Annotated in this window: 100 protein-coding genes, 4 pseudogenes and 1 riboswitch (2 of these 105 cut by a window edge); of the genes and pseudogenes, 7 read left to right on the top strand and 97 right to left on the bottom strand. The window is 48.3% G+C overall.

From position 1 onward, the window contains the following. From rsxC to DW085_RS07705, 22 genes and pseudogenes are all read right to left on the bottom strand, one after another. Positions 1–721: the 5' portion of an electron transport complex subunit RsxC gene (rsxC, locus tag DW085_RS07810; protein ID WP_107001559.1), read on the bottom strand. It extends 605 nt beyond the left edge of the window; 721 of the gene's 1,326 nt are visible here — the first part of the coding sequence; it begins with the start codon at positions 719–721; its stop codon lies beyond the left edge, outside the window. Between the two features lie 375 nt (positions 722–1,096). Continuing rightward, positions 1,097–2,467, bottom strand: coding sequence for a sodium-dependent transporter (locus DW085_RS07805; RefSeq protein WP_107001560.1), 1,371 nt, complete (start codon positions 2,465–2,467; stop codon positions 1,097–1,099). A gap of 168 nt (positions 2,468–2,635) precedes the next feature. Further along, a complete protein-coding gene (locus DW085_RS07800) occupies positions 2,636–3,532 on the bottom strand; it encodes a ribokinase (RefSeq protein ID WP_118492118.1) in 897 nt (298 codons plus the stop codon). A gap of 21 nt (positions 3,533–3,553) precedes the next feature. Beyond that, complete coding sequence (locus DW085_RS07795; protein WP_118492116.1) at positions 3,554–4,582, bottom strand: LacI family DNA-binding transcriptional regulator; 1,029 nt, start codon at positions 4,580–4,582, stop codon at positions 3,554–3,556. Then, positions 4,579–5,724 carry a M20 family metallopeptidase gene (locus tag DW085_RS07790; RefSeq protein WP_118467447.1) on the bottom strand — a complete coding sequence of 382 codons (1,146 nt, stop codon included), beginning with the start codon at positions 5,722–5,724 and terminating at the stop codon, positions 4,579–4,581. The genes DW085_RS07795 and DW085_RS07790 overlap by 4 nt, the downstream gene beginning before the upstream one ends. Before the next feature lie 25 nt (positions 5,725–5,749). Continuing rightward, positions 5,750–6,496: a glutamine amidotransferase gene (locus DW085_RS07785; RefSeq protein ID WP_107001564.1), complete on the bottom strand. Its 747-nt coding sequence runs from the start codon at positions 6,494–6,496 to the stop codon at positions 5,750–5,752. A gap of 17 nt (positions 6,497–6,513) precedes the next feature. Then, a complete protein-coding gene (locus tag DW085_RS07780; RefSeq protein ID WP_117795130.1) occupies positions 6,514–7,788 on the bottom strand; it encodes an ArgE/DapE family deacylase in 1,275 nt (424 codons plus the stop codon). Positions 7,789–7,820: 32 nt separating this feature from the next. Beyond that, a complete protein-coding gene (locus DW085_RS07775; protein ID WP_022359767.1) occupies positions 7,821–8,759 on the bottom strand; it encodes a nucleoside hydrolase in 939 nt (312 codons plus the stop codon). Positions 8,760–8,800: 41 nt separating this feature from the next. Continuing rightward, positions 8,801–9,751 carry an ABC transporter permease gene (locus tag DW085_RS07770; protein WP_243023440.1) on the bottom strand — a complete coding sequence of 317 codons (951 nt, stop codon included), beginning with the start codon at positions 9,749–9,751 and terminating at the stop codon, positions 8,801–8,803. Next, a complete protein-coding gene (locus tag DW085_RS07765; RefSeq protein ID WP_118492114.1) occupies positions 9,748–10,794 on the bottom strand; it encodes an ABC transporter permease in 1,047 nt (348 codons plus the stop codon). Before DW085_RS07765 ends, DW085_RS07770 begins: the two co-directional genes overlap by 4 nt. After that, on the bottom strand, positions 10,791–12,329 hold the full coding sequence (locus DW085_RS07760; RefSeq protein WP_118492112.1) for an ABC transporter ATP-binding protein: 1,539 nt from the start codon (positions 12,327–12,329) through the stop codon (positions 10,791–10,793). Before DW085_RS07760 ends, DW085_RS07765 begins: the two co-directional genes overlap by 4 nt. Positions 12,330–12,468: 139 nt before the next feature. Continuing rightward, complete coding sequence (locus DW085_RS07755) at positions 12,469–13,575, bottom strand: BMP family ABC transporter substrate-binding protein (RefSeq protein ID WP_107001569.1); 1,107 nt, start codon at positions 13,573–13,575, stop codon at positions 12,469–12,471. 441 nt (positions 13,576–14,016) lie between these two features. Then, a complete protein-coding gene (gene eno, locus DW085_RS07750; RefSeq protein WP_118492110.1) occupies positions 14,017–15,309 on the bottom strand; it encodes a phosphopyruvate hydratase in 1,293 nt (430 codons plus the stop codon). A 58-nt stretch (positions 15,310–15,367) separates the two neighbouring features. Next, on the bottom strand, positions 15,368–18,547 hold the full coding sequence (locus DW085_RS19680) for an acyl-CoA dehydratase activase-related protein (protein WP_284525734.1): 3,180 nt from the start codon (positions 18,545–18,547) through the stop codon (positions 15,368–15,370). Then, positions 18,481–20,064: a BadF/BadG/BcrA/BcrD ATPase family protein gene (locus DW085_RS19675; RefSeq protein ID WP_118492106.1), complete on the bottom strand. Its 1,584-nt coding sequence runs from the start codon at positions 20,062–20,064 to the stop codon at positions 18,481–18,483. Before DW085_RS19675 ends, DW085_RS19680 begins: the two co-directional genes overlap by 67 nt. 394 nt (positions 20,065–20,458) lie before the next feature. Then, on the bottom strand, positions 20,459–21,709 hold the full coding sequence (gene hflX, locus DW085_RS07735; protein WP_117795120.1) for a GTPase HflX: 1,251 nt from the start codon (positions 21,707–21,709) through the stop codon (positions 20,459–20,461). Positions 21,710–21,723: 14 nt separating this feature from the next. Next, positions 21,724–22,533, bottom strand: a complete 810-nt coding sequence (locus DW085_RS07730) for a tetratricopeptide repeat protein (RefSeq protein WP_118492104.1) — start codon at positions 22,531–22,533, stop codon at positions 21,724–21,726. Positions 22,534–22,552: 19 nt separating this feature from the next. After that, positions 22,553–22,983, bottom strand: a pseudogene (locus DW085_RS07725) (dUTP diphosphatase). Positions 22,984–23,284: 301 nt separating this feature from the next. Then, positions 23,285–24,466, bottom strand: a complete 1,182-nt coding sequence (gltS, locus tag DW085_RS07720) for a sodium/glutamate symporter (protein ID WP_107001574.1) — start codon at positions 24,464–24,466, stop codon at positions 23,285–23,287. Positions 24,467–24,647: 181 nt separating this feature from the next. Next, positions 24,648–25,256 (bottom strand): SMC-Scp complex subunit ScpB, encoded by a 609-nt coding sequence (gene scpB, locus DW085_RS07715; protein WP_118467432.1) that lies wholly within the window; start codon positions 25,254–25,256, stop codon positions 24,648–24,650. Continuing rightward, positions 25,240–26,058 (bottom strand): segregation/condensation protein A, encoded by an 819-nt coding sequence (locus tag DW085_RS07710; protein ID WP_118492102.1) that lies wholly within the window; start codon positions 26,056–26,058, stop codon positions 25,240–25,242. The genes scpB and DW085_RS07710 overlap by 17 nt, the downstream gene beginning before the upstream one ends. Positions 26,059–26,218: 160 nt before the next feature. Further along, positions 26,219–27,160: a metallophosphoesterase gene (locus tag DW085_RS07705; RefSeq protein WP_118492183.1), complete on the bottom strand. Its 942-nt coding sequence runs from the start codon at positions 27,158–27,160 to the stop codon at positions 26,219–26,221. A gap of 290 nt (positions 27,161–27,450) precedes the next feature. Here DW085_RS07705 and DW085_RS07700 point away from each other — a divergent pair, with 290 nt between their 5' ends. Then, complete coding sequence (locus DW085_RS07700) at positions 27,451–28,260, top strand: YihY/virulence factor BrkB family protein (protein WP_118492100.1); 810 nt, start codon at positions 27,451–27,453, stop codon at positions 28,258–28,260. Here DW085_RS07700 and DW085_RS07695 read toward each other — a convergent pair. The 4 genes from DW085_RS07695 to DW085_RS07680 all read right to left on the bottom strand — a co-directional run bounded on the left by DW085_RS07695 (position 28,238) and on the right by DW085_RS07680 (position 33,174). Further along, entirely contained in the window at positions 28,238–28,615 is a 378-nt protein-coding gene (locus DW085_RS07695) for a hypothetical protein (protein ID WP_107001672.1), read from the bottom strand. The two genes, DW085_RS07700 and DW085_RS07695, sit on opposite strands and share 23 nt — an antisense overlap. Before the next feature lie 24 nt (positions 28,616–28,639). Beyond that, the gene (gene rlmD / locus DW085_RS07690) at positions 28,640–30,019 is read right to left on the bottom strand and encodes a 23S rRNA (uracil(1939)-C(5))-methyltransferase RlmD (RefSeq protein ID WP_107001578.1); all 1,380 of its coding nucleotides are present in this window, start codon (positions 30,017–30,019) and stop codon (positions 28,640–28,642) included. Positions 30,020–30,280: 261 nt separating this feature from the next. Further along, positions 30,281–30,574 (bottom strand): hypothetical protein, encoded by a 294-nt coding sequence (locus DW085_RS07685; protein ID WP_022359751.1) that lies wholly within the window; start codon positions 30,572–30,574, stop codon positions 30,281–30,283. Between the two features lie 161 nt (positions 30,575–30,735). Beyond that, the gene (locus DW085_RS07680; RefSeq protein ID WP_118492098.1) at positions 30,736–33,174 is read right to left on the bottom strand and encodes a UvrD-helicase domain-containing protein; all 2,439 of its coding nucleotides are present in this window, start codon (positions 33,172–33,174) and stop codon (positions 30,736–30,738) included. A 245-nt stretch (positions 33,175–33,419) separates the two neighbouring features. Between DW085_RS07680 and DW085_RS07675 the strand changes: the two genes are divergently transcribed. Further along, on the top strand, positions 33,420–34,034 hold the full coding sequence (locus tag DW085_RS07675) for a DUF1836 domain-containing protein (protein ID WP_118492096.1): 615 nt from the start codon (positions 33,420–33,422) through the stop codon (positions 34,032–34,034). A gap of 280 nt (positions 34,035–34,314) precedes the next feature. On the opposite strand, the gene DW085_RS07670 is transcribed toward DW085_RS07675, so the two are convergent. The 25 genes and pseudogenes from DW085_RS07670 to cysK all read right to left on the bottom strand — a co-directional run bounded on the left by DW085_RS07670 (position 34,315) and on the right by cysK (position 63,465). Then, positions 34,315–34,629 carry a YerC/YecD family TrpR-related protein gene (locus DW085_RS07670; RefSeq protein ID WP_022359748.1) on the bottom strand — a complete coding sequence of 105 codons (315 nt, stop codon included), beginning with the start codon at positions 34,627–34,629 and terminating at the stop codon, positions 34,315–34,317. Positions 34,630–34,797: 168 nt separating this feature from the next. Further along, positions 34,798–35,622, bottom strand: coding sequence for a Cof-type HAD-IIB family hydrolase (locus DW085_RS07665; protein WP_107001580.1), 825 nt, complete (start codon positions 35,620–35,622; stop codon positions 34,798–34,800). 173 nt (positions 35,623–35,795) lie between these two features. Continuing rightward, entirely contained in the window at positions 35,796–38,744 is a 2,949-nt protein-coding gene (locus tag DW085_RS07660; RefSeq protein WP_118492094.1) for a PAS domain-containing hybrid sensor histidine kinase/response regulator, read from the bottom strand. 5 nt (positions 38,745–38,749) lie between these two features. Next, a complete protein-coding gene (locus DW085_RS07655; protein ID WP_118492092.1) occupies positions 38,750–40,600 on the bottom strand; it encodes an ABC transporter substrate-binding protein in 1,851 nt (616 codons plus the stop codon). Then, complete coding sequence (locus DW085_RS07650; protein ID WP_118492090.1) at positions 40,578–42,785, bottom strand: ATP-binding protein; 2,208 nt, start codon at positions 42,783–42,785, stop codon at positions 40,578–40,580. Before DW085_RS07650 ends, DW085_RS07655 begins: the two co-directional genes overlap by 23 nt. Continuing rightward, a complete protein-coding gene (locus DW085_RS07645; RefSeq protein ID WP_118492182.1) occupies positions 42,769–43,584 on the bottom strand; it encodes an ABC transporter substrate-binding protein in 816 nt (271 codons plus the stop codon). The genes DW085_RS07650 and DW085_RS07645 overlap by 17 nt, the downstream gene beginning before the upstream one ends. A 394-nt stretch (positions 43,585–43,978) precedes the next feature. Continuing rightward, a complete protein-coding gene (ppdK, locus tag DW085_RS07640; protein ID WP_118492089.1) occupies positions 43,979–46,612 on the bottom strand; it encodes a pyruvate, phosphate dikinase in 2,634 nt (877 codons plus the stop codon). A 334-nt stretch (positions 46,613–46,946) separates the two neighbouring features. Further along, positions 46,947–48,335 (bottom strand): glycine--tRNA ligase, encoded by a 1,389-nt coding sequence (locus DW085_RS07635; RefSeq protein ID WP_107001585.1) that lies wholly within the window; start codon positions 48,333–48,335, stop codon positions 46,947–46,949. Between the two features lie 95 nt (positions 48,336–48,430). Continuing rightward, positions 48,431–49,090 carry a hypothetical protein gene (locus tag DW085_RS07630; protein ID WP_107001586.1) on the bottom strand — a complete coding sequence of 220 codons (660 nt, stop codon included), beginning with the start codon at positions 49,088–49,090 and terminating at the stop codon, positions 48,431–48,433. Positions 49,091–49,245: 155 nt separating this feature from the next. Continuing rightward, positions 49,246–49,605, bottom strand: coding sequence for a hypothetical protein (locus tag DW085_RS07625; RefSeq protein ID WP_118492087.1), 360 nt, complete (start codon positions 49,603–49,605; stop codon positions 49,246–49,248). 86 nt (positions 49,606–49,691) lie between these two features. Next, a complete protein-coding gene (locus DW085_RS07620; RefSeq protein ID WP_118492086.1) occupies positions 49,692–50,270 on the bottom strand; it encodes an acyltransferase family protein in 579 nt (192 codons plus the stop codon). A gap of 30 nt (positions 50,271–50,300) precedes the next feature. Next, a complete protein-coding gene (gene recO, locus DW085_RS07615) occupies positions 50,301–50,948 on the bottom strand; it encodes a DNA repair protein RecO (protein WP_022359740.1) in 648 nt (215 codons plus the stop codon). Positions 50,949–50,968: 20 nt separating this feature from the next. After that, complete coding sequence (gene era / locus DW085_RS07610) at positions 50,969–51,886, bottom strand: GTPase Era (RefSeq protein ID WP_022359739.1); 918 nt, start codon at positions 51,884–51,886, stop codon at positions 50,969–50,971. A 26-nt stretch (positions 51,887–51,912) separates the two neighbouring features. Further along, positions 51,913–54,830 (bottom strand): annotated as a pseudogene (locus tag DW085_RS07605) (insulinase family protein). A gap of 114 nt (positions 54,831–54,944) precedes the next feature. Further along, a complete protein-coding gene (locus DW085_RS07600) occupies positions 54,945–55,757 on the bottom strand; it encodes a YdcF family protein (protein ID WP_107001589.1) in 813 nt (270 codons plus the stop codon). Between the two features lie 34 nt (positions 55,758–55,791). Next, the gene (locus DW085_RS07595; RefSeq protein WP_107001590.1) at positions 55,792–57,030 is read right to left on the bottom strand and encodes a U32 family peptidase; all 1,239 of its coding nucleotides are present in this window, start codon (positions 57,028–57,030) and stop codon (positions 55,792–55,794) included. 14 nt (positions 57,031–57,044) lie between these two features. Beyond that, a pseudogene (locus tag DW085_RS07590) lies at positions 57,045–57,685 on the bottom strand (O-methyltransferase). Then, positions 57,672–58,085: an aminodeoxychorismate lyase gene (locus tag DW085_RS07585; protein ID WP_118472453.1), complete on the bottom strand. Its 414-nt coding sequence runs from the start codon at positions 58,083–58,085 to the stop codon at positions 57,672–57,674. Before DW085_RS07585 ends, DW085_RS07590 begins: the two are co-directional and overlap by 14 nt. Positions 58,086–58,115: 30 nt before the next feature. Then, a complete protein-coding gene (locus DW085_RS07580) occupies positions 58,116–59,783 on the bottom strand; it encodes a ribonuclease J (RefSeq protein WP_022359733.1) in 1,668 nt (555 codons plus the stop codon). Positions 59,784–59,817: 34 nt separating this feature from the next. Beyond that, a complete protein-coding gene (locus tag DW085_RS07575) occupies positions 59,818–60,120 on the bottom strand; it encodes a DUF1292 domain-containing protein (RefSeq protein WP_107001592.1) in 303 nt (100 codons plus the stop codon). A gap of 56 nt (positions 60,121–60,176) precedes the next feature. Then, positions 60,177–60,614: a Holliday junction resolvase RuvX gene (gene ruvX / locus DW085_RS07570; protein ID WP_118293431.1), complete on the bottom strand. Its 438-nt coding sequence runs from the start codon at positions 60,612–60,614 to the stop codon at positions 60,177–60,179. Positions 60,615–60,721: 107 nt separating this feature from the next. Continuing rightward, the gene (locus DW085_RS07565) at positions 60,722–60,985 is read right to left on the bottom strand and encodes an IreB family regulatory phosphoprotein (protein WP_022359731.1); all 264 of its coding nucleotides are present in this window, start codon (positions 60,983–60,985) and stop codon (positions 60,722–60,724) included. Positions 60,986–61,095: 110 nt separating this feature from the next. After that, on the bottom strand, positions 61,096–62,094 hold the full coding sequence (locus DW085_RS07560; protein ID WP_347475015.1) for an ATP-binding protein: 999 nt from the start codon (positions 62,092–62,094) through the stop codon (positions 61,096–61,098). Positions 62,095–62,099: 5 nt separating this feature from the next. Further along, entirely contained in the window at positions 62,100–62,264 is a 165-nt protein-coding gene (locus DW085_RS20510) for a rhodanese-like domain-containing protein (RefSeq protein WP_347475014.1), read from the bottom strand. Between the two features lie 265 nt (positions 62,265–62,529). Beyond that, positions 62,530–63,465 carry a cysteine synthase A gene (gene cysK, locus DW085_RS07555; protein ID WP_107001595.1) on the bottom strand — a complete coding sequence of 312 codons (936 nt, stop codon included), beginning with the start codon at positions 63,463–63,465 and terminating at the stop codon, positions 62,530–62,532. Positions 63,466–64,272: 807 nt separating this feature from the next. Here cysK and DW085_RS07550 point away from each other — a divergent pair. Next, a complete protein-coding gene (locus DW085_RS07550; RefSeq protein WP_118467410.1) occupies positions 64,273–65,031 on the top strand; it encodes a tRNA threonylcarbamoyladenosine dehydratase in 759 nt (252 codons plus the stop codon). Between the two features lie 126 nt (positions 65,032–65,157). Here DW085_RS07550 and mtaB read toward each other — a convergent pair whose 3' ends face one another. Next, positions 65,158–66,474: a tRNA (N(6)-L-threonylcarbamoyladenosine(37)-C(2))-methylthiotransferase MtaB gene (gene mtaB / locus DW085_RS07545; protein ID WP_118492084.1), complete on the bottom strand. Its 1,317-nt coding sequence runs from the start codon at positions 66,472–66,474 to the stop codon at positions 65,158–65,160. A 91-nt stretch (positions 66,475–66,565) separates the two neighbouring features. Between mtaB and DW085_RS07540 the strand changes: the two genes are divergently transcribed. Then, entirely contained in the window at positions 66,566–66,796 is a 231-nt protein-coding gene (locus DW085_RS07540; RefSeq protein ID WP_022359725.1) for an HPr family phosphocarrier protein, read from the top strand. Between the two features lie 212 nt (positions 66,797–67,008). Here DW085_RS07540 and thiI read toward each other — a convergent pair whose 3' ends face one another. The 30 genes and pseudogenes from thiI to DW085_RS07400 form a co-directional block, all read right to left on the bottom strand. Further along, the gene (gene thiI / locus DW085_RS07535; protein ID WP_117795086.1) at positions 67,009–68,187 is read right to left on the bottom strand and encodes a tRNA uracil 4-sulfurtransferase ThiI; all 1,179 of its coding nucleotides are present in this window, start codon (positions 68,185–68,187) and stop codon (positions 67,009–67,011) included. An 80-nt stretch (positions 68,188–68,267) separates the two neighbouring features. After that, positions 68,268–69,422 (bottom strand): cysteine desulfurase family protein, encoded by a 1,155-nt coding sequence (locus DW085_RS07530; RefSeq protein WP_117795084.1) that lies wholly within the window; start codon positions 69,420–69,422, stop codon positions 68,268–68,270. 31 nt (positions 69,423–69,453) lie between these two features. Then, positions 69,454–70,188 (bottom strand): 16S rRNA (uracil(1498)-N(3))-methyltransferase, encoded by a 735-nt coding sequence (locus DW085_RS07525; RefSeq protein ID WP_118492082.1) that lies wholly within the window; start codon positions 70,186–70,188, stop codon positions 69,454–69,456. Positions 70,189–70,190: 2 nt separating this feature from the next. Continuing rightward, the gene (gene prmA, locus DW085_RS07520) at positions 70,191–71,147 is read right to left on the bottom strand and encodes a 50S ribosomal protein L11 methyltransferase (protein WP_107001601.1); all 957 of its coding nucleotides are present in this window, start codon (positions 71,145–71,147) and stop codon (positions 70,191–70,193) included. A gap of 273 nt (positions 71,148–71,420) precedes the next feature. Beyond that, entirely contained in the window at positions 71,421–72,182 is a 762-nt protein-coding gene (locus DW085_RS07515) for a TSUP family transporter (RefSeq protein WP_118492080.1), read from the bottom strand. 92 nt (positions 72,183–72,274) lie between these two features. Then, positions 72,275–73,531 carry a radical SAM family heme chaperone HemW gene (gene hemW / locus DW085_RS07510; protein WP_118492078.1) on the bottom strand — a complete coding sequence of 419 codons (1,257 nt, stop codon included), beginning with the start codon at positions 73,529–73,531 and terminating at the stop codon, positions 72,275–72,277. Next, complete coding sequence (gene lepA / locus DW085_RS07505) at positions 73,531–75,345, bottom strand: translation elongation factor 4 (RefSeq protein ID WP_022359720.1); 1,815 nt, start codon at positions 75,343–75,345, stop codon at positions 73,531–73,533. Before lepA ends, hemW begins: the two co-directional genes overlap by 1 nt. Before the next feature lie 178 nt (positions 75,346–75,523). Continuing rightward, positions 75,524–76,750 (bottom strand): stage II sporulation protein P, encoded by a 1,227-nt coding sequence (spoIIP, locus tag DW085_RS07500; protein WP_117795076.1) that lies wholly within the window; start codon positions 76,748–76,750, stop codon positions 75,524–75,526. A gap of 88 nt (positions 76,751–76,838) precedes the next feature. Next, positions 76,839–77,840 carry a GPR endopeptidase gene (gene gpr / locus DW085_RS07495; RefSeq protein ID WP_118492076.1) on the bottom strand — a complete coding sequence of 334 codons (1,002 nt, stop codon included), beginning with the start codon at positions 77,838–77,840 and terminating at the stop codon, positions 76,839–76,841. 574 nt (positions 77,841–78,414) lie between these two features. Beyond that, positions 78,415–79,019 (bottom strand): annotated as a pseudogene (gene yihA / locus DW085_RS07490) (ribosome biogenesis GTP-binding protein YihA/YsxC). 21 nt (positions 79,020–79,040) lie between these two features. Further along, entirely contained in the window at positions 79,041–81,362 is a 2,322-nt protein-coding gene (gene lon / locus DW085_RS07485; protein WP_118492180.1) for an endopeptidase La, read from the bottom strand. Positions 81,363–81,503: 141 nt separating this feature from the next. Beyond that, positions 81,504–82,802: an ATP-dependent Clp protease ATP-binding subunit ClpX gene (gene clpX, locus DW085_RS07480; RefSeq protein ID WP_117795072.1), complete on the bottom strand. Its 1,299-nt coding sequence runs from the start codon at positions 82,800–82,802 to the stop codon at positions 81,504–81,506. A gap of 43 nt (positions 82,803–82,845) precedes the next feature. Continuing rightward, on the bottom strand, positions 82,846–83,427 hold the full coding sequence (gene clpP, locus DW085_RS07475) for an ATP-dependent Clp endopeptidase proteolytic subunit ClpP (RefSeq protein WP_022359226.1): 582 nt from the start codon (positions 83,425–83,427) through the stop codon (positions 82,846–82,848). A 249-nt stretch (positions 83,428–83,676) separates the two neighbouring features. Then, the gene (gene tig / locus DW085_RS07470; RefSeq protein ID WP_022359227.1) at positions 83,677–84,963 is read right to left on the bottom strand and encodes a trigger factor; all 1,287 of its coding nucleotides are present in this window, start codon (positions 84,961–84,963) and stop codon (positions 83,677–83,679) included. A gap of 199 nt (positions 84,964–85,162) precedes the next feature. Beyond that, entirely contained in the window at positions 85,163–85,717 is a 555-nt protein-coding gene (locus DW085_RS07465) for a DJ-1 family glyoxalase III (protein ID WP_022359228.1), read from the bottom strand. A 47-nt stretch (positions 85,718–85,764) separates the two neighbouring features. Further along, positions 85,765–86,427, bottom strand: coding sequence for a phosphatase PAP2 family protein (locus tag DW085_RS07460; RefSeq protein ID WP_182430831.1), 663 nt, complete (start codon positions 86,425–86,427; stop codon positions 85,765–85,767). Positions 86,428–86,474: 47 nt separating this feature from the next. Next, positions 86,475–86,948 (bottom strand): CYTH domain-containing protein, encoded by a 474-nt coding sequence (locus DW085_RS07455; RefSeq protein ID WP_107001609.1) that lies wholly within the window; start codon positions 86,946–86,948, stop codon positions 86,475–86,477. Positions 86,949–86,984: 36 nt separating this feature from the next. Beyond that, positions 86,985–87,263, bottom strand: a complete 279-nt coding sequence (locus tag DW085_RS07450) for a DUF4160 domain-containing protein (protein WP_107001610.1) — start codon at positions 87,261–87,263, stop codon at positions 86,985–86,987. Further along, positions 87,247–87,519, bottom strand: a complete 273-nt coding sequence (locus DW085_RS07445) for a hypothetical protein (protein ID WP_107001611.1) — start codon at positions 87,517–87,519, stop codon at positions 87,247–87,249. Before DW085_RS07445 ends, DW085_RS07450 begins: the two co-directional genes overlap by 17 nt. 52 nt (positions 87,520–87,571) lie before the next feature. Next, a complete protein-coding gene (locus DW085_RS07440; RefSeq protein WP_227589388.1) occupies positions 87,572–87,859 on the bottom strand; it encodes a hypothetical protein in 288 nt (95 codons plus the stop codon). A gap of 375 nt (positions 87,860–88,234) precedes the next feature. After that, positions 88,235–89,227: a beta-methylgalactoside transporter gene (locus DW085_RS07435; protein ID WP_107001612.1), complete on the bottom strand. Its 993-nt coding sequence runs from the start codon at positions 89,225–89,227 to the stop codon at positions 88,235–88,237. 14 nt (positions 89,228–89,241) lie between these two features. Beyond that, a complete protein-coding gene (locus DW085_RS07430) occupies positions 89,242–90,750 on the bottom strand; it encodes a sugar ABC transporter ATP-binding protein (RefSeq protein ID WP_107001613.1) in 1,509 nt (502 codons plus the stop codon). A gap of 112 nt (positions 90,751–90,862) precedes the next feature. Next, entirely contained in the window at positions 90,863–91,954 is a 1,092-nt protein-coding gene (locus tag DW085_RS07425) for a substrate-binding domain-containing protein (protein ID WP_181357250.1), read from the bottom strand. Between the two features lie 247 nt (positions 91,955–92,201). Continuing rightward, the gene (locus DW085_RS07420) at positions 92,202–93,230 is read right to left on the bottom strand and encodes a galactose ABC transporter substrate-binding protein (protein ID WP_118492072.1); all 1,029 of its coding nucleotides are present in this window, start codon (positions 93,228–93,230) and stop codon (positions 92,202–92,204) included. A 24-nt stretch (positions 93,231–93,254) separates the two neighbouring features. Then, a complete protein-coding gene (locus tag DW085_RS19670) occupies positions 93,255–93,509 on the bottom strand; it encodes a hypothetical protein (protein WP_243021934.1) in 255 nt (84 codons plus the stop codon). Beyond that, a complete protein-coding gene (locus DW085_RS19665; RefSeq protein WP_243033963.1) occupies positions 93,467–93,697 on the bottom strand; it encodes a hypothetical protein in 231 nt (76 codons plus the stop codon). The genes DW085_RS19670 and DW085_RS19665 overlap by 43 nt, the downstream gene beginning before the upstream one ends. Continuing rightward, entirely contained in the window at positions 93,694–94,227 is a 534-nt protein-coding gene (locus tag DW085_RS19660; protein WP_243033962.1) for a hypothetical protein, read from the bottom strand. Before DW085_RS19660 ends, DW085_RS19665 begins: the two co-directional genes overlap by 4 nt. A gap of 31 nt (positions 94,228–94,258) precedes the next feature. Then, positions 94,259–96,058, bottom strand: a complete 1,800-nt coding sequence (locus tag DW085_RS07410) for a sensor histidine kinase (protein ID WP_117795062.1) — start codon at positions 96,056–96,058, stop codon at positions 94,259–94,261. Continuing rightward, positions 96,058–97,686 carry a response regulator gene (locus DW085_RS07405; RefSeq protein WP_107001617.1) on the bottom strand — a complete coding sequence of 543 codons (1,629 nt, stop codon included), beginning with the start codon at positions 97,684–97,686 and terminating at the stop codon, positions 96,058–96,060. Before DW085_RS07405 ends, DW085_RS07410 begins: the two co-directional genes overlap by 1 nt. Before the next feature lie 174 nt (positions 97,687–97,860). Then, on the bottom strand, positions 97,861–98,043 hold the full coding sequence (locus DW085_RS07400; protein WP_107001618.1) for a hypothetical protein: 183 nt from the start codon (positions 98,041–98,043) through the stop codon (positions 97,861–97,863). Positions 98,044–98,228: 185 nt separating this feature from the next. Here DW085_RS07400 and DW085_RS07395 point away from each other — a divergent pair, with 185 nt between their 5' ends. Both DW085_RS07395 and DW085_RS07390 read left to right on the top strand, forming a co-directional pair. After that, entirely contained in the window at positions 98,229–98,804 is a 576-nt protein-coding gene (locus tag DW085_RS07395) for a hypothetical protein (protein WP_118481875.1), read from the top strand. After that, positions 98,744–99,028, top strand: a complete 285-nt coding sequence (locus DW085_RS07390; RefSeq protein ID WP_118492070.1) for a hypothetical protein — start codon at positions 98,744–98,746, stop codon at positions 99,026–99,028. The genes DW085_RS07395 and DW085_RS07390 overlap by 61 nt, the downstream gene beginning before the upstream one ends. Positions 99,029–99,072: 44 nt before the next feature. Then, positions 99,073–99,178: riboswitch (TPP riboswitch) on the top strand. Positions 99,179–99,318: 140 nt separating this feature from the next. Here DW085_RS07390 and DW085_RS07385 read toward each other — a convergent pair. After that, positions 99,319–100,059, bottom strand: a complete 741-nt coding sequence (locus DW085_RS07385; protein ID WP_107001619.1) for a L,D-transpeptidase family protein — start codon at positions 100,057–100,059, stop codon at positions 99,319–99,321. Positions 100,060–100,148: 89 nt separating this feature from the next. After that, positions 100,149–100,874: a DUF6198 family protein gene (locus tag DW085_RS07380; protein ID WP_243033961.1), complete on the bottom strand. Its 726-nt coding sequence runs from the start codon at positions 100,872–100,874 to the stop codon at positions 100,149–100,151. 298 nt (positions 100,875–101,172) lie between these two features. On the opposite strand from DW085_RS07380, the gene DW085_RS07375 reads away from it, so the two are divergent. After that, positions 101,173–102,441, top strand: coding sequence for an MATE family efflux transporter (locus DW085_RS07375; RefSeq protein ID WP_118492068.1), 1,269 nt, complete (start codon positions 101,173–101,175; stop codon positions 102,439–102,441). Positions 102,442–102,617: 176 nt separating this feature from the next. On the opposite strand, the gene DW085_RS07370 is transcribed toward DW085_RS07375, so the two are convergent. The 13 genes from DW085_RS07370 to DW085_RS20505 all read right to left on the bottom strand — a co-directional run. Continuing rightward, a complete protein-coding gene (locus DW085_RS07370; protein ID WP_118492067.1) occupies positions 102,618–103,892 on the bottom strand; it encodes a hypothetical protein in 1,275 nt (424 codons plus the stop codon). 341 nt (positions 103,893–104,233) lie between these two features. Next, positions 104,234–105,130: a transposase gene (locus tag DW085_RS07360; RefSeq protein WP_117795049.1), complete on the bottom strand. Its 897-nt coding sequence runs from the start codon at positions 105,128–105,130 to the stop codon at positions 104,234–104,236. A gap of 391 nt (positions 105,131–105,521) precedes the next feature. After that, positions 105,522–106,427: a transposase gene (locus DW085_RS07355; RefSeq protein WP_117795045.1), complete on the bottom strand. Its 906-nt coding sequence runs from the start codon at positions 106,425–106,427 to the stop codon at positions 105,522–105,524. Positions 106,428–106,668: 241 nt separating this feature from the next. Beyond that, entirely contained in the window at positions 106,669–107,880 is a 1,212-nt protein-coding gene (locus tag DW085_RS07350; protein ID WP_243033960.1) for a hypothetical protein, read from the bottom strand. Positions 107,881–107,917: 37 nt separating this feature from the next. Next, entirely contained in the window at positions 107,918–108,832 is a 915-nt protein-coding gene (locus tag DW085_RS07345) for a sugar phosphate nucleotidyltransferase (RefSeq protein ID WP_107001627.1), read from the bottom strand. Positions 108,833–108,862: 30 nt separating this feature from the next. After that, the gene (locus DW085_RS07340; RefSeq protein ID WP_147353935.1) at positions 108,863–109,288 is read right to left on the bottom strand and encodes an acyltransferase family protein; all 426 of its coding nucleotides are present in this window, start codon (positions 109,286–109,288) and stop codon (positions 108,863–108,865) included. A gap of 23 nt (positions 109,289–109,311) precedes the next feature. Beyond that, entirely contained in the window at positions 109,312–109,905 is a 594-nt protein-coding gene (locus DW085_RS07335; protein ID WP_118492061.1) for a hypothetical protein, read from the bottom strand. 112 nt (positions 109,906–110,017) lie between these two features. Continuing rightward, a complete protein-coding gene (locus tag DW085_RS07330) occupies positions 110,018–111,019 on the bottom strand; it encodes a kinase (protein WP_118467368.1) in 1,002 nt (333 codons plus the stop codon). A gap of 47 nt (positions 111,020–111,066) precedes the next feature. Further along, the gene (locus DW085_RS19655) at positions 111,067–111,711 is read right to left on the bottom strand and encodes a glycosyltransferase (RefSeq protein WP_243033959.1); all 645 of its coding nucleotides are present in this window, start codon (positions 111,709–111,711) and stop codon (positions 111,067–111,069) included. A gap of 47 nt (positions 111,712–111,758) precedes the next feature. Continuing rightward, on the bottom strand, positions 111,759–113,411 hold the full coding sequence (locus DW085_RS07325) for a glycosyltransferase (RefSeq protein ID WP_243015208.1): 1,653 nt from the start codon (positions 113,409–113,411) through the stop codon (positions 111,759–111,761). Between the two features lie 77 nt (positions 113,412–113,488). Beyond that, positions 113,489–114,349 carry a hypothetical protein gene (locus DW085_RS07320; RefSeq protein ID WP_147353093.1) on the bottom strand — a complete coding sequence of 287 codons (861 nt, stop codon included), beginning with the start codon at positions 114,347–114,349 and terminating at the stop codon, positions 113,489–113,491. Further along, positions 114,346–114,789, bottom strand: a complete 444-nt coding sequence (locus tag DW085_RS07315) for an adenylyltransferase/cytidyltransferase family protein (RefSeq protein WP_118467362.1) — start codon at positions 114,787–114,789, stop codon at positions 114,346–114,348. The genes DW085_RS07320 and DW085_RS07315 overlap by 4 nt, the downstream gene beginning before the upstream one ends. 17 nt (positions 114,790–114,806) lie before the next feature. Next, positions 114,807–115,343: the end of a LicD family protein gene (locus DW085_RS20505; RefSeq protein WP_270252768.1), read on the bottom strand. It continues 852 nt past the right edge of the window; the window shows 537 of its 1,389 coding nt (coding positions 853–1,389); its start codon lies off the right edge, out of view; the stop codon is at positions 114,807–114,809.

Genomic DNA, 115,343 nt, shown 5'->3' with positions numbered 1-115,343 from the left:
CACCACCCTGCGGGTACTTGGTAAGCAGCGGACATACTTCGATCCTCGGCTCGTCCTTTACCATCTCCGTCAGCTTCTTGATAGCCTCCGGCTTGTTGTTCTCGATACCGATAACACCCTTCGCATTGTCAAACAGCTGAAGCATAACCTTCAGGCCGCCGATAATCTGCTCCGGACGCTCCATCATGGTACGATAGTCACTGGTTAAGTACGGCTCGCACTCTGCACCGTTGACGATAACGTAATCAATTGCGTTCTCATCCTTCGGAGTAAGCTTTACATGTGTCGGGAAACCAGCGCCGCCCAGGCCGACGATACCAGCATCCTTAACGATCTTACGGATCTCTTCTTTCGACAGCTTTGTTGCATCTCTGTCTGTTCCGAAGCCCTCAATCGCCTCTTCTTCACCGTCATTCTCCACCAGGATTGACTGAACCATTGCACCATTAGCAACCAGCTTGGACTCGATTCCCTTTACCGTACCGGAAACAGAACTGAGTACGTTTGCGGAAATAAATCCGCCTGCCTCTGCAATGATCTGGCCTTTCAGCACGTGATCGCCCTTCGCTACCAGTGGTTTCGCAGGTGCGCCAATGTGCTGGGACAGCGGATAAACCATGATCTCGCCCTGTAACGGTTCGAGAACCTTGATCGGCTTATCCTCAGACAGTTCTTTACCCTCATATGGATGAATGCCGCCTATAAATGTAGCCAAACCCATCAATTAAACCCTCTTTCTCTTACTAAATTTTCCTTCATCCTCCACCCATTCACCTCCCGTCAGATGCCTTTTCTGCCGAAATTGTGAAAATATTATCGGGCGTAGGAGCTAGAATCTACCGCGTATAGTATAACACAGGTAAAAAAAATTCACAATTGAAAAATGAATCTTCTGCCCCCTTCACTCTGTATAAAAATTAATACAAATGGTTATAATATAGCTTTTGTTTATACAGAATCAACAAAACTGTGTAAAAATCCCGTAAAACTTTCCCTTAAATACTATGTCAATAGCCTTGGCGAAAAAAGGAAAGTCCGGCGGAGTTTGCCTCTGCCGGACTTTCCTTTTTTCTCGTTACCTAAAGAGCTGCACAGTCTACTGGAAAAACTTACTCCAGTACCCCTGCACAAAAATAAACAGCACAATCAGTGGAATGACATATGTCACATACGCTCGCACCTGGCGCGGGAACTTCACGCCTTTTCCCTCATTTGCCTCCTTGAGAAAATTCTCAAATCCCCATCCATACCGGCTGGTACAGAACATCAGGTAAACGAGACTTCCGAGTGGAAGCAGGTTGTTGCTGACGATGAAATCCTCGAGATCCAACACGTTGCTGCCCTCTCCGAACGGCATGAAACCACTCCAGAGATTGAAACCCAGCACGCACGGAAGCGACAGGACCGCAATCACCACCAGATTGACGCAGACTGCCTTTTTGATCGAACAGCCAGTCAGATCCGTTGCAAAGGATACGATATTCTGGAATACCGCTGTGACCGTTGATGCCGCCGCAAAGGTCATAAAGACAAAGAACAGCGTGCCCCAGAAACGTCCGCCTGCCATGTGGTTAAATACATTCGGCAGCGTGATGAAGATCAGGCTTGGTCCCTGTCCTGCCTCGATACCGTAAGCCGCACACGCCGGGAAAATGATAAGTCCCGCCATAAACGCTACCAGCGTGTCAAGGACCAGTACATTGATCGCCTCGCCGGTCAGGCTGCGCTCTTTATCGATATAACTTCCAAAAATCGCCATCGCACCGATACCGATACTCAACGTGAAGAACGACTGTCCCAGCGCCGCAAATACGACCTTGCCGACACCAACCTCCTGAATCTTGCCAAAATCCGGCTTTAAGTAAAATTCAAGTCCCGGACGTCCGCCTTCCATCCGCACCGAATTGATTGCCAGCACAACCATCAGGAATAACAGGCAGACCATCATCATCTTTGTGATCTTCTCAACGCCGTTCTGGAGTCCCATCGCACAGATGGAAAAACAGAATACGACACAGAGCAGCATAAATACCGTCATCAGACCCGGATTTGCCAGTACAGAGCCAAATTCCCCGGCTACACCGTCCGCATCCAGACCCACGAAATCGCCTTTCGCCATCTTGAACACATACAGCAGAAGCCATCCGGCTACCGTCGTATAAAACATCATCAGGACATAGTTGCCCGCCATCGCGAACCATTTTTCAAAATGCCACTTAGTACCCTTTGGCTCCAGCACATCAAATGAAAGCGCCGCACTCTTCTGGCTCGCTCTGCCGACCGAGTATTCCATAACGATGATCGGAAGACCTAAAAGCACCAGAAATGCCGCATAAATCAGTACAAACGCCGCGCCGCCATACTGACCGACGATGTACGGGAATCTCCACACATTTCCCAGACCGATCGCACAGCCCGCGGAAATCAGGATAAATCCCAGCCGAGAGGAAAAACGTTCTCTTCCCATTTCTACTTACCTTCTCCTTTTTTATTTCTACAGGCCCACACTGACAAGAGTCAGACGGGCACAAAAAGAGGCGCCTCCGCAAATCCCGGTACCAGCCCGAATTTCGGAAACGCCACCAAATGGTATTTTACTATATTCTGTTTTAAAAGACAAGTTTTCAGGTGCTTTTTATCCTTCAAACGTCTCGACTTCCTCCCGGTTCGGCACCGACGGAGCTGCTCCTGGGCGGGAAACGGCGATCGCTGCCGCTTTTGCCGCATGTTCCAGCGCCGTCTTCGGGTCTTCACCGAGCTGTAAGCCGCCGATAAAATAACCGGTAAATGTATCGCCTGCCGCCGTCGTGTCCACAACCGGCACTTTATAGATTCCCTGACGAAGGACTGTGTCGCCATCGCGGTACACGGAACCATCGCCGCCGAGTGTCAGGACAATCTTCGCCTCCGGGAACCGTTTTACCAGTCCGTTCATCAGCGCCTGCGGATCTTTGGTTGCCTCAATGCCGCAGATATCCGACGCCTCCACCTCATTTAATAAGAAGTAATCCACATATTCCAGCGGATAGGATAGGATCTTCGCATTCATCGGGGACGGATTCAGAACGATCTTCATGCCTTTTTCATGGGCTTTCTCCATGATATAGCCGATCTCGCTGATCTCATTCTGTAAAATCAGGAAATCGTCCGCCTCAAACTGTGTCAGGACGCGATCCACCATTTCCCTCGTGATCCGCTGGTTGGCACCGCCATACAGCAGAATGCAGTTCTGCCCTGCCGGATCTTTCTGGATGATCGCGTGTCCTGTCTGCCCGTCGAGATGCTCGATCAGCTCCGTGTGGACGCCCGCCTTCTTCATCTGCTCGATGAGAAAATCTCCATCCCCGGCTCCGACAGCTCCGGCGTGCCATACGTCTGCGCCCGCCTTGCTCAGCGCGATCGACTGATTCAGCCCTTTGCCGCCGCTGAATACCTGCAGCGACTCGGAGGACATCGTCTCTCCCGCTCTTACAAAATGATCCACCTGATACGTATAATCAATATTCAGCGAACCAAAATTCAATACCTTCACTCTGCTCCCCTCTCTCTCCGGTTACCGAGACGGCTGTATTCTCGCCGTGCTCTCCCGCACCACCAGTTCCGGCGCAAAGATTACCTTGCTCTCCGGTCTTTTATGTTCCCGTATCTGTTTCAGAAGCAGCCGCACCGCCTCTCTTCCCATCTCCCGTACCTGCTGGCGTATCGTTGTCAGCGGCACCTCCAGCATCCGGGCATAGAAAACGTCATCGTATCCGACAACCGAAACATCTTCCGGTACTTTCTTTCTGTATTCCTTGAGTTTTCTGCATACGCCATACGCCGAAGCGTCGTTGCAGGCGAAAATCGCCGTAAAATCCTGTGAAATAAGCTTTTCGACCGCCGCCGCGCCGCCCTCCTGCGTATACTCGCCGGCACAGACGAGACGTTCATCCACTGGAATTCCCGCCTCCTCCATCGCCCGGCAGTAGCCATGGTAACGGGCCTCCGAATCCATCTGGGTCGCATGCGGTCCCACAACGCAGGCAATCCGCCGGTGTCCAAGGCTTAACAGATGGCGCGCCGCCAGATAACCGCCGATCTCATGGTCGGTACCGACCGCCGGACAGTTCCGAAGCTCCGGGATCCGGTCAACTACCACATAGGGTATGTGGATCGATTCCAGATAATCGATCTCCTCCGCCGCCATCTCCCGCGTATTATCTTTAGCCATGATAAACACAATGCCGTCCGCGCCTTTATCCGCCAGAAGATCGATATACTCGCGATCCCGGTCATAATTATCATTCGTGTTGCAGAGAATCACACTCCAGCCATTTTCGCGGCACGCCTCATCGATCGCGCGCGCCATATTGGCAAAATATACATTGGAAATATCCGGGACGATAAATCCTATGGTCTTGCTCTGCCGCTTTACCAGGCTGACCGCGAGCTGGTTCGGACGATAATTCAGTTCCCGCGCCTTCGCTAGGATCTGATTCTTTGTCTCATCCGAGATCTTATATCCTTTTCCATTGAGAACCAGTGAGATTGTCGTCACGGAAAAACCAGTCGCAGCGGCAATATCCTTGATGGTTGCCCTCACTCATCCACCTCCGATGCGATCAGATCCATGAGAACCTGAATGGATTTCTGATATTTTTCTATCTCGACCCGCTCATTTGGCTTATGCGCCATACCTGCCTCGCCCGGACCAAATAAGAGAACGGCTGCATCCAGCTTGTGTTCCACCAGGATCGAAGCATCTGTAAAGAAATTAATCCCAGTCGTCTCCACCGGAAGCCCTTTTTTCTCCAGTCCCTTCGAGAGCTGTTTCACAAGCGGATGGGATTCTCCAATCTCGATCGCCCGCCGGTCATTGACAATCCGGCAGCTGACGCGGAATTTTTCTTCTGATGTAACGGAACGCGCCGCCGCGAACGCCTCCGCCTGACCGACTACCATCTGACTTGTCAGTCCCGGTGTCATACGGATATCCATGAGAATCCGGCAGGTGTCCGGCGTCATATTTGGCGCCACGCCGCCGGAAATCTGCGTTACCTGCGCGGTCGATGCGCCGAGAACCGGGTGTGTGAAGCTTTTCACATATGTTTCAATCTCACCTGTCAGCGCCATCGCCTGTTCCACGGCATTGCAGCCCTCCTGCGGGTATGCCCCGTGGCTCGTCTTTCCGTGTGCTTCTATCTCCAGCCACAGGCAGCCTTTCTGCGCCACGCCCAGCCTGCATCCCGTCGGTTCTCCTATCAGAAGCGTTCCAATCGACGTCTCCGGGACTTCCTTTAAGATCTCCCTGGCGCCGATGCCGCCCTTTTCCTCATCACAGGTTCCGAGGAAATGGATCGTACGCGGCACCGGACGACCGGATTTTTTATATTCACAGAGCGCGTACACCATCGCGGCAAGCCCACTCTTCATATCGCTGGCACCGCGGGCATAGAGAAAACCGTCCCGTTCCACCGGAACCGCCGGGTCAGTCTTCCATTCTCCGGTATCTCCGTAAGGAACCGTGTCCAGATGCCCGTTCCAGAAGATCGGAGCGCCATCCGACTCCCCCTCAAGCTCCGCCAGCACATTGGCGTGTGTCGCGTCAATCCGCTGTATATGTGCAGAAATTCCCGATTGTTCGAAATACTTGCACAAATATTCTGCCACTGCTCCCTCGTCATCCCGTCCATTGACACTCCGAATGGTCAGAAGCTCTTTTAAAAGTTTCACCGCTCCGTCCATACGCGCTCTCCTTTTTCCTGCTATCTTATTTCTGAATCAGCCAGTCTGCGATATTCTGCCACAATTTATTGTAGTATTCCCACTCACAGAATTCCGGCGGTGCCCAGTGCGGTGCACAGTCGGTTGTGACAACACCGCTGCGCCCTTTTCCATAAGAAGCAAACGCGATAAACGGATCGCCCTCTACAGTAACCGGAACCTCTGCCTCCGGTTTTGCGATTACCTTATTGTAACCGAGAACCTCCGGCCAGTCGGTCGGAATGCCCTTTAAAGCTTCATGCTCGCCCACGGTTACCGGTTTTACACCCTCGCAGTGTTCCATACGATCATCGACCGTCAGAACCTCAACTGGAAGAACCTCCTGTACGGCTGTGTCATGCCATTTGCCCTTTGCATCCACGCCGGAGAAGGTCAGATAGCCGCCGACCATCAGAAGAGCGCCGCCATCGTTGACATAGTCGCGGATCAGATTGCAGCGGTTCGGCATTTTCTCACTGCGGTTAAACGTAGCACCCGGCAGAAGCAGGGTGTTCGCTCCAATATCGGACAGAATTACCAGATCATACTGTTTCAGTTCTTCCATTGTAAATGGAAATTCTTCATTTGCCAGATGGTTTGGAAGGAAGGTTACTTCGTAGCCGCCTGCCTCCAATGCAGCTTTCAGCCATTTCTCTCCTGTCTCATAGGTAGAGGTATAAAACGCGTCAAAGCCCTTTACATGGGTGGTATAGCTCATCCAGGACTCGCCTGCCAGTAATACTTTCTTGCTCATGATCATATCTCCTTTTCTCATTTATTTTTTCCCCACGCCAAAATCAGTTTCGCATACACCAGAATCGCTTCCAGATAGGAATCGAGCTTCAGCCACTCATCCACGGTATGGCACTGTGCGCCCTCACCCGGTCCGTACTGGATCGTCGGGCATCCGGCAATGTTGCGCCACAGGCGGGAATCACAGCCAAAATGGGATCCTTCCACCTTCACGTTGCGCGAAAGTGCCTCACTGTACGCCTCCTTAAAGGTGTCTACCAGCGGATGATCCTCCTCCATCTCAAACCCGTGTCCGGTCTGGTAAATGGAAATCTTCGGCGGATGTGCCTCCATCCACGCGTCGGAACGGCTGATCCGCTCAACGACCTCTGTAAATTCCTTTACAACCATATCCTGATTCATCAGGGTAGGAACATAGTGGACGCAGGTAGAAAAACTGCACTCGCCCGGCACGGTAGAACCGGCGGTTCCACCCTCGATCACGCCGATATTTAAGCTCGGCGGCGGAAGCAGGCGGTGGCGGATCGTCAGAAGCCAGCGGTGCTCCATCTCATTTAACCCCTGAATTACTTTGATCGCCTTCTCGATCGCGCTGACGCCCTCGGCTTTTGCACCGGAATGGCACGCTTTTCCTTCAAAATCAACCTTAAAGAATACCCAGCCCATATGCGCCAGAATCAGGGTATCGTCGGTCGGCTCGCAGTTGACAACGCCGTCGGCTTTCAGACCGCGCATTACCGCCTGGATCGAGCCATTGCCTCCGCCTTCCTCGTCACACACGGAGGTAATTGTCACATCGCCCGGCAGCTCATACCCGGCATCCTGCAAAAGCTTTACCGCCATCACCGATGCCATCAGACCGCCCTTCATATCCGTGCAGCCGCGTCCGTACATCTTGCCATCCCGAATTACCGGCTCAAACGGCGGGTTCGTCCAGCCGTCTTCCATCTCCGCCGGCATAACGTCAATATGACCGTTAAATAACAGGCTTTTTCCGCCCTGTTTTCCTTTAAATGTCGCATAGACATTGGCACGGTCGGTCTGGTTGTGCCCCAGGTTTCCTTCCTGATGCTTTTTGTAGCTTTCCTGAATCACAGCCTCATCCATCGGATCCACCGTGATCTCGTCGGCTCCCATCGATTCAAACAGGTTTACCATATACTCCTGTCCCTGTTTCTCCAGACCACCGTCGATTCCGTGCCCTAAGTCATGAGTATCAATTCCCACCAGATTCTTGAGTTCTTCGATATATTTCTCTTTGTTCTGCTCTAAAACTTCTTTCAGGTCTCTCATCTATATCTGCCTCCGAACACAAGTATTATGAACTATGCCTCGCTGTATCTTCTCAGCCCTGCCTCAACGATATCCCAGAACTTCGCCGCATCGATATCGATCGCTACGTTTGCAGTCGGCTCCTGTCCGCCGTAACCGAAGAAATCGCAGTTAGTACGTCCGTAGGACTGGACGCTGCGGATGTCAATGTCCACATGCATCGGTTTCAGGGTCACAACGCTCGGATCAATCAGCCATGCGATCGTAACCGGATCGTGCAGAGGTCCGCCTTCCCAGCCAAATACCTCTTTCTGGGTCTTGCAGAAGAAGCGCATCAGATCCGCAAAGAGCTTGGATGCCTTATTGCCTATCTTCTCCATCCGGTCAACGATCTCCGGATAGCACAGTACCTTGCGGGTAACATCCAGACCCATCATCGTGATTGGGCGTCCGCTGGTAAAGCATACATATGCTGCATCCGCATCGGCGATGATATTGAACTCTGCTGCTGGAGTTACGTTACCATTGGTATACGCGCCTCCCATCAGGACGATCTGTTTGATCTTCGGAATAATCGCCGGTTCCATCCGCATCGCCATCGCCAGATTGGTCATCGGACCGGTTGTCACCATCGTGATATCGCCGTCGGACTCCATCAGGGTTTTGATGATGAAATTGACTGCATGCTCTTTCTCTAATTCTTTTGTCAGCGGCGGGAAAACCGGACCATCCAGCCCTGTTTCACCGTGGATATCGCCCGCTATCATTTTTTCACGCACCATCGGCTGTCCGCAGCCCGCATACACCGGCACATCCACACCGAGCCACTGGCACACATTTCTCGCATTAATCTGCGTTTTCTCCAGCGTCTGGTTGCCTGCTACGACTGTAATACCTAACAGATCGATCTTGTCACTGTTCGCCGCCAGCGTGATCGCGACCGCGTCATCATGTCCCGGATCGCAGTCAAGAATAATTTTTGTCTTTTCCATCTGATTATGTCCTCCTTATAGTGTTTTATCTTTCTTCATCATCAGCTTCCCACATGCAGGGAAGATTCTCTCTTCTTGTTGGTTGAAATCTTCGCAATCATGGAAATTGCCAGTACCGCAATGGTCACGATATACGGCATCATCAGAACGAACTGGGATGGAATGCCATATGCCTGGAGACGGGCACCGACGGAATCTGAAAATCCAAAGAGCAGACAGCCCAGTGTGGTCAGAACCGGGTTCGCGCCGCCGAAATACATGGCTGCAACGCCCATGAAACCACGGTTATTGGTCATGTTCTCGATAAACTGGGTACTGTATCCCAGGGAAAGATGTGCACCTGCCAGACCACCGATGAGACCAGAAAGCAGCATCGCCTGATATTTGATTGCATTTACCTTGATACCTGCCGTCTTGGCTGCTTCCGGAAACTGCCCCACCGCACGCAGACGCAGTCCCCATACAGTCTTATAAAAGAAGAACTGAAGCAGAATAATCAGAACGATGGCAAACCACTCGGTCACACACCAGTTGTTAAACAGGTCGCCAACCACCGGCAGATTGTCTAAAAATCCGAGCGACACACGCGGAATTGCTTTGATGTCCGGGCTGGAAAAACTGCCGGTGCTGTGGAAGATCGCATTTACCATGAATTTTGTGAGCGCCAGCGCCAGCAAGTTGATACCCATACCGATCGCACAGATCTCAGAGTTATAACGGATGTGACCGACCGCCATGATCATCGCAATCACAGCACCCGCGATCATCGCCGCGATGATACCTAACAGCCAGCTTCCGGTAAAGTAGCTGACCGCTACTGCTGTAAAAGCACCTACCAGCATGATACCCTCAGTACCGATATTTAAGATATTGGCCTGCTGGGTGATTGCCGCACAAAGAGCGGCAAAGATGATCGGAGTCGCTGAACGAAACGTTGCATAAATCAGCGACGCATTAAAGATTTTATCAAAATTCTGCATTATCGCATTCATGCCTTATCCTCCTTCTTCCCCTCCGTTTTCTTTTTACGTTTCTTTGTAAACTGGAATGCAGTCTCCATGGTCGCTATGATAATGAAAACTGCTGTAATGGTATCAACCAGCGATTTTGGTACACCGGTTGACTGCTGCATTCCCATAGCACCTGATTTTAAAACTGCCAGGAAAAATGCCATAAATGGAGTTGAAACCATGTTGTTCTTTACAATCAGAGCTGCCAGCATACCATTGCTTCCAAGTCCAGTTGCGAAGTTGTTCAGGAAATATCCGTGAACACCCAGAACCTCGATGCAGCCTGCCATGCCGCCTAACATACCGGAAAGCATCATAGCACCGACAAATACCTTTTTGGAATCAATTCCCACATAATCCGCATGGGTCGGATTCAGGCCGACGGTACGGATCTTGTAGCCCCAGCTGCTTTTCTGAAGCATAAAAATAATCACAATCACGGTGATGGCCGCGATGAAAATACCTACGTTAACACTGCTGGGTTTCATAAACTGATACAGCCTTACCGTAACCGGCAGGGACTGAGCGTTAGCAGTACCCGCACTCATAGGTCCGCTGACCAGATAGGATGTAATATAAAGTGCTACCGTGTTCATCAAAATCGTAGTACATACTTCATTTACATTATAATAGGCACGCAGAACCGCCGGAATAAAGGCCCAGGCAGCTGCTACCACCATAGCACCTACGAAACAGGCCACATACAGAGCTGGCTTCGGAAGGAAGGTCCAGTTAATGCCAATATAAGCAGCTGTGATACCGCCCAAGAAAACCTCGCCCTCAACACCTACGTTAAAAGCACCTGCTTTCGCTGCAACTGCAAAGGCAATGGATGTCAGCAGCAGCGGAGTAAATCCTGCCAAGGTTGTGCCTAGACGGAGCTTTCCGTCAAAAGCACCGCGGAACAGCGCCGCATATGCATCAATGGGATTTTCCCCGATGGCTATGATAAACAGCGCACCGACACCCATCGCAACGAGTATCGTAATAAGAATCCTTCGAATACCATTTAATGTCTGATTCATACTGCTGCTTCACCGTCCTTCCCTGTGTCTGTACCGCCCATCATAAGCAGACCCAGATTGTTCTCATTCGCCTCATCCGCACGCATCTCGCCGGTGATCTTGCCCTCATGGATAACAACGATACGATCCGAAAGGGAGATAATCTCCTCCAGCTCTGCCGATACCAGCAGGACACCGGCGCCTGCCTTTTTCGCCTTTTCCAGTGTATTACGAATCAGCTCGATGGCACCGATATCTACACCTCTGGTAGGCTGGGATGCTACCAGAAGCTTATTGCCAAGAGATACCTCCCGGGCTACTACGACCTTCTGTGCATTGCCGCCGGATAAGGAAGATGTAGGAAGATTATAATCCGCCGGGCGGATATCAAACTGTTCTACCATTTCTTTTGCATAGGTATCCTGTCCTGATTTATTCATCATGATGCCCCTGGTAAATGGAGGCTGATCCAGGCGGACTGCGATCAGATTTTCCTCGATGGTCATGGCACGGTTCAGACCTCTTGTATTTCGATCCTCCGGAATATGGGAAAGACCGCTCTCTCTCACTTTTCTCGGACTCTGATTCGTAATATCCTTGCCGCAAAGAAGGATCTTGCCCTTCTCTACCTTGCGGAGTCCGGTGATCGCCTCAACCAGCTCACTCTGTCCATTTCCATCGATACCTGCCACGCCGACAATCTCACCGGCCTTAACATGCAGGGACATGCCCCGGATCTTCGATGTCTCCTTCTGGCTGGGAATCCACACATCCTGAACCTCCAGAATCGTATCTCCCGCCTCAGAATAAGCCTTATCAATGTTTAAGAATACTTCACGTCCGATCATTCGTTTGGTCAGATCCAGCGGAGAAGTTTCCTCTTTATTAACAGTGCCCATATATTGTCCCTGACGCATCACAGAGATGCGGTCTGATATTGCCATAACTTCATTCAGCTTATGGGAAATAAAGACAAGGGATTTTCCATCCTGTTTCAGATTGTTCAGGATTTCAAACAGACGTTCCGCCTCCTGAGGGGTCAGAACCGCTGTAGGCTCATCCAGAATGATGATATCAGCACCTCGCATCAATGTCTTGATAATCTCCACACGCTGCGCCTCACCTACTGAAATCTGGCTTACCTTCTTATCCAGCTGCACGTCCATATGATACTGTTCAATATACTTTTTAACTTCTTTTCTTGCCTTGTCAAAGTCAATTGTCAATCCCTTTTTCGGTTCAAATCCCAGAATAATATTCTCCAGAACCGTCAGCTCATTCACCAGCATAAATTCCTGATGGACCATGCCGACACCGTGCTCAATTGCAAGCTTCGGTGTGATGGTTCCCATCGGTTCACCTTTGACGATAATCTCGCCCTCGTCAATGGGATACATGCCGTACAGAAGCTTCATCATGGTGGATTTACCAGCTCCATTTTCACCAATCAGAGAATGAATCTCGCCCTTTTTCAGAGTAAATTCACCATGCTTTACCGCCTGAACCTGCCCGAAATTTTTGACAATTCCTTTCATCTCCACTACGTATTCGTTCATTCGATCACCCTCTCGTCCGGAAATGCCTGACGACTCTTTCCAAGAAAAAACATTTTGTTGAAAATGAAGGGGAACCTGAAAGAATTCAGATCCCCCTTCGCCGCCAGGTTTCACTCGCTCCCGGCCTTGTCTTTATCAATTATGCCTGTGGGCCAAATCCTTCATAGTTTTCAACTACGATCTCGCCGGATTTGATCTTCTCGGCAAGCTCATCACACTTATCAACGATATCCTGCGGGAATTTGTCGCCCAGAGATTCTTTGATAACAGAGAAATCGGTCAGGCTGACACCGCCGTCCTTCAATGCCAGATATTTGGTTGTGCCGCCCTCAAAAGTTCCCTCTACTGCAGACTGGATAACCAGATAGCAGGCATTATCAACTCTCTTAACCATGGAAGTAAGAACATGTCCAGGCTGATCGGAATCCTGGTTTAAGTCAACGCCGATTGCGTATTTGTCAGCTTCTTTTGCACCTTCCAGAATACCAACACCGGTACCGGATGCTACGTTCATGACAATATCAGCACCCTGCTCATACTGTGCTAACGTCAGCTCTTTACCCTTTAACGGATCCGTCCAGCTTCCTGCAAAAGCCTGAAGAATCTTGATATCCGGATCGATATACTTCGCGCCCTGCTCATAACCTGTATAGAAGTCATGAAGTACCGGAATATCCATACCGCCTACCCAGCCGATGATATGATCTTCATTGACATTCGGGATATCGGTCTTGGTGGTGAACATAGCTGCTGCCGCACCTGCCAGGAAGGAGCCCTCATTCTGAGCAAAGCTGATGGACTCAACGTTCGGCAGATCAACGGTTGTATCGATAACTGCAAACTTGGTATCCGGATAACTGGATGCATTCTCAGTGATATAATCTGCGATGTTGGAAGAAGCACCGATGATTAAATCGTAGCCGTCATCACAAGCCTGAAGTAGGTTTGCTTTCCACTCTTCAGCAGTGGTACCCTCAAGGCTCTTAAGCTCGATGCCGAAATCCTCAACTGCTTTCTGTGCACCCATGTTGCAGGAGTCATTGTAGCTCTTATCACCTAAGTTGCCGGTGTAGACAACACACACACGAAGCGGTTTGTCAGATTTCTCTGAAGCGTCGGCTGCCTTTGTCTCGGTATTGCTGCTGTCAGCTGCCGTTGTCTCAGCAGTACTTCCGCCACCGCCGCAGGCTGTTAAGCTGGCACACATTGCTGCTGCAAGTACAATGCTTAATGTTCTCTTTCTCATTCTTTCATCCTCCTTTTTATGTGAAATACGTTATCCGCCGGACCATTCCTTTGGTAAAACGTTTTTCCATTCGTTCAAAAAAAATAAATCCCTTTTTCATATTTGCTTTACAGTTATTTTACAATCATTCCCACTGTTTTGTCAATAAATTTCGTATAAAAACGATTATTTTTTAAAATATTGTCAAACTTTTAGCAATATTCCTTTTTTCGGTCTTATGCAAAACAAAAAGGAATACGTTTCTCTCCGTCCTGGTTGTACGGTAAAACGCATTCCTTTTCAAAGTTGTATTCTATTTTCCTTTGTTTCGACGCCATCCGGCATTTCCCCAGATGATTTTTGTCTGTTTCTGAGGAAATGCATTCGTTTTCGGAACAATTCACACATTTCATGCAATGTAACAGATTGCTTGTCTGCACGATATCTCGCAAAAAAGACAACTTAATTTTTATTAAATGCCGCCTTCCCCGGATACTGTGCGCCGGTTCCCAGCTCTTCCTCAATCCGCAGAAGCTGGTTGTATTTTGCCACGCGCTCACTCCGGCTCGGTGCGCCCGTCTTGATCTGGCAGGTATTCAATGCAACCGCCAGATCTGCGATCGTCGTATCCTCGGTCTCGCCGGAACGGTGGGATACAATCGCCGTGTAACCTGCCTTATGTGCCATCTTGATTGCCTCCAGTGTCTCGGAGACGGATCCAATCTGGTTCAGCTTAATCAGGATCGAATTGCCGCAGCCGAGACGGATACCTTTTTCCAGGCGTTCGGTATTTGTTACAAACAGATCGTCGCCGACCAGCTGCACCTGTCCGCCGAGTTCTGCGGTCATCTTCTGCCAGCCTTCCCAATCCTCCTCGTCCAGACCATCCTCGATGGAGGCGATCGGGTATTTCCCGCAGAGCTGTTTCCAGTGTGCGATCAGCTCCTCGGAGGTGAAGTGTTTGCCATTCTTCGGAAGCAGATATTCGCCCTTCCTGCCGCTCTTCCACTCGCTGGATGCCGCATCCATCGCCAGGACAAAATCCTCGCCCGGCTTATATCCGGCTCTCTCCACTGCCTCTAAGATGCACTGGATTGCTTCTTCGTCACTTCCCAGATCCGGTGCAAAACCGCCCTCATCGCCGACGGAGGTTGCCAGTCCGCGCTCTTTAAGCAATGCTGCCAGCGCATGGAACACCTCGGTACACCAGCGGAGTCCCTCGCAAAAGCTCTCCGCGCCAACCGGCATAATCATAAATTCCTGTACATCGACAGTATTTGCCGCATGCGCGCCGCCGTTTAAAATGTTCATCATCGGGACCGGAAGACGGTTTCCAGATACGCCGCCGAGAAAACGGTACAGCGGAAGACCATACGCATTGGCTGCCGCCCGTGCGCTCGCGATCGAAGCCGCCAGGATCGCATTCGCGCCCAGCTTGGATTTATCCTTGGTTCCGTCCGCCTCGATCATCGCTTTATCAACCGCATAAATGTTCGCCGGATCCATGCCCTTTAATACTTCTGCAATCACGGTATTCACATTCTGGACTGCTTTTTGTACGCCCTTTCCGCCAAAACGCGACTTGTCGCCGTCGCGCAGCTCCAGAGCCTCAAATTCACCTGTCGATGCACCGCTCGGTGCCGCGCCGCGTCCTATGCTTCCGTCTGATAGATAAACTTCCGCCTCCACTGTTGGATTTCCTCTCGAATCAACAATCTCCCGTCCAATCACCTTTTCAATTTCCAGATGTTTCATAGCCTGTCCCTTTCCGCCGCGTGGGCTTATGTGATTTCTATTTTTGTCTAACCCGAAATCAGGAAACTTTCTGCTTTTTATTATCGGCGTTTTTCTGTTTTCTATTCATAGTCTCCACGGGGCTTCTCTGCCCCACGTCCGGCAGGGCAACCGTGTCCACGCTTCTTTCTTTCACATTCATAATCAGCATCTGCAGGCGGTTTTCCAGATTGGCAAAGCTCACATCCGGATCGTAGTCAAGCGGCAGGATCTGGGCGTCCGGGTACATTTCCCGCATTTTTTTTACGATGCCGCGTCCTACCACATGGTTTGGCAGACAGCCAAATGGCTGTAAAATCACAAATGCCCGGCAGCCATGCGCCGCATGGTGCAGGATCTCGCCCGGAATCAGCACGCCCTCGCCCGCATCAAAGGTGTGCGGGATGATCGGGTCACTTTCCTTTACCAGTTCCGGCAGGCGGCAGACAGGCGTATAGAGCGGATGCTGTTTCGCTATCCGATCCGCTGCCGCGTGCGCAGCGTCAAATACCCGGTTCGCCACATGATACCAGTTTTTCTTGACAAACGGCTTTTTCAGATGATACGTCCGAATCTGCTCATCCTGGCAGAAATACGTTTTCCGGATAACATCCGTCATCCGCGCCTCGATAATCTCAAATCCATTTTTCTCCAGGTAGCGCTCAATCTCATGATTCGCGCCCGGATGGAAATTGAGGAGATACTCGCCGATGATCAGGACGCGCGGGCGCGGCTGGCTCCGGTCATATTCGATCGCATTCATCCGCTGGATCGCCTTTTTAAAGCCTCGCAGAGCGCCTGAAAACCCATGCTGCTCCAGACCATCCACGACGAAATCCATCGCCTCGTCAAATGCCTGATCGCTGCTTCCGGAAACCTTCTCATACGGGCGGATCTTGCGAAGCAGCTCTTCCAGAATATCGATCATCGGAAGCGCTCCCGCCAGACGGATCGCCGACATAAGGTTCATCCGGAAGCCCGGATGCAGATCATGATAATCGACGTCATCGTTCGTCAGAATCGCCACCTCCGGGTAGCCGGCGTCGTTAAGCGCCTTGCGAAGCAGCGCACTGTAATGGGTCAGGCGGCAGTCACCGATGTATTTTCCCATACCGATCGCCGTCTCAGATGGCACATACTGACCACTCCGAAGTGCTGCCAGCGCCTCGCCGATGACAATCTGCGCCGGGAAACAGATATCGTTGTGGACATACTGCTTTCCGAGGCGGATCGCCTCTTCCCTGCCGACCGCCAGCGGAACTGCCCGGATTCCCTGTGTCTTCAACGCCGCCGACATAATCCGGCAGAACGCGTGGGAGGTGTTCGGGACCAGAACCGTGCGCTTCTTGCGGTCTTCCACCTCAAATTTAACCGAATATGGATCCGAAAGTTCGTGAACCTGCCAGGATTTTTGAATGTCTGGTCCCAGCGCAGCCGTCCCGCATTCATTTCCGCCGCCCGCATTCTCCTGTCGGCTTGTTCCAGGCTGGTTTTGCAGCCTCTCCGCCATCTCCCGCTTCTTCCGCCGCATGTTGATCGTCTCCAGGAAGGAACGCACCCGAATCCGCAGCGGTCCCTGTACCTCGCTCTCGTCAAGTTTCAGGATCAGCGGTGATTTTCCGGAGATTTCCCGCATCATACGCTGGATCTCATCCGACAAATATGCGTCATGCCCGCATCCAAAGCTTACAAACTGGACATATTCCAGATTCTGGCTCTGTGCCGCCAGAACCGCGGACGCCAGCATCCGCGCGTGGTAATTGTTTACGACATCCAGACGGCTGTGGCTTAAATCCACATTTTCAATGCCCGGAACAGAATCTGCCGTCAGAACCGGAACGCCGAACTCGGTCAAAAGCTCCGGCAGGCTGTGGTTGACAAGCGCATCATTCTGATACGGTCTTGACGCCAGCACCACCGCATAGCGCCCCTCTTTTTCCACCTCTTCCAGAACCTTCGCTCCCGCCTCTTTCAGGCGGCTCCCAAACTGCCGCATCGCATCATTTCCTGCAAGAACCGCCTTTTTCGTTTCCGACGGCTGGATGGAAAATGTCTGTTCCATATATGTAATAAGCTGACGTTCTTTATCTTCCTCCCTGTACCAGTAAAATAACGGTGCATCAAACGGAATGCCCCACTGTTTCTCCGGAGAATCCGAGTTGCGGATCACAAGCGGATATCCCTTCACGACTGCACACATGGACTCGCTCGTTGATTCCGTATTTTCCGATCCGATCGCCGCAATCGACGGCATAAAAATACGATCCACTTTCTTCTTTACCAGATCGCGGATATGCCCGTGCACCAGTTTTGCCGGAAAGCAGACGGTATCTGAAGTTACCGCGCTTAAGCCTTCCTCAAACATCTTGTGCGTGCTCGGGGATGAAATCTGAATCTCAAAGCCCAAAAAACGCCAGAACGTCGTCCAGAACGGCATCGTATCCCAGAAAGCAAGGACGCGCGGCAGACCGATGGTTATATTTCGCCGCACAGTATCAGACACAGCATTCGGCACAAGACCAGTCTTAGCGGCTGCCCGCTCTGAATGACTTTTTGCAGACGATGCATCCCCTTCTTCCGCTTGATCCAGATAATCTGCAAACAGGAGTTCTTCCCGCAATTTATAGAGATTTGGCACTTTATTCCGGGTTTCTGACGCTATTTTCAGTCGCTCGCGCACCTTCACATCCTTCGGATCGCCAAGAATCTCGCCCCGCTCACAACGGTTGTTCGTGATCCATGAGGTTCCATTCGAAAACCGCACCACCGCACGCTGACAATGGTTCATACAGAACGGACACGGCACATTCGCCTCCTGCTGCCAGGTCAGGGACTCCATTTGATCCAAACCAATAAAATGCGGCTGTTTCCGGCTCTGTGCTTCTTCCTTCGCTAAAAGCGCCGCACCGATCGCCCCCATAATGCCCGGATACGGCGCCCGGATCACCGGGCGGCCGACATACTGTTCCAGCGCACAGAGAACCGCATCATTTTCAAACGTTCCGCCCTGTACCACAATCCTCTTTCCCAGAGAATCCAGGTTCGACACACGGATAACCTTTGTAAATACATTTTCAATGATCGAACGGCACAGCCCCGCCATGATGTCCTCCGGCAGCTTTCCATTTCTCTGCTCCGTCACGATACTGCTCGTCATAAAGACGGTACAGCGGCTTCCGAGCGCAGCCGGATGCTGCGAAGAAAATGCCTTTTCAGCAATCTCCCGCGCCGGAATATGCAGGAGGATGCAAAATTTTCCAAAAACGACCCACAGCCGGATGAGCAGGCTTCATTCACGACAATATTTGTGATAACGCCATTGTCCAGCCAGATTGCCTTCATATCCTGACCGCCGATGTCCAGAAGAAACGTCGCATCCGGCGTGTATTTTGCCGCCGCACGCGCATGTGCCACCGTCTCAACCGCGTGTGTCTCGGCCGAAAATGCACGTGAAAACAGCATTTCTCCATAACCGGTCGTCCCGGCTGCCAAAATCTCCAGCCGCACGCCGTGGGACGCATACTTTTCCCGCATCGCAATCAATGCTTTCTTTGCCACCGTCAGCGGATCGCCTTGATTCGGCGCATAAAAGGAATCCAGAAGTTCCTCATTCTCATCTAACAGGACAAATTTTGTCGTCGTACTGCCCGAATCAATACCCAGATATGCCCGCAGCGTACTGCCTGACTGCGGATATACTGTTTTTCGTTCCGGACGTCTGTGTCTCTCCTGAAATTCCGTCTGCGCCGCCTGATCGGCAAAAAATGGACGGGAACGGAACGTGCCCTCCGCCATCTCATCGCCATTTCCGGCTTCACTTTGTTTCTTTGCTTCCTCGCGCGCCGCACGCACCTTCTCGATCCGATCTAACAGTCCGTCTGCCGTGGCGAGCGCCTCTTCCTTCGAAAAAAGCTTCACTGCCGCACGCGCCGCACCGCAGGCAATCAGAAGTTCCGGCCGGTCCGGACTTAAAATTTCCTCCGGCCGAAGGTCCAGACGTTCAGCAAACACGCGCACCAGCGTCCGGTTAAAGGTCAGCGGACCGCCCTCAAAGACGACTGGCTTCTCGATCGAAAGTCCCTGTGCCAGACCGCCGATCGTCTGTTTAGCAATCGCATGGAAGGAGGAAAGCGCCAAATCTGATTTTTTAACCCCCTGATTTAAAAGAGGCTGGATGTCGGTCTTGGCGTACACGCCGCACCGTCCGGATATATCATATACGGTGGTTCCCTGTGCCGCCAGCGCGTCAAATTCCTCAACCGGCGTCTTAAGAAGAGAAGCAATCTCATCCACAAACGCACCTGTACCGCCAGCACAGCTGCCGTTCATCCGCATATCTGCGACCTGCAGCTCGCCCGTCCGTTTATCCTCCTGGAAAAAGATAATCTTCGCATCCTGTCCACCCAGCTCGATCGCCGTTCCGATTTCCCCGTACATGGCTTTCAAGGCGATCGAGTTCGCCACTACCTCCTGTACATAAGGGATCTCCAGCTCTTCCGAGAGGTGCTTTGCGCCCGAACCGGTCATCGCCGTCAGAAATGACCGCCCCGCAAGCGTCTCTTTCACCAATTTTACAGCTCTCGACACACTCTGAAGCTGATCCGAGTGATGGCGTGTATAGTCCGAAAACAGGACTTTCCCCGTTGCCGCCTCCATCACTGCCACCTTCGTCGTCGTTGAGCCAACGTCAATTCCGACGAGAATCTGTTCCTGTCTGTTTTGTCCCTTCTGTTCCATTCTGTATCTTCTAACTCCTTTATCCCAGATGTCTGCAAACTTGTGCGGTCATTCTATCCGACACAAGCAGCCTGCGCCCTGTCATCTCTTTTCTCTTCATCTTAACAACTTCTTAGCGTCCGCCAAAACATGAAGAAGAGGCATACGGTTTTTCCCCGCACACCTCTTTACCGTATGGATCTGTACGCATCTGCCTTCCAGCATTCTGTACAGCCATAAATATGCTACATTCTAACAAATTTAAAATAAAAAGTCAATTCCCGGCAGTTTCAAAAGTGCCGTAAGAAAACGTGGTGGCAGCAGGAATTTGCCGTATTGAAATGCGGAGCCACGGCAAATTCCGTTACTGGGCACGTATGCGTGAACCGTAACACAGTAACCTATCATCTGCCTGTTAGCGCATCAGCCCTGCGTAGAGCTCCGTCGGCACATACGCCTCCACGTAAATGCCATCTTCCCGGTACTCTTCTTTTAAAAGCTGACCGTATTTGCGGATCGTCTGGATGCGTCCAGCCTCCTGGTAGGAAAATACCTTTTCCAGATAAATCTTTCGGTTTCGCAGAATCATTTCCAGAATATCCTTCAGCTCGTCCAGCCCCGCGCCCGTCTTCGCGGAAATCTGCACCTGATAATCAGAATGCAGATCTTTCAGCGTCTCCGGCTGTTCCACCTGATCCATCTTGTTAAAGACTGTTACCACCGTCTTATCGCCGATCTTCAGCTGACGCAATGTATCATATACGACATACATCTGCGTGTCCATCTGCGGATTCGACGCATCGACCACATGTAGGACAATATCGCTATAACGTGCCTCCTCCAGCGTACTCTTGAACGCCTCGATCAGATGGTGCGGCAGTTTGCGGATGAATCCGACCGTATCTGTCAGCAGGATCTCCTGTCCGCTCGCCAGCTTTAATCCACGCGTCGTCGGATCCAGCGTCGCAAACAGTTTATCCTGTGCCAGGATTCCTGCACCCGTCAGAGTGTTTAAAAGCGTTGACTTACCGGCATTCGTGTAGCCGACGATCGCCGCCGACAGCGTATATTTCCGGTCGCGCTGTTTTCTCGTCACCTCGCGGTGGCGTTTGACATCTTCCAGTTCCGACTTTAGCTGCCCGATCCGCTCATGAATCAGACGGCGGTCCATCTCCAGTTTCTTTTCACCCGGTCCTCTCGTACCGATACCGCCGCCCAGACGGGACAGGGAACTGCGCAGTCCGACCAGGCGCGCTGCGCGGTAACGCAGCTGTGCCAGCTCAACCTGGATTTTTCCCTCGCTCGTCGTCGCATGCGCCGCGAAAATATCGAGAATGACCATCGTCCGGTCCATTACCTTCGTATCCAGCGCCGATTCCAGATTGCGAAGCTGTGCCGGGGACAGTTCATCGTCGCAGATCACACCGGTTGCGCCCATTTCCCAGACCATCTCCCGCAGTTCCCCGATCTTTCCACTGCCCAGATAGGTGCCTGGATGAATCTTCTCCCGGTTCTGCACCAGACGTCCGATCGCCGTCGCCCCGGCGGTATCCGCCAATTCCTCCAGCTCATCCAAGGACGCCTCCGTATCATCTTCATCTGAAGTGCTGACCGCCACCAGAATGACGCGCTCCTCCAATTCTTTCATATCGAACAATTCTGCCATATTACCTCCAATATTTACCGGCTTTCCAGAAAACGGATTTCCTTCTGCACCTCCGGTGTGTCCACACCGGCTGCCTGGCACTCCTTAAACTGTTCCAGCGCCTTCGCAAAATCGCCCTCTTTCTCATAGAGAACCGCAATATTCTGCCGGATTACCAATGCCGTCTCACTGTCCGCCAGCGAAAGTGCCTCCTCATAATGGGACATCGCGCTCTCATAATCGCCAGCCTCCATTTCACTGATCGCAAGCTGATTATAAATCTCCGGTCCCGACACGCCGCGCTCGATCGCCTGATTGCAATACTGGGCTGCGAGTTCACTGTCCCCGGCATCCCGCGCCGCCGATGCAAGCGCCGTAAACGCCAGACTCACCCCCGGAGCCGCGGCGCTGCTTTTTTTGCTGTTCTTCGCCTTTTCCTCCGCTGCCGCAAAATCCTTTTCGGCGTCCTCCGCCTGTCCGTCTGCTGCCTCCGAAGCCGCTTTATAATAGAGGTATTCCGCTTTTCCTCCATCCACCTCCGCCAGAATTCCATAGGTCTGCGCTGCCGCCTTATAATCCGCCAGTTTGTATTCTGCCTCGCCGCGGTATTTTAAAACATCCAGCTCAAAAGAATTGACGATCCCATCGCTCTCATCCAGCGCTTTTCCAAACGAATCGATCGCATCCTGATAATTACCTGCATTTAACTGCTCGATTCCGGTCATACGCGCTTCTTTCGCTTCCTTCGATTCAGCGCCGCAGCCGGAAAGGATGCCCAGTGAAAGCACCGCTGCTGTCAGAAAAAGACTTACTTTTTCTCGTTTTAACCTCTTTATCTGCTTCATTTTTTACCAAACCTTTTTATTAATTCTTTCCCGTACTTCCGATCCCGCCGCGATCTTTATTGTCAAGCTTCTCCGTCTCCTCAAATATGATCTTCGGCTGATGCTCCATGATGCGGAACTGGCAGATGCGGTCATTGACATGGATCACTGTATCACGCAGCGCATATGCCGGAAAATGCCACTGATCATTGTCCCCGCAGTAGCTCTCATCGATCACACCCATATGATTGGTCTGGATGATGCCGAAATTTTTAAAGGTACTGCTGCGCGGAACTACATGCGCCTCATAGCCCTTCGGCAGCTCCATCGCCACGCCAAGCGGAATCAGGCAAAATCACCCTTTTTCAGCACCACCTCACGCGCCGCACGCAGGTCGATCCAGTCAGATTTGCCGTCAATGTAGGCGAGGCGGTCAATGGCGTCTGTGAAATATTTGATCTTTATGTTCATGCTGTTCATATCTGTATGAAATCCTTTCTTATGTCACATTTTATCTGGTAATGGCTGCCTTGCAAGTTTGTTTTTCACAAAGCACCTCCCCGAAAAATATTTTTCAACTTTCCAGTTTCTCTATAATACCACACGCGCGCGTTTTCCGAAAGTATTAATTCGTGCAGGCACGGACTTTCGCTCGTTGCACGCGAAAAATCCCGGCGGCCTGGAAATCCAGAACCGCCGGGAAGGAAATAGGTTGGAGCTACTTCAATATCGGGATATTTTAAATGGATACTTTGCTGAACCAGCCATCAAATTATAAGAGGTTCATGAAAGTAGTCAGTACCATGGAGTTAAAGAAGTCTACGAATAAGCTTCCTACTAACGGTACGATGAAGAATGCACGCGGAGCCGGACCATAGCGCTCTACCAGTGCTCTCATGTTTGCCATTGCGTTCGGGGTTGCGCCCATACCGAAACCACAGAATGCGGTGGTCATTGCAGCTGCCTCGTAATCACGGCCCATGATGTTGAATACAAGGAAGTTTGCATACAGGAACATAACAACCGTCTGAACTAACAGGATAACAATCATCGGAAGCGCCAGAGCTGCTAACTGCCACAGCTTCAGGCTCATCATTGCCATCGCTAAGAACAGGTTCAGGGACAGACCGCCCAGTGCGTCAACTTCTTCCATCGGAAGATCTTTGTGCTGTACATCCCAGATGTTACGGATAGCGGCTGCTGCCAGCATCGCACCGATGTAAGTCGGGAATGTAAGACCAATGCTCTTAAAGAACGCGAAAATGAAGGTACCAACACCGATTGCAACTGCAAGGAATACAGCCGCGGTGGTGAATTTCTGACCGTCGATCGGCGATGCTACTTCGTCAACTGCATTGCCTTCCTCGGCTGCGGTTGATTTCAGATGGTGTTTCTCAACACGGGCACGGGCGATAGGACCACCCATCATACTGCCGGATACCAGACCATATGTAGCGGATGCCAAGGCAACTGTAGTTGCGCCTACAACTGCGTATTCCTGCTCCAGAAGCGGTCCGAAGGAACCACTCGTTCCGTGACCTCCAACTAACGGCATAGAACCCATACATAAGCCGAGAAGCGGATTCAGACCAAACGCTGCTGCCAGACCGCTGCCGACTGCATCCTGCACGATACAGATACCAACTGCCAGCGCCAGGAACATAAATACCTGAACGCCGCCCTTCTTTAACAGACGGAAGCAGGCGGTAAAACCGACGCTGCAGAAGAAGATCGTCATAAATACGCTCTGTAAGGTTGTATCAAAGGAAAGCTCCAGAACTCCTGTTGCATACAACGCCAGATGAGCGAATGCAAATACGACACCGCCCGCAACCGGAGCCGGTATACAATACTTGCTCAGGAAGGGCAGCTTTTGTACAAGCAATCTTCCCAGACAGTAGACCAGTGCGCCAAGAGCACACGCCTGATACATATCAAGCTCAAGTGTCAACATAAACAATTCCCCCTTTTGTTTTGCTGGCTTCTTTCATTTATGTAGCGATTTGAAAGAGCTGCTTGTTTGTTTGTGTTGACCTCATTTTCCACGTTGGCTACAAAAAGTTACAAGAAAATACAGAAATATGATGTTAAGAATCTGTTAATGTCAGAATTGAATGAATATTGTTAAGAAAACGTTAATATTTCATTTCCTTCTCTGCCTCTTCCGGCAGTTTCCCCTCAAACTTCAGCTCTTCCTCCGCCTCCATGCGGAACTCGTCGATTCGTCCCGGTGCCGGTTCCGGCAGTTCTTTCGTCGATCCGACTCCAAACCGGCGCAAAAATTCCTCCGTCGTCGCAAACAATGCCGGACGTCCCGGCACATCCAAACGCCCTACCTCGTAAACGAGATTGTACTCAATCAGTTTATTGACCGCGTGATCCGATTTAACCCCGCGGATCTTTTCAATCTCAAGCTTCGTGATCGGCTGTTTATAAGCAATGATCGAGAGTGTCTCAAGCACAACATCCGTTAAAATCTGCTTCTTCGGCGTCGCTGCCACCCGGATCAGATTCTCATAATATTCCGCGCGGGTCGCCATCTGCCAACTGTCCTCCAGCTGCGTGATCTGCATGCCCCGCTTTTCTGCCTCATAACGGCTCTGTAATCGTCTGACCGCCGCTTCCGCGCGCTCTGTATCCGTCCCGAGCGCCGCCGCAAGCTGGCGCAGCTCAACCGATTTTCCCATTGTAAAGAGAACCGATTCCACGATGGCTTCCTCGCGTTTTTCATCTAATTCTGGCATACTCTTCTCCTTCCTCCGTCGAAAGTTCCAGCTCTGCCTCGTCTTCCGTTTCATCCACATCCACTGTATCGAGCTGCATCTCATCAAACAATTTTTCCTGCACCAGATGAATCCGTCCCATCTTCATCAGCTCCAGCACTGCCAGAAACGCCACGACTATCTCCAGGCGATCGGATTCCCTCTCCAGCACATCGCTGAATTTAAAATGACGGTGTTCCCGCGCATAAGAAAGCACCGACCTTACCTTCTGCTCCAGGCTGATCGCTTCCCTGCGGATCGTGCTGAACCGGCTTCGCACCGGGTCAAGCTTATTGGCATTCCGCTTCATGACCGCGTCAAACACTTTCTGCAGCTTTGCCAGCGTCAGACCATCCAGAAGCTTGTCCAGATCCAGCGGTTCTTCATATTTCGCCACCTCCCGGGGAATCGTCGGTTCCTTAAAAAAGAGAAGCTCTGCCTCCTGCTCCCGCTCTTCCAGCTCCTGCGCCATATATTTATACATCTTATATTCCAACAGCCGGCGCACCAGCTCGGCGCGCGGATCTTCCTCGTCTTCTTCCTCTTCTTTTTCCACCTTCGGAAGGAGCATCCGCGATTTGATGTCCAGAAGCGTCGCCGCCATCACCAGAAAATCGCTGACCACATCCAGATCCTCATGATCCATCTGATTAACATATTCCAGATACTGCTCCGTAATCAGGACGATCGGAATATCGTAGATACTTACTTTATTTTTTTCAATCAGATGAAGCAACAGGTCCAACGGTCCTTCAAAATTATCTAATTTATAGGAAATTTCCATTCTTTCCGAACTCCTTCTTTTAGCCAGCTTTTTCTACAATCATATACCAAATTCCGTATACATCCACCTGTGCCGAAGAGTTATTCCTGCTGCCACCACGTTTTCTTACGGCACTTTCGGTTCCAAAAGTGCCTACCCGTGTACAATAACCAGAATCTCTCTATTGTTTTCCCCGCAACGTCACACAAACCAGCTCTGGCCGGTCATTCAGCCTCACATTGATCGAATGCGTCCCAAGCCCCCGGCTGACGATCATCGTCTTTCCGTCCGCATCAAACCGTCCGACGCACCATGGCAGGAAAAACTGGTACTGCGGCGTCATCACGCCTCCCAGCCCCGGGATCCGGATGGTTCCGCCGTGGAAATGTCCGCAAAGCGTCAGATCCGCGCCCCATTTCCGACAGGTCTCAAAAAAGAGGGGAGAATGAAATAATAATATCTCATACATTTCATGTCCGGCTTCCCGCTCCTTTTCCGCCAAGTCAGGAAAAAACGATTCTTTCATCTGTTGAAAACACGTCTTCTCTGCCGCAGTTCCAACCCGCTCCGAAAGCTCTTCCATCGGCAGTTCCGGCACCGTGAAATGATGCTTATAATATATCTCCCGCAAATTGCACCCAGTCACCCGGATCCACGGATTGATCTCCTCGCTCCGATCCGACAAATAATGAACCCCCAGACGTTTTAATTCTATCTGGAACTGATCATACAAATCTCCATACACATCCCGCTCCCGGTTCATCCGCTCCTCATGATTTCCGTTCGCATAGTAAACCGGCACAAAGGAGGTCAATTTTTCCAGAAGCGATACCGTGACGGTTAAATCTCCTTTTCCTTTACAGACCATCATATCGCCGCCGATCAGCACCGCATCTGGCTTGAATGCGCGGATCGCTGCCACCAGCGGCTCATTGTCCGTTCCATACACATTATCATGCAGATCCGACAAAAATACGCAGCGGAACGCAGCGCCATCCGGCAGCTTCGGACTCTCTATCTCATACTGGTCGGTCACAAAATGTTTTTTTTCATATTCCGAGCGGAGCAAAAGCCCCACTGTCACGGCTGCCAGTGCCGCCGCGCATGCTGTGATTGCGATCATTTTGTTTCCTCCCATGTCCCATTTTCCAATTGGCTGCCGGCTGATTTTTGCTGCTGTCCGCATCACTGCCATCCTTATATCCTGCAGACCCGAATCATTTCTATCCTGTTATCATACGGGAAACCGGTGTTTTCGTCAAGACAGGCAAATCCGTTGCTATTTTTTCGACCTCATGATAATATACTTTTAACAACACTGAAATGGCATTCACCTATCGTCAGCCATTTTTCAAAGGGAAATGAGCCGGTTACGGATATTTTCTTAATAACATAAATCAAGCGAGGTTTTCCATGCTTTCTTTTCTCCTGAACTGTAAACGGATTTACAACGATTTCATCAAAGACGAAGTCACGGTGTACGCCGCCCAGGCTTCTTTTTTTATTGTTCTCTCCGCCGCACCTTTTATCATGATTCTGCTGACGCTGATCCAGCTCATCCCCGCCGTCAGCCCGGAGGATCTGATGCACGTGATGACACAGCTTCTTCCCTCCAGCATCCACCCGCTGATTGAATCGGTAATCCAGGATATCCAGACTGTATCCCCGGCCGCCCTGCTCTCGGTTACCACCGTGGCAACCATCTGGTCGGCTGCCCGCGGCATGCTTGGGATCGAGCGCGGCTTAAACCGGATCATCGGCTGCCGCAAGCGCAGAAATTATCTTTTAGGACGTATCATCAACTCTGGCTATACCATCGTTTTTCTCCTGATGTGCATTTTCTCCCTGGTTCTGATGGTGTTCGGTTCCTCCCTGCAGCGCCTGCTATTCCGTTACTTTCCGATGCTGGACAGATTCGTTTCCTGCCTGATTAGTCTCCGGACGTTTCTTGCGCTGGCGCTGCTGACGCTCTTTTTCATCGCGCTGTACACCTGGCTGCCCTATGAACGGCAGGATATCCGTCTCCAGCTTCCCGGTGCGCTGATTTCCACCGTCGGATGGATCGGATGTTCCTACGGATTTTCCATCTACTTCAACTATTTCGGTAATTATTCTTATATGTACGGCAGCTTGACCGCCGTCGTGATCCTGATGCTGTGGCTGTACGCCTGCATCTGCATCCTGTTTTTCGGGGCGGAAATCAACCAGCACTGGCGCAGATAATCCCCAGCCTCAGGAACACCGGATACAGATAGCTTGCCCCAAACACTCCCAGCTGCTTTGGTCCGGTCACGCAGCCAAGCTCCTGCGCTTTTTTATACGCCACCAGGATGCTTGCACGCGTGACCGACTTTTCTTTCCGGCTGACAAACATCTCGTTGCCCCGGATCGTGTACGAATATTCCAGCCCTTTCGCCGTGTAAAATATTGCCCCTTCAAATGCAAGAATCGCTTCCCACAGGGCATCCGGCGTCTGTTCGCGCAGTAAAGTCTCCCTCTTCCGGCGCTGCACAGCTGTCTCCTGTACCTGGCAATCTGCTGTATCTGGTTTTATTTCATTCTCTTTTGTTTCATCCATTTTTCCCACATCCATTTTGGGATCTTATTTCTTCCGCGTCAATGAAACCACCGTCTCACAATTGGCAGTATGCGGGAACATATCCACGCAGCACACCTTATCCACCTGATATCCTGCCGCCTGGATCGGTTCCAGATCCCTCGCAAGGCTGGTTGGTTTGCAGGACACATAAACCATGTGGCTGACGCCAAAATTCAAAATCTTTCCGATCGCCTTCGGATGGATTCCGTCGCGCGGCGGATCCAGAACGATCAGATCCGGCTTTTCTTCCAGCTCGTCCACCACCTTGAGGACATCCCCCGCCAGAAATTCGCAGTTGCCAAGTCCGTTGCGCGCCGCATTCTCACGGGCTGCCTCGACTGCTTCCCCGACAATCTCCACGCCGACTACTTTCTCCGCCACCGGTGCGAGGATCTGCGCGATCGTGCCGGTGCCGCTGTAAAGGTCAAATACGACTTTTCCCTTCGTCTCACCCACATACTCACGCGTTTTCTCGTACAGCACCTCCGCGCCCAATGAGTTCGTCTGGAAAAAAGAAAACGGCGAGATCTGGAACCGCAGCCCTAAAAGCTCTTCGTAAAAATGCTCGCGTCCGAACAGAATGTCCGTCCCCTCATCTTTTACGGCATCCGCCAATGTATCATTTTTGGTATGCAGAATGCCCGCAAAGCTTCCCTCCATAGGAAGTGCCTGAAGGCGCTCCGTCCATCCCCGTAAAAGTGCTTCCTCGGTTCCCTCAAAGGTATCCGTCTGTGTCGTCGTGATCAGATCGACCAGAATCTCCCCTGTCTTGATCGCACGGCGCACCAGAAGATGGCGCAAATAGCCAGTATGCTGCATTTTTTTATAAAATCCAACTTTCTTTTCCTCAAAATATTCTTTTGTACAGACAAGAATCTTGCAAAAATCCGGATGCACGATATGGCATTCGTCGGTTGTAACCACATCATAAAAACTGCCGCGCTTGTGCATTCCCAGCGACATAGGACCATCCTTGACCTCATCACCGAAGGAAAACTCCATCTTATTCCGGTAGCCCTGCACCAGCGGGCTGCCTAAGATGCCCTCAAACTCATATTCCGGACATACCGCATCCAGAAGGGAACGAACCTGTTTTTCCTTGATCGCAAGCTGTTTCTCATACGGAATCGGCTGATAAAGACATCCGCCGCAGATACCAAAATGCGGGCATATATCCTCTGCCGTCTCTAACTTTGAGTGCTCGACAACCTCCAAAAGCATACCCTCGCATCGGCCGCCGCGCTTTTTATTGATACGGAACCGGATCTTCTGTCCCGGAAGCGCATTTTTGACGATCGCTTTCTCTCCATCTATCACAACTACGCCCTTATTTGGAAACTCAATCCGTTCTACAGTTCCTTCGTAAATCTCACCTTTTTTCATTGATAACTATATAGCTCCTTCTCTCAGTGGCTTTTACCGCACTATAATCACCAACTGCAAATGATTTTTCAACTCACAGCTAATTTTCATCTGCGGTTCTAATTCATATCTTTATAGTATACAGGAATTTTTTTCTTTTTCCAAGATATAAAAAATACAAACTTATCTACAAACTTTCCTATGGCATAAAAAATACTGCGTGAAACCGATTTTCCGGTTCCGCGCAGTATTTTTTATGATTCATTGACTAAATTATCACAATCAGTCTTTCTTCTCTTTCTCGTCGCTCTCATCCTCGAAGAAATCGTCGTCGAAATCATCATCGAAGTCGTCCTCGAAATCTTCCAGATAATCTGGAGTAAAGAAACGATATACGCCGTATGCAATCGCTGCAACTGCTGCTACAATACCGATAATGGCTAAAATCCAGAGAATACAGTTTTTCTGTTTCTCCTCTTCTTCTTTTCTGTGAAGGAATTCATTCAGTTTGGTTGCATTCATGATCTCTTCTACTCTGGAGAGCGCATCTTTGCTCATCATATCAAATTTATTCATACACTCCACATCCTTTCCCGCGTTTTGATCCGCAATTCTTGATTTTATTATACCATCTCTCAGCCGATTTTACTATATTTTTTATTGGATCTGGCGAAAATGTTTTAATACGGCATTACTGTTTTCGCATACGTGTACCGTAACAATACGGCAAACACGGTCTAACATTTCACCAGTTTTGCAAATGAAGCGAACATTTTTTTCACGCCCACGCGGTCAAAATTAACCGTCACCTCAAAATCCTTGCCGCCGTCCGCGATCTTCTGCACCGTTCCCTCGCCAAATTTGAGGTGGCGGACTCGGTCGCCCTCGCCGTAGGAAAGATGGTCGGCCTTCTGGACCGTAAATGCCTTGCCAAATGACGGTGCCGGGCTGGCTGGACGGCTGCTGGAACTATAAGCGCTCTTATATGGATCCAGCGTGCGGCCAGAACCAGCACTTCCGGAACCATTCACACCGCCCCAGCCGCTCATCCGGGCTGCGCCGCGCTCCCAGGCGGCATCGTTCTCTGAAAGAGAGTGTTTTCCAGACATTCCGCCAATCCGCACCCGATCGCCGTCTCCCGCGCCAGATACACCAAAGCTGCCCGTTGTCCAGCCAGAAGTCCCCGAATCTTCAAATCCGCGTCTGCCCCGGCTCATACCAGCAGCCCGTTCAAAGACGATCGGCTGCTCTTCCTCGTCCAGAAGCTGCGGCGGAATCTCCTCGATGAAGCGGCTGACCTTCGCAAACCGCGTTTCTCCATTGACCATGCGCTGTCTCGCCGCCGTCAGCGTCAGTTCTTTCTCCGCACGAGTGATTCCGACATAGCAGAGACGCCGTTCTTCTTCGATGGCGTCCTTATCATCCGAAAAGATGGACATGCTGCTCGGAAACAGCCCGTCCTCCATGCCGCTTAAATAGACATACGGAAATTCCAGACCTTTTGCGCCGTGCAAAGTCATCAGGACAATCCTGTTTTCGGATTCGTCCAGACTATCTACATCCGCTACCAGCGCAACCTCCTCCAAAAATCCGTCCAGCGTCGGTTCCTCCGCCGTGCTCATATAGCCGGTCGCCTTATTAACCAGCTCTTCCACGTTCTGCAGACGTGTTTCTCCCTCGATCTCGCCTTCCGCCTCCAGATCCTTCTTATATCCCGTCTCTTCCAGAATTGCCTCGATAAGTTCCGGGATCGAAAGGGCCGAAAGCCGCGACCGGAAGTTTTCGATCTGCTCCGTAAACTTCTCGATCTTATCCGCCGCCTTGCCGATCGTCGGCACGCCGCGCACGCGCAGCAGCGCATCATAAAAGCTCATGCCATTGGCAGACGCATAGATCGTCACTTTTCCGATCGAGGTCGCACCGATGCCGCGCTTCGGCACATTGATGACACGCTGAACCGCCAGATCATCGCGCCCATTCGCAATCGTCTTTAAATAGCAGAGAATATCCTTGATTTCCTTGCGCTGATAGAAATTGACGCCACCGACCAGCCGGTACGGAATGCTGTAATAAATACATTTTTCCTCCAGAAGACGCGACTGTGCATTGGTACGGTACAGCACGGCAAAATCCGAATATTCCGCATTTTTCTCTTCTTTCTCACGCTCAATATCACGGATAATGGCGTCTGCCTCCTCGTATGCCGTGTCATACTGACGGAAGCGCACCTTCGGTCCCTCGTCATTCGCCGTCCACAGCGTCTTGTCCTTTCTGCCGCGGTTGTGGCGGATCACCTCATTTGCCGCGTTCAGGATGCTCTGGGTGGAACGGTAGTTCTGCTCCAGCTTGATAACGCGTGCGCCCGGAAATGCTTTCTCAAAACTTAAAATATTTTCGATATTTGCCCCGCGGAATTTGTAGATCGACTGGTCATCATCACCGACCACACAGATATTTCTGTACTTCTTTGCCAGCAGATCGACCAGCTTAAACTGTACAAGGTTCGTGTCCTGGTACTCGTCCACCATGATATACCGGAATTTGTCCTGATAATATTCCAGCACATCCGCGTTTGCCTCGAAAAGTTCTACCGTTTTCACCAGCAGATCGTCGAAATCCAGGGCATTATTCTTCTTGAGTTCTTTCTGATATTCCCGGTAAATCTGAGCAATCTTTTTCTCCCGGAAGTCCGCTCCCGCCTGCTGCTCAAACTCATCCGCCGTGATCCGGTCATTTTTCGCCGCAGAAATCCGTGACAGCACCGCCCGCTCCTTAAACTGCTTCGGATCCGCCTGCATTTTCTTGAGCACCTGCTTCATCAGCGTTTTCTGGTCGTCGCCGTCATAGATAGTAAAATTCGTGTCATATCCCAGACGGTCGATAAACCGGCGCAGAATCCGAACGCAGCTCGAATGGAACGTGCTGACCCAGATCGCCTCCGCGCCTTCCCCCACAATCTTATCCACACGCTCGCGCATCTCCGCCGCCGCTTTATTGGTAAATGTGATCGCCATGATATTCCACGGCGCCACCCGTTTTTCCTCGATTAAATACGCAATCCGGTGTGTCAGAACGCGCGTCTTTCCTGAACCGGCGCCTGCCAGAACCAGGAGTGGTCCCTCCGTGTGAAAAACCGCCTCCCGCTGCATCGGGTTAAGTGTGTCGTATTTGCTCATATATATTTCGTTCCCTTCTATACTCTTATATAATCTATTTTTAATGACAAAAAGTATGTTCGAATACGCTCTAGTATAATCTATTTTCTCTTGGATGTCACGGAATTTTCATTGATTTTAAATTTCTCCTTGCTATCTGGTTTTCAAAACTATATAATATCACATAGAGAGTTCATGACAGCGGAAGCGCTAAAATCGCCTCCCTGTTTCGCAGCTTTCGAATTTCAACGCAGCGAGGTACATACATGAAATCAAACGAAGAACGCCTGCAGGATCTGCTGGCTTATGTTGATAGTCTGACCCGGGTGCATCCGTCGGAGATTCCCGGTATTGATTTATATATGGATCAGGTCACGACCTTCATGGACAGCCACCTGAACACTTCCAAATGGCTGGGCGAAGATAAGATCCTGACCAAAACCATGATCAATAACTATGCCAAAAATAACCTGCTGCCGCCGCCCATCAAAAAGCGCTACTCCAAGAATCATCTGCTGATGCTGATTCTGATTTATTATTTTAAAAATGTGATATCCTTTCGGGATATTGAGCAGCTCTTCTCGCCCATCAGCGAACACCACTTTTCCCATGGTTCCAGCCCGGAATTAGAAGAGCTTTACAACGAAATCTTTTCGCTGGAAAAAGGGCAGCGCAAGCGCTTGCAGGAAGACGTCATGGCAAAATTTGACGCCGCCAGCCAGACATTCAAGGACTATGACTGTGAAGACCGCGAGTATTTACAGCTGTTCGCCTTTATCAGTGAGCTGGCGTTTGATGTCTATCTGAAAAAACAGATGATTGAAATCCTGGCGGAACAGCTCCGGCAGGAGACGCCGGTGAATCCGAAGAAGAAGAAATAGGCAGCATTTCCGCTGTACCGCCACACTCAAAAACAGGCTAAACAACAAAAATTTCACCCCATTGCATCATACACGATAAAAAAGACACTGGAATCACTTCCCCTTGTGGAAATTCTTTCAATGTCTTTTTTCTTTCATTTCTTTTTATCTTTCATTCAACCAGCTGCCAGCTTCTGGGACATTTCCACCCCAAGCCAAATTTGTCCATCTTTGGCAGGTTGGTTTGCCATACCTATGAAAGTACGCGCTTTATCTATCGTGCGTATATTCCTACTTCGCTTTACGCTTCCGTTTTCTCCGCCTCTTCCTGCTCTTTCACACGTGCAAATACCATATCATATCCGTCGCTTCCGTAATTTAAAGAACGGTTGACACGGCTGATCGTCGCTGTCGATGCGCCGGTCTTGTCCGCGATCTCCAGATATGTCTTCTTCTCGCGCAGCATCTTCGCTACTTCATATCTCTGGGAAAATGATAAAAGTTCATTAACTGTGCATACATCCTCGAAAAAGCTATAGCATTCGTCGGTATTTTTCAGTGTCAGAATCGCCTGGAACAGATGATCCACAGCTTCGGTTTTCAGTTTTTTATTCATAATGCAAAGCACCCCTTTTTAATATGTACTCCGAAAGTATATTCATTTTTCCGTTTTTCTTATATTAACATATTAAAGTTTTAAAGTCTAGTATCTTGCCTATTTTTATGAATATTTTATTTTTCATCTGTTCACGCAATATACATTTATGCGAATCTGCCAAATCTTCTACAGCATAAACTTCTCCACCACATGAGCCACACCGTCGTCGTTGTTGGAATAGGTAATAAAGTCTGCAGCTTTCCGCACCGGAAGCACCGCATTCTCCATCGCTACACCTAATCCGGCATACTGAATCATCGTGAGGTCGTTGTAGCCGTCCCCACAGGCAATCATCTGCTCACGCGAAAGCCCGATGTGAGAAAGAAGACGCTCTAACGACTGTGCTTTATCGATGCCCCTCGGAAGCACCTCCAGGAAAAACGGCTCCGAACGGTAAACGCTGAAATTCTTCCCCATCGCCGCCTTGACGCGCGGCTCGACCATCGCCAGGTAGTCTCCATCCTCCATCATCAGGTATTTCGGTACCGGATACGTGATCGCAGCTTCCATGTCATCCACCTGTACTAACTCCATGCCGTTGATCCGCGCTTCCAACTTTGCATAGGGACTGTCACTCTGGTTCGTCAGAAGCTTTGCCCCCGCCTCATCGTAACTCAAAAGCCCCACCTGTTCCTCCTCGGCCAGGCGTATAATCTTCTGATTCGCCTCCTGCGGCAGGGAACGGCTGAATATGATCTCGCCGGTTTTGCAGTTCGTGATCCTGCCTCCATTAAACGACAGAATATAACTGCCGTATTTTGCCAGCTCCAGCTCTCTCGCAAGCGGCAGCACTCCCGGCGTCGGACGCCCGGACGCCAGTACAATCTTCTTTCCGCGCTCCTGAAGCTCCATCAGACGCTGCTTCGTCTTTGGCGTAATCACCTTATCTCTGTTTGTTAAGGTTCCGTCCAGATCCAGGACGATAATCTCATAACTATGTTTTTCGGTCATATTTACTCCACATTCAAATCATACGTACTATTGTACACGTATATACGATACTTAGAAAAGATGAATTTGTCAATTAGCAACATGCCACATTACTTAATGCAATCCCTTCTTAACTTCTCAAATGGTTAACTCATATACTTCCGTTACTTTTGCCATTGCTTCCTGTATCCCCTCTATGAAAGATTTTTTTGCAATGCATCAATTAATTCCTCTACAACAATTGGCTTGGATAGAAATCCATTCATACCGTATTCCAGCGCTTCCTTCCTGTCTTCATCAAAAGCATTGGCAGTCATGGCAAGAATAGTGATTCCCGCCTGTGCCGGATCATCCAGGGCACGAATCCGCTTTGTGGCCTCATACCCGTTCATGACAGGCATCTGCACATCCATCAACACAAGATCATAACCGCCCGGTTTCGATTTTTCTACCTTCTCCACTGCCTCTGCTCCATTTTCGGCAGTGTCAACCAGAAAGCCATATTCATTCAGGATCTCCACCGCAATTTCACGGTTCAGTTCATTGTCTTCCACAAGCAATATACATCTGCCCTTGAAATCTGAACCTGCTGCCGGGAGAATATTATCCTCTTGCTCAGCCTGCCTCTGACCGATAGCTGTCATCAAGGTCTCTCTGATATCTGACATAAACATAGGTTTCGAACAGAATGCTGTAACCCCTGCCGCTCTGGCCTCCACTTCGATATCTGACCAGTCATAAGCCGTCAGGATAATGATTGGCGTATGGTCACCCAGACTGCGGATCTGACGGGTAACTTCAATGCCATTCATATCCGGCAGACACCAGTCAATGATATACGCATGGAATGCATCCCCCAGTTCCATAGACTGCCGCGCCCGGAGAACAGCCTCCTTACCGGAAAGAGTCCATTCTGAACGCATTCCAACCTTGACAAGCATCTTTGTCACACTGTCACAGGTATTAAAATCGTCATCTACAACCAGTGCCTTAAGACCTTCCAGCTCTGCGATCTTCTCTACATGGTGATGCTCAGGCTGAATCCGGAATGGCAGGCGGACAATAAATTCAGTTCCCTTGCCATATTCTGTCTGAACCTCGATAGTTCCGCCCATCATATTCACAATGTTCTTGGTAATAGCCATGCCAAGTCCGGTACCCTGAGTCCTGGTGACCGTGGAAGTCCGCTCCCTCTCAAAAGGAGAAAAGAGCTTCTGTACAAATTCCTGGCTCATACCGATTCCGTTATCCTTTACCCGGATCTCGTACAGCGCACTGCCGCTTTGCGCCCCCGGACACTGTTTGAGCCGGACTGAAACGGTTCCACCAGCAGGTGTAAACTTAACCGCATTGGACAAAAGATTCAACAGTACCTGGTTCAGACGCGTCTTATCACAATAGATATCCTCATTAGTCACATCCATTGCATCCATATAAAGCTCCAGCTGCTTCGCATGGATCTGCCCACCAATGATCGTCTTCAGGTCATGAAGCACATCCGACAGGCTGACCTCTGTTTCTTCCAGATGGATTTTTCCACTCTCAATCCGGCTCATATCCAGTATATCGTTGATCAGTGAGAGCAGGTGGTTGCTGGATGAAAGAATCTTACCCAGATAATCCCGGACTCTTTCCTTATCATCAATATTACTTACAGCCAGTGTGGTAAAACCGATGATCGCATTCATGGGTGTCCGGATATCGTGAGACATATTGGAAAGAAACGTACTCTTGGCCCGGTTTGCTGTCTCCGCAGCACGGACTGCCTCAGAAAGTGCCTGATTCATTTTCCTGTCAGAGGTACGATCCGACATAACCAAGATATATTTTCTTTTTCCGTTTACCTCGCTGCACATTGCAACATTATGAAACCAGCGCTGCTCTCCTGATTTATAATGAACGTATTCAAACTCCCATTCTTTCTGTTCATGAACCCGGATTCTCTCCAGATAATTTTTATCCGGTTCTTTCGGATTTTCGGAATGCAATTTTCCCAAAACATGAATATCCTTACGGATCTCTTCTACCGTAATCCCCAACAATTTTTCCGCATTCGGGCTGACGTAATCTGCCTGATATGTTCTAGCATCCAGCATCAGAAAAACATCATCTACATTCATTGACAGCTTCTGAAACAATTCGTCTCTATACAGGATCTCCGTATCCTTTTTCCTGAGGTTTGTTCTGCCTTTTTGAACAATAAAACTGATAAGTAAAGCGGCAATACAGAGCACGACTCCTCCCACGAGAAGCATTGTATTAAACTGCAGGCTATTCATACTGGCATTCACGATATCCGCCGGGACAAGTCCCAGAAACATCCAATCCTTGATATCTGATTTTTCATAGACCAGATAATAGCTCCTTCCATCAAGCTTTACCAGCTTCGCATCGGTACGTCCTTCTTTAAACTTCTCCGAAAGCTCATTGATCTCTCTTTCAGACATATCAGAATGCTCTCTCAGAACACCGAAGAAATTATACACTCTCCCCCATGACCCAGAAGAATGCTCCACCACAACACGACCATCCGGATGAATCACATAGTTCTGGGCATTTCCGTCGAAAGCAGAGATATCCAGTACATTTACGATATCAGAATTCTCATAGGCAATGGCAATCGCATCATATTCAAATCCCTGATAACTTCCATAGGCCTTGGGAGTTGCAAAAACAAGCAGCTGGGCTTTTCCAGGAACTGCTGCATTTGTTATCACATCACTTCCCTGTCGGAGCTCCTCTTCCATATTTCCCTGTAATCCAAGATACCCTGTTTCACCTGTTACCTTCTTATAGTTTCCGTCAGCTGACAGAAAAAAGAATTCTAAAAAGCCGGCATCTTCCTGTGCTTTCTCTATATAATCACGAATTTCGTCTTCATTGGAGGTGTTCTGCAGATTCTCTCCCCACATATGAAGATAGGTCAGATTCTTGTCTGTCAGTTCCCGCAGCATATTATCAGACTGATGAAAAATCTCTGTCAGATGAGACACACTTTCCTCATATACCGTTTTCGACACAAATTTAAAATATCGGGAAACCGTCAATACGATTCCAAGAAAAACAGCTATAACGACAGCTGCCTTGAATTGTTTTCTATTGACAAGTTTCTTTTTGTCTGTATTATGATTCTTAATATCCATTTTTCTCACCTCAGAGCCACATAGTCTTCAGGCTCTGCAAGAACGGCATCACCATCTGAAATATATCCTATCCAGGTATCCTTCACAGAAGTATCTCCCCTATCAAACACAATATTATCCTCTACCGGATAATTCTCCATGTGTTTAGGTATCGTCAGGCAGGTTACCGTGAACATATCATTGTCTTGAACTTTCTTTCCATCCTTCATAACTTTGCTCAATGTATAACCATCATCCGTTTCCCTGATCTCCACAGAAATACCGCTGACTACAGGTAGAGAACCGCGGTTAAAGGGAATAAAGCCTCCCTCATAGCCTTCCACAAAATTTCTGACAGTCTCTTTCAGCTCTGCCCCACTCATCTTACTGCTGTAAGCCAAAAGACCATTTGGCATGATCATGCTGCCCGCCATTTTTTTCGTATACCCGGCTTTCAGCACGTTTCCGGTAAAGCTGTTTCCGGTGGCGATCAGCACATCCGTCCCGTAGACACCGCGCAGAGTGTTTGCCATAACCGAATAGGCTGCATTACCTCCACTGGTATGGAAACGATTGGAATAGAATTTCTGTGAATCCAGCAGGATACCCTCGGAGATAGTCTGCTCATTCAGAAGCTGGGTGTTAAAGGACTGATAAGCCTGCCCTGCATCGTATTCTCCTGCGATCATCTTAGATACTACATCCTTGGAAATAGAGAAGAAGTCATTTGACGCAATACGGATATACATGTGATTTTCTTCGATCACAGGTTTCACATCTTTCAGATATTCTGTAAGATGGATATCCACATTCTGGCTGTAGCTTAAGAGATCCTGACCATCATAAAGGATCTGGTTCTGAGCATCCTCTGAAAGCATTGTATCCAATACCTTCATGGCTTTCTTCCGTCGTGTTTCATCCTGTGCCAGATCACGGTTTAAAGCCACTTGAAAATAGGGTGTCGTCATCAGCCATTTTTCTCCATTCTCTTGAAAGAATGGCAGAAATGTTGTGTGAATGCCCTGATCCTGAAACATTTTTACACCGGAAGAGCTTCCAAAGTACATGGCAAGCTTACCACTTTTGAACAACTCAACCACATTATCATAGTTCAAATCCAAATCATCCCGGTTCAATCCTGTATCCCGGATAAACCGCTCCATCCGTTCAAAAGCCGCCGGCCAGACGGTATTGTCCAGACCTTCTTTCACTGTATGATCCGGGTCACTGTAGGTGGTGCGCCATCTGCGTCCGTCGGCAGAAGAAAGTTCTGACGCCGACAGGCCCTGCAGTGTCTCCATACAGGTATAGTCATAATAATAGTCTGCGGTAAACCCTCGGATTCCCACCTTATCAAATGCCTCGCAGGCAGAGACAAAGCTTTCATAGTCTGTTGGCAACGGGATATCATATTTTTCAAAAAGATCTTTGTTCACTACAAAGCCATGGGCATCCGCACACACCGGAAGCCAGTTTATGCTGCCATCCTCGTTCCTAAAATTGTTTAGATATGTATCATAGACAGCACCTGCCGCATTGGTTGTGGAAAGATCCATCAGGCTGTCTTTCAGCGAACTTGCATCATGCAGTGAAAAACGACAACAGGTTATAATATCCGGCAATCCTCCATTTTCATCAAGAAACTTATAAAAATCCAGATCATTATTTCCTACTACAAATTCAATGTTAATATCCGGAAGCTGTTCCTGAATATAGGGTGCATATTTTTCATACAGGTTTGTGCTCCATAAATACACCGTGATGGTTTCTGCATCTTCTTTTTCCGCTCTTTTCCCGCCGCAGCCTGATAAAAGTAATATGGCCATTACCATCACCAGGAATACAGCAAGTAACTTATTTCTTTTTTCCTTTTTCATTACGAATCCCCCTAAAACTGTGTTCCGCTAGTTCATAAATTACCTTTACCAGTAATTTTGCATCAACAGGCTTAGAAATATGTTCATCCATTCCCGCTTCTTTTGCTCTTATTCTGTCCTCCGTGAACGCATTTGCTGTCATTGCAATGATCGGTATCGTCTTAGCATCCTCTCTCTCCAGAGACCGGATCATCTTCGTTGCTTCATAACCATTCGTGACCGGCATCATGATATCCATGAGGATCGCATCAAATTCACCTAACTCACTTTTTTTGAATTGATCCACAGCTTCCTGCCCATTCCATGCCTTGGTCACGACAGCACCTTCATTCTGAAGCATAAATTCAGCAATTTCCATGTTCAGCTCATTATCTTCTGTCAGAAGAATATGCAGTCCCTTTATAGATTTTCCATCTGATACATCTTTCTGTTCTTCCCATTTATCCGAATTCAGATCTATTTTAAATGGAACCTGGATCACAAAGGTAGTCCCTACACCATCTTCACTTTCAAAGGTAATGGTTCCACCCATTTTCTCAACCAGCTTCTTTGCAATCGACATTCCCAGACCAGTTCCCGCAAATTTTGTGCGGCTTCCTGCGTGTTCCTGTACAAACGGTTCAAAAATATGTTTCTGAAACTCTTCTGCCATTCCGATTCCGGTATCCCGGCAGACAAATTCTATCGTCGTCATCTCTGGCTGTTCGGATGGAATCTCCCGGCAGCTAATATAGATATATCCGTTTTTTCTGTTATATTTCACCGCATTCGACAGAATATTCATCATCACACGTTTCACATGTCCTGGACTTCCAATAAGCTTTCGATGTGTGATTTCTTTCTTCTCCCACACAATCCGGATATTCTGGTCTGCAGCCATCTGCTCGATCACAACAAGTACTTCCCGGGAAATACGGCTTAGATCAAATGGAATTTCTTCCAGAATCACTTCACCCGCCTCCAGCTTACTCATATCCAGGACATCGTTTACCAGCTCCAGCAACAGATTGGATGCCTCTTTCACCTTTGTTCTGTATTCTGTCTGTTTCTCCATATCATCTGCACAATGATCTGCCATATTGAGTAAACCGCAGATTCCATTAATCGGAGTCCGGATATCATGGCTCATCCTTTGGAGAAATTCCGTCTTCGCCCTATTGGCGGCTTCCGCCTTTTTGGCAGCTATCAGAAGTTCTGATTTATATTTTTCATCCTTTTCCCGCTCTTGTTTCTCATGTTCCAGATTGGTTCTGAAGATACAGGACCAAAATATACCAACTATCAAAGAATATAGAAAAATGACACCAGCCACACTTAATGGAAGGTTATGAAACACTTCCTCATCCAGAAGATATGCATAAATATAATAATCCCGCTGCTTCAGCATGATTCCGTAGCATCCGGTTCCTTCATTCTTCAAATGAAAAATATGCTGGCTGTCTGTGTGCTTTTTCATTGCCTGAATAACCTCATTGTCGGCCGTATTCTGCCCCAACAGGCTCTCATCGTTACTGGCAACAACGAGCCCATCGTCTGCAACAATAATTGTTCCATCTTTCTGGACACTATATCCATTTAAAAGCCCCTGTATCGTCAAAGTATAGTTTCTGGTAAATTCAGGAGATGTGTAATAGTAAATTGCCACAATACCCGGTGCGTCTTTTCTGGCGCAGGCTGCAATGTCGATCCGGGACCCGTCTTCCCTGGCAAGCCGTTCCGAATAGCTTCTTTCTTCATATCCTGTAAAATCCATGATAATTTCTTTTTGCAGATACTCCGTAATCTCATCCGTCAGAGACTCTTTTGTGCTATACTCACAGACCGTCTTTCCCTCTGCATCCAGTACAAGGATGCCATCCACCCAGAGAGTCTGCAGATTATCTTTTAGAAACTCCCGGCTTAACTGACCACCGTTTTCTGTTTCCATGTTAATATTGGTACTCATCTGTCTGGCACTTTCAATGGCACGGAGAAGGCTTTTGGATTCCGAAGATTCATTATAATGGGTGTAGGTGGAACACTGCACTTTCACATAGTTTACAATCTCTACCATTCTTTCTTCTGCTTCCGCTTTTTCCGCATGAAAGAAATAAGTCAGGGAAACTACCGCCACACAGATTCCAAGCAAAATACCAACTATTTCTATCTGCTTTTTCTTTGTCCTTCCCTTAATATCCAAGTTCATCCACCTCCAGATACCTTCCCGGATCATCCAGATATTTTTCAATGATTTTCAGGGATGTTCCATCCCGACGCATTTCCTCCAGGGTCTGATCCATCTGCTCACAGATTCCCCGGTCATCCTCTTTTGCAAAGGCAACCCCTATATCGGTAATCATCAGCGGTTCTTCCAGAATACGAAAGCTTGTGTCATAATCCTTCATATACTGGACAATCGATTCCTCATGTGCGGCAACTGCATCTACGTATCCTTTTCCCAGAAATGTATAGATCAGCTCCCTGTGTCCCAGACTGATCAGATTGCCCAGCTTTGGGATTCTCTCATCCGTCCGGTTCAGAAAAATACCTTCCGGTTTGGTTGTGGACTGAACAGCCAGATTCTTTCCCTCCAGGTCACTCAGTTTATAGATATCACTGCTCTCATTTACAGCAACCACCTGACGGCTTGCTATATACGGTCCGGCCCAGCGGTACTCGTCAAGGCGCCCTTCCATGGAAAAACAGCCCATGATGCAATCGATCTCCCCGCTCTCCAACAGTTCTTTTTTCTTCTCCCAGTTGATCTGGACAACGTCCACCTGATAGCCCATTCTTCTGAACGCTTCTGTAGCCAGTTCTACATCAATTCCTGTCGGCACACCATCCTCATTCAGATAAGTGTATGGTGGATAGCTGTCGCTTCCGAGGGTGATGACGGGTTTTTCCGTTTCTTTTTTATTCTCATCTGTGTTTTTGCACCCTGACAGGGTAACTGCTAAGATTCCAACAAGCAGCATACCTGCGATCACTCTTTTTCCTTTCATTTTCATTCCATCCCTGTTATTCTTTTCTATTTCTTCACATCTGATTTCCGGCCATTTATTACGATTCAGTGGTCCGCGCTTAGGTGCCCCCGCATATAAGACTTAATTTCCTATATGATCAAAAAAAGCTCCATGTAAAAAATTTACAGGAACTTTATCCATAATACCCACTTAACTCTTACCTTATATTCTTACACTTTTTATTATAGCATTCAAAATATACCATGTCCACAAAAAGTTTCCATCATCCATTTTGTTACTGTCCACACATGCGTGAACGGTAACTCCATTTTTTCATAAACAGCCGCAGGTTATTTATACAAAAGAACCCCCTTACTTTCGTAAGGGAGTCCTTATCTACTCATTTATTTTATTCAAGGTTTTCCTTAAATGATTATTTCTCAGCGATTGCAGCCTGAGCAGCAGCCAGACGAGCGATCGGCACACGGAACGGTGAGCAGGATACATAGTCCAGACCAATCTTATGGCAGAACTCTACGGAAGACGGATCGCCGCCGTGCTCACCGCAGATACCTACATGAAGAGTCGGGCGCTCTGCTTTACCTAACTTAATCGCCATCTCCATCAGCTTGCCTACGCCAGTCTGATCCAGTTTTGCAAATGGATCGCTCTCGAAGATCTTCTTATCATAGTAAGCATTCAGGAACTTGCCTGCATCATCACGGGAGAAGCCGTAGGTCATCTGAGTTAAGTCGTTTGTACCGAAGCAGAAGAATTCAGCCTCTTTTGCGATGTCGTCAGCGGTCAGAGCTGCACGCGGGATCTCGATCATGGTACCTACTTCGTACTTCAGATCAACGCCTGCTGCTGCGATCTCCTCGTCAGCGGTCTTCACAACGATATCTTTTACATATTTTAACTCTTTCGCATCGCAAGCGAGCGGAATCATAATCTCCGGTTTTACGGACCAGTCAGCGTGAGCTTTCTGTACGTTGATAGCTGCACGGATAACTGCCTTGGTCTGCATAACTGCGATCTCCGGATAGGTAACTGCCAGACGAAGTCCACGGTGACCCATCATCGGGTTGAACTCATGCAGGGAAGCGATGATGTTCTTGATAGTCTCAACCGGTTTGCCCTGAGCGTCAGCCAGTTTCTTGATGTCCTCTTCCTCAGTCGGAACGAACTCATGCAGCGGCGGATCCAGGAAACGGATCGTAACCGGGTTGCCCTCCAGAGCCTCGAACAGACCTTCGAAGTCGCCCTGCTGATACGGAAGGATCTTATCCAGAGCTGCTTCTCTCTCTTCTACAGTGTCAGCACAGATCATCTCACGGAAAGCAGCGATTCTGTCTTCCTCGAAGAACATATGCTCGGTACGGCAAAGACCGATACCTTCTGCGCCAAGCTCTCTAGCTTTCTTCGCATCTGCCGGTGTATCAGCGTTGGTACGAACTTTCAGTCTTCTGAACTTGTCAGCCCATGCCATAACGCGGCCGAATGTACCAGCGATGGTAGCGTCTACGGTCTTGATCTCGCCCTCGTAAATATTACCGGTTGTACCATCAATGGAGATGAAGTCTCCCTCATTGAACTCTTTACCAGCTAATGTGAATTTCTTATTTTCTTCATCCATAGCGATGTCGCCGCATCCGGATACACAGCAGGTACCCATACCACGGGCAACTACGGCTGCGTGAGAGGTCATACCACCACGAACGGTTAAGATACCCTGAGCAACCTTCATACCGGTAATGTCTTCCGGAGAGGTCTCAAGACGAACTAAGACAACCTTCTCGCCCTTTTCAGCCCATTTCTCAGCATCCTCTGCAGTGAATACAACTTTACCGCAAGCAGCACCCGGAGAAGCACCTAAGCCTTTTCCAAGCGGAGTAGCTGCCTTTAATGCAGCAGCGTCAAACTGCGGATGCAGCAGTGTATCGAGGTTACGCGGGTCGATCATAGCGACTGCTTCTTCCTCTGTCTTATGGCCTTCATCTACCAGGTCGCAAGCGATCTGCAGAGCTGCCTGAGCAGTTCTCTTACCGTTACGGCACTGTAACATATAAAGTTTACGGTTCTCTACAGTAAACTCCATATCCTGCATATCATGGTAGTGGTTCTCAAGCACATCGCAAACCTTGATGAAATCTGCATATGCTTCCGGGAACTCCTGCTCCATCTGAGCGATCGGCATCGGAGTACGAACACCAGCAACTACGTCCTCGCCCTGTGCGTTCTTTAAGAACTCGCCCATCAGCTTCTTCTCGCCGGTTGCCGGGTCACGGGTAAATGCAACACCTGTACCGGACTCATCGTTTAAGTTACCGAATACCATCGGCATTACGTTTACTGCAGTACCCCAGGAATACGGAATATCATTATCTCTTCTGTATACGTTCGCACGTGGGTTGTCCCAGGAACGGAATACAGCTTCGATTGCTAATTTTAACTGAACAACCGGGTCAGACGGGAAGTCCTCACCTAACTGTTTTTTGTACTCAGCCTTGAACTGCTCAGCCAGAGTCTTTAAGTCAGCAGCAGTCAGTTCGATATCGTACTGAACACCCTTTTCTTCTTTCATCTTGTCGATGAGCTGCTCGAAGTATTTCTTACCAACTTCCATAACGACATCCGAGAACATCTGGATGAAACGTCTGTAGGAGTCATATACAAATCGCTCAAATTTCGGGTCCGGGTTGCCTGCGATCATCGCTGCAACTACCTCGTCATTTAAACCAAGGTTTAAGATGGTATCCATCATACCTGGCATGGATGCTCTCGCACCGGAACGAACCGATACTAACAGTGGGTTCTTCAGATCGCCAAATTTCTTTCCATTGAGCTCTTCCATCTTCTTAACGCCTTCCATGGTCTGTGCCATGATCTCGTCGTTAATCTTGCGACCATCTTCGTAATACTGGGTACAAGCCTCAGTTGTGATTGTAAATCCCTGTGGAACCGGCAGACCGATGCTTGTCATCTCCGCCAGGTTCGCTCCCTTTCCTCCCAGCAGGTTACGCATGGTCATGTCGCCCTCGCTAAACATATAAACCCATTTTGCCATAAGTATTTTCCTCCTATACTCGTTTATGTTTTACATTCACATATTTGTATTTATGTGAAAGATAAAAGCCATCGTGAATATTATAACATAAACTGCGGTCTAGTAAAGAGTTTTTTTGAATTCTTTCCAACTTTTTTTCGATCAATATATATTTTTTTGTAATTTTCGCGAATATTAAATGAGATGACTATCCAGAACAGTGCCTAATCTGCCCCAAAATAAATTTCGTTCTTTGCAAAATGCCAAAAATGTCACAAGCCCTCTCTAACACAAAAAGCAGAAACCATCTCCTGTTTTCTGGAATATGGTTTCTGCTTTTTTGTTTATTTAAAGATTAGAAACGGAACTTATCCTCAAAGTAGTTCTTTAACTCGGCGATCGGCACACGTACCTGCTCCATGGTATCACGGTCACGGACGGTAACAGCCTGGTCGGTCTCCGACTCGAAGTCGTAAGTGATGCAGAACGGAGTACCGATCTCATCCTGACGGCGGTAACGCTTACCAATGTTTCCTCTGTCGTCGAACTCGCAGTTGTAGTACTTGGAAAGCTCTGCGTAGATCTTCTCTGCTCCCTCGTTAAGCTTCTTGGACAGCGGAAGCACACCGATCTTAACCGGTGCAATCGCCGGATGGAAGTGAAGAACGGTTCTCACATCGCCCTCTCCGATCTCTTCCTCATCGTATGCAGCACACAGGAATGCCAGGGTTACACGGTCAGCACCCAGTGACGGCTCAATCACATACGGGATGTATTTCTCCTTCTTCTCATCGTCAAAGTAGGTCATATCCTGACCGGAGGTGTTCTGATGCTGGGTCAGATCGTAATCGGTACGGTCTGCGATACCCCACAGCTCGCCCCATCCGAACGGGAACAGAAATTCCAGATCGGTCGTCGCCTTGCTGTAGAAGCACAGCTCTTCCGGAGAATGGTCGCGCGCGCGCATCTCATCCGGCTTGATGCCAAGTGTCTGCAGCCAGTCGATGCAGTGCTGTTTCCAGTATGCAAACCACTCAAGGTCGGTTCCCGGTTCACAGAAGAACTCCAGCTCCATCTGCTCGAACTCTCTGGTACGGAAAGTAAAGTTACCCGGTGTGATCTCGTTACGGAAAGATTTACCGATCTGACCGATACCAAACGGGATCTTCTTGCGGGAGGTTCTCTGTACGTTCTTGAAGTTTACAAAGATACCCTGTGCAGTCTCCGGACGCAGATATACGGTGTTTTTTGCATCCTCGGTAACTCCCTGGAAAGTCTTGAACATCAGGTTAAACTGACGAATGTCGGTGAAATCATGCTTGCCGCAGCTCGGACAGCAGATGTTATTGTCATCAATGTACTGTTTCATCTGCTCCTGGGACCAGCCGTCTACAGAACCCTCGATCTCGATGTTGTGCTCTGCCATATAGTCCTCGATGAGCTTATCTGCACGGAAACGCTCTTTACAGCTCTTGCAGTCCATCAGCGGGTCAGAGAAGCCGCCCAGATGTCCGGATGCCACCCATGTCTGGGAGTTCATGAGAATCGCACAGTCTACACCTACGTTGTACGGGCTTTCCTGAATAAACTTCTGCCACCATGCACGTTTTACATTGTTTTTCAGTTCTACGCCCAGATTGCCGTAGTCCCATGTATTGGCAAGGCCGCCGTAAATCTCAGAACCCGGATATACAAATCCTCTTGATTTTGCGAGCGCCACGATTTTGTCCATCGTCTTTTCCATTTGTCTTGTCCTCCTGATTCATTTATCATTGTACCCGTCCCCGCCTCTTCTTTCGATATCTGGCAGATGGACGAATTTAACAATCATTCTGTTTTTTATCTTTTAAAAATCACATAAGCCGTGCCTGTTTCCGGCAGACTGACGGTTGAATCGTCTTTTAACTCGGTATTCGAACTGCGGTAAAGCACTTTTCCGCCGACCATCAGCGTCGCACCGCCCTCGCTCCGGACTGCCATGCCGCTCTTTTCATTCTGAACCGTATCCGTTCCGGCTTCGCTTCCATCCGCTTTTACCAGCTCACCCTCGGAAAACCATCCATCGGCAATCGCCTCCGAAAGCGGCTTTGCCTCCAGCGCCGTCAGGGAGTTGCTGGTGTCCTCATTGTCATTCGTCTCTCCGAATGCTTTCAGATCTTCAAAGGAAGCATAATCAAAGATCGCAGTCACCGTGTCTTTTCCCGCCTTCACACTTTTCAATGCTGCCGGCAGTCTCTCGGCATTTTTCTGGTTCTGTGCCAGCGCCCCGGCGCCTTTTTCTTCATTAAAATGAATCACTGCCGTCTCTAAATACTGCTTTAATTCATTCTCATCGACCGAAATACCGCCGGTCTGCTCCACCAGAGCACTCGACAGCGCCCCGTCTTTTGCCACATATACGCAGCTCTCCGAAGGGGAAAAGGCGGTTTCCCGTGAGCCACAGCCGGACAGCATCACACCCACGGTACACGCTGCCAGAAGAAATCCTCTTTTTTTCATTGCTCTTCCTCCCAAGCGCAAAAATGCTCCTACAACCAAGTTTTTATAGTATACCTGCTTTTCTATGTATTTTCAAGACTTGGACCTGAAAAAACGCATACTCGCACTTCCGTTTCCAGAGATACCTGCCTTTCAACCGTAAATCCTGCTTTTTGTCAGCGTCCCCCATTCAGGGTCTTCCAGATATCCGGACGGTACCTCCGCAACACGCGCGCCGCCTGATAACAGAGTGTCACTGCAAGCAGCGGCATACACACATACATAAACATCGAAACCAGCTGGCTGCCCGGAAATAGCAGCGCCGCCGCCTTATTGAGGAAACGGACCACCACAAAGTGCGTCGCATAGATAAAAAAGGTGCAGGTCATAAACGGTCTGACTTCTCCCAGCCAGCGCTCGTTTACCATCATCCAGATACCGATGACTGCCAGAAGCTGGTAGAGAACGATTCCCGGCACAAAATAGTGGGTATAATAGCTCCTGCTGAGCACGATTCCCACTGCCAGCAGGCACACCCCCAGTGCCGCCCGCTTCCACGACCATACCGCCTCCGCCCATTTTCTCCCGTGCAGCGCCGCATAGGCGGCAAAGGAATAATAAATCAGGCGTCCAGATTCAGCTCCGGCAGCGCCACCCCCTTGAAAAGTGCCACAAGCAGCACCAGCAGAAATGCCGCGCCGGTCCAGATATTTTTCAGAAACAGATACAGCACCGGTGCCAGCAGCACCAGCAGAATGATCTGATACATGAACCAGAACACCGGATTGAAGGTATACTTGGTGATCGCCTGCCATGCCCCGGACGTCGTGATCACCAGATCCGTCCGGTTGGCGATCGTCTGCAGTCCCGGAATCCGGCTCGCCGCCACATACGCCACGTAGTAGATAGTATTCCAGAGCAGGTACGGAACCAGAAGCGAATGCAGACGTTTATTTAATTTTTCTCCCAGCCGCTTCATCGTGAAGTTCCGGTAGAACAGGTAGGCAGACAACATGATAAAGCATGGGATGTCCACCCGCAGAATTTCCTGCATGACCGGGTACTGGAAATGCCACCACGGTGCGTCCTGCCCCAGTTCCGGGAAAAACAGATCCGCGTTGCCAGAATGCGTCCAGATGACCATGAGGCAGCAGATGAAATTGAACCAGGCGATTTTCTGGTGGAATTTGGCTTCTGGCATATAAACAGCTCCTCCCTGGATAGTTGTATGTTATGTAATCGTCTGCAATATCTCCAATGAGTGAAAACTTTTATCTACATACGCCCTCTTATTCCGCTCCACATTCGCCGCAAATTGTGCAAATGCATCTTCTTTCAGAAGAAATGTATACAACTTCTCGATCGGCGCGTAGATGACGTACTGCCAGGCGTAGCGTGCGGAGTCTCCGGCGCGCAGGGGTGGATCTTCGGTATATTCGCCGTTGATGACCATAATTTTTAACTCGAAGATGCGCTGTACAAGTTTGTTGGGGAGTGCAGGTTTTAGGAGGGCGCGGAAGGACTGGTAGAGTAATCGCAACATTTCTCTTGCCTCCAGACCTTCTCTTCCGAAATATTCGGCGAATTCAGCAAAATAGGAGGCGTAGCAGGCGCACTCAACGTCCTGTTCAAGTCCTTCGAAATAGTTTTCGATCTCCGCGCCATAAAGATTGTAGGCATCCCGCGTCTCAGAAAGTGTGAAGGTTCCAAATGCGAAAGGCCGGCTTGCCGCACGCAGCAAACTTCCAGTGCGCTTCGCCCCGCGGGCAAATGCCGTGATTTTTCCGCGGTCTCCCGTCAGGAGAATCAGACGTTTATCAAATTCACCGACCGGGGCTGCATAAAGCACCATTCCGGTTGTCTGTATCAAATCTCGCATGCAGCCCTTCCTTCCCTCACTTAAATTTCTTTCGGGTTATATCCGTAATTCTTCATATACATATCGCTGTCTCTCCACTCCCGGCGCACTTTAACCCAGAGTTTCAGGTTGACCTTCGTGTCCATCAGATTTTCAATTTCCATCCGGGCAGCGGTTCCGATACGTTTTAACATCGATCCGCCTTTTCCGATGATGATGCCCTTGTGGGAATCGCGCTCGCACACGATCGTTGCATCCACGTCGATGATGCCGTTTGGACGCTCTTTCATCTGGTCGATGACAACTGCAATGCCGTGCGGGATCTCGTCGTCCAGCATCCGAAGCGCTTTCTCGCGGATCAGCTCCGCTGCGATCTGGCGCATCGGCTGGTCGGTGACGGTATCCTCATCGTAAAACTGCGGACCTGCCGGGAGGTATTTAAAAATACTGCTCTTGACATCTTCGATATTCATCTCTTTGAGAGCCGAAACCGGGATAATCTCCGCAAAATTCAAAATATCCTTATATGCCGCGATAAAGGTCAGAATCTCTTCCTTCGATTTGACCGTATCAATTTTATTGATAACCAGAATGACCGGCGTCTTGATCTTCGAAAGCTGCTCTGCAATGTGGCGCTCGCCTGCCCCGATGAAAGTGGTCGGCTCTACCAGCCAAAGAATCACGTCAACCTCTTTTAACGTATTCTCTGCGACATTGACCATGTACTCGCCCAGCTTGTTTTTCGCCTTGTGGATACCCGGTGTGTCCAGAAAAATGATCTGTCCGCGCTCGTCTGTGTAAACCGTCTGGATACGGTTCCGGGTCGTCTGCGGCTTCTCAGATGTGATCGCGATCTTCTGTCCGATCAGGTGGTTCATCAGCGTGGATTTGCCGACATTCGGACGCCCGATCAGGGTCACAAAACCAGATTTAAACTCTTTTGTATCTGTATTTGCCATCTTGTTTCCTTTCACTTACATTTTATTTAGTTAAACAGATTCTTCACCGTCTTAAACAGATCCTGATTTGCCTTGACTTTTTCTGCATTTCCAATCGCACAGATGCTCTGCTCACTGAGCACTGCCCTGATAATCGGCGCCAGCTCCCGGATATCCTCTGGGGTAACTGCCAGGATCTCGTCTCTCTCTTTCTGGATCATCGCATCCGTCACGCCGGTAAACCAGGCCGCGTCGGCGCGAATGCCTTTGTACGGCGGCAGAAGCGGCGCATCAAGGTCGCTGATGGTTCCAATCACGAATTTCGTCATATCACGCTCGTCTGCCTCAAACTGCTCCAGATACGGCACGATGCCCTCGTAAACCTCATTCGTCTCGCGCAGGTTCGGATCGCGGTAGGAAACGAAATAGCTGTCGCCAAACCGTCCGGCTCCATTCATGACGCCGTAAGCGCCGCCCTTGACACGGACATTGATCCACAGATAATCATATCCGAGAATGACTTTCAGCGTCCGCAGCGTGCCCTTGTATGCCAGCCCTTTCTCCACGAAATTGCCGCAGCGCGCCAGATAATTGACCTGGGAGGAGGTCATGAAGCCCTCGTTTAAATTCTCTTTTTTCCACTCAAACGGATAAACGGTTCCATCGCCCTGTGGAAGACGTTCTTTTAAGAGCGGAAGTGCTACTTCAAGCCCTGCCTGATCGTCGGCTGCTGACGTGTAGCTTATCAGCATATTTTCTTTCGTAAACAGGCGTGCCGCCGTCTCTTTTAATTTCGCGATCACCTCGCCCTTTTTCTCCTCAAAGTGCTTTGCCGTCTCTTCAAGGAACTGGTAGAAGCCGATTCCGCCCGTGCAGTCGTCAAATGCCGATCTGCCGAAAAATAGGAGCTGGCTCTCATCACTGCCGCTGAATGTGCCGCCTGATTTAAACGCATCTGGCTCTTCGATTTCGTCTCCGCCACAATCTCGCCGAGACGTTTCTCATCATCAAGGATTGAATCAAGCAGAATCTCCGCGATCGCTGAAAATCCGAAGTCCAGCTTCTCGCACAGCACCCGGGCACTCGCGGTAAAAATACCGGTAAACGCGCCCTGTTTCCGGCTGTCCGCATAGGAGCTGACGCTGAGCGTGATACCGCCGGTATTTAAGTTGATCTCATCCGACAAATCGCTGTATGTGTGTTTCGTCGTATCGACAAATCCAAGCACTGCTTTCAAAAGTCCCACATACGGCAGATCCCTGGACGGTACATGGTCGGTACAAAACATCACGCGCAGATAACCGATGCCTGAGGTAAAGAGCTCATGTGCCAGCACCTTGGTTCCGCCAATCTCGCGCTCGGTCAGGATAAATTTCTCCGCCTCTTTGCGGATATCTGAGCGTTTCAACAGCGGAATCTTCTCTAAATCTTCCTTCGGGGACGGGGTGTCCTGATACTCTTTCAGCTCTTTTGTGCCATCCACGATCGCCTGAATCTCCTCCGCGCCCAGGCTCTTCTTATATACTTCCAGCTTTTCACGCAGCTTCTCATCCTCGATCGCCGTCAGTCCCCGCTTCGGGCTGACCGTGATCACCGCCTCAAACGGGTTATCTAAGAGATATTTGCGGATCAGTTCTTCAAAATATCCTTCCTTTGCTGCTTTTTTGAGGAATGCAAATGTCTCCTCATATTCCAGGTGCATCAGCGGATCGCCGCCGTACAGCCAGCTATCTAAGCACTGCAAGCCGTACATCAATCCTTTCGGCGCGTTGCCGAAATCTGCCTCACGGCTGCGGAATTCATAGTAGTTGATGCCCGCCATCAGGCTCTTCTGGTTGATGCCATCATCTGCCAGCTTCTTAAGCGTTGCCTTGACAGTCTTTAAAAACGCCTCTTTCTGGCTGCCATCCGCATTTTTCGCAATGACAGAAAAATATGGCTGTAAAATACCATTTTCATAGCTTCCCAGGATATCCTGGCCAATCCCAGCGCTGATGAGTTCTTTCTTTAAAACGGCGCCCGGCGCATCCAAAAGCACATACTCCAGGATCTGAAATGCCATGTAGAGAATCGGGTCAAGATCGTCGCCCACCACCGTATTAACCGACAGATAGGTTGCGTGATCCTCCGGCTCATCCTCAGTGATCGGATAGAAGATCTCACGGTCCTTCGGAGCGTCAAACGGCTTCTGGTAGTGAATTTCAGAATCCACCGGCTGACGGTCATAGTGGCTTAAATACTCACGATCCAGCCAGTCCAGCTTCTCTGCCATATCCATATTTCCGTACAGATAGATAAAGCTGTTGGACGGATGGTAGAATTTGCGGTGGAAATTCAGGAAATCCTCATAGGTCAGCTCCGGGATAACCTCCGGGGCGCCGCCGGACTCATGCGTATAGCAGGTATCCGGGTAAAGCGTGTTCTGCGTGTAGCGGTCAAGCACGCCCTCCGGGGAGGAAAATGCACCCTTCATCTCATTGTAAACGACACCGTTTACCGTGATCGGGCTGTCCGCCGACTCCATCTCGTAATGCCAGCCCTCCTGGCGGAAAATCTTCTCTTCTTTATAGATATTCGGATGCAGAACCGCGTCCATATAGACGTCCATCAGGTTCTGGAAATCTTTGTCGTTGCAGCTTGCAACCGGGTATACCGTCTTATCCGGGTAGGTCATCGCGTTTAAGAAGGTATTTAAGGAGCCCTTCACCAGCTCTACAAACGGATCCTTGACTGGAAATTTCGCCGAACCGCACAGGACGCTGTGCTCCATGATATGCGGCACACCCGTGCTGTCAGATGGCGGGGTGCGGAATCCGATGCAGAACACCTTATTCTCATCGTCATTCGAGAGTAGGAACACTCTCGCTCCCGTCTTCTTATGTTCCAGAAGAATCCCCTCGGAATTCAGCTCTTTTACATGTTTTTCGTTCAGGATCTGATAACTCTTCAAATCTTTTACTGTCATGCTGTCTTTCCTTTCTCTGAAACGATTCCACAGCGCATACAGACATCTGTTGAATCGTTACTGTTCACGTATACGTGAACAGTAACGTTGAATCGCACCTTTTTTCTTCTTTTTTTACAGTCTTCCCATAAATTTGTCTTTTAGTACGGCAAATGCCTCCCGCAGCCACAGGTGCACCGCCAGCACCGGGTCGCACGCAGCTGCCACGCCGACCGGCTCGATCTCCTGTCTGCGCGCGATCGCCTCCGCCCGGAACACATGGTAATTGCTCGTCAGAATCCCGATCCGGATGGTATCGCCGTCCGGGCGCTCACGGTAAAACTCCATCAGGTGTGCCCGCGCCGCCTGCGCCTTGTTGTATTCCTGCCGGTCGATCACCGTCCGGCTGAACTCGATGTTCTGCACCGTGTCGGAGGACTGGTCTTCAATCAGCAGCTTATCCTCCGGAATCCCGTTGTACTGTAAATATTCGTACATCGCCCGCGCCTCGCTGATCTCCTCGCCCGGACCTTTTCCGCCGGAAAGCACCAGAACCGTGTTCGGATATTCCTCCGAATACTCGATCGCCCGATCCAGACGCTGCTTTAGGGAATTGCTGATCTTGGTGCCGCGCACACGTGCTCCCAGCACGATCACATAGTCCGCCGGCTGTCCCGTCGCCGTAATGGCGCTCCAGCCGATCAAAACCTCCGTGATCACCAGAATCAGAAATCCCGCCGCACATACTGTCCCGACGGAAACGCCGATCCACACGGGAATTCTGCCCTCATGCTGGCTGCCAAACCACCATCCAGCCGCCAGAAGTCCCAAAAAAATCGCCAAGCAGGGCCAGATCAAGGCAAACGAAGTCGAAACACCTGAATAAATAACAATTATGATATAATATAACAGGCACAGGACCGCCGTTCCTCCTAAAAACCAAACCATCTGTCATCCTCCTGATGTCCATCCAGCCGCACCTTTACAAATCCAGCGCTTCGTCCTCACGCCGCAGGATATCCTGCGGCTCCGCTATACCGCCTAAGTCTACCCAGAGCTGCTGCTTCGGGTGCGGTGCGCTCTCCTGCGCGGTTCCATCCTCAGTAAAGATGCCTTTCACTTCCACACGCAGGTTACGTCCGTCCGGCTTCATGATCTCGATCGTCTCTCCCACGCTGAATTTATTCTTCTGCTCCAGATGAACCAGGCCATCCCCGCGCACAGCGCCGACCGTTCCCAGATAGGTGTACGGTTTTACATAAGTATTGCTTCCGTATACCTGCGACTCGGTACCCGGTTTATGGAAATAAAATCCGGTGATGTATTCCCGGTGGGTACATTTGCGGATCTCACTCTTATACCACTCCATCTTGGACTGGTATTTTTCCGGGCTTTCCAGATAATCGTCGATTGCGATTCGGTAGGTTCTCGCCACGGTTGCCACATAGAGTGCTGTCTTCATGCGTCCCTCGATCTTGAAGCTGTCGATTCCTGCTTCGACCATCTCCGGAATGTGCTCAATCATGCACAGGTCGCGGGAGTTGAAAATATAGCTGCCGCGCTCATTTTCATAGACCGGCATCCACTCGCCCGGTCTTGTCTCCTCCGCCACCGCATATTTCCAGCGGCACGGATGAGTACAGGCGCCCTGGTTCGCGTCGCGCCCCGTCAGAAAATTGCTGAGAAGACATCGTCCTGAATAGGAAATGCACATCGCTCCGTGGATGAAGCTCTCGATCTCCATATCCTCCGGAATATGTTCGCGGATCTCGCGAATCTCCTTCAAGGACAGCTCCCGTGCCGTTACCACGCGCTTCGCGCCCTGTTTATACCAGAAAAGGAACGTCCCGTAGTTTGTATTATTTGCCTGTGTGCTGATATGGATCTCCATCTCCGGGAGAATGCGTCTGGCAATCTCAAAAACACCCGGATCGGAAATAATCAGCGCATCCGGCTTGATTTCTTTCAGTTCTGTGAAATATTCTTCCACACCGGCTAAATCATCATTATGTGCAAAAATATTTGCTGTAATATATACTTTGACGCCGCGCTCATGGGCGAACGCAATGCCCTCTTTGATCTCTTCGTTCGTAAAATTCTTCGCCTTTGCCCGCAGACCAAACGCCTCGCCGCCCAGATAGACCGCATCGGCTCCGTAAAGGACCGCCGTCTTGAGGACGTCCAGGCTGCCCGCCGGGATTAAAAGTTCCAGTTTTCTCATGTTTTTCCTTTCTTTTATCGCTTTACACTTAACGCCACGCCATCCCCGATCGGAATGACAGACGTCTCAAATTCTTTCATGTGTGTCAGTTCATATAAATAATCGCGCATCCGCGTGTGGATCGTCCGGTTGCGGCGCTCGACCGCATAGCGGGATTCCACGATATCGCCGTCCTGTAAGACATTGTCCGACAGAAGAACGCCGCCGGACGGCAGCAGACGCAAAATCTGAGGCAGCCAGTGCATATACTGCCCCTTAGCCGCATCCATAAATATAAAATCATAAGGCCGGAAAGCGTCCCCAGTATCTCTTCCGCATCGCCTTCCAGTAAAGTAATGCACGGCTCTTTTCCTGCCCTTTCAAAATTGCGCTTGGCAATCGGTATTCTTTTTTCGTACTTCTCAATCGTCGTGATCCGGCAGTTTTCCGGCATCACACGGCTCATCAGTAAAGCCGAATAGCCCACAGCCGTTCCTACCTCCAGAATCGACTGCGGGCGCTTGAGAGCAATCAGTGTTTTCAGAAATGCGGAGGTCTCCCTGCGGATGATCGGCACGCAGTCAGCCAGCGCTTCTTCCTCTATCGAGTCGAGCAGCGGTCCGTTGCCCGCGTCCAACGACTGGATATAGGCGGTAATTCTGTCATTTACTATCACTTTTATCCTCCTCCGGGCTGGCGGCAGAAGCTGCCGCCTCATCCATCTCCTTCAGCATCTCCAGAGAAGTCTGGGCGGTGCTGAACTGATAGGTTCCCGGATATATCTTGTATTCATAAATCTTTGCCTGCAGCACAAAGACCACGCGGCTTTGAATCAAACCGACGCGTTCCAGCGCTTCGCCTGCCTCGGAGGTGCTTTCGCTTTCCTCGATGGTAACCGTTCTCATTCTTCCCGGCTCTGCCTCAACTGCGGTCGGGTTAAATATCTCATGCCCCAGCCAGTAACCCTTCGTTGCGCCCTCATAGAGCAGAAACAGTGTCAGTACCAGAAAAACGATCCGGAACACACTGTCCAGAATTGATACTGCGATATGGGGTTCCCCAGATGTCCGGCTCATATGCCACCTCCGTGCTGCTTTTGCAGTCTTCTACACTTCCATGATGATCGGAAGAATCATCGGATTTCTCTTCATCTTCTTCCATAGGAAATCACTCAGGCTGTCGCGGATAATGTTCTTGATCTTGCCCCAGTCGCTCACGTGCTTCTCAAGACAGCCTTGTACGGCTTCATCCACGATTCTCTGTGCCTCTTCCATCAGATCCTCGGACTCACGCACATAGACGAAACCTCGGGACACGATATCCGGTCCCGCTAAGAGCTGGTTGCTGTATTTCTCCAACGTCAGTACCACAATAATGATACCATTCTGTGCCAGGTTCTGGCGGTCGCGCAGAACGATATTTCCGACATCACCGATGCCCAGACCATCGACCAGGATGCCGCCCGCCTGTACATGGTCGGCAACACGGTAGCCTTCGTCCCCGATCTCGATCACATCACCTGAGCGCATCAGGATGACATTTTCCTTCGGAATGCCCATTGAAATTGCCAGGTTGCGCTGCGCCATCAGGTGGCGGTATTCACCGTGTACCGGAATCGAGAATTTCGGACGAACTAAGGAGTACATCAGCTTGATCTCCTCCTGGCAGGCATGTCCGGATACGTGGGTATCCTGGTTGATAACCTCTGCGCCCTTCATCGACAGCTCGTTGATAACTCTTGCAACGGCTTTCTCATTGCCCGGAATCGGGGTGGAACTTAAAATAACCACGTCGCCCGGCATAATCGAAACCTTCTTGTGCAGGTCTGCCGCCATACGGGACAGTGCCGCCAGAGACTCGCCCTGGCTGCCGGTCGTGATAAGGACGGTATCCTCTTTCTTATAATTTTTCAGATGTTCAATGTCGATCAGTGTATTTTCCGGAATATTAATGTATCCAAGTTCGCTCGCCGTGCCGATGACATTGACCATGCTTCGGCCCTCGACCACTACCTTACGTCCATAGTGGTATGCCGTATTGATGATCTGCTGGACACGGTCTACGTTGGAAGCAAACGTCGCAACGATGATCCGGTTGTTCTTGTGCTCTGCAAAAATCGAATCAAAGGTCTTGCCGACGGTGCGCTCCGACATCGTAAATCCCGGACGGATCGCGTTGGTACTGTCGCACATCAGCGCCAGCACGCCTTTCTTTCCAAGCTCGGCAAAACGCTGCAGATCCGCCGGTTCGCCGAATACCGGTGTGTAATCGATCTTGAAGTCGCCGGTGTGGACGATAATGCCAGCCGGGGAGAAGATCGCAAGCGCCGATGCATCTGCGATACTGTGGTTCGTCTTGATGAACTCAATCCGAAAGCATCCGAGATTGATGGACTGTCCGTGCTTTACGACCTTGCGGCGGACGGTCTTCATCATATTATGCTCTTTTAATTTATTCTCAATCAGTCCGATCGTCAGTTTGGTGCCGTATACCGGTGCCGGAACATCGCGGAGTACATACGGCAGCGCGCCGATATGGTCCTCATGTCCGTGCGTGATCACAAAGCCCTTGACTTTGTCAATGTTGTTCTTTAAATAGGATACATCCGGGATAACCAGATCGATTCCCAGCATATCGTCGCTCGGAAATGCCATACCGCAGTCTACTACAATAATGCTGTCTTCATATTCGAAGGCAGTCATATTCATACCGATCTGTTCCAGACCACCGAGCGGTATGATCTTTACCTTATTATGATTTGTTTCCTTTTTCAATCAATGCACCTCCAAAAATTCGATTTTTAGATTTTTATTCGATATCAACGCCCAGATCGCTCATCAGCTCCGCAAACACCTTGGACATGTACTCCAGTTCTCCGTCATCGTCCACAAATTCGTAAGCTGCTTCTGCATCCTCCGGCTTTGATGTATCTCTCAACAGATAGCACTCTCCATCGCCGTCCTTCGTATCACTTGCCAGCAGATAGGACTCGCCATTTAACTTTGTCTCTTCCAGGACATACAGCTTCACTTCCTCGCCGTTCTCATCCCTCAGCGTGATGCTGTTTTCCATATTATTCAGTTCATCTAACATTGAATCCAGGTTTCCCATTCTATGATTCTCCTTCTATTCTTTATTTTCAATCATTGATTTTTATCACTGATAATTTATTCTTCCGCTTTTCCTTGTGCCTGTAAATCCAAATATCCCTGCAAAATCAATACTGCCGCAATCTTATCAATCACGCTCTTCCGGTTTTCCCGGCGCACTCCACTCTCGATCAGGATCTGCTCCGCCGCATTCGTCGTCAGACGCTCGTCCCACATAACGACCGGAAGATTCGTCCGCCGTTCCAGCATCTCTTTAAATGCCAGCGTCTTTTCAACGCGCTCTCCCAGCGTATTATTCATATTTTTAGGATACCCCAAAACAATCGTCCCAACCTCGTATTCCCGGATCAGCTCTTCAATCCGGGCGCAGGTCTGGCGAAGTTTGTTCTCATCCTTCCGTGTGATCGTCTCAATCCCCTGTGCTGTAATGCCTAACGGATCGCTGACTGCCACTCCCGTGGTCTTCGATCCAAAATCAAGCCCCATAATTCTCATATTCTATTTTCTCCATAACAAAACAAGCTGGCAGCCCGTCAGATATTGGACTGTTGTCGCCAGCTGTTTACTCTTCCGCTTTTTAATTGCCGTGCTGCATCCACTCTTTACTGAAGCTTCGTCTCAATATATACCTTCACAAGCTCTTCCAGAATTTCGTCACGCTCTACCTTCATAATCAGGCTTCTGGCACTCTTGTGGCTGGTAATATAGGTCGGATCTCCAGACATAATATATCCTACAATCTGATTGATCGGGTTGTAACCCTTCTCCGTCAGCGCTGTATATACCTGTTCCAGAACCTGGCTTGCCTCCAGCTTCTTCTCTTCCTGTACTGCTCTAAAAAACTGTGTATTGCTGATATCACCCATTTTGTCTTCACGTCCTTTTAAATACCCGCCGCGCTCTGTCACTCTGCGGATCCATGCGTGCAGGTAAACTACTCTTTTTTATTTTACTCTACTTTACCCCATTCGGCAAGTTATTTTTTATCATTATAATCATCCAGGAAATTGTACGTCCAATCGTCCTTGTGGTAACCGATCACAGTCTTTAAGTTGATATTGTGGACACTCTTAAAGATATTTTTCTCGATCACGTCGCTCTCCTTGCGGAAATGGGCAATCAATTCCTTCATCTCATCGCGCTTGGAACCACGTCCGCCTCCGCAGCTCACGCAATTTTCAGTAAAACGGCACGCGCACTGTATAAACTGCAGTCCGTTGTAATCACGCCACGCCTTGACCGCATCTTCCTTGATAAGGTACATCGGGCGGATCAGCTCCATGCCCTCGAAATTCTGGCTGTGCAGCTTCGGCATCATCGTCTCAATCTTGCCGCTGTACAGCATTCCCATGAGGATCGTCTCGATCACATCATCAAAATGATGCCCAAGCGCAATTTTATTGCAGCCCAGCGCTTTCGCCTGTGCATAGAGGTGACCGCGTCGCATTCTGGCACAAAGGTAGCACGGATTCTGTTCGATCGTCGCCACCGTGTCGAAAATATCGCTCTCAAATACCGTCAGCGGAATGCCGAGAAGTTTCGCATTGTCCTGGATGATCTTCCAGTTATCCGCATTGTAGCCCGGATTCATCACTAGAAAAACGGTTTCAAACTGGAATTTTCCATGTTTTTTCAATTCCTGGAAAAGTTTCGCCATCAGCATGGAATCCTTGCCGCCTGAGATACAGACTGCGATCTTGTCGCCCTCCTGAATCAGGTCGTAAGTGTTGAGCGCCCGCGTAAACGCCCGCCAGATCGGCTTGCGGAATTTTTTTATAATACTCTGCTCAATTCTCGCCCGTTTTTCCTCTCGATCCGCCTCGGATTCTCCGCCTACGAAGCGTGAGAGGGAGAGGCGCAGCCACGCACGGTAACCACCCTCCACATTGACCGCGTCAAATCCGTCTCCGGTCAGACGACGCACCCACTCCTGGCTCTTCTCACCGGTATGGCACATCACGTACACTGGATGCATTTTGTCTAACCTGGCTGTTTCTTCCTCATATTGCTCTTCCAGCTGGGACGCCGGGAGCTTACCGCCCCCGGAAAAGTTCCGCGCATATACTGGTCCTGCGGGCGGATATCCACGATCGTCTTCTCCGCATCCTTTAACGCTTCCAGCTCCTCAATCGTAATCGTTTTCATTGTATATTCTCCTGTATCCGTTATCTGCAAAATCCTCTTTAAGAAAAAAATGTAAAAATGTGCCTACCCGTGTACAGTAACCACAATTCTCATGAAATGAAACAAAAGCACAGGATCCGCGCTGACAGTGCTCTGCCAAACAAACGGGTCCTGTGTTTTTCTGCTGTTTTGTTACCGTTCACGCGCACGTAACCAGTCACTCATTTTCTGTTAATTATAACACTCTCCCTGCATTCTGGGAAGTCCTATTTCTATAATTAGTCTCTTAGTCCTCTGTAAAGAGTGGTGTGGAATAATAGCGGTCACCGCTATCCGGAAGAATCGCTACGATGGTTTTCCCCTTATTTTCCGGGCGTTTTGCCAGCTCAATCGCACCATGCAGGGCTGCGCCGGAGGAAATACCGACTAAGATGCCCTCTTTGTGTGCCAGCAGTTTTGCTGCCGCAAATGCATCCTCATTCTCCGCCTCGAAAATCTCATCATAAATCTTAGTGTTCAGTACATCCGGCACAAATCCGGCGCCGATACCCTGAATCTTGTGTGCGCCGCCCTTGCCTGTCTTTAATACCGGGGATGAAGCTGGCTCCAGCGCTACGACTTTCACATTCGGGTTCTGGGATTTTAAGTATTCGCCGGTACCTGTCAGAGTTCCGCCGGTACCAACACCTGCGATCAGGATATCAACCTTTCCGTCGGTATCATTCCAGATCTCCGGACCAGTGGTTGCTCTGTGAACCGCCGGATTGACCGGATTGACAAACTGACCGGCTAAGAAGCTGCCCGGTGTCTCTTTTGCCAGCTCTTCTGCCTTCTCGATCGCGCCCTTCATGCCCTTTGCGCCCTCAGTCAGGACAATCTCTGCACCGTACGCTTTCAGAATGTTGCGGCGCTCCACGCTCATCGTCTCCGGCATCGTCAGGATGATGCGATATCCCTTCGCTGCTGCGATAGACGCCAGACCGATACCGGTATTGCCGGAAGTCGGCTCGATGATGACAGAACCCTCTTTCAGGACACCTCTCTTCTCTGCATCCTCAATCATGCCTTTTGCAATACGATCCTTCACGCTTCCAGCCGGGTTTAAATACTCCAATTTTACCAGAACCGTTGCTTCCAGTCCCAGCGCTTTCTCAACATTCACAACCTCAACTAACGGTGTGTTTCCTACCAGCCCCAGTGTTCCCTTATAAATGTTTGCCATGATGATTTCCTCCTAATATCTGTGATGATTTTTATATTTTTTAATTTTTATAGATTTCTATAGATTCTTCTTTTTTCCAGAACTCATTTCCAATTTGAAAAACTCGCTCCAAAAGAAGTTTAAAATGCGAAAAGAGCCCATCCTCTATACACATTTCCCGCCCGTCCAATCCAGCTTTTCTGCCGCCTGTCCTGCTTGTTTTTCTGTGTACGCGGATGCGCTCTTTCTATATCCTTAACCCTTATGAATAAAAAGATTCACGAAACCCGTTTTCCCCGGAAACCCCGCTTACCGAAGTCCAGCTTTCTGGTTTTCGCGTACACAAATGCGACAACAACATCGATCCATACAGGTACAAACATTGCTGCAACACATCGTATTCATCCAAAAACCATTGACTGCTTTCATGATCTTCACTCCTTTTCTTTTTCCTATCAGCTTAGTAGGCATATTATCACTTTATGCAATATCTGTCAACCTTTTTTTGCCCGTTGTTACTGTTCACGCACGCGTGCCCAGTAACGGAATTTGCCGTGGCTTCGCATTTAAATACGGCAAATTCCTGCTGCCACCACGTTTTCTTACGGCACTTTCGGTTCCAAAAGTGCCCACCCGTGAACAGTAACGATTATTTGCACACTTTGTTACGTTTCTTCATGTCTTTCTTGACAAACGCAGACCGCACCTTTACAATAAAATACCGAACTGATGGGTAAAAAACGTTCAGAAACAGAGCCTGCTATTATTTAGTATAGCACAGTTGTGACTGTGAAGCTACTGACAGAATATATTACAAGGGAGTATCATATGTTAAATTCATTTTCACGAACGGAACTTCTCCTCGGCAGGGATGCCATGGAGCGTTTATCAAAAGCACGCGTTGCCATCTTCGGCATCGGCGGAGTCGGCGGCTATGCGGTGGAGGCCCTCGCGCGCAGCGGCGTCGGCACGCTTGATCTCATCGACGATGACAAGGTCTGCTTAACCAACATCAACCGTCAGATCATCGCAACCACCTCCACCATCGGAAAGTACAAGGTCGATGTCGCTGAGGAACGCATCAAATCCATCAACCCGCATGCGGTTGTCCACACCTACAAGACATTCTACATGCCGGATACCGCGAAGGAATTTGATTTTTCCCAGTATGACTACGTGATCGACGCAATCGACACCGTAACGGGAAAACTGATGCTGGTAGAACAGGCAGAGGCAAGCCACACGCCGATCATCAGCTCGATGGGTGCCGGAAACAAGCTGGATCCGGCTGCCTTTGAGGTAACTGACATTTATAAGACTTCCGTCTGCCCGCTCGCGAAGGTCATGCGGCGGGAGCTGAAAAAACGCGGAATCAAGAAACTGAAAGTGGTTTATTCGAAAGAGAAACCGTTGACTCCGGGCGATGATATGGCAATCTCCTGCCGTTCCCACTGTGTCTGCCCGCCGGGAACCGCCCGTAAATGTACCGACAGACGGCAGATTCCGGGTAGTATCTCGTTTGTACCATCAGTAGTGGGACTGATTATTGCCGGGGAGGTTATTAAGGATCTCGTCGGGGTTCATTGATTGCTTACTGGTTAATTTATTAAGTCGATATATTCTATTTATGTCATTTTTTGAAATTTTATATGTATGTAAAAAACCAATGAATCCCATCTTGGGGGGATCATTGGTTTTTTCGTTTACGGTCTTCTATTCACTTTCCAGTAAAAGCACCTCTTCATTCAGTGCCTTCGTGAAGATTCCCTTCACCGTCTTATTTTTTAATCCTTCTTCGTATGGAACGGCACCTTTGACGTACTGGCGGGTGTGTCCCATCATGTATTTGGTTCCGTCGATCTCGATCGGTTCTTCGAGAAGGATCTCTTCTTCAGTTCCAAGAAAGCGCCCGCGGTATTCTAAGGACTGCTGTTTTTCCAGTGCCAGCAGGATATCGCTGCGGACGGATTTGGTTCCTTCTGGTACCTGATCCGGCATATCGGCGGCGCGGGTGCCTGCGCGGCGGGAGTATTTGAATATATGCATTTCATAGAAATGGATCGCTTTTAAGAAGCGTTCTGTTTCGGCAAATTCTTCTTCGGTCTCGCCCGGGAATCCTACGATGACATCGGTCGTGATCGCCGGATTGTCAAATTCTTCCCGCAGAATTTCACAGCACGCCTGATATTCAGCAGCGTTGTAGCGGCGGTTCATGCGCTTTAAAGTCGCGTCACAGCCACTCTGGAGTGACAGATGGAAGTGCGGGCAGATGGTCCGCAGCCTCGCCAGCTCTTTGGCAAATTCGCGGGTTACGATACGTGGTTCAAGAGAACCAAGGCGCAGGCGCTCAATGCCCGGAATCTGGTCGAGACGTTTGATTAAAGTCAGCAGATTTTCTTGCTGCTCATCCTTGAAATCGACACCATAGGAGCTTAAATGGATACCTGTCAAGACAATTTCCTTGTATCCGGCTTCCGCAATCCCGCGCACCTCGTGCTCGATGTCCTCCGGGCGGCGGCTGCGGACGCGTCCTCTCGTATATGGTATAATACAATAGCTGCAAAACTGGTTGCAGCCGTCCTGTACCTTGATAAAGGCACGCGTATGGTCAGCAATCCGGCGGATATGGAGTTCTTCGTATTCCTGTGAATGTCCGATATCCAGAATCTCACCGCTGTTTTCGTGATCTGCAAAATAATCATCCAGGATCTGTACCAGATCTTTTTTCTGGTTATTGCCGACGATCAGATCGACCGCCTCATCTTTTTTCAGCTCCGCGCCTGCTGCCTGCACATAACAGCCGACCGCCACAACAGCCGCCGACGGGTTCATTTTCTTTGCCCGGTGCAGCATCTGGCGCGATTTCCGGTCGGCAACATTCGTCACGGAACACGTGTTGATAATATAAACATCCGCTCCTTCCCGGAACGGCACAATCTCATATCCTGCATCCTCTAAGAGCTGCTGCATGGCTTCCGTCTCATATGAGTTCACCTTGCAGCCCAGATTGTGGAATGCCGCTTTTCTCATTTTTATCTCCTTTAAATTGAATCCTCTCTTGACTTTTGTCAGATTACTTTGTAGTATAAAAGTATTATTGTAGATAGAGGAGGTTTTTTTCATGAAAACAGTTCGTATTTCTTTAAACTCGATCGATAAAGTTAAATCCTTCGTCAACGACTTAGCGAAGTTCGACGTAGATTTTGACCTTGTTTCCGGACGTTATGTGATTGACGCTAAATCCATCATGGGTATCTTCAGTCTGGATCTGTCTAAACCGATCGATTTAAACATCCATTCTGAGAACCAGATCGATGAGATCTTAACGACACTGGCTCCGTACATTGTATAGCAACCATTAGAACGATCGAGATGGTTCTGTTTGAAACGAAAAAAACCGCTGTTAAGCAACTCGCTTTGCAGCGGTTCTTTTTTTTCATAGAGAACTGCGTCCTATGGAAAAAACACTCCGCGAGGATGCGCACTCGCGCGAAGCAAAAAACTGTCGCAAGCGACCGCGCGAGACGCCCGAATGTGCCAAGGCACATTCTTTTTTATATATGACTAGCACCGGATAACCTCAACCGTATCGATCGCCTCTTTTACCAGCGCATCTATCTTCTCTTCCAGATTGCGCTCGGATTTTTCAATCAGGTGCAGGACCGGCTTGGTAACCGGGTGTTTAGCTACGAAGATGGTGCAGCAATCTTCATACGGCTCGATCGATGTCTCGTAGGTACCAATTTTCAGAGAAATATCGACGATATCCTGTTTGTCGAAACCGATCAGCGGGCGGAAGACCGGAAGTGTGCAGACTGCATTGGTAACCGCCAGGGAATGAACCGTCTGGGATGCTACCTGACCAATGCTCTCGCCGGTGATGAGTCCGAGACAGTCGTCTTTCTTCGCCAGCTCTTCCGCGATCTTCATCATGTAGCGGCGCATGATAATCGTCAGCTCCTCATGCGGGCACTGCTCGTAGATGTAGAGCTGGATATCTGTGAAATTGACTACGTTTAATTTGATCGGACCTGCGTATTTTGCTACCTGCTTTGCCAGATCGACTACTTTCTGTTTTGCACGGTCGCTGGTGTATGGCGGCGCATGGAAATAGGTTGCCTCGATGGTAACACCGCGTTTTGCGATCATGTATCCTGCCACCGGGCTGTCGATACCGCCGGATAAAAGCAGCATCGCGCGTCCATTGGTTCCGACCGGCATACCGCCCGGTCCCGGAATCACCAGAGAGTATACGTTGATACGTTTTGCACGCAGTTCCACATTTAAAAGAACATCCGGATTGTGTACGTCTACCTTCGTCTCCGGGAATGCGTCCAGGATGACCTCACCGAGATCGCGGTTGACTTCCTCGGAGGTATGCGGATACTGTTTGTTGGCACGGCGGGTGTTTACCTTGAACGTAAAGTGTTTATCTGGGTATGCTTTGTCCACATACTCAACAATCTTCGCTTTCAGGTCGTCGTAGCCGTTGTCCTCTAACTGGACCATCGGACAGATCGCCGCAATACCGAATACCTTTTTCAGTGCGTCGATGACCTCATCGTAATCAAATTCTTCCGCTGCGGTCGCATAGATACGCCCTGCCTCCTTGGTTACAGTAAATTTTCCATCAAGACGTTTTAACGAGTGATGGATGTGGGACACCAGCGCGTCCTCGAATACATAGCGGTTTTTACCTTTCAGGCCAATCTCCGCATATTTAATCAAAAATGTATGAAACATGGAATTCCCTTTCTACAACAGGCTGTCATTCTTCTGCTTTCCCGCAAAAAAACTGAACAGCCATTCTTTAAACAGCCATTTTATTTCATCTGGTAACGGCGCAGTACCGGAAGCAGTTCTCCCAGAACGCCGATCGCATAGTCTACTTCTTCCTCGGTATTCAGATCACCCAGACTGAACCGGATCGTCGAATCGAGAAGTTCTTTTTTCACGCCGATTCCCTTTAAAGTACCGCTGATGCCCGGATGATTGGACGAGCAGGCGGAACCGGACGATACATAAACCCCTTTGTCCTCCAGCGCATGGAGAAGTACCTCGCTGCGGACGCCCTCAAAGCTGGCGCTGACGATCTGCGGCGCGTTGGTGCGGTCCTCACTGCCGTTGATGGTGACGCCGCCGAGCGGTTTCAATCCCGCAATCAGGTGCTCCCGGAGTGTATACAGCTTTTCGATGCGTGCATCAAAATCTTTGTACGCCTCGCGTGCTGCCACGCCGAGTCCGACACACCCCGGCACATTTTCCGTACCGGAACGCATGCCCTTCTGCTGGCCGCCGCCAAACAGAATCGGGCGAATCTTGACACCGTCGCGGATATAGAGGAATCCGACGCCCTTCGGCGCATGGATCTTGTGTCCGCTGACGGAAAGCAGGTCAATTCCCTGTTTTTTCGGACGGATTTTATATTTTCCATATGCCTGGATCGCATCGACATGGAACAATGTCTTCGGATTTTTCTTCTTGATGCACTGGCTGATCGCCTCGATCGGCTCTACTGCTCCGACCTCGTTATTGACGTACATCACAGACACCAGGATCGTGTCCTCGCGGATAGCTTTTTCCAGATCCTCCAGAGAAATATGCCCCAGATGATCGACCGGAAGATAGGTCACCTCAAAGCCCATCTCCTCCAGAAATGACATCGTATTGTAGATCGACGGATGTTCCACACCGGTCGTGATAAGGTGTTTTCCGGCTCTGCGGTTTGCCAGCGCCGTGCCGATCAGCGCCGTATTGTTCGACTCTGTTCCGCCGGAAGTAAAGAGAATCTCCTTCTCCTGCACTTTCAGTGTATCCGCGATCGCCTTCTTTGCCTCGCGAATCAAATTTTCTGCTTCCACACCTTTTCTGTGCTTCGCCGCCGCGTTTCCGTAGTTGACGCACATTGCATCAACGACCGCATCCTTTACGCAGTCCAGCACCTTGGTGGTCGCTGAATTATCAAAATAGGCTTCCATTTTTATCTCTATCTCCTTTGTAATTTTCCAATTACACTTCCAACTGCAGCATCAGTGCCGACAGCATACACAAGCCTGCCGTCTCCGTCCGCAAAATTCTCTTTCCAAGCGTTACAATCTCCGCCCCGTTTTCCCTGGCCAGCTCGACTTCTTCGTCCTCAAAACCGCCCTCCGGACCGATGAAAACGGCGATATCCGTACCCGGCTTGACCGACGCCAGCAGTTCCCTCGTTTTCCGGATGCCGTCCGCCGACTCATATGGCAGAAGAACCATATCGTACCCGGCTGCATCTTTGACCGCCTCTTTGTAGGTCATAAGCGGCGCCACCTCCGGAATAAGGCTGCGCTTGGACTGCTTCGCGGCGCTCTCAGAAACCGCATTCCAGCGTTTTCTCTTCGCGTCCGCTTTTTTCGCATCCAGCTTGACAACCGAGCGCTTCATGCTGACCGGAACCACCCGGTATGCCCCCAGCTCCACCGCCTTCTGGATGATCAGTTCCATCTTATCGCCCTTCGGAAGCCCCTGGAACAGGTGAATCCGCGCCGGAAGCTCTTTGTTTTCCCATTCTTCCAGAATCTTTGCCGAAACATACTCTGGTTCCAGTTCTTCCACGCGGCAGAAATAGTCGCCGCCCTCACGGCTGCTGATCAGGATCTCCTCGCCCGGCTTCATCCGCAGAACATTGCGGATATGGTTGACATCCGCGCCCTCAATCCGGATTTCTTCCGCCCCGATCTGGTGCGGTTCCACAAAAAAATGGTACATGATTATTTCTTCCTCGCTGTGACAGAAACCCACTCGCCCTGATGGGTAATCTCTACAATCTCAAAGGCATCGTTCGCCTCAAATGCCGCCTTGACTGCCTCTTCCTTCATATCAATGATACCCGATGTGATGAAGATACCATTTTTCTTAATATGAACCGGGATCTCTTTCTGCAGCATGATGATAACGTCTGCCAGGATGTTGGCAACCGCAATGTCGTAATACTCGTATTTTACCTCGTCCTGCACTGCTTTATCGTCGATGATGTTGCCCTGTACGACCTTGAACTGCTCCGGTGCGATTCCGTTTGCTTCCAGATTCTCGCCAACGGCTGTGATCGCATTTTCATCCAGATCCGTTCCAAATACGTGTTTTGCGCCCAGTTTTAACGCCGTGATGCCTAAGATACCGCTTCCGGTTCCGACATCAAGCACCTCTGAATCCGGTGTCACGTATTTCTCGAGCTGGCGGATGCAAAGCTGCGTTGTCTCATGCATGCCCGTACCAAACGCCGTACCCGGATCGATCTGAATCAGCAGCTTATCCTTGTGCTCCTCCGGTACTGTCTCCCAGGTCGGCTTGATGAGGATGTGATCGACCGTAAACGGTTTGAAATACTGTTTCCAGTTGTTGATCCAGTCCTTATCCTCCGTCTCGGATTCTGCAAACGTGCAGGCGCCCAGATCGGTAAACGGCTTCAATTCTTCCAGCGCCTCTTTGACTTTCGCCATCATCGCCGGGATATCATCATCCTCATCGAGATAAAAACTTACCTTCGCCACGCCCTCATCCGGCGGAAGCTCCGGCAGAATGTCGATGAACATTCCCTTCGTCTCTTTCTCGGTCAGCGGGATATTGTCCTCAATCTCAATGCCCTCGATGCCGAGTTCATCCAATGTGTAGCTGATGAGATCCACCGCCTCTGTGGTGGTCGTCAGCGTAAATTTCTTCCATTTCATGTTCGTTACCTCTCTTTATTGAAACGACTTATCAGCCAAATATTCACGTTTCATCACGCAGCTATTTTTGCATCATTTTCACTGTAAATGTGTCAAACGTTACTGTTCACAGGTAGGCACTTTTGGAACCGAAAGTGCCGTAAGAAAACGTGGTGGCAGCAGGAATTTGCCGTATTTAAATGCGAAGCCACGGCAAATTCCGTTACTGGGCACGTATGCGTGAACAGTAACTGTCAAACGAATGAATCCGCCTAATCGTTCTAATTTTCTTTTCTAATTTCCCAATAAAATCTTCACAAACAGGATCGCCAGCACTACCAGAATCAGCGGGCGCACGATCTTCTGTCCATTTCCCATTACCAGACCGGAACCGATATAATTTCCTAAAATACTGCAGATCGCCGCAGCCAGTCCCAGCGTGTAAATGATCTTGCCGTGAATCACAAATGTGACAAACGCCGCCACATTGGACGAAAGATTGATCGCCTTTGTCGTACCCGCCGCCTCTTTCATCGTATAGCGCGCCGCTCCCGTGAGCACCAGCAGCAGGAAAGTTCCGGTTCCCGGTCCGTAAAAACCATCATAAATACCGATGATCAGCGCGGATGCCAGCGCAATCAGGAATGATTTTCGCTCCGGCAGGGTGCCCGCCAGCGAATCATCGCCCATTTTCTTATTCCGCATAACATAAAATGCAACAATCGGAAGAATCACGATCATCATATACTGTAAAATCTTATCGCTGACTAACAAAGTCAGGTTCGAACCGATCGAAGAACCGATCAGCGCCGCCACGATAAACCAGACCACCTTCTTAAACTGTATGTAACCGTTTTTGGCAAACCGCCCGGTCGCGATTGCCGTTCCCATCATGGAACTCATTTTGTTGGTTCCGAGCGCCATATGGGTCGGAACCCCGGCGATCAGGTACGCCGGAAGTGAAATCAATCCGCCTCCCCCTGCGATCGCATCCACAAAGCCTGCCAGAAATACCATCGGGCAGACGATTATAAACTGCAGTATCGTGCAATCCATGCTACATCCTCCAAAATTTTCATGCACGCCCAAATTCCTCCTGCCGTCGCAAAACAGAAATCAAAAAGCACTCCGGGCATACATTTCTATTCTTATTGCAAAAACTCCGCCAGTGCATAGGTACTGACATCCAAGCCATATTCAGTCAGGCGGATATGGCTATCTGTCTGGACCGATGCTTCCAACAATCCTTCTTTCAAAAGCCGCTCGATCACCTCGCCGTACACCGCTTCCATCGCCACGCCAAACCGGCGTTCAAACTCTGCTGTCCGGACGCCGCCGGTCAGCCGCAGCCCCAGAAACATAAATTCTTCCATCCGCTCCTGACGGCTCAGTTCGTGTATTTCCTCATACTGCGCGCCCGCTGCCAGCTCTTCTTTCGTAAACACCAGATAACGGTTCAAATCCGCCGTCACCTGAAAGCGTTTCCCGCCCACCAGCGAAGATGCCCCCAGACCAAGCCCCAGATACTCCACACCGGTCCAGTAACCGATGTTGTGACGGCAGGCATAGCCCGGTCTGGCATAATTGGAAATCTCATACCGCTCATAGCCCAGCTTCGCCAGCGTTGTTTTCGTGTGGTGGTACATATTCCGGTCTGTCTCCTCATCCGGCAGACATTTGCAGCCTTCATACTTCGTCTGTAAACGCTTTGGCATAGAGGCGTAATCGCCGTATTTCTCCAGATCCGCGCACATCTCCCCGTACTCTTCATATAACGGCGTGCCTTCTTCCACAATCAGGCTGTATGCGGAAATATGTTCCGGTTCAAGGTCGCAGACGAACCGCAGAGTCTCCTGCCAGCTCTCCTCCGACTGTCCCGGAAGCGCCGACATCAGATCGACATTGATATTGTCAAATCCAGCGTCCCGCGCAACACGAAAACTCTGTAAAAACTGCTCCCGCGTATGAATCCGCCCTAAAAGCCGCAATTCCTCCTCCGAAGCCGACTGCAGCCCCAGACTCAAGCGGCTGACCCCTGCATTCCGGTAACCGGCTGCCGAATCCGGTGTCAATGTCCCCGGATTCGCCTCCATCGTGATCTCCGCATCCGGCTCTACCCGAAAGACCTGCCGGACGGCTGCCAGAATTCGCTCAACCGCCGATGGCGGAAGCAGAGACGGCGTTCCGCCGCCGATAAAGATCGTCTCCACCGTCCGCCCTGCCAGGTTTAGCCGCGGCGCCGCATTTTCAGGACACTGCCCCGCATCCCCTTCCGGAATGCTTTCAATCTCCCGGATCAGCTGATCCACATATTTCTCCCGCACGCACGCATCGGACGCAAACGAAAGAAAATCACAGTAACGGCATTTGCGGACGCAGAACGGGATGTGTATATATAATTCCATTATTCCTCGTCCAGCTTCAGGACGCTCATAAATGCCTTCTGCGGAATCTCTACGTTTCCGATCTGACGCATACGTTTCTTTCCTTCCTTCTGCTTCTCCAGAAGCTTTCTCTTTCGGGAAATATCGCCGCCGTAGCATTTTGCCAGAACGTCCTTCCGCATCGCCTTGACCGTCTCGCGGGCAATGATCTTGCCGCCGACCGCCGCCTGGATTGGAATCTCAAATAAATGACGCGGAATCTCATCCTTGAGCTTCTCGCACATTTTTCTGCCGCGCTCATATGCCGAACCTTCGAATACGATGAAAGAGAGCGCATCCACTTCCTCGCGGTTGACGAGAATATCCAGTTTTACCAGCTTGGATTCCTCATAGCCCTTTAACTCATAATCAAACGACGCGTAACCGCGGGAGCGCGATTTCAATGCATCGAAGAAATCATAAATAATCTCATTTAACGGAAGTTCATATTTCAGCAGCGCACGGCTCGCCTCAATATACTCCATTCCCAGGTAAACGCCGCGGCGCTCCTGGCACAGCGTCATGATCGCACCGACAAACTCGGTCGTAACCATGATCTCCGCCGACACGATCGGCTCTTCCATATAGGCAATCTCGGACGGATCCGGCAGGTTTGACGGGTTCGTCAACTCAATCATATCGCCGTTCGTCTTGTGCACCCGGTATACAACGCCCGGCGCCGTTGTCACAAGATCCAGATTGTACTCGCGTTCCAGGCGTTCCTGGATAATATCCAGATGGAGAAGCCCCAGGAAACCACACCGGAAACCAAAGCCCAGCGCTACCGATGTCTCTGGCTCAAAATAGAGCGCTGCATCGTTGAGCTGCAATTTTTCCAGCGCGTCCCGCAGATCCGGATATTTCGCACCATCCGCCGGATAAAGACCGCAGTATACCATCGGCGTTACCTTCTTGTATCCCGGAAGCGGCTCTGCACATGGGTTGTCCAGATCGGTAATCGTATCGCCCACGCGGGTATCCTGCACATTTTTAATACTGGCAGTCACATAGCCAACCATACCGGCTGAAAGCTCTTCGCACGGAATAAACTGACCTGCGCCAAAATATCCAACCTCCACAACCTCGGCAGCCGCTCCGGTCGCCATCATTTTCATGCGTGTGCCTTTTTTGATCGTACCGTTCTTCACACGGCAGAATACGATAACGCCCTTGTAAGAATCATACAGAGAGTCGAAAATAAGCGCCTGCAGCGATGCCTCCGGATCGCCCGCCGGTGCCGGGATCTTCTGCACGATCTCCTCCAGAACTGCCTCGACATTTAAGCCGGTCTTCGCAGAAATGCGCGGTGCATCTGACGCCTCCAGACCGATCACATCCTCGATCTCCGCTGCCACGCGCTCCGGATCCGCACTCGGCAGATCGATCTTATTTAACACCGGAATGACCTCCAGATCATGATCCAGCGCCAGATATACATTCGCCAGCGTCTGCGCCTCGATTCCCTGTGCCGCATCCACAACCAGAATCGCGCCGTCGCACGCCGCCAAGCTTCGGGAAACCTCGTAGTTAAAGTCCACATGTCCAGGCGTGTCGATTAAGTTAAAAATGTACTCCTGACCGTCTTTCGCCTTATATACCGTGCGGACTGCCTGCGACTTGATGGTAATACCTCTCTCCCGCTCCAGATCCATGTTATCAAGCACCTGCGCCTGCATCTCACGGCTCGTTAAAAGTCCCGTCATCTCAATAATACGATCTGCCAACGTTGATTTGCCGTGATCGATATGTGCAATGATGCAGAAATTTCTGATTTTGCTCTGATCTATAATTGCCATCCGTTCATTCCTCTCTCTGTATCACTTTGTTTGGCAGCAACATGTTTGCTGCGATATCTTATTTTTTATTTAAAATCATCTTTTATAATAAATAACACCTGATCTAAATGAATATACCATTTTTTCAGGTACGCCGCAAGTCCTGAAATAGAAAAAGCCTTGACTAAAAGCCTTGCCATTAGCCTGTCAGCACCTGATCCAGAAGCTGCGCCAGCGGATCCATCGCATTGACCGCCTCTTCATATGTATTCGTCTGTGCTCCGACTTCGATCAACGCCGAGCGCGGGCGTAGATGCAGATTGTAACGAAGCCCCTTTAAATAAATCGTCCGCGTAAACCCAGGATATATCTGATCGGCATTCCACTTCATCTGAAAACTGAACGCCAGATTTTCCTTCCGGCAGGGATTTGCCAGATACTCGATCGGTCCGTCCGGCGTTTCGCTGGTACCGTTGAAAAACATGATCTGTGCCGTTGGTTTCCCTTCTATCTGCGTGACTAGATGCGTCTGCTCGCTGACACCGTCCCGGTGCACATCTAAAATCACCTGAATCGACGGGTATTTCTGCAAAAGGTTCGTGACACCCTCGCAGGCATATGTATAGGCACGGCTCCGGTCTAGATGCCCCGACTTCATATCATAGGCAGTTGTATCGTGCCAGACCTGATATCCTTTCGCCCGCAGCCGTTTTGCCAGCTCTTCCCCCAGAGACACCACCGCTCCCTTTCCGTCGCTTCCCGCATAATCTCTATAATTTTCCTGCGAATGGGTATGATAAATCAAGATCTGTGGTCCGTCCGCCTCGTCCTTCCTGATTGTCAGATCCATCGATAAAAATGTCTCTGCGTTCATCAGGCTCCGGTCAATCGATGCCGTCGGGTGGATTGTAAAAAAATGCTGGATCAGATAATCATAATCTTCCAGCTTTTTCCGCAGACGCGGGCTGTCCACCAGTGCGGCAGGATTTGCCCTCTCTGTCTTTTCTCCATTCTTTCCAGCACTATACAGCCTCTCTTCGTCTGTCTCTCCGCCGCCCTGTCTCCCACTTCCATGAACAAGCCCGTTCCATTTTCCAAGTAAAGTTCCATCCACCAGCCTACTCCCGGAAAACTGTGCCAGGAAATCCATATACTCCTGCCGGACTTCCTGTTCTTCCAGATATTTATAATAGGACGGATCGGCTTCTCCCTGCGTCTGTTTCTTCCACCCGGCAAGTCTATGCCTTTTCCCCTCCTCCGAATCTGGTATATCCCGCAAATTAGTCCCCCAGACCGGATACCAGGACCTTACCACCGCATTCTGCACAGCTGTCCAGATGAATGCACGCATCTTCCAGCCGACTGTCAGCAAAAACAGAACCATCAGGAGCCCGGCTGCCCTCTGCCACCACCGCACCGCATTCATCTCCCTTCTTTCCTGTTCTATCCTATGCGATTAGCAAAGTGTAGTTTCCTGTTTGGTTCTGTTTTTCAATCTGGCATTTTTTTCAGTGTTATCTTTCTTCCTCCAGCCGTTCCACTGCCCGCCGGATCCCCTCGGCGATTGCTGCGCTCAGCTTGCAGATACGCTCGTCCATGTCCTGCGGGGTCACAAACATCGCTCCAAATTCAGGTTCCAGAAGTTCCCGGATCAGCTCATACTGGCTGTCCGAATCCAGTTCCCGGATGTATTCACCGTACCGGCTGCCCTCTTTTGAGGCGGTTAGTGTCCGCACTAACGCATTGACCGTCCCGTGAACGATCGCCGCCGCGCCCACAACCGTCGGAACGCCGATCGCGATTACCGGCACGCCGAGATTTTCCCGCGTCATTCCCCGGCGGTGGTTGCCGACGCCGGAACCCGGATGAATTCCTGTATCCGTCAGCTGAATGGTGCTTGCCAGACGGTGGACGTTTCGCGCCGCCAGCGCGTCGACCGCGATCACCAGATCCGGGCGGCTCTCCCGCACGACGCCGCGGACAATTTCTGCCGTCTCCATCCCTGTCTGTGCCATCACCCCTGGATGGATACCGCTGAGAACCGGATGCACCGTCCGCCCCGCTTTCTCAGCCGTATAGAGGTATGTGCCATTTCTTCTGCTTGGCTCCGTCCGCAGATGGCGGTTCATCGAAAGCCCATCCACCACGCGCGGTCCCAGCGAATCCGGCGTCACCTGCCGGTTTCCCAGTCCCGCTACCAGAATCGAAAGTCCGGCCATGGTTGAAGCACAGTTTTTCCGGATCAGGGACGCCAGCTGCCGTCCTAACTCCCCGGCAGCCGCCTCACAGTATACATCCTCTGTCTCCGACAGACCCGGATCTTCCATCGTCAGGTAGGTTCCCATCGGCTTTCCCATTGATTCCGCACCTTTTTCGTTCAAAATCGAGACTTCCGTCATCCGGATCGAACTGCCATGACAGCGCCATTCCCGCAGCGCCACACCGCCGATTTCGCCCCCATCCCCCTCAAAACTTTCTCTCTCCTCCAACGCCAGATCCGTCCGATTTTCAAACATGGCTGCTCCCTTCTATCTCACAACTCAATCACAACCCGCACCACCATAAGGCTTAAATTCCATCCTATCACTTTTTACTTCAAGATAGCCTTATTATTTTTCTCAATTCGTAACTGTTCAGTACCTTCACAGTCACGCGCAAAAATCCATTAAAACGCAGTAAATGCGCAGACCTACTGAACAGTTACCTCAATTTTTATATTTTCCAGAAATATATATTTTATTCTCTCAAAAAAACCTAACGCTTTTTTGTTTCATAGGACGCAATTTCCTGTGAAACAAAAAACTGCGCCACCCAGCCCAGATATTTGACATCGCCCGCAAGGATAGGCGCCGCCTGATATCCGGTCAGATACCGCAGTTTATATGTTTATTTTTCGATTTTTTCTAAAACTCTATTCTATTTCTCGCCGTCCGCACTCTCCACCGGCGTTACTGTTCACACATGTGTGCTCAGCAACGGGATTTTGCCGATGCTACGCATTCCAAATCGGCAAAATCTGCTGCCGGAACTGTATCGTACGGAATTTTCAGTTCAGAAAATTCCTACCTGTGAACAATTACCCACCGGCATCTATTCCCCCGGATGTTCCACCTTCCAGATCTCCGTCTCCAGATAGTTCCAGATCTCTTCTCTGCCCTGTTTTGTCTCGGCGGAGAACGGAATCATCATCACTTCGGTGCCGACTCCCAGACCTGTTCTGAGAATCTTTAACTGTTTCTGGAGCTGGCTGCGCTTGATCTTGTCAGCCTTGGTCGCAATCAGGATCGGCTGGAAGCCTGGGAAACGATCCAGTCGTACATGAGTTTGTCGTTTGAAGACGGCTCATGACGGATATCAATCAGTAGGAAGACGCAGCGAAGCATCTGCGATTTGTGCAGATAATTCTCAATCATCTTGCCCCACTTTGCCTTGACCTCGACGCTCGCGCGCGCGTAGCCGTACCCCGGCAGATCGACGTAGTAAAACGCGTCGTTGATATGGTAAAAATTGATCGTCTGGGTCTTGCCCGGCTGCGAGGATGTTCTCGCATAGGATCGGCGGTTCATCAGCGCATTGATCAGGGACGATTTGCCGACGTTTGATTTGCCTGCAAATGCGAATTCCGGCTGTGTATTTGCCGGCAGCTTACTGGTGATACCGCAGACGGTTTCCAGATTTACATCTTTTATAATCATATTTTTTCTCCTACTAAACCGCTATTTCTCCGGTACAAATGCCTCTCGGATGACTTCGTTCATCTCCTTGATGTATACGATCTCCATTCCTTTCGTGATTTCCTTCGAAAGTTCCTCGACATCCGGCTGATTTTTCGCCGGTACCAGTACCTTTTCCACCTGCGCCATGCGGGCTGCGAGCAGTTTTTCTTTCAGACCGCCGATCATCAGCACATGACCGCGCAGCGTTACCTCGCCGGTCATCGCCACACGCGGCAGTACCTTCCGTCCTGTCACCGCCGACAGCATCGCCGTTGCCATCGTGATTCCGGCCGATGGACCATCCTTCGGCACCGCGCCCTCCGGGATATGCAGGTGAATATCGTGTTTCTCGAAATAGTTCTCCTTCACGCCGTAATCAGATGCAACCGAACGCACATAGGTCAGTGCAATCTGCGCCGACTCCTTCATGACATCGCCCATCTGACCCGTCATCTGCAGCACGCCTTTGCCCGGCATGACATTGACCTCGATCTGCAGTGTATCGCCGCCGACGCTCGTCCACGCCAGACCGCGCACGATACCGACCTGTGCCTCATTTCCGGCTGCATCGAAGAAGACTTTCTCGCGTCCCAGATAATGATCCAGATTCCGCTCTGTCACGCGGATCGACGGTTTCTTCTTCTCCAGTACCTCTCTGGCTGCCTTGCGGCAGATATCGCCAACCCGGCGCTCCAGATTCCTGACTCCTGCTTCCCTGGTGTAGCTGTGAATCATTTTCTCCAGCGCCGGACCCGTGATATTTAACTGTTCCTTCGAAAGACCATTCTTCTCCAGCTGTTTCGGAACCAGATAGTCTTTTGCAATGTGATATTTTTCATTTTCCGTGTAACTATTGACTTCAATCAGCTCCATACGGTCCAGCAGCGGTCCAGGGATCGTCTGCGTTGTATTCGCCGTCGCGATAAATAATACCTCCGACAGGTCAATCGGGATCTCCACATAATGGTCGCGGAATTTCACATTCTGCTCGCTGTCCAGCACCTCTAAGAGCGCCGAGGATGTATCTCCCTTATAATCGCTGCTGACTTTGTCGATCTCATCCAGCAGCATCAGCGGATTGGCAACCCCTGCCTGCTTGAGCCCTTCCACGATGCGTCCCGGCATCGCGCCGACGTAGGTCTTTCTGTGACCGCGGATCTCCGCCTCGTCGCGCACGCCGCCTAGGCTGATGCGGACATATTTGCGTCCCATCGCCTTCGCAATCGAGCGGGCGATCGAAGTTTTACCGGTTCCAGGCGGTCCCACCAGGCAAAGGATCGGGCTGGTGCCCTTCTTCGTCAGGATGCGGACTGCCAGGTATTCCAGCACGCGCTCTTTGACCTTTTCCAGACCATAATGGTCGGCTTCCAGAATCTCTTCCGCATGCTTCAGGCTCGCGTTATCCTTCGTCATTTTGTTCCACGGCAGTTCCAGCACCGTTTCCAGATATGTCCGGATCACATTCGCATCCTGGCTGCCAGCCGGCATATTCTGGAAACGGTTGATCTCCTTGCGGATCCGCTCCTTTACTTCCACGCTGGCTTTGATCTTCTTCAACTGTTCCTTCATCTCATCCGCATCAGAAACCGGATTTTCCTCTCCCAGCTCCTCCCGGATCACACGCAGCTGCTCCCGCAGAATATAATCACGCTGATTTTTATCCAGCGCCGCCTTTACCTTCGTCTGAAACTCGCGTTTCACGCGGTAAACCTCTAATTCCGTCAGCAGAAGCTGCAGCTCTGTCTCATACATCTCCGTCAGCGTCCGGCATTCCAGCACCGACTGGCGCGCTTCATAGTTCCACGGGAACTGGGCTGATATCTGATTCATTAATTCGGTCAGATCTGGCTGTGCGATCAACGGACTTAATACTTCACGTCCCGCTGCCACATTTAATTTTCCGTATTCTTCCAGCTTTTCTTTCAGAATCCGGAGCATCGCCTCTTTCTGAATCGTGTCCAGATCGTCCTCGACCGGATCCAGAATCTCCACGATCGCAGTGCAGCATGCCTCGCCCTTCTCCATCTCCAGAAGCTCGGCTCTCTCCTGCCCTTCCACCGTGACGCGCACCATGCCGCCCGGCATCTTGACAAGCTGTTTCACGTAGCCAATCGTTCCTACCTGAAAAATCCCGTCAATATCCGGGATCACCTCATCCGGCTGCTTCTGCGTCGCCAGAAATACTCGCTGATCGCCCACCATCGCCTGCTCCACCGCCGCGATGGATTTATCCCGGATGATATCGAAATTTACCGTCATCTGCGGCAGCACGGTCAGTCCGCGCAGCGCGATCATCGGCATTGTCAGTTTCTTATCTTCCATAACACCTTTATCTTTCTTAATCAAATGTATCGTTATTTCCTGTGAAAAGAAAAACAGGGGTCTGCCTATGGCAGTTCGCCATCTCACAGACCCCATTAACAGCCGCCATTCTCAAGCTGCTGCATTTATTTTCCTTTACATTTACGCAATCTCGCCGGTTCTGTCTTTCTTAGAACGTCCTGTAAAAGACTTGCGGGGCACCGTATTGTCGCGATATACCAGCTCCGGCGCACTCTTTCCCTCGACTACGTCTTTGGTAATCGTGCAGATGCCGATCGTGGAATCGGACGGAATCTCATACATGGTATCCATCATCAGGGACTCCATGATAGAACGAAGTCCTCTGGCTCCCGTCTTTCTCTCGACTGCCATGTGGGCGATCGCCATCAGCGCATCATCCGTGAACTCCAGCTTCACGCCGTCCAGATCGAGAAGCGCCTGATACTGCTTGATCAGTGCATTCTTCGGCTCTCTTAAAATGCGGACCAGCGCCTCCTCATTGAGCGTCTGGAGCGATACCGTGATTGGCACACGACCGATAAACTCCGGAATCAGACCAAACTTCGTCAGATCCTGCGGCATTACCTGTTTCAGAAGCTCATCGATATCCTGATGCTTGCGATCCACAATATCGGAGTTAAATCCGATGGAACCGGCACCTAAACGGCTGTCGATGATCTTCTCCAGACCGTCAAATGCACCGCCGCAGATGAACAGGATGTTGGTCGTATCGATCTGAATCAGTTCCTGCTGCGGATGCTTTCTGCCGCCCTGCGGCGGAACACTGGCAATGGTTCCTTCCAGAATCTTTAAAAGCGCCTGCTGTACACCCTCGCCCGATACATCGCGGGTGATAGATACATTTTCAGACTTCTTCGTAATTTTATCAATCTCATCAATATAAATGATGCCGTACTCTGCCTTGCTGACGTCGTAATCAGCCGCCTGGATGATCTTCAAGAGAATGTTCTCTACATCCTCGCCGACATATCCAGCCTCGGTCAGAGTGGTCGCATCCGCGATGGCAAACGGTACATTTAAGATCTTCGCCAGCGTCTGCGCCAGGTATGTCTTACCGGAACCGGTCGGTCCGAGCATCAGGATGTTGCTCTTCTGAAGCTCTACATCCTGCGTGGACTTGGACATAACTCTCTTGTAATGGTTATAAACCGCTACGGAGAGCACCTTCTTGGCGTCGTCCTGTCCGATGACATACTCATCGAGAAATTCTTTGATTTCCTTCGGCTTCAGCAGGTTGATTCCGCTGAAATCCGGTCCTTTTTCCTGATCGGCAAATTCCTCTTCCAGAATCTCCGAGCAGAGTTCGATACAGTCATCGCAGATATATACATTATCTGTGCCAGCGATCAGTTTTCTAACCTGATCCTGTGTCTTGCCGCAAAATGAGCAGCGTATTTTGTCGTCTGTTCTGCCTGGCATACTTCCACCTTGTTCCTTTCTATTATTCCATCCAGAAATCTAATTAGTGGTTGGTAATGACACAATCAATCAGACCATACTCTTTCGCCTGCTCTGCTGTCATGTAATTATCACGCTCTGTATCACGCACGATCACGTCATACGGCTGGCCTGTATTGGCTGCCAGAATCTCATTTAATTTCTTCTTGGTACGAAGAATATTCTCCGCTACGATCTGGATCTCGGTTGCCTGTCCTCTCGCGCCGCCGGATGGCTGGTGAATCATCACTTCTGCGTTCGGAAGTGCATATCTCTTTCCTTTGGTACCGCCGGAAAGCAGGAATGCGCCCATGCTGGCTGCCATACCCAGACAGATGGTAGATACATCACATTTGATATAATTCATCGTGTCATAGATCGCCATACCTGCGGTAACAGAACCGCCCGGGCTGTTGATATATAAGCTGATATCCTTATTCGGATCCTCTGCCTCCAGGAACAGAAGCTGTGCTACAACCAGGCTGGCTGTCACATCATTTACTTCCTCTCCCAGGAAAATGATACGATCTTTAAGCAAACGGGAGTAAATGTCATACGTCCGCTCGCCGCGGCTGGTGGATTCAAGGACATAAGGTACTAAACTCATGATTCTTCCTCCTATAATTGAGAATGAATGTTTATGGCAAAAATTGTTACAGTTCACACGCGTGCAAACTGTAACAGGATTTTGCTGATGCTTCGCATTACAAATCAGCAAAATCTGCTGCCACTATGTTATCGCACGGCACTTTCGGTTCCAAAAGTGCCTGCCTGTGAACAGTAATACAAAATTCTATGATGCCTTAGGACACCATAGAATTCTGCCTTATTTCAGTATTCGCTTTTATCGGTTTGATTAAGCAAGCTTTGCCTGCTCTACCAGTAAATCGATCGCTGCCTGAACTTTCAGGTCCTCACGGATCTGCTCTTTCTCGCGCTCACCCATCATTTCTTTCAGCTTAGCGCCTTCCAGTTTGTAGGATGCTGCGATCTCGTTGATCTGCTCGTCAAGCTTCTCATCGGAAACTTCTACGTTCTCAACTTCAACTACTTTCTCAAGAACCAGTCTGGTCTTGATTCTCTTCTCTGCTTCCGGACGCATCTGCTCCATCAGCTTCTCCGGTGTCATGCCGGTATATTTCATGTAATCGTTGATGTTTAAGCCCTGGCTCTGCAGACGGCGAGCGTAGTTCTCTACCATCTCTCTTGCCTGAGTGTCAACCATCGGCTGCGGCAGTTCCATCTGAGCGTTCTCAACTACTTTTTCGATTACGTTGTTCTCGTTCTCTACTTTAGCATCCTGCTCTTTCTTCTCCTGCAGTTTCTTGCGGATGTCTGCTTTGTACTCATCCAGAGTATCGAAATCAGATACTTCGCTTGCGAACTCATCGTTCAGCTCCGGAAGCTCGTTTCTCTTAACTTCTTTGATGGTTACAACGAACTTAGCCGGTTTGCCAGCCAGCTCATCTGCATGGTACTCAGCCGGGAAAGTAACGTTTACGTCACAGGTCTCGCCTTTTTTCTTGCCGATTAACTGATCCTCAAAGCCCTCGATGAAGGAATGGGAACCGATTACCAGCGGATAATCTGTACCAGCGCCGCCGTCAAATGTCTTGTCATCAATGTAGCCAGTGAAGTCGATGATCGTGTTGTCGCCGTCCTCGATTGCGCCGTCTTCTACGTCGATCAGTCTGCCGTTTTTCTTACGTGCTGCAGTCAGCTCGTTCTCTACATCCTCGTCTGTCACAACAGCTTCTGCCTTCTTAACTTCTACGCCTTTGTACTCGCCCAGAGTTACTTCCGGTTTCAGAGCTACGGTTGCCTCGTAGATGAATGCCTTACCTTTTTCGATCTGAGTTACTTTGATCTCCGGAGTGGAAACGATCTCTTCCTTGCTCTCCTCTGCTGCCTTCGGATAAGATGCGTCGATCACTTCGTTTGCTGCATCCTCATAGAAAATGCCAGCGCCATACATCTTCTCCAGCATAGCTAACGGTGCTTTACCTTTACGGAATCCCGGGATGCTGAATTTGTTTTTGTTCTTGTTGTACGCATTTTTGATTGCTGCATCAAACTCTTCAGCCGGAACTTCGATGGTCAGCTTTGCCATGTTCTTCTCTAATTTTTCTACCTGTAAACTCATTTTAAGGGGTCCTCCTTGCTTCTATATGTGAACCGCCATTCTACCGGGCGTTACACTTCAAGATAGCATTATAGCATATCTGCGTGCTAAATACTAGCGGAAAATATAATTTTGCGTTCACTTTTTGCGGGTTTATGAGTGGTTTTATGTGGGTTTTATGCCATTTTTGATGTATTTTCTGTGTGTTTTTTAGTTGAAACTACACCTGGTCATACTGAATTGAATCTTTGACCTGTAATGCTACCGGGCGATCGACTAAGAGCGATGCCAGCTCAATTCCCAGATCCAGCGCATATCCAAGTCCACGCGCCGTTGTGATATTGCCGTCCGTCACAACGCCCGCACCCGTCAGCTTCGCACCGGTCAGGGCATCCTCAAAGCCCGGATAGCAGGTTGCCTTCTTGTCCTTCAAAAGCCCCAGCTGCCCCAGAATGCTCGGAGCCGCACAGATCGCTGCCAGGCGTTTTCCAGCAGCATCTGCCTGCACCAGTGCATCGCAGAGCGGTTTGCACGCCATCAGATTTTTCGTTCCCGGCATACCGCCCGGAAGGAACAGAAGATCCGCTTTCATCGGATCAATCTCATGCAGCAGGGTGTCTGCATGAATGCCAAATCCATGTGCGCCCTTCACCTCTTTTTTACCCGTAATCGAAACCAGTTTTACCTTCACACCCGCGCGGATCAGCACGTCCGCCGTCGCCAGACATTCCACTTCTTCCAGTCCATCTGCTAAAAATGCGTATACTACAGCCATGATTATTTCCTCCTTTTCTTTGTTTTTATAACACTTTTTATATTAAATTATTTATTTGTTCTCCACAAAGCAATCATTTTTCCTTTTGAAAATGCCTTTACTAGTACCCACACATTCACCGCCTCGTCAAGAATCAGGCTCAAAATCCAGCCACAGAGCACATCGACCAGCGAATGCTGTTTGATGAACATGGTTGAAAGACAAATCAGAATCGTGACAATCCACGAAAGTGTACGGATCGGTTTCTTGTTCCGCACACTTGCCGCGTGGCAGATCGTCAGATGTACCGCCACAGTGCTCGATACATGGATCGACGGGCAGACATTGTTCGGCGGATCCACCCTCCGCAGAAACCGCACAATCTGCGCGCAGAAATTCTGTGATGTGATCTCCTGCCGCAGATTTAAACCGTTTGGTGCCAGCAGGTAGACAAATAAGCAAAAGGTTGCTCCTGCAAACATCACAAAGCAAAGTCTCAGATATGCCTCCCGATCCTTGATCATAAAATAAATCATAAACACCGGCACCCACGCGTACCACAGAAAATACGGCAGTACAAACCATTCATTAAACGGTATCAGGTCATCGACCGCACAATGTATAATATGAACATCCGATGGTTCATGCAGCTCCAGCAGAAAAAATCCTGACAGAAACACCAGCATATAGAGTCCTGCCAGACAGTAGCGGTGCGTTTTGATCCAATTCATTACTTGTTTTATCATTAATAATATACCTTTGTATTGTTCTTTCGTTTTTATTCTTTCGTTTTTAATACCAGTTTTTCCGCCAGCGCCAAACGGCTGTTCTGGTACTCGCCCGTAAACGTCACCTCGCGCCCGAACCATTCCGGCGGCACAAAGGCATGTGCGGCTTCCTCACTTGGAAATTCAACCTCCGCCAGCTTCAATCCCTCATATTCACCTAAAAAAATGTCCAGCTCAATCGTGTACTCCGTTCCTTCCATCGGAATCAGATAACGCTTTTTCGTCAGAATCCTGCCGTCAGCCTTCGAGCGGAGATGCTCATAGGATTCCTTCGTCAGCGGCAGATTGTATTCCTCCCGCGCCATCAGTCCTTTGGATTTGTAGGTCAGATAATAGGTGTCATCCTCCTGACGGACACGCACAACCGGGGCAGTGCTTAGATATGCCTGCTCGATCTGGTGGAAGGGGTATCCGGCTATATCAAATGGAATGTGACTAATTAAATATTTGCGTTCGATTTCCATAAAATTAGTTGTCCTTTTTATATTTCTTAAAAAGTCTTAACAAAAGTACCGTATTTCTCCAAAATGAGAAAGCCATTTTTCTATAATTTCTTCACTGTTGGCCTCTATCACCCGAATCATACTGTTCAAAATTTGGGCTGATATTTTGGAAGAATTGTGGCTGAGCAATGCCTTGCCCGTACTGGTTATCCACACTTTTGTCGCATTTGAAGTTGCTCTTCCCTCTGCAATATGGACATGCACCGGTTCCAGCGGCTCATTTTCATTCGACCAAAAATATACAATATATGGTCCAATCCTAAAAATTTGCGGCACTCAGAATTCCTCCCTCTTGTGAAAACTCCATAATCAAGTGTGCATTTTCCCGAATCAGTTTCTTGAAATAACTCATTTCCATATCTGAATAACCATTTATATTCTCCCACTTGTAATCTGGCAAATAGCATATCGCATTGTGAAATCCATCTTTTTCATCGGGTGTTTCTATATAAACTTTAACCCTGCCATCTGCCCGCATTTCAGAATGGGTAATTTCCGTATCATCATTTAAGGTCATAAATGGGTACATCATCTTTCTTCCTCCTCTCATTTATCCTCAAAACAGTTTTAACCACGGCTGCTTTCTACTTATTCAGCATCCCCATCACCACAACCACCACAAACAGTACCACCATCACGCCGATAAAAATATCCATCGTCCGCACAGAGACATGCACATGGTCATAGATGCGCTCTTTGATGGTCTTTTCTTTCATGAGTTCCAGCTCCCGGCGGAGCTTTTCATTCTCCGCTTCCAGTTCCTCCAGAGTTTTATCTGCCGTCTCCTCTGCCGCTTCTTTCGCCGTCTCCAGTTTTTCGCTCACTGTTTCTTTTATCGTCTCATTCTTTTCCAGCATTTCGTTTTCGCTCATCCTTGTTCCTTTCAGAATATGGCTTGTTTTCTCTGCTGCTCACTCTGAAACAGCCTCTTCTCTTATTATATCCATAAAAATAAGTTCAGGCAATCCAAAAATATTTTTCCGTCACTGTCAAAGCAAGCGCTGGCACGCCATCTCATCCACCATCCCCTGCCGATTACAACTTTTCAGATTTATACAAGAAAAAATCCTGCCCGGCAGGGCTGTTTATATAATAGGAGATTCCAACGGATTCTCCCATTATATAAAAAACTCCCCCGCCATGCATCCATGGAGAGGGAGTTTGGGATTTGTTTTCAATATTTATGTACGGTTCCCGACGACTTTTCATATGGTACATACATTCTCGTCAGAACACAGTTAATCTTATTACTTCTTCGCAATGTACTTACGGATATCCAGCGCAATCGCAACAACGATAACGATACCCTGTGCGATATACTGGTAGTTCGGGTCGATGCCAAGGAACTGCAGACAGGTCTTTAAGAACTCGAATACAAGTACACCGATGATAACACCGGAGATACGTCCGATACCACCGTTTACAGATACACCACCGATGGTACAAGCTGCGATAGCCTCCAGCTCGTAACCGTTACCGGTATTTACACCGGCACCACCAGATTTAGCTCCCAGAAGGAAACCTGCGATAGCATACAGTGCAGTAGCTGTTACATAGATGATGATCTTGGTTTTCTTAACATTTACACCAGCAACCTCTGCTGCTGCCTCGTTGCCGCCGATTGCATACATATATTTACCATGGCGGGTGTAGTTAAATACGAACCACATGATCGCGCCGATGACAAATGCAATGATGAACAGGTACGGAATACCGAAGAAGTTACCATTTGCAATGATGGTATACTCCTGACGATAACCGCCTAACGGAACGGATTTTGTGTAAACCAGGTTGATACCGTATACGATCATCTGCATACCCAGGGTACCGATGAAAGCCGGTACATTCAGGTAAGCAACTACGATACCATTGATAAGACCAAATACACAGCAGATAGCGATACAGATAAGGAGAATCAGCCATACGTTCTGCTCGCCAAATCCTTTGGTAAGTTCAAAATGTCCGCTGTAATCACTCTTCTGGAGCAGCGTACCTGCCAGGCAGGCAGAAAGTCCAACCAGACGTCCTGCAGAAAGGTCGGTACCTTTCGTAATCAGACAGCCGGATACGCCGACTGCGATGATGAAACGGCATGCTACGTTGATGGAAATGTTGCTAAAGTTGCTACGGCTGAAGAAGTTCTGTTTTGTCACACCAACAAAGAGAACCATCAACAGGATCAGAATAACGATACCGTTATTGATCAATATATCTTTTACATTCAGTTGTTTCTTATCCATTCTCTCTTCCTCCTTTAGAACTTAGTCGCGTAGCTCATGATACGCTCCTGAGTTGCTTCCTCACCCTGTACCTCACCGGTAATGTGACCATTACACATGACAAGGATACGGTTCGACATACCAATCAGCTCCGGCATCTCAGATGAAATCATGATGATACCTTTGCCCTGCTTTGCCAGGTCAATCATGATCTGGTAGATCTCGTACTTGGCACCAACGTCGATACCACGGGTCGGCTCATCCATGATGAGGATATCCGGGTTGTTGGCCAGCCAGCGGGAAATCAGAACCTTCTGCTGGTTACCGCCTGAAAGTGACTGAATCAGTGTCTTACTGCTCGGTGTCTTGATTGAAAGCTTTGCCACGTTATCCTTGACAAGCTGCTCAATCTTCTTCTTATTCAGTTTGATACCATAGTGTAAATACTGATCCAGGGAGGAAATTGATACATTATCTGCAATGGACAGACATCCCAGAATACCAGTTCCGCGTCGGTCCTCGGTAATCATACCGATACCGCCCCGGATTGCATCCTGCGGACGCTTAATGTTCATTTTCTTACCCTTAATATAAACTTCTCCGGATTTAATATGACGCATACCGAAGATACCTTCCATCAGTTCCGTTCTCTGAGCACCTACCAGGCCGCCGAAACCTAGGATCTCCCCTCGTCTCAGAGTGAAGGAGCAATCCTGGAAGGAACGATCATGGATACTGGAATATCCTCTGACATCCAGCAGTACCTCTCCGGCTTTTGTATCATTCTTCGGAGGATAGATATTGGTCAGCTCACGACCAACCATCTGTTTGACGATCTCATCATCCGAAATCTCGTCCATATGCCAGGAACCAACATAGGTGCCGTCTCGCATGATGGTAATATCATCACAAATCTCACGAATCTCCGCCATCTTATGGGAAATATAGATGAGGGATACGCCTCGTGATTTCAGGTCACGGACAATGCGGAAAAGCGCCTCTACCTCATTATCCGTCAAGGAGGAAGTCGGCTCGTCCAGAATTACAACTCTGGCATTTAAGGATACAGCCTTGGCAATCTCGACAGACTGCATCTGGGCGATGGACATGGTTCCCAGTTTTGCCTTCGGGTTATACGGCATCTTAACATCGTCCAGCCATTTTGCTGTCTCTTCAAACATCTTTTTATGGTCGATGACCTGAATCGGACCAAATTTCTTGGTTGGATAACGACCGGTGTACATATTCTCTGCTACCGTTCTCTCAGGTATCGGCTGCAGCTCCTGATGTACCATGGCCAGTCCTCTGTGAAGGGCTTCATCCGGATTGTGGATCTCCACTTTTTCTCCATCCAGATATACCTCACCTTCATCCATATGATAAATACCAAAGAGACATTTCATCAAGGTGGATTTACCAGCGCCGTTTTCTCCCATCAGTGCATGGACGGTGCCGGGACGTACTTTGAGGTTTATCTTGTCCAGAGCTTTTACGCCAGGGAAGCTTTTCGATACCCCGCGCATCTCCAATCTGTACTCTGCCATCCCATTCTCTCCTTTCATAAAATCGGGTGTGCCATCTGCACACCCGACACTTTATTCACTCCCCTGCAGGGGAGTGATATGTTCATAACCGTCCTTCTCTGAACAGCTACAATTATTTAATCATTTCCAGAATATCGCCAGCGTTCTCAGTTGTAACCTTTACATAGTCTACCATGTATACGTTGTCAACATCTTTGCCGTTTACGAAATCAAGAGCTTTGTCAGCTGCTGTATGAGCCTGTCCGAAGTAATCGTTGAATACGGTACCGGTCATCTTGTCGTTCATAACGTTCTCAACAACCTCAACCAGAGCATCAACACCTACCAGGTAGATATCTTTGTTTACAGTTCTTCCAGCTGCCTCGATAGCCTGCAGAGCACCAAGAGCCATAGCATCGTTGTTGCAGAATACAACATCGATCTTGTCGCCGTACTGGGACAGAGCGTTAGCAGTGATCTCCTGACCCTTTGTCTGATCCCAATCACCACGCTGCTTGGTCAGCTCTTCAACCTCTACGCCAGCTGCCTTTAAAGCCTCAACGGATTTCTCAGTTCTGTACTGAGCATCTACGTTCTCCGGATCACCCTGAACCATGATGTAACGAACAACGCCGTCGCCGTCTGCATCACCCTTGTTCTCAAGCTCAGCGATCTCTTCACCCTGATATGTACCGGACTGTCTAGCATCAGCACCTACATAAGTAGCTTTGATGCCGTCGTCAACCCAAGCCTGCTCTCTCTCAGCATCCGGCTCACGGTTGATGTAAACAACCGGGATACCTGCTTCGTTGCAGATGTTGGTTACATCCGGCTCAGAAGAAGCCTGAACCAGGTTGATGATCATAACATCAAATCCCTGAGTAACGAAGTTACGGATCTGGTTCATCTGCTCGGACTGGTCATTCTTACCATCCATGATGGAGATGTTCTCTGCCTTTAAGCCAAGCTCATCTACTAAATATTTCTGAAGTTCGTTTCTATACAGTGTCATGAAGTTATCAGCGAACTGGTAAATAGAAATACCAACTTTAACTTCTGCCGGATCTTTTCCTTCGATTGCTTCTTTAACAGTCTCTGCTGCGTCAGCTGCTGCTGTTGTCTCTTCTGCCGCTGCAGTTGTCTCTGCCGGTTTGCTGGAGCAAGCAGTTACGGAAAATGCCATTGCAGTTGCCAAACCAAGTGCTGCTACTTTTTTCAGTTTCATAATGTTTGTCCTCCCTTAAACTTGCGTATCCGTTTGCGCTGTCCGGATCCACCGAACAGTTAAATTTTCCGCATACACACATTATACAGTTTCGCCGATTCGTCATTTTTTCTTATCGACACCTTTATTATACGGATCGTTTGTACACTTTTCCATATAATTTTCTTGGTTCTTATATAAAATTTTTTTAGATCCTTTGTGATTTTATTCACATATTCTTGTTTTTCCGGTGTGAAACTGTGGGATTTTATGGTAAATCAGCAACAGTCAACGCTTTCTGACTGCATTGATAATAGGTTCCTTCCTCTAATTCGACCTTTTCCTGTACATTTTGACCAAGTGCCTCGGCGGTAGCTATCTCAAAAATCACTTCTGCATACTCGTCGCTGTCGCACTGGACTGTTCCATACAGCTTTCCGCTCTTAAGCCCCTCGATTCCCTGCGGGGTTCCGTCGATGCCGACCACCTTCACACCTCTTGTGTCACCAGCGCGTTCAAGCGCCTCGGCAGCTCCGAGCGCCATCTCATCGTTGTTGCAGATCACCACCTCGATCGCATCCCCAAACTGGCGGATCCACTGTTCCATCAGCGCCGCTGCCTGGCTCCGATCCCAGTTTGCCGAACCACCGGTCAGTTTTTCCAGCGGAATACCTCCGTCGCGCATCGTCTGTACCGACCACTCTGTGCGGATCAGCGAATCCTGATGGCTGCGCTCGCCCTCCAACATCACATATCCCACGGTTCCATCCTCGTTTAAATCAAGACTGCCTGGATTTTCCTGATACGCATCCACCAGAAGTTCTCCCTGCAGAACCGCCGATTCCCGCGCGTCCTCCCCTACATAATAGAGGTGCTCCCATCGTTTCATATCCTCCTCGACCGGTTCGCGGTTGAAAAATACGACCGGCGTCCCGGCATCCATCGCCTTGTTGATGACATACGATGCTGCCGAGCGATCCACCATATTAACACAGATCGCATCGTATTCCAGAGAAAGGAAACGATCTACCTGGCTGTTCTGCGTATTTTGGTTTCCCTTCGGATCCATGATTTCCAGATTGACCTTAATGCCCGTCTGCTGCTCATATTCCTTCGCCTTTTCCTCCAGGCTGGAACGGATATTGTTGATAAAGGCATCCTCGCCCCGGTACAGCGTTACACCGATACGGATGCTCTTTTTTTCTGCCGGTTTTGCCGCGCTGCATCCATTTAAAAGAAGTGTGCCCACTGCCAGAAGTGCCAGCGCCATCTGAATGCTTTTTCCGTTTTTTTTCATCTTTCTATACTCCCTCCCGGATTTTTAATCAATCGGGTACAGCATCTTCTCATATTTCTTCGAGCGTAGCTCATCCTTCTCTATATAGTAGGATTCCAATGAAAGCTGGCTTCTCTCCTGCTCTTTTTCAATCGCCTGCACTGCTTTTTTGACCGCAAAATAGCCCGCGTCAAACTGGTTTGTCACCACCAGCCCCCGGATTGTCCCCTTGTCAAGCTGATCCAGCAGGGACGGCATCATCCCGACGCCGTACAGCCCGGAAATGTATTTTCCGTACACGCTGCTTCCGCCGACAATCTCCGCCGCCTCCGCTGTGCTGGCGAAATCCAGTGCCGCCACCACCGCCGTGCCGCTGCCCGGATAAACTGTTTTTTCAATGACGGAACGGTAAGTATCATCGGTGCCGCGCGCACAATGGTATAGGAAAAGCCCTGTTTTTCCAGCACCTCCGTCAGCCCCTGCTTCATCTCCCCCGCCTTGCCGATATATGGGTTATCTGCAAAGATCCAGACAGGAAGATCGGGCTCTGTTCCGCCGTAATCGCCTCGCCCAGCTTTCTCCCGGCTGCCGTCCAGTCCATATGAACCGCCCCCTTGACCTCCTCATCCGGTGATAATTCACCCAGCAGGATAATCGGCGTTCCATATGTATTTTCTTCCAGATATTGGCGGCATTCCAGCTCATCAACCGGCTCCAGTATCACTGCCCCGGCACCGTCTGCCGCTTCCCGGCGCACCAGCTCCATCTGCTGTGCCAGATTATCCTTTTCATACAGGGTAATAAAGCTGACATCTACATTATACTCAACCGCCGCCTGATCCACGCCCTTGCGGAAGTTGACGTAATCATCATCCGAAGTATCGCTGATAATCAGGGACACCGGGTAGACCTCCACCTCTTTTTCCTTGATGATCCAATCCGTGGAGGAAAGGAGATACAGCAAAATAAGTCCCACACACAGGATTCCCCAGAGCACCAGCTCCTTTTTTTTTCTCACTCCATATCGCATTGATCTGTCGCCCCCACTTTTACACTTTCTTCTCTTCCAGCACTTTCTCGTAAGGCACTGCCGGAAGATGAATCTTCACCGCGGTTCCCTCATCCGGCTCCGACTCGATCGAAAGACCATATTCCGCGCCGAAATACAGCTTGATCCGCTCGTTGACATTGCGTACCCCGATGCCGGATCCGCGCTTGGATGCCACGTGCGCCGTATCGGTAAAGAGGCTCTCGACCTGTTCCTCCGTCATGCCAAGCCCATTGTCCCGCACCTCCAAATACAGCTCTTTTTCCTCCTGCCAGGCGCGCACGAAGATCTCGCCGTCGCCGTCCATATATTCCATGCCATGGTAGATCGCATTCTCCACCAGCGGCTGCAGCATCAGTTTTAAACTTGCAAGTTCCAAAACCTCATCATCTGACTTGATCGTATAGGTAAACTTATTTTTAAACCGCATCTGTTGGATCATCAGGTAATTCCGGACGTGTTCCAGCTCATCCTTCACAGTAATTAAGCTCTTGCCGCGGCTTAAACTGATACGGAAGAACCGCGCCAGCGCCGTCACCACCTTGACCGCCTCCGTTTTCTGCTCATTTTCAATCATCCAGACAATGATATCGAGCGTATTATAGAGGAAATGCGGATTGATCTGCGACTGCAGCGTATCAAACTCCTGCTTGCGTTTCGCCTCATGCTCACGCACAATATCCTGCATCAGGAGGCGGATCTGACCCGCCATATCACTGATCGATTTTCCCAGATGGCGGATCTCATACGAACCGCCGATGTACACCGGTGCGCTTAAATTGCCCGCCTCCAGGACGCCGACCGATTTTTCCAGCTCGCGGATCGGATTCGTGATCCTCGATGAAATATAAGAGTTAATCAGAGCCAGAATGCACAAAATGAGGGCAATGACAAATACGATAAAAAGCCGGGTTTTGATCGTGTTGAGCGACACGGCATTTTCCGGCGTCACCCCGACCACCTTCCAGCCTGTGTAGCCGATCGTCTTGACCGTCGCCATCCGCTTTTTTCCGGCAAATATCTCCTCATGATTTCCGTCCGAATAGCCGGCTGCCTGTCCATTGTTCTCCTGCACCCAGCCGGAATCCAGAAGCTGCATCTGCGGGTGGTAAAGAATCTCGCCATTTCCGCTGATCATATAGAAATAACCGCCGCGCCCCGTCGTGATGCCGCCAAAGAGCTGTTCCAGGCTCGAATAGCGAATATCGACCAGAAGGACGCCCTGCGAGGTCGAGGTTCCGTGTGTCAGTTCGACCGCCCGCGATAGCGAAATGACCCATCGATATTGATTTTCCGCATTGTCAAACACATACTGTACGTGCGGCAGGGAAAAATGCTGGTTTTCCGTCCGGTTTAAGGCGCTCCGGAACCATTCTTCCTGCGTCACATCCACCTCATTTTTCAGACGCACCGCCGGGACTGCCTCCAGAAGCGCCCCATCCTCCGAAAACAGGGCAATATTCTCCACATTATCCTTATTATTATCGTAGAGAAGCGTAAATTCACTTCCAAGCGACTGGCTCGACAGATCGGCATTCTTGATCGTGCCATAATAAAGCGAGTCGGACAGCTTCATGATCGTGCGGAGATACGACTCCACAGAGCGCCCCACCTGCGCGATCAGGTTCTGGCTCTCCTCCTGTACTACTTCCGTGACCTGCCGTGACATTCTCTGGTACAGCGACAGGGAGATCAGTACACTCGCCGCCAGCGCCGTGATCGTAAAATAGATAAAGATCATCGACCGGATGCTGGCATCGTCAAAGAGCTTTTTCTTCCAGATCGTCCTTTTTTTACCCATTATGCCTCCCCGCTCCGGTGTGCCGTGCGGTACCGCGTCGGGGAAACACCGAATTTTTTCTTAAATACGTAACTGAAATAGTTCTGCTCCGGGTAGCCGACCTTTTCCGCGATGATATACGTCTTGTCGTCAGTTGCCATCAGAAGCTCGACCGCGCGCCCCAGCCGGACATCGGTCAGATAGGCGATGTACGCCTGTCCCGTCTCCTTCTTAAACATCGTTGAAAAATACGCCGGGCTCATATGCAGATGGCGGCAGATCTTCTCCACCGACAGATCCGGATCTTGAAAATTGTCCTGAATGTACTGCTTCGCCTCGCGGATCACGTTTTTTGTCGTATTGCTCCGCTCTTCTTCCATTCCGGCATTCATCTTGAGCGCCACCTCGGTCAGGTACGGGCGGACATTCTCCATCTTCTGGACGCGTCCCAGAATCTCGAAATAATCATTTTCCACGCCAAACATCTCGCTGATCCGCAGATCATACTGCTGGGAGAGCTGTGTCAGCACATTGATGATCGCAAGCACATACGCCTGATACTGGCGGTAATGCACCCGCGCATCCTCCATCCGGCTCACAATCCCGTCTATCACGGAACGGATCTTTTCCTTCGGTCCAAACTTGACTGCCGCTATAAGCTCCGACTCCATCCGGCTGTCGAACCGGAGTTTTTCATGCCCGGACGGCTCCATATCGCCGATGCAGATCACACCGCCGGAACCTGTGATCGCACGGTAACCGAGCGCATTGAGTGCCGTGTGGCACGGGCGGCTTAAATCCGTCAGCGAACTGCAGCTCTCACCCACGCCGATCGTAACCGATACCTCCAGAATTTTCTTCGTCTCCTTGCAGATATCGCCCAGCAGGGCAATCAGTCCGGTCTGCGTATTGTCTTTGTCGATCGCCACCAGAAGGATCGTCTCAAAGGAAGAGTGGAACACAATAAAACGGTACTGCCCTTCCAGTTTTTCCTCAATCAGATTGCGAACGGAAATCGGAATCAGCTCCCGCTGCTGATGCAGCGAAACTGCCTTGTCCACCTTCTCATCCGGTTCCAGATGGATCGCCGCAATCACCCATTTGACCGCACCCGCAACGTCGATCGCATATTCGTTCAGTTTTTCCTCAATCTGCGCTTCCTCCATGCCGCCGTGAATCAGGTCATTCAAAAAATGTTCCCGGATCGCCGGAAGACTCTTGATATAACTTTCCCGAAGCAGGGTAACATTCCGCTTCTGCTCGATCTCCTCATCGAGATTTTTCTTGATTTTCTTTAAAATCGCCGTCAGCTCTTCGACATTGACCGGCTTTAAAATATATTCGATCACATTGAGCTTGATCGCCTTTTTGGCGTACTCAAATTCATCAAAACCAGAAAAAATCACGATCTTGATGGACGGATATCTCTGCCGTATATTCTCCGCCATCTCCAGCCCGTCCATATATGGCATCCGGATGTCTGTCAGCACAACATCCGGCTCATTCTGCTCGATCTTTTCCAGCGCTTCCTTCCCGTTCTCCGCATCCCCGATCACCTCGAATCCGGCATCCTGCCAGTCGATTTTGCGTATGATGCTTGTCCGTACTTCCTCCTCGTCATCTACCAGCATGATTTTATATGGGTTCATATGGATTCGTCCTTTCAGTTCCTGATGCAATGTTGTTGTGAGCCAGTTTGTCTTAGGACTCTGGAGCTCTGCTACGGTATCCCCATTCCAGCTTTCCCTGACACCTCATGAGGAAGTGGCTGGGCAGGCTGGAATGAGGGGAATTTCTTTCTTTACATTATACCACATCTTTCTTTATTTGTGAGTTTGTGATTTTTCACTGGCAGGTTCCAATTTCTGTAAAGGCGTGCTTCGTCCCCGGGTGCGGGAACCCGGTTCCACACAGCGTCTGCATCCAGTCCGCCGTCCGCGGCAGGCGAGACAGTCTTCATCTATTTCATAAACGGCATTTCCATCAATGATCAGCCGGGTGTTCATAGCTCTGAATCCTTTTCTTTCTTATTTTTTATAATATACTATATGTGGTTTTTCCTGTCCCGGAGCTTTTTTTCTTTAAACATTCCCGTTCTTTTTCGGTTCCAAAAGTGCCTACCCGTGAACCAAAACGTCTTTTTTTCCTCTCATCTGCATATATTGAGACAAAGATTTGGGAGGTTTTTTTCGTGAACCAAGATGTTTCTCTCAAAATGACCGAGTTAGACCGCTTGACCTCACTCCCACATATGCAGCTTGTCAAGGCGGCGCTTCCCTATATTCACATCCCGGAACAGCGTTTTTTCTCCCTGTTTGTGAAATTCCGCGAACTAGAAAAGACGATGCAGCTATTTGCTGATCCGGCCGACGGTGAGATCGGAATCTGCTCGGTGGGCGAACGCGACAAGGATTCGCCGGTTGATATGCTGAAAGCGATCAAGCCGTATGGCACAGAGGAAGAGCAAAGTTCGATCGATCTGGTCTTAAATTTTATCGAAGGTTCCCGCCTCTATGAATCCTACTGGCAAAATATGCCGCAGACAGCATCCTTTCCGACTTCGCAAGATATCCAGAATGATTCACCCAATTCTGATGCAGTTCCGGCATCTGTCCTTTACCCGCAAGCCGAATATTCCCGCAGACAGAAAAAAACCACAGACCGTGCATCTGCACATCCACTTCAAACAGACAGGAGGCACACACTATGGAATTTCAAAACTGGAAACAGGATCCGAGACTCCGCTCCATGGATCCAGACAAAATAAAACAGATGGAACAGTTAGCCGATCAGGCAAGAAACACGCCGCAAGACAAGCTTCTGCCGCTTCTCATGAGTCTCCGGGGCAGCAACGGTTCCCCGCAATTCTCAACCTCAGAAATGGACACTCTTTTTTCGATCCTGACAGACCAAATGCCCCCAGCGCAGAAACGGCAGGCGGAAATGCTGCGGATGCTGAGCCAGCAGATGGGCGGGGCAAATAAATCATAAAACCAGAGTTGCCACTGCTATTTTTCCAAATCATGCTACAATTCATTTCGATAATGGGGAGCTTGTGATGCAGGCTGAAAGGGAACCAAAAGTTCCGACCCAAAACCTGATTTGGATAATGCCAACGTAGGGACAGATATTTTGAGACACCTGAGCGCCGGATATTGTCCGGCGTTTTTGGGTTTCATTAGGAAATTATGTCCTATGAAACAAAAAAACTCATCTGGGGGTTCCTATCTGCTTCCAGATAAAAATCCCCAAATGAGATCTGACTCTCACAGCCTATCTAATTAGTAATTTGCTAAATCGCTCTCATCCTGCACCACCACAATCTTCGTCCCGGTATCCACCTGGCACACAACCTTTTTCATATCTTCCTCCGGAATACTGATGCATCCGGAAGTTCCCGTATTATTCCAGCTCTTCGGGCAATGCAGGAAGATCGCCGATCCCTTTCCCGGTGTGCACTCCGAATTATAATCCAGCACCAGACCGTAATTATACTGCGGTGCCTGCGCCATCAGATCCTCCGCCGAATTCCAGTCCTTCTGCACCTGTTTCGTATTTGCCAACTGGTTATAATACCGACTGTTTCCATCATCCACATAATAATCGCCGTCCACAATCTGGTGATACGGCAGAATCGTTCCCGGATTTGCCTTCAGGCCAAATGCCATCGTAAAGCGGTACACACCCGCCGGAGTTTTTTTATCGCCCTCCTGCTTCTGCGTTGTAATGCCGTTCATGCCGCTGACCGCCTCTTTTGACATTACCTGCACCAGTTTTCCATCTGTATCGCGTTTATACCAGTCCAGACGGCTCTTCGCCGGATCCTGGCGGTTGCCAATCACCACAATCAGCTGCGTTGCATCCTTCGCCGCCTCCAGTGTATTTACATCCCCGTTGTAGCTTGCCGTAAGCGCCGGTCCTGTCGCTTTCTCCGCCGCCATCGCAGCCGCCGGAGCTGCCGCACTCATCAACATGCCTGCTGCCAATACTACCATTGCTTTCCGCTTCATTCTCAATTTCATCTTATTTATCTCCTATTATTTTATGTATCTGAATTTCACTCAAAAATCAGCTGCTTTTATCTTTCGCACACCTTTTTCCACACACTCTGTCAGTTCCTGCCACTTTCCAGTCCAGCCGCCTGCAGCATCGCCTTTCCAAAAATATGATGAAACAGCGCAATCACGCGCCCCACCAGCATGACAGCACAGACCGTTCCAATGCCGATTCCCACCGGTTTTCCCGCAAACAAAAGTCCCATAATCAGTGACAGAACAATGCAAAACGCATCCACACAGTTCTTCATCAGACCCGTGCCGATTCCAAAGGTGTCTGCAAACACCTGCACCAGACCATCGCCCGGATTTGGCACCAGCCGCATTGACAGGGACATCGCCGCGCCGATGCCTGTAAAAATCAGGGCAAGCATCAGCACTCCCAGGCGTCCTAAAAGTCCAGACGCCTCCGATCCGCATTCTTCTAACGACGGTATGCACACTGAAAATACATTCAGAAATCTTGTAAATACAATACTCAATGGAAACTGCAGCGCATCTTTCATAAGCAGGCTGCGTCCGGCTTTTCCTTTCTCCCGCAGATGAATCGCCGCCTGAATCAAGACAAAGATACCATACAGGACAAAGGTCATATCACCAAAATTCCGGTTCCAGATCACGGATGCCGCATACGAAAGTGAAATAATCGGCGACACTCCGAGTCCAGCTTTCGTATTGAGCGTAAGCCCCATCGCCAGAATCAAAAGCCCCATCAGATAGAAGCTCCACCGTGCTACCCCGCTTCCCGTCGGTTTCTCCGTCATTTCCATGTTGTGATTCAAGATTTCCTCATCCCTTTTTCTTAATATTCGTTAAATCGCAACTGTTCAGTCCCCTCACAGTCACGCGCAAAAATCTATTAAAAATTGCCTATGGCAATGGGATTTTTGCCTGCTGGCCCATGTTTTCGTACGGTCAGCGCAGTAAATGCGCAGACCTGCTGAACAGTTACATTAAATCTATTCTATTATAGATCCTTCTCTTTCCACTTGACAAGCGCTTTCCGTTCTCTTTACTTTTTCCATCCTCTATGCTACACTAAACTCATGATTTTAGCTGTATCAAAGGAGTTTTATACATATGAAAAAAGATATGACCGAAGGGCGGGAATGGTCCTCCATCCTGCTCTTTTCCCTGCCTATCATGGGGGCAAACCTGCTGCAGGTTTTGTACAACCTCGCTGACAGCGTGATCGTCGGAAACCTCATCAGCGCAACCGCCCTTGGAGCCGTCGGACTAACCAGCTCCATGATCTGGCTTCTGACCGCCATCTGCACCTCCATCGGTGCCGGTGTCAACATCGCAGTTGCCCAGTATTTCGGTGCCAAAAAAGAGACAGACATACAGGAATCCATCTCCGTCTCCTATCTGATTGCCGTGGTCGTAAGTATATTTTTAACCGCCGCCTGCTTTCTGGCAGCCCGTCCAGTTATTTTCGGTTTTTTGCAGGCACCGGAAGAAATGCGTTTCGACAGTATGGCATACTTTCTGATCTACAGCGGTGGAATTATTTTCCAGCTGCTCTACAATGTTACCTATGGCATCCTGCGGGCACACGGTGATTCGCGCGGCGCACTCATTTTCCTGATGATCTCCGCCGCCCTGAACATCGTGCTGGACTGTGTGTTTATCTCCATCTTTCATATGGGTGTCTCCGGCGCGGCTGCCGCGACCGTGATCGCACAGGCAGGTTCCGCCATCGCCAGTTTCCTGTATCTGCGGCACATTTTCCCGGATCTGCTGCCGAAACGGCGTTATCTCTACGCCTGGAAGGGACAGGGGGCGCTGCTGATGCGCCTGAGTATTCCGATCATGCTGCAGACGGGCGTCAATTCAATCGGCTTCCTCATCCTGCAGCGTCTCATCAACTCCTTCGGCGCTCCCAGCATCGAGGGCTACGCTGCCATGCTGAAGGTCGAACAGCTCGCGCACATCCCGTCCCAGAGCTTTAACGTCGCCATTTCCAGCTTCGCCGGACAGAATATCGGCGCTGAAAAACTGGACCGTGCCCGCCGCGGCTACCGCACCACCATCCTGATGGGCGTCCTGATCAGTATCTCCATCAGTATCGTAGTTCTGCTTTTTGACCGGCCGCTTCTCCAGATCTTCAACATCACCGGAGAGTCCCTGCGGCGCGCAAAGGAACATCTCGACATCCTGATGTTCTTCATCTGGACCAGCACGATCACCAACATCACCTGCGGTTTTCTGCAGGGTGCAGGCGATGTCAAGATCCCGGCAGCTTCCGGCTTCATCAACCTGGGCATCCGCCTCGCGCTCTCCTTCCTGCTGGCGCTCACCCCGGTTGGCTTCCGCTGCTACTATGTGAGCATGCCGCCCGCATGCTGATCGCCTGCTTCGTAGTTGTGATGCGCTACCGGAGTGGAAAATGGAGGGAGTTTCGGATTGTAAAAGAGTAAAGAAAAGGGATGGAAGAATTCACTTTGGAGGGTGATTTCTTCCATCCTTATTTCGTTTAGAGCTCTTTTTCGCGTTTTACCCTCTCCTAAAATTTTAGCACACTACTATCTATAAAACACAAACTCCATTTTTACCATGCACATTCCACTCCACGCGCACACCGCTGCTGCCAGTGCCCGGTATGTAAACACGATATGGATATAAGAATGATTCACAAACACACTATACCAGGCAAACGGAATCAGGCAAATCATAAGATATGGCAACATACATAGGAAGAGCTCCCGCCAGCCACTCCGAACATGCAGGCTTTGTCTATTTCTCCACAGCATAAAAATCGTCAACAGAAGAAAGACAACCGCCGCTAATACCAGAACACCTATAAATCCGGCACCTATATTCCGCATAAATACCATCACTCTGGAAAAATGATTTTCTCCATAGCTGCTGGAAACGCGGACCTGTGCCTGCGAAACGGCATCTGCCAAAACATTCTGACGTAAAATAATCGAAGAAATCAGCCATTTTCCTGCCCACATGCCAAAATAGCCAAATCCCCAAACGACTGAACCAGCCACAATCTGCCGAATCTTCTCTGCAGGCGCCGTTTTTTCCTGAATCATCATAAAAACAGTCAGTAATACCCCTAATGAAGCGACCGGATATGTAAGCAAATCCGCGTATGCAATCACAATCCCATTCATCAAAAACAGATAAAGAAAATGTCCCTCCCTGCACATCCATTTCTGAAAATAAATACACACAATAACCGACAGCATCGTCGGGTAAAATACCGTCGAAAGCTGCAGCGAATGAATAATCGCTAATGGACGCAAAAATAAAATCGTAATCCCCAACGGCAGGAACAACTGATATTGTTTTCTTTTTATTATAACCAACACCAGTAATAATATTGTAACCGCAAAAAAGACTGTATTAATTGACCGTATACCCAAATAATCGGTTACCATCAAAAGCGGCCTAAGCGCCACCAGATAGCCATGCCAATAACGCGGGTACGCAATACTGCCAACGTCCTCCTCCGCCTTCACGTATGCATCTAACGAAGTAATCGGATCTCCATTCTGATAATCTGGTCGGTAGGCTGCAGCCGCGCGGTTCAGCGCACTGGCATCTTCTTTCTGATAACAGGCATTTCCAATCATAAGCGCATCCGTCCAGTTATCCAGCTGATCCGCATATGTATAACCAACCGCCGCACCTATCCCTTCATAAGAAAATGTTTCCGCCGATCGGGCTGCATGCGTCTGGGTCAAACAATCCGGCAGCAAAAATACGCACCATAGTAAAAATATGCCTGCAAACAGACTTGCAAGCAGCATCAAACATAATTTTGCACTTATCTTTAGAAATTTCATACTCTCTCCCAACTATTGACATAGCATCAAAAAAGAAGCCCACCTACAAATCGTATACGATTATAGTAAGCGGGCTGATCAACATTATGCTTCTTTCAGTTTCTCAACCACTACTTTACATCTCTTTTTGTAAAAAGCGATGCCATAAAGCATTATATTATGGCGACCATCATTTTTCAGATACTCAGAATACCTTCGATCTCTGATTTGCTTGAGCGCTCTTTCACAGGTCTTATCTAATCCTGACACTTCCTTGGAATGCTTAAATTCAAAGATAATGCCATTATCCGGATTTTGCGGTTCAATGATAATATCAGCATATGTATAACCAACCGCCGCACCTATTCCTTAAACTTTTCCAAAATATTCCTAACTTCATCCACATCTATTTTCATCTGTTCTGCAATCTGGTTTTCTGTATATTTATCTCGATATAATCTATAAATTCCAAACACTCGTTCTTCACCCTGCTTCTGACCTTCCTTTAATCCTTCCTTCTTACCTTCCGCATACTCTGCCTTCCGAATCAATTCCTTTTCCCGTTTCTCATCATATTCGAAAATACACACCTCTATCGCCTCCGTTCGATTCTTTCTCAGGAAATCAGCCAGTATATTTTCCTCAATACATTCCGTCACAGCCTGCTCTGCCGCCCGGTTTATGTCCTTATACTCTGCCGCATATTTACGAATCTTGTCAACCAGAAGCATATACTCTTTCAACAGGCAGCAAGTTTCCAAAATCCTCTGTTTTTTATCCAGATTAATATTCAATACCTTCACTATCAATTCCAGCTCTGGTTCATCCGCCTTCTGGCAGAATGAATGTGACAGTTTCAGAACACTTTCCGCTTCCCGCTCCTCTTCTCCATTGTAAAATACAACAAAGTGTGGGGTCGGCAATTCTACCAGCGTTGACGCATACAGCGTTTGATTCCGAATGAGCATCTGGTATTCTTTCGTCACATAAATCAGAAAACGCAGCGGCATATTCGGATTCCAGGTTGACTGATGTTCATACAAATTCAACTGCATATCCAGCAAAAATGCCTGGTCATTTTTCATATTCATATAAACTGCATTTTCCAGCGTCACGATCTCCAACTCTTTTGCATCCGTATAATGTGAATGATTTACCGCATTATACAGACTCAACAGGTTCTCCCTTGTACTGAAAATCATCCGAAACAACGTATCCTTGTGATCCCGCCTTACTTTTACAGAATTCATATTTCTCATTCATTCTCCCTTCTGGCAGGAGAATTTCCACTTTTCTTTTAACCCTTTGAAAATCTCCTGCTCTTCAATTGTTGTTGACTTGGATAAGCATAAGATTTCTCAGATTAAAATTAGAATATTAGATACCGCTTAAATTGCTGATAAAGAAAAATATATGCTTGATAAGATAAATGTAGCATATCCGCATATAGGATGCAAGAAGAATTTATTTCTTTTATATTCCTATTTTATGCCCCAGATTACTGTTCACACATGAGTGAACAGTAACTGCCCCAGAACATTCCCAGATACCGTTTCCGCATTTCCATATCCAACGGTGCATCTGTCATAACTTTCGTATTCAAATAAGGAGTGCCCTCCCTCCGAAAGACACTCCCGTCTAAGCTAAAAATCATTTAAATCGTTCCAAAATTTTCCGTACTTCTTCTACATTCATCCCCAGCTTCTCTTTAATCTGGTTTTCCGTGTAGTTCGCGCGAAATAATTGGTAAATATTAAATATCCGTTCGGCTTCTTCTTTCTTTCCAGCTTCCCGTCCAATCCTTTCTCCCTCTTTCATACCTTCCGCATACTCCGCCTTCCGGATCAGCTCCTTCTCCCGCTTATCATCATATTCAAAAATACACATTTCAATCGCCTCCGCCCGATTCTTTCTTAAAAAATCAGCCAGTATATTTTCCTCGATACACTCCGTCACTGCCTGTTCGACTGCCTGATTAATATCTTTATACTCATCCGTATATCTACGAATCTTATTCACCAGAAGCATATATTCTTTCAAAAGCTGGCACGCCTCCAACACTTCCTGTTTCTTATCAAGGTTAATATTCAACACCCTTACCATCAATTCCAGCTCTGGTTTATCCGTCTTCTGCTGAAACGAATGCGACAGCCTCAGAATCGTCTCCGCCTCCTGCTCCGTCTCCCCATTATAAAACACAACAAAATGCGGTGTCGGCACCTTTACCAGCGCCGATGCATAAAGCGTCTGATTCCGCACCAGCATCTGGTACTCCTTTGCCACATACATCAAAAAGCGCAGCGGCATATTCGGATTCCAGGTGGACTGATGTTCATAAAGGTTCAGCTGCATATCAAGCAGAAACGCCTGATCATTCTTCATGTTCATATAAACCGCATTTTTCAGCGTCACAATCTCAAGCTCCGATGCATCTGTGTAATGCGAATGATTCACCGCATTATAAAGACTCAGCAGATTCTCCCTCGTGCTGAAAATCATCCGAAACAGCGTATCCTTGTGATTCCGCTTCACTTTTACAGAATTCCTACTTCTCATTCATTCTCCCTTCTGGCAGGAGAATTTCCACTTTTCTTTTAACCCTTTGAAAATCTCCTGCTCTTCAATTGTTGTTGACTTGGATAAGCATAAGATTTTCTTAGATTATTTTTAGAATATAGATAAATATATGAAATGTGGTAAAGAAAAATATATGCTTGTTATGTTAAATGTAGCATATCCTTACAGGAGATGCAAGCAGAATAACATCCTTTTTTAACAAACTTTTGATGTTTCAAATTCATGTCCTTCTTCCCTTCTTCCCAGACATCCCCGCCATCACAATAACAAACCAGAAAAACGGCTGCCTGCAGTTCATCAGCGTAAAACTCTCTGCCAGAAGTGCCAGCACCGCCGCCCTCTGCGCTTTCTCACACCGAATCACATTTTTCACAATCCAATACACCAGAAATGTGGTAGGAATCAGTCCATACGAAAACCAGACATCAAAAAAGCTGGAATGAATCTCATTAACATGAAAAACATCAAACACGCCCGGACTCAGAAGCTTCTCAAATCCATCATACGGAATAAAACGTTCAAAAAAACCCTCTCCCGCTCCATAAAACAAATACTGAGGCGTCAATACCAGCCGCTCCGCACTTCTGTCATACAGCAGATCATAGAGATTTCCATTTGCCAGCTTCCATATTTTCTGCTGGATTCTGGAAAGAAGCGTATAATCCGTCTGCGAAACATCAAAATTTGCCCCTGGCCAGATCCGATAGACGCCCAGCGCCAGCATCACTACAACAGCTGCCCCGCCGAACCACCAGAGTTTTTTATACTTTGAGTGCGTGCATCTTTCCCAGAAAAACTGCCATGCCAGTATTACAAAAAAGGCAAGCAGTCCCACAAACATACCGGTTGATTTTGCTTTTCCAATCAGAAAAACTCCCCAAAAAAACATTCCCCAGCACGCAATCCGTGTCTTGACTGTATACTCTGCCTTCCGCCGGTATTCCATAAAAAGCACCAGAATCATCGTAAAGATGAAAAAAGCAAACTGGTTCGGATCATTAAACGTTCCCATAAACCGAGAACCGCCCCAGCTCTCATGAAAATAGCGTCCTCGTCCGGAAATCAAAACAATTGTCTGAAACACCAGATTGATCCGACATATCCAGCAAAGTCCCCGCATAAACGAATCCGAATAAAGTGTCCGGAACGTCCAGATCAGGAATGCAGAATAAATCCAATAAAGCGTATGTAACGGAAAACTTCCTTTTCCTGTCCGAACAAAATAAATGCCATTAATGACAGCTGCAAATATCAGGAAGACCACCCAGGGAAAATCTTCCTGATACCAGATTTTCTTACCACTTCTCCACGCCATGATAAGCGCCAGGGCACCGGACAAGGCGAAAAACAGATCCGCGATGCCGATGCTGCCGCTGGGGAGAAGGTAGAATTGTTTGGTGAAGACGGCTGTGTAAAATAAAACTTCAACCATCCTGTTTCTCTCTAATTTCATTTGTTCTTACTTTATCCTAATCCCACAAATTTTCCGGATATAATCCACTCTCTATCATCTGTCGGAATCCCTCCTGCGCCGGTTCTATATCTTCTTTATAAGTAATTCCAATCCATCTGTCCGGCGTATTCAAAACTTTTACGGAAGCTAACTTCTTTTCAAGCAATTCCGCCACAATATTTGGGAGAAGATACTCCTTCTTCTCCGGATTTTCCCCTAATGCATCAAGGAATCTGGCAAATCCTTCATCTATGTACCGCAAAAAATCCGGATATCCGGCCCACATATTCATGGATACCATCGTATCCGGTGTGATCCATTTGCTTACCTTCGCATTATCACACTGGATTTTTCCATCTACACACTGAATTCCCGTCGTTTCAACGACCTCTTTCAAGAATCCCGCCTCATCTGCCACGCAGACACCTCTGGTAACCGCTCCGTTTTCACTCAGCGTATTCTTTAAAGAAAAGCCTGCCATTGCCAGATTTATCTTATCCGCATCTGTATTTCCAGAAAGCAGGAACTCATGAAGCTTCGAAAAAGCTTCTTTCCCATAATAATCATCTGCATTGATGATCACAAATGGTTCTTTCACAACATCTTTACAAGCCAGAATTGCCTGCCCGGTTCCCCATGGTTTTACTCGTCCTTCTGGAACATGATAGCCTTCAGGCAAGTCTTCTAACTCTTGATAGACATATTCCACAGGCATAACCTTAGATAAGCGATTTCCAATCACTTCTTTAAATTCTTTCTCAATGGCTTTCCGAATTACAAATACAACTTTTGTAAAACCAGCTTCCTTCGCATCGTAAATCGAAAAATCCATAATAATCTCTCCATTCGGAGCCATCTTAGCCAGCTGCTTGATACCGGTTCCAAAACGGGAACCTATACCGGCAGCCATGATGATGAGGGTTGTGTTCATGTTTTCCTCCATAACTATAAAGATGCAAATTTACAGAGTTGTTTCTTTCTGAACTATTCTCTTCTGTTCTCCCCATTTTTTACAGACTAACAGCATCAATTCTGAAATCATTACCGACCAAACGATTGACATTCCTAATTTTAACCAATATCCATTTAAAGGAAATAATCTTTGAATCCAATCTTGAATAGGATAATGGATGCAATAAATTGGAAGTGCCAATTCACCCAAATGAATGCATATCGAATAAATATGCTTATTTTTTATATAATTTTCATCATTCATTAATGTAAAAAACATCACTATAATTAAATAGGCAATTATCTCCGCTGAAATATCAATTCCACCATTTCTAAAAAAAACAGTAATAAAAATAAAGCCTATAAATCCAATCACACTCGCTATACGAAATAACATTTTAGGGAAATCATCTTTTTCTTTATAATATCTTGTCATATAAAACAATGCGCTTCCAACAGTCAATCCAGCGATTCCTCTAAAGCACTGAAATATTCCGCCTTCCCAAATTGCAATTTTTTCATATAATCCATGCACAATGCATATAACATAATAGGAATAAACCAGCATAAAAAATACTTATAAATTTTTTCATTTTTGACCATTAAAATTATAATCAACGGCAAAAACAAAATCAAATGCGTAATATACCACAAAGGTGGATCATAGGTATAAGAAGAATTTGCTATATCACTTCCTTTTAACAATAATAAATTATATATTAATGAAAAGGAAGCTACGCCTCTGTCATTTTCAGAGCATTTTGTAATAACATTCAAAAAGCTGAACAGCACCCCCCCTACTGCATAAGGATACAATTTTTTTATTTTACTTTTTACATAAAAAAACATTTCATCGTACTCAACTTTATGTTTTTCCATTTTTTTGACAAAATGACTCGTTGTATAATATCCCGTTAATATAAAATAGAACTCTACAAATGCCCATCCTCCCAAAAAAATCGTACGATCCATCAATGTATATGAATGATGACATAATATTATAATTGCGCCAACAAACCTACACAATTCAATATATTCACACTTATTTTTCATTCATTCTCCTATACGTTTTACTTTTGCACACACAAAGCATGTACACAATTCTGTCTATAAATAAAATATTAAAACTTTTTCTTCATACTTTTTATTAATAGCTTTCACTATTTTATCTTGTCTCTGTGTATTCTTCTGGTGTATAATGAATAATTTTTGTACCACCCTCTTCAAACTTGAATGGGACATGTACCAAATCTTTCATTGCTTCTTTCACTCTACTTTGTCGTTCTTCCGGAACATAAAAAACAAGAAATCCGCCTCCTCCAGCACCTAAAAGTTTCCCTCCAAAAGCACCTTCTTTTATTCCAAGTTCATATAATCGATCAATAGAAGAAGTAGATATCTTCGAGCCCGTTTGCTTTTTTAACTTCCATGTAGTATCTAACAATTTTCCAAAATCATCAATATTTCTATTTTTATTTACCAATACCTGTTCCGCTTCATCTACCAAATCATACATTTCTGAAAGATATTCTGATTTACTTTTTGCAGCCACATTATTAACTGCTTGTATTTCAGAAGAAAATCGCGTGAAACCAGTAAAAAATAACAACAAATTATTTTCTAATTGTTTCTTCCTTTCCGGTGAAATCACAATTGGCCTTACATCATATTCATTTCCAGAAAAATCGATCCGATTCAAACCTCCAAATGACGCAGCTATTTGATCTTGCCATCCGCCTGCCTCTTTACAAAGTTCTCGCTCCAAATAAATAGCTTCATCTGCTAATTTCTTTTTATCCGCATATTTACCCTTTAATGCATAAAAAGCATTTAACATTCCCACCGCAAAAGAACTGCTTGTTCCAAGTCCCGATCTAGCTGGCAAATCTGCCTCATATACTAAACGTATCTCATGCATATTAAGCATATTCATTGCATTTCGAATTGCCGGATGCTTTATCTCATTATTTTCATTTACATATTCCATTTTCGAATACGTCAAATGTGTTTTATATTCAAAGAAACGCGGTAAATGACGGACATTTACATAACAATATTTATCAAACGTCGTAGATAAAACTGCCCCTCTATTTTCATAAAAATGTTCTGGGATATCTGTTCCACCGCCAAAAAAAGACATCCGAAATGGTGTTTTTGTAATTATCATATAATTTTCTCCTATATAAATTCAAACTTCATATTTTATGAAGACAATTAGCTTTTTAGAATATCATCCATTAGTTTATCCAATGGATATCTTTCAATAAATAAATTGTATTGATGAATACTCTCTTTTCTAATATCATCAATAGTCTTTTTCCGAACATCATCTTCATAATTTGTAAGTTCCATAAGATATTTAGCACACTCTTTTTCACTTTCTAATTGATGATATTTTTCTTTTAATCCAAGTCCAGTTGCTGCAATTTTTGTACAAATAATAGCCACTCCATATGACATTGCTTCTAATGTCTTACACTTCAATCCAGAATAAAAAGTATCAGGATTGATGTATATATCATATGAGGAATAGAACTTTTTCAAGTCATCAATATATCCTAAAATTCTTATATTATCTGGAACCTTTAATGATGAAAGCATATTACAAACCCCACCCGCAATATTTAATTGTATTTTTTTGTTATTTGCAAGATCCGATATTAATTTCTTAATAGCAAAATAATTAGGCGGATTTGAAGAAGCCAAATATCCTACTTTTATTAAATCTTCTTCATATTTATTATCATTCCTTTTTTCATCAATATAATGGCATGCAGGAACGAATGGATATGTAATTACCTTCGTTTGATAATTTGTTATTTTTCTAAAAAACGTTGCATCTTCTTCCTGTGATGCCAAAACAATATCTGCCCGTTTAAGTGCACGTGCTTCTTCTCTTTCCGTATTTACCCCAAACCAAAAACTCCACTCTGGAAAACCCGCTTTTTTAATGATTCATTATGTTTTGTAAATTTGTCATGTGTATATAATACTTTCTTTGCATTTGGCAAAACCTCAAATGCTTTTGAATAAAATAAATAATTTGCCATGCAAAGATCGTAATGATAATGTTCATTCATTCGGACTATCGATTGTAAAAATTCATCATCAACCCAATCATCTATATAATCCCCATCCGCACAATTAGGTGAAACATTAGTATGCGAAAAATATGGATTTGATGCATGTTGATAAAAAACTCTATCCCAAACTTTTCTATTTATATTATCAGGTCTAAACTCATTATAATACAAAAACAAATGCATTTGATATTTTCTCTTTTTTAACATTTCGGCAATATTTTCAATGTTATGAATTGCTGCATTTTCAGAATACCATGGCACAATTACAAGTGCTTTTTTCCCTTCTCCCACAGGTTCTAATTCAAATATTCCTGTATCAAAATCCATGCAATATAATCGATTTGAATTACCATCTATTTGAACTTCTCCCTCATGTAATTTATTCCATATAAAAGGTCTATGCATGAATTGATTAAATTTTGTCCATATAAAATCACCCATTCTTGTATGATACATGACCCTTAGAATATTTTTCGTTAAATCATGTTTTCTACGACCATCTTCATTTACAACTATCCCTGTTTCAAATTGTTTTAAAAATGGATATACAGTTTTATAATAATAATCTCGCATTTCCCATCTTTGGAATCGTGCATTATCTAATCCAACTCCAGCTTCTTTTCCCTCTTTATAAAATTCTTTTGCCTTCTCTAAAAATTTTTTTTGCGTTTTATCATCCAAACGATTATAATGGAACAAAAAATCAAAATACCCATGCAAATAAAAAGCATTTTTAAAAATCTCAAATTTTTTATGCTCCATCAGCCATTTTTTTATCTGTGCATAATTCTTAAATTCTGCATCCCAGTTCTTCGATGATTTACTTGAAGAATTTGTTGTCATAACTCGATAGTCATATACCGCATCAGGTATACACACAACTGTTTTGGTGGATGAATATATCATAAATTTAAAAATTCCATCTTGATACGCTGCTCCAGCCGATTCAATCATTCTAATTTGATTATTCTCTAAAAAATCTCTGCGATAAAGTGCCGCCCATATAGATGATTCCATTAACATCAAATCGTTAGAATAACATGGCTCTACTATCACCTCAGGCTCATAAAAAGGAAATGGGGGTTTTACTTCACAACTTCCACCATCTTGATATAGTTTTTTAAACCCCGCCTTAACAACATTGGCCTGATGTTTTTCAGCTGCTTTGTATAAAACTTCCAACATATTGGGCTCAATAAAATCGTCTGTTTCAACAATTGCAACATATTTTCCTGAAGCCTTATCAAATCCACTATTAACAGCTTTTCCGTAACCTCCATTTTTCTGATGAATAGGTTTTACACGATGATCTTTTTCAGCATAATAATCCATTATTTCTCCGCACTTATCAGGCGAACCATCATCAACTGGAATAATTTCGATATCTTTTAGCGTTTGATTTAATACACTCTCAATGCATTGTTGAAAATATTCTTCGACTTTATAAGTCGGCATTATTACTGATATTAAAGCCATTTTTTCTCCTTTATAACTTACCTCATTATCAAAATCTTTGCACTTTCATATAAAGCACTGATCACATCAGCACAATATCATTTATTTATCACATTACCTATTTCATCTTCCGTAATCCAATCGCTCACAACTCCATCACCTAAATATTTACTTTTATATTCCTCAAAGTCATTTTCCACCGCCCAAAAAATCTTAATTCCAGCTCTCCTAATATCTTTTATTTTCTCATCATCAGCATATTGTAAGTTTATATTAACTGCTTTAACTTTGTATTTATTACAATTCGAAAGCAATTCATCAAACTTGTCTGGATAGACTGCATGCTGTCTTAACATAATATTCTTAAATGGATATATTTTTAATACATCCTCTAAGTCCTGGACATCATAGCAAGAAACAACCAAATGATTCAGCATTTCATCATTTTCTTTAAAATGTTCAATAATCCACGTATATGTTTCTTTTGCATCCTCTTTTACATCCAAAACCATATACGCGTCCGAATGGGATTTCATCCAATCTACAACATCTCTGAATGATAACGGTGTATATTTTGACAAGATGCGAGCTTGTTTAAATTGTTCTAAAGTCGGCAGGTATTCTCTTGGTATCTGCTCTTGAAGATATTCACTCGGCTGGCGTTCAATCTGCTGTAAATATTCAAATTCAGGCTGCCCTAAGTCTACTTGTGTCCAGTCATGCCTCAGTACAATTTCATCATCCGAAGTAAACCTCAAATCAATATCAAATAGCCTTGTCTCATTTTGATAGGACTGATTGAGTGCTTCTAACGAATCTGTATATATGTTTCCATCTATTCCCCCTCCAGCATGAGCAATCACATTATAGTCATAAAATTTAGCTTCCTGAGTTGGTTTGCTGCAGGAACATAATACACAGCATCCGCATAACATTAATATGTATTTCCAACATTTCATCTTTCGCTGCCTTTATATTCTTCCCTTATTTTTTCTTTAATACTTTTTGTAGAAACTGATTTTGTATATGGAAAATAAACACACGAAACTCCCTTTTGTTTCAATTTTTCTTCTATTTCATTGTACATCTTCGTATTTTTCCAATCGTCTCCATGAAATAAAACGTTGTAATTAATTTCCGTTAATACCTCCAGCTTGTTCATTGTTTTCTGCGGAATTACTTGATCTACACATTTCAATGACTTTACAATACGAAGTCTGTCTTCAAAAGGAATAATGGGAAATTCTCCTTTATACTCTTTTACCAGTTCATCTGTGCTTACACCTACAACAAGGTATTCACAATTTTCCTTTGCTTTTTCCAGTATATTTAAATGCCCTACATGGAACAAATCAAAGGTGCCTGTTGTATACCCGATTTTGAATTTCTTTTTCTGCATAAAACAATCCCTTTATACTAATTTTCATTACATTTCAATTTACTTAGATATTCCTTGTAATCCATCTCTGTATCAAAAATTACCCCTCCATGCGTATTCGATACATTCTGAGGCGTCATATAATCTCCATACCTGTTTGTCAGATATGCATCATACCCAGCCGGTACCGGCATTTTCAAATATTCAAAGTCCATCCAAATTGTCTCATCATACATATGGCGGTCTCTGATTCTCTTTTCTGTATCAAAAATAAAGTTTAAAGGTGCCACCTTATCTGCATCTTTCTCTTTGACTGACCGGAACATATCATCTATATATTTCCAGCAATTGTCTGTACTCAGATTTTCTTTCAACTCCTCTGGAATTTCAAAATCCTCCGGCCATTCAAATTCTCTTCCATCTGTCGTTTCAACAATAAATTGCTTTAATACATCACAGTTCATTCTCTGCTTCTCTACAACCTGTACATCATTTGAAACATTCTCTAAAACAAACAGATCGATAAAAATACCCTGATTAAATTCTTTATTCTGTCTTTCTTCTACGCTTAGGAT

It is taken from the genome of Clostridium sp. AF50-3 (assembly GCF_003477445.1).
Classification (GTDB): Bacteria; Bacillota; Clostridia; order Lachnospirales; family Lachnospiraceae; genus Otoolea; species Otoolea fessa.
The sequence above is the reverse complement of the archived record's forward strand: the minus strand, read 5'-3'. Positions and strand labels throughout refer to the sequence as shown.

Bases quoted from the DNA above. Each gene is read 5' to 3' on its own strand.
- DW085_RS07635 (WP_107001585.1), bottom strand. From the start codon at position 48,335: ATGGAAAAGACGATGGACAAAATCGTGGCGCTCGCAAAATCAAGAGGA.
- mtaB (WP_118492084.1), bottom strand. From the start codon at position 66,474: ATGAGAAAAGCGGCATTCCACAATCTGGGCTGCAAGGTGAACTCATAT.
- hemW (WP_118492078.1), bottom strand. From the start codon at position 73,531: ATGGAATTATATATACACATCCCGTTCTGCGTCCGCAAATGCCGTTAC.
- era (WP_022359739.1), bottom strand. From the start codon at position 51,886: ATGGCAAATACAGATACAAAAGAGTTTAAATCTGGTTTTGTGACCCTG.
- DW085_RS07665 (WP_107001580.1), bottom strand. From the start codon at position 35,622: ATGACCGAAAAACATAGTTATGAGATTATCGTCCTGGATCTGGACGGA.
- cysK (WP_107001595.1), bottom strand. From the start codon at position 63,465: ATGGCAAACATTTATAAGGGAACACTGGGGCTGGTAGGAAACACACCG.
- DW085_RS07630 (WP_107001586.1), bottom strand. From the start codon at position 49,090: ATGAAAAAAAGAGGATTTCTTCTGGCAGCGTGTACCGTGGGTGTGATG.
- DW085_RS07430 (WP_107001613.1), bottom strand. From the start codon at position 90,750: ATGGCAGAGTACAGATTGGAGATGCGCGGGGTATCGAAAAGCTTCCCT.
- rlmD (WP_107001578.1), bottom strand. From the start codon at position 30,019: ATGAAAAAAGGTGAGATTTACGAAGGAACTGTAGAACGGATTGAGTTT.
- DW085_RS07805 (WP_107001560.1), bottom strand. From the start codon at position 2,467: ATGGGAAGAGAACGTTTTTCCTCTCGGCTGGGATTTATCCTGATTTCC.
- spoIIP (WP_117795076.1), bottom strand. From the start codon at position 76,750: ATGAATGCGGTGCGGTGGTGGCAGAGGGCAGCCGGGCTCCTGATGGTT.
- DW085_RS07410 (WP_117795062.1), bottom strand. From the start codon at position 96,058: ATGGGTAAAAAAAGGACGATCTGGAAGAAAAAGCTCTTTGACGATGCC.
- DW085_RS07320 (WP_147353093.1), bottom strand. From the start codon at position 114,349: ATGAAATGTTGGAAATACATATTAATGTTATGCGGATGCTGTGTATTA.
- DW085_RS07460 (WP_182430831.1), bottom strand. From the start codon at position 86,427: ATGAATTGGATCAAAACGCACCGCTACTGTCTGGCAGGACTCTATATG.
- prmA (WP_107001601.1), bottom strand. From the start codon at position 71,147: ATGAAATGGAAGAAATTTACGCTGACGACCACCACAGAGGCGGTGGAT.
- DW085_RS07340 (WP_147353935.1), bottom strand. From the start codon at position 109,288: ATGACAAGATATTATAAAGAAAAAGATGATTTCCCTAAAATGTTATTT.
- DW085_RS07700 (WP_118492100.1), top strand. From the start codon at position 27,451: ATGCTTTCTTTTCTCCTGAACTGTAAACGGATTTACAACGATTTCATC.
- DW085_RS07390 (WP_118492070.1), top strand. From the start codon at position 98,744: ATGGAATTTCAAAACTGGAAACAGGATCCGAGACTCCGCTCCATGGAT.
- DW085_RS07420 (WP_118492072.1), bottom strand. From the start codon at position 93,230: ATGAAAAAAAACGGAAAAAGCATTCAGATGGCGCTGGCACTTCTGGCA.
- DW085_RS07600 (WP_107001589.1), bottom strand. From the start codon at position 55,757: ATGGTTTGGTTTTTAGGAGGAACGGCGGTCCTGTGCCTGTTATATTAT.
- DW085_RS07425 (WP_181357250.1), bottom strand. From the start codon at position 91,954: ATGAAACTGAAAAAAGTAGCAGCACTTGGTTTGGCAACTGCAATGGCA.
- DW085_RS07685 (WP_022359751.1), bottom strand. From the start codon at position 30,574: ATGAATAAATTTGATATGATGAGCAAAGATGCGCTCTCCAGAGTAGAA.
- DW085_RS07595 (WP_107001590.1), bottom strand. From the start codon at position 57,030: ATGAGAAAACTGGAACTTTTAATCCCGGCGGGCAGCCTGGACGTCCTC.
- DW085_RS07405 (WP_107001617.1), bottom strand. From the start codon at position 97,686: ATGAACCCATATAAAATCATGCTGGTAGATGACGAGGAGGAAGTACGG.
- DW085_RS07455 (WP_107001609.1), bottom strand. From the start codon at position 86,948: ATGGAAATCGAACGCAAATATTTAATTAGTCACATTCCATTTGATATA.
- lon (WP_118492180.1), bottom strand. From the start codon at position 81,362: ATGGAAGATAAGAAACTGACAATGCCGATGATCGCGCTGCGCGGACTG.
- DW085_RS07680 (WP_118492098.1), bottom strand. From the start codon at position 33,174: ATGAGCAAATACGACACACTTAACCCGATGCAGCGGGAGGCGGTTTTT.
- DW085_RS07660 (WP_118492094.1), bottom strand. From the start codon at position 38,744: ATGGATATTAAGAATCATAATACAGACAAAAAGAAACTTGTCAATAGA.
- DW085_RS07585 (WP_118472453.1), bottom strand. From the start codon at position 58,085: ATGAGCCGGACATCTGGGGAACCCCATATCGCAGTATCAATTCTGGAC.
- ruvX (WP_118293431.1), bottom strand. From the start codon at position 60,614: ATGAGAATTATGGGGCTTGATTTTGGATCGAAGACCACGGGAGTGGCA.
- DW085_RS07530 (WP_117795084.1), bottom strand. From the start codon at position 69,422: ATGGAAGCCTATTTTGATAATTCAGCGACCACCAAGGTGCTGGACTGC.
- DW085_RS07445 (WP_107001611.1), bottom strand. From the start codon at position 87,519: ATGATGTACCCATTTATGACCTTAAATGATGATACGGAAATTACCCAT.
- DW085_RS07345 (WP_107001627.1), bottom strand. From the start codon at position 108,832: ATGAACACAACCCTCATCATCATGGCTGCCGGTATAGGTTCCCGTTTT.
- DW085_RS07730 (WP_118492104.1), bottom strand. From the start codon at position 22,533: ATGAAGCAGATAAAGAGGTTAAAACGAGAAAAAGTAAGTCTTTTTCTG.
- DW085_RS07550 (WP_118467410.1), top strand. From the start codon at position 64,273: ATGTTAAATTCATTTTCACGAACGGAACTTCTCCTCGGCAGGGATGCC.
- DW085_RS20510 (WP_347475014.1), bottom strand. From the start codon at position 62,264: ATGAAAACGATTACGATTGAGGAGCTGGAAGCGTTAAAGGATGCGGAG.
- DW085_RS07785 (WP_107001564.1), bottom strand. From the start codon at position 6,496: ATGAGCAAGAAAGTATTACTGGCAGGCGAGTCCTGGATGAGCTATACC.
- DW085_RS07780 (WP_117795130.1), bottom strand. From the start codon at position 7,788: ATGAGAGACCTGAAAGAAGTTTTAGAGCAGAACAAAGAGAAATATATC.
- DW085_RS07775 (WP_022359767.1), bottom strand. From the start codon at position 8,759: ATGGAAAAGACAAAAATTATTCTTGACTGCGATCCGGGACATGATGAC.
- ppdK (WP_118492089.1), bottom strand. From the start codon at position 46,612: ATGGCAAAATGGGTTTATATGTTTAGCGAGGGCGACATGACCATGCGT.
- DW085_RS07440 (WP_227589388.1), bottom strand. From the start codon at position 87,859: ATGAGCGAAAACGAAATGCTGGAAAAGAATGAGACGATAAAAGAAACA.
- DW085_RS07655 (WP_118492092.1), bottom strand. From the start codon at position 40,600: ATGAAAAAGGAAAAAAGAAATAAGTTACTTGCTGTATTCCTGGTGATG.
- eno (WP_118492110.1), bottom strand. From the start codon at position 15,309: ATGAAACATCTGGAAATTGAAAAGGTGATTGGACGGGAGATTGTTGAT.
- DW085_RS07315 (WP_118467362.1), bottom strand. From the start codon at position 114,789: ATGCAGAAAAAGAAATTCAAAATCGGGTATACAACAGGCACCTTTGAT.
- clpX (WP_117795072.1), bottom strand. From the start codon at position 82,802: ATGCCAGGCAGAACAGACGACAAAATACGCTGCTCATTTTGCGGCAAG.
- DW085_RS07515 (WP_118492080.1), bottom strand. From the start codon at position 72,182: ATGGATTGCACGATACTGCAGTTTATAATCGTCTGCCCGATGGTATTT.
- DW085_RS07370 (WP_118492067.1), bottom strand. From the start codon at position 103,892: ATGAAATTTCTAAAGATAAGTGCAAAATTATGTTTGATGCTGCTTGCA.
- recO (WP_022359740.1), bottom strand. From the start codon at position 50,948: ATGCGAGATTTGATACAGACAACCGGAATGGTGCTTTATGCAGCCCCG.
- DW085_RS07645 (WP_118492182.1), bottom strand. From the start codon at position 43,584: ATGAAAGGAAAAAGAGTGATCGCAGGTATGCTGCTTGTTGGAATCTTA.
- DW085_RS07540 (WP_022359725.1), top strand. From the start codon at position 66,566: ATGAAAACAGTTCGTATTTCTTTAAACTCGATCGATAAAGTTAAATCC.
- DW085_RS07375 (WP_118492068.1), top strand. From the start codon at position 101,173: ATGAAAAAAGATATGACCGAAGGGCGGGAATGGTCCTCCATCCTGCTC.
- DW085_RS07330 (WP_118467368.1), bottom strand. From the start codon at position 111,019: ATGATAATTACAAAAACACCATTTCGGATGTCTTTTTTTGGCGGTGGA.
- DW085_RS07755 (WP_107001569.1), bottom strand. From the start codon at position 13,575: ATGAGAAAGAGAACATTAAGCATTGTACTTGCAGCAGCAATGTGTGCC.
- scpB (WP_118467432.1), bottom strand. From the start codon at position 25,256: ATGCCAGAATTAGATGAAAAACGCGAGGAAGCCATCGTGGAATCGGTT.
- DW085_RS07325 (WP_243015208.1), bottom strand. From the start codon at position 113,411: ATGGCTTTAATATCAGTAATAATGCCGACTTATAAAGTCGAAGAATAT.
- DW085_RS07790 (WP_118467447.1), bottom strand. From the start codon at position 5,724: ATGGACGGAGCGGTGAAACTTTTAAAAGAGCTTCTGACCATTCGGAGT.
- DW085_RS19665 (WP_243033963.1), bottom strand. From the start codon at position 93,697: ATGAAGCAGGGGCTGACGGAGGTGCTGGAAAAACAGGGCTTTTCCTAT.
- clpP (WP_022359226.1), bottom strand. From the start codon at position 83,427: ATGAGTTTAGTACCTTATGTCCTTGAATCCACCAGCCGCGGCGAGCGG.
- lepA (WP_022359720.1), bottom strand. From the start codon at position 75,345: ATGGCAATTATAGATCAGAGCAAAATCAGAAATTTCTGCATCATTGCA.
- DW085_RS07400 (WP_107001618.1), bottom strand. From the start codon at position 98,043: ATGAACACCCGGCTGATCATTGATGGAAATGCCGTTTATGAAATAGAT.
- DW085_RS07525 (WP_118492082.1), bottom strand. From the start codon at position 70,188: ATGTACCATTTTTTTGTGGAACCGCACCAGATCGGGGCGGAAGAAATC.
- thiI (WP_117795086.1), bottom strand. From the start codon at position 68,187: ATGTTTCATACATTTTTGATTAAATATGCGGAGATTGGCCTGAAAGGT.
- DW085_RS07360 (WP_117795049.1), bottom strand. From the start codon at position 105,130: ATGAGAAATATGAATTCTGTAAAAGTAAGGCGGGATCACAAGGATACG.
- DW085_RS07355 (WP_117795045.1), bottom strand. From the start codon at position 106,427: ATGAGAAGTAGGAATTCTGTAAAAGTGAAGCGGAATCACAAGGATACG.
- DW085_RS07620 (WP_118492086.1), bottom strand. From the start codon at position 50,270: ATGCCAGAAGCCAAATTCCACCAGAAAATCGCCTGGTTCAATTTCATC.
- DW085_RS07385 (WP_107001619.1), bottom strand. From the start codon at position 100,059: ATGAAATTGAGAATGAAGCGGAAAGCAATGGTAGTATTGGCAGCAGGC.
- gpr (WP_118492076.1), bottom strand. From the start codon at position 77,840: ATGTTTGAAAATCGGACGGATCTGGCGTTGGAGGAGAGAGAAAGTTTT.
- DW085_RS07565 (WP_022359731.1), bottom strand. From the start codon at position 60,985: ATGGGTGATATCAGCAATACACAGTTTTTTAGAGCAGTACAGGAAGAG.
- DW085_RS07335 (WP_118492061.1), bottom strand. From the start codon at position 109,905: ATGAAAAATAAGTGTGAATATATTGAATTGTGTAGGTTTGTTGGCGCA.
- DW085_RS07350 (WP_243033960.1), bottom strand. From the start codon at position 107,880: ATGGTTGAAGTTTTATTTTACACAGCCGTCTTCACCAAACAATTCTAC.
- DW085_RS07695 (WP_107001672.1), bottom strand. From the start codon at position 28,615: ATGGATGAAACAAAAGAGAATGAAATAAAACCAGATACAGCAGATTGC.
- DW085_RS07575 (WP_107001592.1), bottom strand. From the start codon at position 60,120: ATGGGAAACCTGGATTCAATGTTAGATGAACTGAATAATATGGAAAAC.
- DW085_RS07770 (WP_243023440.1), bottom strand. From the start codon at position 9,751: ATGAATGCGATAATGCAGAATTTTGATAAAATCTTTAATGCGTCGCTG.
- DW085_RS07760 (WP_118492112.1), bottom strand. From the start codon at position 12,329: ATGAACGAATACGTAGTGGAGATGAAAGGAATTGTCAAAAATTTCGGG.
- DW085_RS07435 (WP_107001612.1), bottom strand. From the start codon at position 89,227: ATGGATAAGAAACAACTGAATGTAAAAGATATATTGATCAATAACGGT.
- gltS (WP_107001574.1), bottom strand. From the start codon at position 24,466: ATGTTGACACTTGAGCTTGATATGTATCAGGCGTGTGCTCTTGGCGCA.
- DW085_RS07765 (WP_118492114.1), bottom strand. From the start codon at position 10,794: ATGAATCAGACATTAAATGGTATTCGAAGGATTCTTATTACGATACTC.
- DW085_RS07675 (WP_118492096.1), top strand. From the start codon at position 33,420: ATGAAATCAAACGAAGAACGCCTGCAGGATCTGCTGGCTTATGTTGAT.
- DW085_RS07705 (WP_118492183.1), bottom strand. From the start codon at position 27,160: ATGATCGCAATCACAGCATGCGCGGCGGCACTGGCAGCCGTGACAGTG.
- DW085_RS07560 (WP_347475015.1), bottom strand. From the start codon at position 62,094: ATGCATCCAGTGTACGTGATGTGCCATACCGGTGAGAAGAGCCAGGAG.
- DW085_RS19675 (WP_118492106.1), bottom strand. From the start codon at position 20,064: ATGGAACAGAAGGGACAAAACAGACAGGAACAGATTCTCGTCGGAATT.
- tig (WP_022359227.1), bottom strand. From the start codon at position 84,963: ATGAGTTTACAGGTAGAAAAATTAGAGAAGAACATGGCAAAGCTGACC.
- DW085_RS07670 (WP_022359748.1), bottom strand. From the start codon at position 34,629: ATGAATAAAAAACTGAAAACCGAAGCTGTGGATCATCTGTTCCAGGCG.
- DW085_RS07465 (WP_022359228.1), bottom strand. From the start codon at position 85,717: ATGGCTGTAGTATACGCATTTTTAGCAGATGGACTGGAAGAAGTGGAA.
- DW085_RS07650 (WP_118492090.1), bottom strand. From the start codon at position 42,785: ATGAACTTGGATATTAAGGGAAGGACAAAGAAAAAGCAGATAGAAATA.
- hflX (WP_117795120.1), bottom strand. From the start codon at position 21,709: ATGGCAGAATTGTTCGATATGAAAGAATTGGAGGAGCGCGTCATTCTG.
- DW085_RS07710 (WP_118492102.1), bottom strand. From the start codon at position 26,058: ATGGAAATTTCCTATAAATTAGATAATTTTGAAGGACCGTTGGACCTG.